Below are 110547 nucleotides of genomic sequence, written 5' to 3' on the forward strand. Positions count from 1 at the left end.
CCGATCCGTGCCGGCGGGACGAGCGTGGCCACTGTCGGTACCAGCAGGGACCAGAAGAGGCCGTGCGCGACGGCGGCGGTGATCCGGCTGGTGAGGGCCCATTCGTACGAGGGGGCGAGCGCGGTGCCGGTGGTCGCCAGGGCGAGCAGCACCAGGATGACGGGTAGGAGCCGTCGACGTGGTACCCGTGCGGTCAGTCGGGTCAGCGGGATGCTGGCGACGGCGATCGTCAACGCCCAGGCGCCGACCAGTCCGCCAGCGGTCGCGGGTGTGACGTCGAGGCCGTCGCTGAGCTGCAGCAGCAGGCTCGCGGGCAGCAGCTCGGTGGTGACGGTGGCGAAGGCCGCGCCAGAGAGGAGAAGCAGTGCTCGCCAGGGCAGCCCTTCTGCTGTGTGCCTGGAGGGTTGAGTGGTCATGGTCAGCACCGTAAAGTCTCACATTGATGTGAGAGTCAAGGAGCGGTTCATGCGAATTGGCGAGCTGTCCAGGCGTACCCAGATTCCGATCCGGATGCTGCGGTACTACGAGGAGCGAGGGCTGCTGGCACCGCAGCGCACACCGAGCGGCTACCGGCACTACCAGGAGTCGGACATCGACCGGGCGACGCTGGTGAGCAGCCTGGTCAGATCAGGACTGCCGACCAGACTGATCCTGCCGCTGATCCGCGACAAACAACCAGACCCGATGCACGGGGACGAGCCAGACGACGGAGACGACGACCTGATCGCCTTGTTCGCCGCCGAATTCGCCCGGCTCGACAGCCAGGTCAAGTGCATGAGCCTCAGCCGGAACGCCGTGCAGCAGCACCTGCGACGACTCCGCGCGGCCCGGGTGAGCCACGATCCGACGGCCACCTGAACGGACCCGTACAGCGCCCGGCCGCCAGGCGGAGCCAGTCATGGCGACGTCGTTTGGCTCCGATGACACGTTAAGGCGGCCCGCAGGACGATCGACCACCCGCACGTCGGCGCGGTCACCCTTGACTGCGACATCATCACCGTGGCCGGCAGCGACCTGCGCATCATGGTCTACACCGCCGAACCCGACCCCGAGGACGCCGAGCGCCTCGATCTGATCACCACGCTCGGCGTCCAGGCGCTCACCGGCTAGCCAGCCGGCGCGTCATCTCGTCGAGGCCGTTCCTGATCAGTCGTCCGTACGGGTCGTCGGCGAGCGCGCCGACGCCCGCCGTCGCGCGCTGGAGGTGGTCGCAGGCGGTGTCGAGGTCACCGAGCTTGCGGTGGCACTCGGCCAGGGTGAGGTGCAACGACGGGTACAGGCCGGCCACCGACAGGGGCACCCCGGCCTCGGCGACGCGGGCGTCGGTGAGCGCGTGGGCCGCCGCCAGGGCCCGCTGGTCCCAGAGCAGTTCCTGGCGGACGTCGTCCTGCACGTCGGCCATCGCGTGGGCCAGGACGCAGACGTGCAGGGGATCGCCCCGCTCGCCGCCGATGTCGTCCCAGATCTGCGCGAAGAGGTCGCGGGCGGCGTCGCACCGGCCCTGCTGGTGGTGCAGTTGCACACCCTCGTTGATGCGCAGCAGCGTGCCGTCGCTGGTCATCGGCTGCTCTACTCCGGGCCGATGGTGATGACGACCTTCGAGCGGGCGTGTTCGCCTTCGAGGTACCGGATGGCGTCGGCGACCTCGTGCAGCGGGTAGGCCCGGTCGATCACGGGGGTGAGGTCGCCCGCCTCGGCGTACGCGGCCAGGGCCTCCAGGTGCGCGCGGCTCGGCGTGGCGGTGAGCGTCACGACGCGCTGCCGCAGGAACGGCGCCACGAGTTGTCCCCGCGCGATCAGCCAGACCGGGCCCACGAGGCTGCCACCGCGGTAGGTGCCTCCGCCGGAGAGGACCAGCGTCCCGGTGGGGGTCAGCACCCGCCGAAGGGCGGTGAGCGTGCGGTTGCCGACCAGGTCGAGGACGACGTCGTGGCGGTCGGTGCCACGGGTGACGTCGTCCCTGGTGTAGTCGACCACGTGGTCGGCGCCGAGCGAGCGGACGAGTTCGACGTTGCGGGTGCTGCACACGGCGGTCACGGTGGCGCCGAGCAGTTTGGCCAGTTGGACCGCGAGGGTGCCGACACCACCGGAGGCGCCGTTGATGAGCACGTGGTGCCCGGGTTCGACACGCCCGACGTCGCGCAGTCCCATGAGCGCGGTGACTCCGGCCAGCGGCAGGGCGGACGCCTGGTGGGCGGTCAGGTTAGCCGGCCGGGTCGCGGCCAGCTCCTCGGGCAGGCACACGTACTCGGCGAACGCGCCGTTGGCGTCGCCCAGGTCGCCGAAGACCGCGTCGCCCGGGCGCAGGCGGCGCACCCGGGGACCGACGGCCTCGACGCGGCCGGCGAAGTCGCGGCCCCGGATGCGGGCCCGGGGCGCCGAGCGGCCCATCGTCAGTCGCGCCAGTCGGGGGTCACCCCGCATGGCATGCCAGTCGTACGCGTTGAGCGCGGCGGCCTGCACCCGCACGAGGACCTCATCGGCGGCGGGCGTCGGTACGTCCACGTCGGCGAGTGTGAGTGTCTCCGGTGGGCCGTACCGGTCCTGGACGATGGCCTTCATGTCCCCTCCCCTCGCGGTGTACGCCGTACACCTTGAGAATGACGGTAGGTGTACGGCGTACACCTGTCAAGGCGGTTATGGTTTCTACCGCCACCGGAAGACGAGGACCACGATGGCTGACACGCTGCACCGGACGCCGTTGACCAGGGAGCGCATCCTGCTGGCCGCCGTCGCGCTCGCCGACGCGTCCGGCATCCAGGCGCTGAGCATGCGCAACCTCGCCCAGGATCTGGGCGTCGTGCCGATGGCCCTCTACAAGCACGTGGCCAACAAGGACGAATTGCTCGACGGCATGATCGACGTGGTCGTCGGCGAGATCGACCCGCCCCGCGACGACGTCGACTGGAAGCGGTCCGTGCGCCTGCGGATCCTCTCGGCACGGCAGATGCTGATCCGCCACCCGTGGGCGCCACTGGCGATCGAGTCGCGGAACATGGCCACGGTCGCGGTCCTGTCCTACCTCGACTCGGTGGTCGCCACACTGCGGGCCGGAGGGTTCTCCACCGACCTCGCCCACCACGTGATGCACGCGATGGGCAGCCGCATCCTGGGCTTCAGCCAGGAGTTGTTCGACGCGTCCCGCCGCGCCGGCCAGACCGGGGCCGTCGAGGCCGATCCGCCGGCGGCCATGCCACCGGAGATCGCGGCCCGCTTCCCGCACCTCGCGGAGATCGCGGCGGCGGCGGCACACGACGACGGTTCGGTGGTCGGGTCGGGCTGTGACGACCAGTTCGAGTTCGAGTTCGCGTTGGACCTGCTGCTGGACGGCATCGAACGACTGCGCCAGCAGGGCTGGACCTCAGCGGCCCACACCCGCCGGGCGGCTTGACCCTCGACCCGGTCGAGGGCCGAGCATCTGTTGCATGTCCGACCAACCGACACCGGATCCGACCATGACCCGCATCGGCGAGGCCGTGCAGCTCGGACGGTCCGGAGCACCGGCCGAGGCCCGCGACCTGCTCACCGCCCTCTGGAACGAGATCGGCCCGACCGGGGACCCCCTGCACCGCTGCACCCTCGCTCACTACCTGGCCGACCTCCAGGACACCGCCGACGCCGAACTGGCGTGGGACGAACGCGCGCTCGCCGCCGCCACCGACCTCACCGACGACCGCGCCCAGCGTCACCACGGCACGCTCCAGGTACGCGGCTTCCTGCCGTCGCTGCACCTGAACCTGGCCGACGTGCACCGCCGCCTCGGCGATCCGACCCGGGCGAGGGCCCACCTGGCCACCGCGTCGAGTCTCGTCGGGCACCTGCCCGACGACCCGTACGGGGAGTTGATCCGCGCGGGCATCCAGCACGTCGACGAGGCGCTGGCGGCGGGTTCGACCGACCGTCTCGACTCGCATCCCGGCTGACAATCGCGGTTGCACCCCCGAAAGACGCCTGCCAGGGTCGACGGATGCCAGCGGTGACCGGTGCCGACGTACGAGCGGCGGCCGACGAGATGATCCGGGTGCTGTACCCGCACCACGAGCGCGACTGGTCGGTGCCGGCCGGCACGCTGACCTGGAGTTGCTGGACCACCGCGGCCCACGTCGCGCACGACCTGCTCGCGTACGCCGGTCAGGTCGCCGCGAGTGCGGACGACGGCTACCTCCCGTACGACCTGCGGGTCTCCCCCACCGCGCGCCCGGCGCAGGTGCTCACCGTGGCGCGCGCCTGCGCCGGGCTGCTCGCCACCGCCGTCGATGCGGCCCCTCCGGACGCGCGGGCCTGGCACTTCGGGCCGTGCGACCCGGCGGGTTTCGCGGCCATGGGGGTGGCCGAGACGCTGCTGCACACGCACGACGTCACAGTCGGCCTCGGTGTGCCGTGGCAGCCGCCCCCGGAGCTGAGCACGCTTGTGTTGCGGCGACTCTTCCCGGACGCCCCGACGGGCGCCGCCCCCGACGTGCTGCTGTGGATGACCGGTCGCGGTGAGCTGCCGGGACGCACGCGCCGCACCTCCTGGAGCTGGCGGGCCGCCGTGGACTAGGGCGCGTCGAGCGAGTGCCGGTGACCGTCGAGCGGAAACGGCGGCTGGACCGGCAGCACCTCGCGGAACGCGTAACCGCTCTTCTGCGCCACCCGGCAGGACGCCACGTTGTCGACCTGGTGCAGCAGGTCGAGGCGGGTCAGGCCGGGAAACCTGTCGAACGCCCACCCGCTCAGCGCGACGACCGCGCGGGGAGCGATTGCGCGACCGCGCGCCCACGCCGCTGTCCAGTACCCCACCTCGGCCGTCGGTCCGCCCGGCGTGGGGTTCTTGAGCACCACGTTCGCCACGAGTTGTGGGCCGTCCGGGTCGTCCTCGAGGACGGCGAAGCTGTACCGGCGGCCGTCGTCCCAGTCCCGTCGCGCCCGGTCCAACCACCGCCGCCCCTCGGCGGCGTTACTCACGGGTAGGCGGGTCCACCGCCGCAACACCGGATCCCGGTACGCGTCCACGAGGGCGTTCAGGTCGCCGGCGCACCAGGGGCGCAGGGCGAGTTCCCGCGCCGGGGAGACCGCAGGCGCCCGTAGCTCGATCAGCATCCGCACAGTCTGCCGCCGCGAGCCCCGATCCGGGTGCCCCGCCGGTCGCGGCTCAGCCCCGGCGCCACCAGCGCAGCCACCAGCTCCGGCGCGTCCGGCGCGGCGAAGCGACGGCGGTCGTCACCGGCTCGACGGCGGGCGTCGTGATCTCGGGCCGGGCGCGCTCGGCGCGCCAGCGGTGGACCACCTCGTCGACGTTCACCAGCCGCACCGCCACGCGCGGACCCTCGGGGTTGCGCAGCCACGCCACGATCTGCGCGTTGAGCTGGCCCACGAAGTCCCGGACAGACTGTTCGGTGGGCAGGTCGCGGACCTCGTCGGGGACCTGCTCGACCCGCCGGCGCAGTTGCAGCGGCGTGGGCAGCAGCAGGTCGCTCGGCAGCTTCTCGCGCTCCAGGAAGCTCTTGATCCACCACGACTCGTCGTACGGCATTCCGCGCCCGGGGATCGGCTTGCCCATGCCGGGCAGGTTGTCGAACTCGCCGCGTTGCACGGCTCCCCGGATCTGCGCCTCGACGGCCGCGTCCCATGCCTCGGTCACCCTGCGCACCTCCCCTGGTCACCGTAACGCGCCGCCGCCGACCGGCCGACACGCATGTGATCAGCGCGGCCGGGGGCCGGACCATTCCCGCCGAGACGGTTTGCGCCCCGCTGACCGGATCCGAGGCCACCGCCTGGCAGGTGGCCTGGGACAACGCCGCCACCCCGGGCTTACGGTCGGTCTGGACGGCTGGGGAAACGGGGAATCGTCATGGTCGGTTCGGGTGCGCTGCTAGGCATCGCGCTGGTGGCGTTGGGGCTGGTGCTCACACCGGGCCCGAACATGGTCTACCTGGTGTCCCGGTCGGTGGCGCAGGGCCGCCGGGCCGGGCTGATCTCGCTGCTCGGGGTGGCCGCCGGGTTCGGCGTCTACCTGACGACGGCGGTCGCCGGCCTGGCCGCCGTGTTCGTCCTGGTGCCGACGCTGTACGCGGTGGTGAAGCTGGCCGGGGCCGGCTACCTGCTGTGGCTGGCCTGGCGCACGGTACGCCCGGGCGGCAGGTCTCCCTTCACGCCCGCGCCGCTGCCGCCGGATCCGCCGCGGCGGCTGTTCACCATGGGCCTGGTCACCAACCTGCTCAACCCGAAGATCGCCATCCTGTACGTGTCGCTGCTGCCGCAGTTCGTCGACCCGACGCGCGGGCACGTGGCGGCGCAGAGCCTGCTGCTGGGCCTGACCCAGATCACCGTCGCGCTGAGCGTCAACGCGCTCATCGTGCTCAGCGCCGGCACCCTTGCCGGGTTCTTCGCCCGCCGGCCGGTGTGGCTGCGCGTGCAGCGGTGGGTCACCGGCACGGCCCTCGCGGCGCTGGCCGTGCGCATCGCCGCCGACCGTTCCCGCGCCGCGGTCGCCACCCCCTGACCCGGCGGGTCACCGCTCCCGGTGGCGGCGCAGCATCCCGGCGGCCAGCGGCGCGGCATCCAGGTCACCGGCGGCGAGCCGGGCGGCGAGCGTACGGCGCACCATCCGGTCGGCCAGCGCCGGCGCGTGCCGGGCCACCGCCATCTCCAGACGTCCACGCCGGGTCGTCGCCACGTCCCGGGGCGCCCGGCGAGCGGCGGCGGCCCGCAGGATCGCCGCCACGACACCTTCGACGGGCTCGGGGCGGGACACCCCGCGCAGGGACAGGCCGGCCTCGGCGGTGCTGTCGTGGATCGGTGACGCCACCATGCTCGGGTAGACGACGCTCACCCCGACGTGGGTGCCCACCTCGTGGCGCAGCGCGTCGGCGTACGCGACAAGGGCCCGCTTGCTGACTCCGTACGCGGCGGCCAGGGGCAGCGGCAGCACCGCCATCCGGCTGGCCACGAAGATCACCCGACCGCGGGCGTCTACCAGCGGGGGCAGCGCGGCGGCGGTGGTCCGCCACGCGGCGAGCAGGTTGACCTCCAACTGCTGGCGTACCACCTCGTCGGGCGGCAGCTCGGCCGGGGCGGGGCCACCGACCCCGGCGTTGTTGACCAGCAGGTCCAGCCCGCCGAGCCGTTCGACCGCGGCGTGCACCGCCTCCGGTACGGCGGCCGGGTCGGTGAGGTCGCAGCCGAGCACCGGCAGCTCGTCGTCGGGGCGCGGGTGCAGGTCGAGCCCGACCACCCGGGCACCGGCGGCGCGCAGCGCGGTGCCCAGGTGCCGGCCGAACGTGCCGCTGGCCCCGGTGACAAGCACCCGCCGGCCGGTCAGGCCCGTCACCGCTGCGCCCCGGCCGGGACGACGGCGCGGACGCGGCGGGCGCCGGAGGCCAGTTCCCGGGTCAGCTCGGCCAGGTAGGCGTCGAAGTCCACACGCATCGCCGGTCGGCGCTGACCCCACCGGGCCGTCGCGGCCCTCAGCTCCGCCCGGCAGGCGGCGCGTTGGCGTTCCGGCTCGGGCAGCGCGTACTGGCCGGCGAGCTGCGCGGCGACAAGCTTGGCCTGCGCCTCCACCAGGGGGAACGCGGAGCCGGTGGACTGCATCAACCCGACGAACGTCAGGCCGGGCGCGTCGGGGTGGAACACGTGCCGGTACAGCGGCAGGGTGTCCGCGCCGCCGCCGAGCAGTTCCGGGTCGAGGAACGGGATCTCCACCCGGTAGCCGGTGCACCAGACGATCAGGTCGACGGTGTCGCTGCGGCCGTCGGTGAACTCGACCCGGTCGCCGTCGAGGGCCGCGACGCCGGGCCGCGGCTCGACGTCGCCGTGGGTGAGCCGGGACAGCAGCCCGTCGGAGAGCGTCGGATGGTCCTGCAGGAAGCCGTGCGTGGGCGCCGGCAGCCCGTATCGGGCGGGGCTGCCCACGGTGGCGGTGAGCATCGTCTGGGTGATCCGTTGACGCAGCCGCCACGGCAGCCGGCGGGCCAGCGCCCCGTTGAGGGTGTCCGACGGGCGGCCCAGCAGGTACTTCGGCACCACCCAGACGCCCCGGCGCAGCGACAGCAGGGTGCGCTCGGCGGCGTACGAGGCGTCGACGGCGATGTCCATCGCCGAGTTGCCACCCCCGACGACCAGGACGCGCTTGCCGGCCAACTGTTCGGGGCCCCGGTAGTCGTGGCTGTGCAGCTGCTCGGCGGTGCACGTGCCGGCGTACGGCGGCTCGGGCAGCCGGGGCACCCGGTTGTGGCCGTTGGCGACGACGACGGCGTCGACGGTGACCTCGACCGGCCCGTCGGGTCCGCTCGCGCGCACCGTCCACCGGCCGGCGGAATCGCGTGTGACGCGCTCGACCGTGTGCCGCAGGCGGATGCTGTCGCGCAGGCCGAAGCGGTCGGCGTAGTCGGCCAGGTAGCCGGCGACGCGGCGGTGGTCGGGGTAGTGGGGCCAGTCGGTGGGCATCGGGTGGTCGGCGAACTCGGTGCGGCCCCGGCTGGTGTTCAGGTGCAGGGTGCGGTACGCGGGCGAGTCGGGCGCCCCGTACACCCACAGTCCACCGACCTGGTCGGCGGACTCGAAACACACGGTCGGTACGGCCGCGTCGCGCAGCGCCTTGACGGCGGCGAGTCCCGCCGCGCCGGCGCCGATCACCGCCACCCTGGGTGGTGCCTGCATCACTGCCCCCCACTTAATCCAACGTCCGATGGATAATCGTCGGACGTGGACGGCCCGTCAAGGGGTTGGCGGCCCGTACAGCCCGTCCAGGAGCCGGTGCACGAACGCACGGAACTCGCGCCGCTCCCGGGCGCCCGGCGCGCCGGCGGCAAGCGCCACCACGTGCCCGTGCGTCGCCCAGACCAGGCTGCGGACGGTGACGTGCGGGGTCGGCTCGGCCAGCGCGCCGGCCGACGCCGCGGCGGTGAGCAGCTCCGCCACCAACCGGTACAGGGGTTCGGCGTAACGCTCGTCCAGCTCGGCGTGCCGCTGTGGCTCCAGCCAGCGGCGCAGCCACAGCGCTGTGGTCTCCGGACGGTCCTCCAGGAAGTCGACGAACACGTCGACCAGATCGTGCAACGCCCGCCGCGCCGCGTCCGGGCCGGCCCGCAGCGCCGAACGGGCCTGCTCGGCGGCCTCGGTCAGCACCTGTTGCTCGGCGGTGAAGACGCGCGCGAAGCAGGCGTCGTAGAGCGCTGCCTTCGTACCCGTGTGGTGGGCGACAGTGGCCACGTCGACCCCGGCGGCGGCGGCGACCTCCCGCAGCCCGACGGCGTCGAAGCCGCGTTCGGCGAACAGCGCGGTGGCCGAGTTGAGCACCACCTCGCGCGTCGGTCGGGTCTCGTCGCGCCGGGGACGACCCGGTCGGCGGCGGGGCATGGTCATGGCCGCCATTGTGCCCCTAGAATCCAGCAACTGTTGGATTGGGAGAGGATGCGGCGATGACCGGGCTCGACAGGCGGCCCGTGGCCGCCACGGACACGACGCTGCCCCGTGGCCCTCTGGCGGGTTTCGCGGCCGGCTCGCTCGGCATGGGCGTCTGGGTGACGGTGCCCGGCCTGCTGCTGCTCTACTTCCTCACCGACGTGCTCGCCGTCGGGCCGTGGCTGGCCGGCCTCGCGCTGCTGCTGCCGAAGATCGCCGACGTGGTGCTGCACCCGTGGGTCGGGCACCGCGCGGACGTCGAGCAGGCCCGCCGGGGTGACCGGCGGCGGCTGCTGCTGCTCGGCTGCGCGCTGCCTGTCGCGTTCGCCGCGCTGTTCGCGGTGCCCGGCGGCCTGACCGGCGCCTCGGCCGCCGCGTGGGTGGCTGTCGTCTTCATGGCCGGCAACCTGCTGTTCGCTGCCTACCAGGTCCCCTACCTGTCGACCCCGGCCGACCTGCGGATCGGCTACCACGAACGCACCAGGCTGATGGCGTTCCGGATGGTCGTGCTGACCCTGGGCATCCTGCTCTCCGGGCTGCTGGCCCCGCTGCTCACCGGCGGCGACGCGGCGACCCGCGCCGGCTACCAGCGGATGGGGCTGGTCCTCGCGGTGGGCATGCTGGTGGCCATGCTTGTCGGGGTCGCCGGCATCGCCCGGCTGCGCGGTTCGGCGGCCGACCCGACCCCGGCGGGGCACGGCGGGTGGCGGGCGCTGCGCACGGCGCTGCGTGACCGGCAGTTCCGCTGGCTCGTCGCCGCGTACCTGGCCATGTCCACCACCACCCACCTGGTGCTGGCCGGGGTGCCCTACTACGCCGAGTACGAGCTGCGCGCGCCCGGACTGACCACGGTGCTGGTGGCCGCGTTCGTCGCTCCGGCGCTGCTTGTCACACCCGGTTGGCTGGTCCTGGCCCGCCGGGTCGGCAAGCAGCGGGCGCTGCTGGGCGCGCAGGGGGCGTTCGCGCTCGGCTCGTTGGTGCTGGCGGTGGGCCGCCCGGCCGGACTGCCGCTGCTCATCGGGGCGGTGGCGGTGCTCGGGGTGGCGTTCGCCGGCATGCAGCTGCTGCCGTTCTCGATGCTGCCCGACGTGATCCGCGCTGCCAGCGCCGGCGGCACGGGCGCGGGCACCTACACCGGGGTGTGGACGGCCACCGAGGCCACCGGGGCGGCGCTGGGCCCCTACGCGTACGCCCTGTGCCTGACCGTCGGTGGCTTCGTGGCGTCGACGGCAGGTGAGTCGCCGGTGCAGCCCGACGCGGCGCTCGCGGCGGTCCGCTACGGCTTCGGGCTGCTGCCGGCGGTGGCGATGCTCGCCGCGGTGCTGCTGCAACGCCGCTACACCCTGGACGCGACGGCCCGGGCGACGAGCTGAGCGGCCGGCACTAGACTTCGCCCTCGATGGACGCGCAGCTCACCCCCGCCGAGACCCGTCCGTGTGCCCACTGTGGACGGCCGGTGCCGCAGCGTGTCGGCGCGGGTCGACCGTTTCGCTACTGCCGGGACAACGACGGCGCCTGCCAACGCGCGTCGCGCAACAGCCGCATGCGCCACCGCAACGCCCCCGGCCTGCCCGGGCAGGTGGCCCGCACGTGGGAGGCGGTGGACCGGCTCGACCAGATCGTCGAGACGCTCACCGAGGCGCTGCACGCTGAGCTGTCCCCGGTGGGGGTGCAGCGCCAGCTCGCCCAGGCCCACGCCGAGGCCGCCGCCGAGATCGCGGCGGCGCAGACCGAACGGGACGAGGCCCGCGACGACGCCGAGACCGCGGCCGCCGACGCGGCCCGGGCGCGGGAGCAGGCCCGGCTCGCCCGCGCCGAGGCCGACGACGCCCGCCGCGACGCCGAGCAGGCCGCGCGGCGGGCCGCCGACGCTGACGAGCGGGCCCACCGCGCCGAGGCGGCCCGCGACGAGGCCCGCCGCGACGCCAGCGCGGCCCAGGCGCTGCGCGCGCAGGCCGAACAGGATCGCGACCAGGCGCGCCGCGACCGGGACGGCCTGCGCGCCGCACACGACGCCGAGCGGCAGCGGGCCGCCGACCTGACAGTGCAACGCGACGCGGCGCGCGCCGACGCCGAGCGGGCCATCCGGGAAGCCGCCGAGGCCACCGAGCGGGCAGAACGGTGGCAGGCCGAGGTGCAGGACGTGCGCCGCCAGATCGACCAGGCCCGCGCCGACGCCGCGCGGACCCGCACCGAGGCCGCCGACGCGGCCCGGGCGCGCGAGCAGGCCGACCGGGCCCGCGACCGCGCGCTGGTCGCCGCCGAACAGGCCGAACACGCCAGGCAGGAGGCCACCGAACTGGCCGTGCGGCTACGCGCGGAACTGGCCGCCACCGCCGCGCACCGCGACACCCTCGCCGCCGACCTCGCCGCCGCCCGCGACGCCGCGGCCACCGCCGAGGGCCGGGTCACCACCCTGACGGTACGACTGGACGCCGCCGAGACCGACCGGGACGTGGCCCAGCGGCGGGTGGCGCAGCTCGGCGACCAGGTCAGCGACCTGGCGCTGGCGCTGTCCCGCCTCGGCGCCGCCGCCCCCCGGGACGCGGCCGGCTGAGCCTGCGCGGGTTCAGTGGATGCCCGCCATCAGCGCGCGGATGTGTCGGGCGAACATCACCGCGCCCACCCCGAACGCCACCGACGCCAGCCCGAAGGTGAGGAAGTAGGTCGACTCGGACCAGGTCTCGGCGAGGCGGGCCACCTGGCCACCTATCGCGTCGCCGACGGCGGTGGCCAGGAACCACAGCCCGAGCATCTGGCTGGCGTACTTCACAGGCGCGAGCTTGGTGGTGGCGGACAACCCGACCGGGCTCAGCGACAGCTCACCGGCGACCTGGATGGCGTACACGGCGACCAGCCACCACGGTGACACCCGCTCACCGCCGACGGCGGCCTGCGCGGCGGCGGCCATCAGCACGAACGACAGGCCGTTGAGCACCAGACCGACGGAGAACTTCACGGGCGTGGACACCCGGTTGCCGACGCGCAGCCACAGCAGCGCGAACAGCGGCGCGCCGATGATGATCAGGATCGGGTTGACCGACTGCAACCACGACGCGGGGAAGGTGAAGCCGCCGACGTTGCGGTCGGTGCGGTCGGCGGCGAAGATGTTCAACACCGACCCGGCCTGGTCGTAGATCAGCCAGAACGCGGCGGCGAAGACGAACAGCCACAGGTACGCCTTCATCCGGGACCGTTCGGTGGCGCTGAGCTCCCGGTCGGTCATGATCCGGGCGAAGTAGCCGACGGCGACGAGCACGGTGACCCCGGTGAGCAGGTTCACCACCGTGTTCACGGTGAACAGCCCGACAAGCGCGAGGACGGCGACGAGCACGACGAGCGCCACCACGGCCAGCCCGGCGCGGGTCAGCGCCCGGCGGCGGTCGGCACCGAGCAGCGGATCGGCCGGCCGGTCACCGGCGTCGCCCAGGTTGCGCCGGCCTAGCACGTACTGGATCACGCCGAAGGTCATGCCGACGGCCGCCACCGCGAACCCCAGATGCCAGTTAATCTTCTCGCCGAGGTAGCCGGTGATCAGCGGGGCGACGAACGCGCCCAGGTTGATGCCCATGTAGAAGATCGAGAAGCCGGCGTCGCGGCGTGGGGAGTCCCTGTCGTACAGGCTGCCCACCATGGTGGAGATGTTCGGTTTGAGCAGGCCGGTGCCCAACACGATGAGCGCCATCCCGGCGAACACGCTCCAGCGCACCGGCACCGCCATCACGTAGTGCCCGGCGGCGATCACCACCCCGCCCCACAGCACGCTGCGCCGGGCGCCGATCAACCGGTCGGCGACCCACCCGCCGGGCAGCGCCAACAGGTACACCATCGCGTTGTACGTGCCGTAGACCGCGTTGGCGCTGGCGTCGCCCAGACCCAACCCGTCGTCGGCGACCTCGGCGGTGAGATACAGCACGAGGATGGCCCGCATCCCGTAGAAGCTGAACCGCTCCCACATCTCGGTGAGAAAGAGCGTCGCCAGGGCCCGGGGATGCCCGAAGAACGTCCGCTCGCTGGCCGCTCGGCGCTCGACCGGGACGTCCTGGGTCATCGCAACCTCCTGTGCGCTCGGGCGGTTAACATCCCCGGTGGCAGCCGAAACACTCCACCATCGCGACCCGCCCGGGGATCACCTGCCCGGGTGGCCGCCCCGGCCGGCTACCCTTGGTCGCGGCCCACCCGTGGACGCCTCACGCCCTGCGGCGGGAATGGCGCGACGGGAACGCACCGTTACACCCAGAAGACCAGCACCACGAACGAGGGGAAGTCGATCATGGGCGAGCGTATGCTGCGCGGAAGCCGCCTGGGCGCGGTCAGCTACGAATCCGACCGCAACACGGAGCTCGCGCCGCGTCAGACCCGCGAGTACCTCTGTGCCAAGGGCCACCAGTTCGAGGTGCCGTTCGCCGTCGACGCCGAGGTCCCGACGACCTGGGAATGCAAGTTCGACGGCAGCGTCGCCCGACTCGTCGACGGCAACGAGCCGGAGCAGAAGAAGGCCAAGCCGCCGCGTACCCACTGGGACATGCTGCTGGAGCGGCGCTCGATCGCCGAGCTCGAGGACATCCTCGCCGAACGGCTCCAGGAGGTTCGTACCCGCCGCGGCCGCGCCTGAGCCGCACACCGAACGACACGGCGCCCCCGGGGTTCTCCCCGGGGGCGCCGTCGTGTGTGCGTGCGGTTCAGTGGCGCCCGGGCTCGATGATCTCCCCCTCGATGGCCCGGCCCCCGTCGACGACCACCGGCTGCTCCGGCTGCGGCGTCGGCTGCGGCGCGCCCTGACGCACCCGCACCGTACGCGGCCCGAACAGGTCACCGGCGACCATCGACGACACCCGCCGCTCGGCGGTGCGTTGCACCCCGGAACGGGCCAGCCGTCGCAGTGGCGGCACCAGCAGCAGCAGCCCGACCAGCCCGCTGACCAGACCGGGCACCGCCAGCAGCAACGCGCCGGCCAGACCGACGAGCCCGTCGGTCACCTGCCGTCCCGGCGGCTGACCCGCCTGCGCCGCGGTGCGGAACCCGCGCCAGGCGCGCATGCCCTCGCGGCGCAGCAGCACCAGCCCCAGCAGCGACGCCGCGAACACCAGCAGCACCGCCGCGCCGAACCCGACGGCCCGCCCCACCAGGACGAACACCGCCAGCTCCACCACCACCGACAGCAGCAGGGCAATCGGCACGAACCTCAGTCCTCGGCGCATCTCACCTCATCGCCAATCCCCGGTACGCCGACACGCACCGTCCTTCCAGCATGACACGGCCCCGCTCACGGCCACCGCACCTGACCGGTGGGGGTGCCGTTGAGGCCACGGCGTACCGCCTGACGCCGGTCCTGCACCCCCCAGGTGGTGATCCGCCACAGCGCCTCGGCCACGATGCGGGGGCTCATCTTGCTGTCCCCCCGCTCGCGTTCGGCGAACGTGATCGGCACCTCCACGATCCGCACACCGGCGCGGTGCGCCAGCCGGGACAGCTCCACCTGGAACGAGTAGCCCTGCGAGCACACCGACGCCAGGTCGATGGCGTCCAACGCGCTGATCCGGTACACCCGGTAACCGCCTGTCGCGTCGGACACCGGCATGCCCAGGGCGAGGCGCGCGTACAGGTTGCCGCAGCGCGACAGCAGCAGCCGCCGCAGCGGCCAGTTCACCACCCGCGCGCCGCTGGTCCACCGCGACCCGATCACCACGTCGGCGTCGCGGGCCGCCGTCAGCAGCGCCGGCAGGTCCTCCGGGGCGTGTGAGCCGTCGGCGTCCATCTCCACGACCGCGTCGTAGCCACGCTCGCGCGCCCACCCGAACCCGGCCAGGTACGCCGCGCCGAGGCCCTGCTTGCCCTCGCGGTGCAGCACCTGCACGTGCGCGTCACCGGCGGCGAGGTCGTCGGCGATCGCGCCGGTGCCGTCGGGGCTGTTGTCGTCGGCGATGAGGATCTGCACGGCCGGGGCGGCCCGGCGGACCCGTCCCACGATCGCGGCGACGTTGTCGGCCTCGTTGTAGGTGGGGATCACCACAAGCACCCGACCGACGCCGGGCACCTCGTCCGGCCGCCTGATCGTATCGGTCGCCTGGATCACGGTTCCTCCGCTTCCGCCGGCGTACCGGCTGCTGCTATCCGGGCATGATCCGCTGCCGCCGGCGCAGCACCGCCGCACCGACCAGGGCCGCCGCGGCCAGCCCGGCGAGCGCCACCTCCGGCCACCAGCCGAGGCGGGTGGCGAGGGTACGGCCGTCGTCGAGCCGCAGCTGCCGCACCACGACCTCCCGGGTGTTGAACCCGGTGGCATCGCTTACCCGCCCGTCCGGGGCGACGAACCCGGACACTCCGACCGTGGAGGCCATCAACGCCGGCCGGCCGTGCTCCACTGCCCGCAGCCGCACCATGGCCAGCTGCTGGCGGGCCTCGGCCACGTCGAACGTCGCGTTGTTGGTCTGCACGACGAGCAGCTGCGCGCCGCCGGTGACGGTGTCGCGGACCACCCCGTCGTAGGCGACCTCGAAGCAGATCACGTCGCCGAGCACCGCCGGGCCGGCGCGTACCACGCCCGGGGTGCTGCCGGCCACGAAGTCGGACCGGACCAGGTCGACCTTGTCGCTGACCATGCGGGCCACGTCGCGCAGCGGCACGTACTCGGCGAACGGCACCGGGTGACGTTTGGCGTACAGCTGCTCCAGGTCGGGGCCGGCGCCGGGCCGCCACAGGATGCCCACGTTGCGGACCTCGCCGGCGTCGGGGCCCTGCAGGACCGCGCCGACGAGGATCGGCGCGGCGATGGCGTCGGCGGCCTGCGAGATGCGCGCCCCGGCGGTGGGGTTGCGCAGCGGGTCGATGTCGCTGGAGTTCTCCGGCCACACCACCAGGTCGGGGCGGCGCTGCTGCCCGGCGGTGACCCGCGCGGCCAGCTCGATGGTGGCGTCGACGTGGTTGTTGAGCACGGCCTGCCGTTGGGCGTTGAAGTCCAGGCCGAGGCGCGGCACGTTGCCCTGCACGATCGCCACGGTGACCGTGTCGCCCGACCCGGCGGTGGCGACGGGAACCAGCAGGCTCGCCGCGCCCACCCCCACGGCCACGGCGGCCGGTGCGGCAGCCGCCAGCCACCATTCGGCCCGGGCGTCGCGGCGGGCCACCACGCCCCGCCAGACGGCCGTGACGAGCAGCCCGCCGAGCAGGGCAACCGCGAAGGTGACAAGCGGGGCGCCGCCCAGCGAGGCGACGCGCAGCAGCGGCGACGTGTCCTGGCTGAACGCCAGCCGCCCCCACGGGAACCCGCCGAACGGGGTGCGGTCGCGCAGCGCCTCCTGGCCCACCCAGAGCAGGCCGGTCAGCGCCGGCCACGCCCACCGGCTGCGGTCGGCCAGCGGCGACACCCAGGCCGTGGCCATGCCCAGCAGCGCCAGGTAGCCGGCCTGCAACAGCGACAGAAGCACCCACGGCAGGTAGCCGGTGTGCAGGTTCGTCCACTCCAGCAGCGGCGCGAACAGCGCCACACCGGTCAGGAAGCCCAGTCCGGCGCCGGCGCGCAACCGCCGCCGGTGCGCGGCGGCGGCCAGCAACGCCACGCCCACCGGCGCGAGCGGCCACACCCCGTACGGCGGGAACGCCACAAGCAGGGCCAGCCCGGCGGCCACGGCCATCGGCGCGGCCACCCGCAGCGGCAGCGGCCGCCCGGCGGCAGCCGGGCCGGGCGCCGGTGTCGGCGCGTGAGTCTCGTCCCGGTCCAGCGTCGTCACCGCAGCGTCCCCTCGATCACGGGGCGAAGGCTACCTGGCCAGCGGTCGTGACGGCCGCATCGGGCTGTCGGGGACAGACCACCCGACGGACATGAAATCGGGGCGCGGCTCGCGCCGCGCCCCGATGCTCCCAGGCCCTCCCCGGCCGGTGCGGCGAGGATGCGGCACGCCGACCTTCGGACCGACCGGACGCGGACTGGCTGCCCCCGCCGGGCCGTTGTCTACTGGCCGTGCACCTCACCCTGCCCGTACACCGGTAACCGCGACCGGTTCGCGCCGCCCCGCCGACCCCCGCCCGCTGGACCTGGCCGCCGCGACGATGACGCTGAAACATGTCGCTCGGCCAGCGGACGAAGGGACGAAGCGAACAACAGCCGCTTCCCGTGGTAGGACTCAAAGACGGTACGTGCTGCACCCCGCCTCCTGTCAACCCACCCGGGCCTGTCGTGTGTTGCGACACGGCGTGTCGGGTCGGCGCGTCTCACTGCGTCCGCAGGTGGTGACGCAGCAGCGCCCCCGCGGCCGTCCGGTGCTCCTCGGCGAGGAGCCCACCGGCGGCCAGCACGTAGTCGACGTCGACCACGGGGGTCGCGGCGCGGGGCAGCGGCCACCCGCCGGCGTGGTCGCCCAGGACCGCCGCCAGCACCTGCCCCGCCACCGGCGCCGGGGCGTGCCGCAGCACCCCGCCGGAGCCCACCATCAGCCGCACGTCGCGCAGGTCCCGCCCGGCGCGTTCCCCGGTGGCGGCCCCGCGGGCGTGCCGGCGCAGCGCCACGGTCGCCGCGAGGGCGGCGATGCGGGCGTCCGCGGCCCGCTCGGTGTCGTCGACAGCCAGGAACCCGGGGTCGGCGGCACGCCGGGCGGCGGCGGCCGTCAACGCGTCGGCCTCGTCGGCGGCGAGCAGCCGCTCCTCGGCGGCGGCCCGCACCACGCCGGGCGCGCTCCACCGCATCCCCAGGTCACCCTCGACGGTGCGGGCCCGCCACAGGCTGCCGGCGACCTCCCGACCGGGCCCGGTGGCCCGCTCGTCGGGCGTGAGCACCGAGTACACGTCGGTGGTGGCGCCTCCCACGTCGACGACGGCCAGGTCGCCTCCGATGGTGTCGGCGAGCACCTCCACGCCGGTGAGCACCGCGTCCGGGGTGGCCGCGCGGACCAGCCGCGCGAACCGGTTGCCCCGCGACAGCCTCTTACCGCCGATGACGTGACGCAGGAACACCGCCCGGATCGCCGCGCGCGCCGACTCCGGGGCGAGCACCCCGATGCGTGGCAGCACGTTGTCCGCCCCTGTCACCGGCACACCGGCGGCCTGGAGCAGCCCGGTCAGCTCCGCGCGCACGTCGGCGTTGCCCGCGTACACCACAGGTCTGCGCCAGCGGGCGCGGGCCAGCCGGGTCGCGTTGTGGGCGATCGTGTCGGCGTCACCGCCGTCGGTGCCGCCGACCAGCAGCACCACGTCGCAGCGGGCCGCCCGCAGCGCCGTCAGGTCCGCCGCGCCGAGCCGCCCGGCCGCCACGTGCACCACGTGCGCGCCTGCGGACAACCCGACCCGCCGGCCGGCCTGCGCGGTGACCAACGGCTCGTAGCCGATCACCGCCAGGCGCAGCCCACCGCCGGCCGACGAGCACACGTACCACGGCACGTCGCGCGCCCCGAGCCCGGCGGTGGCCGCCGCGACCGCGGCGTCCAGGCCGTGCAGCACGTCGCTACCGACCGTCGTGGGAGCGGCCGCCGCGCCCACGAGGACACCGGCGGCCAGGTCCACCACCGCCGCCTTGGTGTACGTCGAACCGACGTCCGCACAGACCGCCAGGGTCACAGGCCTCCCCGTTCGCGACTGCGGGGCTCGCAACCCCGGCTCACTCCTCGCGACTCACTGTGCCTTCCCTGTTCGCGACTGCGGGGCTCGCAACCCCGGCTCACTCCTCGCGACTCACTGTGCCTTCTCTGTTCGCGACTGCGGGGCTCGCAACCCCGGCTCACTCCTCGCGACTCACTGTGCCGGCGGGGACGACGACGGTGCCGGTCGCGGTGACCGCCACGATCGGCGGGTCCAGGACCTCGGCGGCGGACTCGGAACGGTCCGGGCGGCCCCTGCACACCACCGCGCAGCTCAGCTCCAGGGTGCGGCTGCGCGAGCCCACCCGGGACACCTGCGCGGTCACCTCCACCACGTCACCGGCGCGGATCGGAGCGGTGAACCGCACGTCGGTGTACCCGGCGAACAGTCCCTCGTCACCGTCGGTGCGGATGCACACCTCCGTGGCGACGTCCCCGAACAGTCCGAGGGCGTACGCCCCGTCGACGAGGTTGCCGGCGTAGTGCGCGTGCGCGTACGGCACGTACCGCCGGTGCGTCACCGTCAACCCGAGCCTTGCGTCGGTCATGTGGTCGCCTTCCGCTGCGTGATCAGGGCGTGCACGAGGTAGCTGGCCACCTCGCCGGGCGTGGTGCCCCGGCCGAAGATCCGGTCCACGCCCAACTCGTCGGTCATCGTCTCGTCGAACCGGGGACCGCCGACGATCAGCAGGGGTCGCTTGCCCGCCGGCATGGCCTCGCGGAACGCGGCGGACATCTCCCGGGTGTTGTGCAGGTGCGCGTCGCGTTGCGTGACGACCTGCGACACGAGCACCGCGTCGGCCTTCTCCGCCCGGGCGGCCTCCACCAGCTCCGGCACGCTTACCTGCGCGCCCATGTTGGTGACCTTGAGCTCCCGGTAGTACTCCAGGCCCTTCTCCCCCGCGATGCCCTTGACGTTGAGGATCGCGTCGATGCCCACGGTGTGCGCGTCGGTGCCGATGCACGCACCGACCACCGACAGCTTGCGGCGCAGCCGCTGCTTGACCACCGTGTTGACCTCCTTGGCCGACAGCAGCGGGAAGTCCCGTTCCACCACCTGCACCGCGTCGACGTCGACGAGGTGGTTGACCCGCCCGTAGACGACGAAGAAGGTGAACCCGTCACCCATCGGTTTGGCGTGCACCAGCATCGCCGGGTCGATGCCCATCTTGTTGGCCAGCTGCACCGCCGCGCCCTCGGCCCGCTTGTCGTGGGCCACCGGCAGGGTGAACGACACCTGCACCATCCCGTCACCTGTGGTGTCCCCGTACGGGCGCACGATCTGCCTACTCACGCCGCCGCCTCCAGGATGTCGGTGGCCGGGTTGCAGTAGTCCGCCTCGTGGGCGGCGACCCCGGCCAGGCCCTTACCGCGGTCCGCGGGCCGTTTCATGATCCCGAAGGTGCCCTCGGCGATGGCGGTGAGCAGCGTCTGCTCCCCGATGCGCTCCAGCAGGTCCAGGGCCTCACCGAGGACCTGGTTGGCGCGGCGGCGGATGAACCCGCCGGGCGCCGGCACGAAGTCCTCGTGCAGCCCGCCGGCCGCCCCCAGGACGTACCGCACGTTCTGCAGGGCGATGTCCCGGTCGGACAGCCACGGCGTCACCACGGCCTCGGTCATCATGCCCACCAGCAGGATGCCCTGACCGGTCAGCGCACCGGCCAGGTTGAAGAACCCGTCGAGCAGGTTGCCCCGGAACACGTCGCCTGTCATGTGCTTGGTCGGCGGCATCCACTTCAGCGGCGCGTCGGGGAACAACTCCCGCGCCAGCAGCGCGTGCGCCAACTCCAGGCGGAACGACTCGGGCACCTCCGGGTTGATCTCGAACGCGTGCCCCAGCCCCAACTGCCAGTTTGCGAGGCCCGCCTCGTGCGCGAAGAACTCGTTGAGCAGCTGCGACACCGTCACCGTGTGCGCCTCGTCGACGGCGTCGGCGGTGGTCAGGTAGTTGTCCTCACCGGTGTTGATGATGATCCCGGCGCGGGCGTGCACCTGCCGGGAGAACCGCTGGTCGACGAACGTACGGACCGGGTTGATGTCGCGGAACAGGATCCCGTACATCGAGTCGTTGAGCATCATGTCGAGGCGTTCCAACCCGGCCAGGGTCGCCATCTCCGGCATGCACAGGCCCGACGCGTAGTTCGTCAACCGCACGTAGCGGCCCAACTCCTTCGACGACTCGTCCAGCGCCGCGCGCATCAGCCGGAAGTTCTCCTGCGTGGCGTACGTGCCGGCGAAACCCTCCCGGGTCGCGCCCTCGGGCACGTAGTCCAGCAGCGACTGACCCGTGGAGCGGATCACCGCGATCACGTCCGCGCCGGCCCGCGCCGCCGCCTGTGCCTGCGGAATGTCCTCGTAGATGTCCCCGGTCGCCACGATCAGGTAGATCCACGGCCGCTGCTTCGGGTCGCCGTGCCGCTTGATGAGCCGGTCCCGCTCGGCGCGGCGCCTATCGATGCGTCGGATGCCCGCACCGACGGCCCTGCGCGCCGCCGACCGGGCCGCCGTGGCGGCCCGCCCGGTGGGCAGCGCGAAGCGCACCGACCCGGCCGCGGCCTTCTGCGCCAGCAACGTCACGTCAGTGATGCCCTCACGGGCGAGGGCGTCGAACACCGGCACCGCCACCCCGTGGCCCAACCCCACGTCCGCGACGACCGCGTCGACGAGCCGGTTCACCCAGGGGATGCCGTCCGGGTCGGCGCCACTCACCCCGGCCAGGCGCAACACGGCCCGCTCCACCGACACCGTGGTGTGGCTGCGGGCCAGGTCGACCACCGGCTGCCCCGCCCGACGCGCCAACTCCCGCGCCCGCGCCACAAGCACCGGATCAAGATCCAGCTTGCCGGTCACGCCGCCGCCCCCGCCACACCGCTCGTCCGCTCGTTCACGACGACCCTTCCTCGTAGATGACCTCACCGCGCAGCACCAGGCGCCGGCAGACCGGCAGCGGCGTCGGATCGTCCGGACCCCGCAGCTCCGGGTCCTCGGCCAGCAGCACCGGCAGGCCCCGCTCCACACCGGCCGGCGTCGACCACACCGCGAACGTCGCCGGCGCGCCCAGCGCGAGAACGCCCTCGGCGTCCAGGTGCACCGCCCGCCACCCACCCCGGCTGTGCGCCGCGAACGCCGACCGCACACTCATCCGCTGCGCCGGGTTGTGGTGCGCCGCCGCCGCCCGCACCGACCCCCACGGGTCCAGCGGCGTCACCGGCGAATCCGACCCGAACGCCAACGCCACACCCACCGAGTGCATCGCACCCATCGGGTTCGACTCCAACGACCGGTCCAACCCCAACCGCGCCTCGTACATCCGACCCGCGCCGCCCCACAACCTGTCGAACGCCGGCTGCATGCTCGCCACGACCCCGTACTCCACGAACTGGGCGATCATCCGCTTGTTCATGATCTCCGCGTGCTCGACGCGGTGCCTCGCCGCGCGCAGCCGCTCCACTCCGAGCGTCGAAGCCGCCGCCGCGAAACCCTCAAGCACCGTGCCGATCGCCGCGTCACCGATCGCGTGGAACCCGCCCTGCATGCCGTGCGCCGCGCAGTCCACCAGGTGATCACGCACCTGCTGCGCCGACAGGTACCCGTGCCCGCAGCCGTCACCGTCGCCGTACGGCTGCGACACGTGCGCCGTACGCGAACCCAACGCACCGTCGGCGAACAGGTCACCACCGGCACCCACCGCGCCCAGCTCCCGGGCCCGCGCGGCGCCACCCAACTCGCCCCAGTACCCGTACACCTCGGGCAGCCCCGCACCGGAGATGCCCAGCAGGCCGGTGAAGTCCTCCTCGTCGGAGATGCCCGGACCACCGCACTCGTGCACCGCCGCGATGCCCAGCGACGCCGCGTGCGCCAACGCCACCCGCTGCGCGGCGACCCGCTGCGCCCGACTCACCGACCCCTGCGCCGCCGCCCGCACCACATGGTGCGCGTCGCGCCGCAACCAGCCCGACGCGTCGTACCCGGCCTCGGTCGCCGCCTGCGGGCACGCCGCCAGCAACGCCGACGACACAAGCGCCGAATGGATCGACGCCTGCGACAGGTACACCCGCCGACCCCCGGCCGCACGGTCCAGCGCCGCCGCGTCCGGCAACGCCGGATCCGACCAGCCCGACTCGTCCCAACCGTGCCCCAGCACCACCGCGTCGGCCGGCAGACCCGCCGCGAACGCCGCCACCGCGTCCAGCAACTGCCCCGCCGAGCGCACCCCGGACAACTCCAGCCCGGACAACGCCAACCCGGTGTCGGTGGCGTGCACGTGCGCGTCCACGAACGCCGGCGTCACCAGCGCCCCACCCAGGTCCACCACCCGGTCGGCCGGCGGCGCGTCACCGTCGGTCCCCAACCAGGCGATCCGCCCAGCGGACACCAGCAGCGCCGTGGCGCTCGGATCGGCGGGACAGTGCAGCACGCCGCCGCGGTACAACGTCGAGGGGTTCGTCATGACCTCAGTCTGCCGCGACCCGTGCCGTGAACAGCTGACGCACCCCCGGCTCGGCGCGCAACAACCCCAGCGCCAGCTCCGCGTGCCCCGGCACGTACCCGTTGCCCACAAGCATCGTCACGTCCGCCGCCAGCCCTTCGGCGCCCAACGCCGCCGCCGAGAAACTCGTCGCCATCGAGAAGAAGATCACCGTGCCGCCGTCAGCGGTGGCCAGCACAGCCCCGTGCTCACACCCCGGCACGTCCACGCACACCACCGTCACGTCCGCCGGGGCGCCCAGCGCGGTGGTCACCGCCGTGGACAACCCGACCGGGTCCCGCGCGTCGGCCAACGCCACCACCGAGGCCAGACCGGCGGCCGTCAGCGCGTCGCGCTCCGCCGCCACCGGAACCACGCCCACGGTACGGGCGGCGCCCGCCCGCCGCGCCGCCGCGAGGGACAGCGACCCGCTCTTGCCCGCCCCACCGATCACCGCGACCCGCACCGGCGTCGGGTCACCGGCACGCTGACGATCCTCGACGTACCGCGACACCACCCGGGCGGTCAGCGCGGGCGCCCCGCACACGTCCAGCACGGCGAGCGACAACTGGGGGTCCTCGTCGTCGGGCAGCACCGCCGCGATGGACCGGGCGAACAGGATCGCCCACCCGTCACACGGCACCTGCTCGCTGCGGCCGTCCCAGCGGGCCAACCCGTCGGTGATCACCAGAGGCGTCAACGTCAACGACACGAGCGTGGCGACCCGCTCGCCGGCCTTGAGCCCCAGCGGGGACCGCCGGCCGGCCTCCTCGACGGTGCCGATCAGCATCCCGCCGGAGCCGGTCACCGGGTTCTGCATCTTCCCCCGGGTGGAAATGATCTCCAGGACCTCGGCGCGCACGGCAGCCCCGTCGCCGCCGTGCTTCTCCGACAACTGCCGGAAACTCGCCGCGTCCAGGTTCAACCGCTCGACCCGGATCCGCACCTCGTTCGGCGCGATCGCGGCGGACGCGTCCAGCCGCCAGGCCGCCTGCGGCAGCACCCCCGCCGGTTCCACGACGCGGTGCAGTCCCACCGGTGACGTCACGCCGACCTCCCCTGTCCAGCCGTCCGAAGCCACCGTCAAGGCTCGCGTAACGGGAAAACTTACGGCAGACTAGTTTCTGTACCGAATATTTTCCAGTAGCCTTCGGGCCCGTTGATCAGCCGCAGCACCGAGGAGGGGCCGTGACCCAGACCCAACCGGTTGAGACCATCCCTCAACCCCGTCACGCCCCGGTCGCCGCACCGACCGCCGGGCAACCGTACGAATACCACCGCCGCCCCCTGGTCGAACCCGACTGGACCCGCTTCCCCGGCTGGCGCCACGTCACCCGCGAGCAGTGGGAATCCGCCCAGTGGCAACGCGTCAACTGCGTCAAGAACATCAAGCAGCTCCGCGTCGTCCTCGGCGACCTCGTCGACGAGAGCTTCTACGCCGACCTCGAGGCCGACCAGAAGGCCATGGCCACCATGTCCATGCTGGTGCCACCACAAATGATCAACACGATGGTGCCGTTCGCGCCCCTCACCACCGAGGCGCTGCTCGCCGACCCCATCCGCCTCTACATGATCCCCGTCGCCTCCGACCGGCGCACCGACTGGCCGTCACACCCCTACGCCAGCCGCGACAGCCTCCACGAGCACGACATGTGGGTCGCCGAAGGCCTCACCCACCGCTACCCCACCAAGGTCCTCGCCGAACTGCTCTCCACCTGCCCGCAGTACTGCGGGCACTGCACACGCATGGACCTCGTCGGCAACTCCACCCCCGCCGTCGACAAACTCAAACTCACCCTCAAGCCCGTCGACCGCTACGACGCCCACATCGCCTACCTCAAGGCCCACCCCGGCGTCCGCGACGTCGTCGTCTCCGGTGGCGACGTGGCAAACGTCCCCTGGCGCAACCTCGAGTCGTACCTCATGCGCCTGCTGGAACTGGAGACGGTCCGCGACATCCGGCTCGCCACCAAGGCCCTCATGGGCCTGCCCCAGCACTGGCTCCAGCCCGACGTCGTCGAAGGCCTCGAACGCGTCGCCCGCACCGCCGCGCGACGCGGCGTCAACCTCGCCATCCACACCCACGTCAACCACGCCCAGTCGCTCACCCCACTGGTCGCCAAGGCCGCCCAGACCGCCCTCGACGTCGGCGTCCGCGACGTCCGCAACCAGGGCGTGCTCATGCGCGGCGTCAACGCCACCACCCCCGAGCTGCTCGACCTCTGCTTCGCCCTCCAGGGCGAAGCCGGGATCCTGCCGTACTACTTCTACATGTGCGACATGATCCCCAACGCCGAACACTGGCGCGTCCCGGTCTGGCACGCCCAGCAGCTCCAGCACGACATCATGGGCTACCTGCCCGGGTACGCCACCCCCCGCATCGTGTGCGACGTGCCGTTCGTCGGGAAGCGCTGGGTGCACATGCTCACCGAATACGACCGCGAACGCGGCATCTCCTACTGGACCAAGAACTACCGCACCTCCATCGAGTCCACCGACCTGGAGGCGCTCAACAAGCGCTACGCCTACTACGACCCGATCGACACCCTGCCCGACGGCGGCCAGCAGTGGTGGGCCGACCACCGCGACGACTGACCCACCGACGACGACACCCCGGGAAGCCCAACTCCCGGGGTGTCGCACGTTCCGCCCGCCCTGTCAGTCGCAGCCCAGCCCCTGGCGGTACCCGCTCGGCACAGTCCCGGCCGCGACCTCGTCGGCGTACTCCCAGAACACCTCCGGCCAGTCACCGTCCTCGTTCATCTGGTGCAGCACGCGCCACCGGTGGCTGCTCCGCAGCGCGTCGACGGCCCGCCGCACCGCCGCGTCGTCCCCACCCGCCCTCGCCCGCTGCCACTCAACGATCCACGCGCAGCCCACCCGCGACGTCACAGCCGCACCGAACTGATACGGATCGTTGACGCCGACATCGCCCAGCCCCGCGACGTCGAAACCCGGCGGAAGCGGCACGTCGGCGAGCACCTCGGCCGCCCGCGCCTGCACCCGGTCAGGAACGACGATCTCCGGCGGAAGCGCACCCAACCAGGTCCGCACATCCACCCGCACGACGGCCGCGAGAACCCTGTCGAACTCCCTACGGGACCAGTTGTCACCGGTACGCATCTCGACGACGACGCCGTCGCGGGGAACGAGCAGCACCGCGAAGTCTCTGGCCGAATACCGAAACAGATCTCCCTGCCAGCCGTCGACCTTCACCGGCTCCGGCCGACTGACGCCGAGCTGGTTGTCGTAACGGACCGCGTACACGTCAGCCGGATACCAGGTCATCTCCAACTCGCGCTCACCTCGGCGAAACGCGATGGTGCCGGACTCCTCGGCGAACCCGTACACGGTGGTCGCCTTCCAGCCAGGCTGGTTGATCAGCAACCGCGGATTCTTCTCCGCCGCCCGCATCGCCACCGGCGAGTAGACCACCGGAGCGCCAACGGACAGCTCGGGAGCCGCCTCACCGACCTCCTCGGGCCCGCGCACCAGAGTGGACACGGAAAAGACGCCGGCGAGCACCGCCGCCGCCGTCGCGACACCGGCGAAGCGACGCACACCGCGCCGCGCCCCCGGCCGCGGTGGCTTCGACTCCGCGAACCGGTGCAGCGTCGACTCCGACATGATCTCCTCCAAGAGGGCCTGCTTCGCCCCGCCAAGCCCCTCGACGACATCGAGCCGCGCGGGGTCGACGTCACGAACCAGCCGGTCCAGCTGCTCCTCGGTCACCTCTCCTCCTTCCGGGTCGCTGCGGTCAACACGTCAAGTACATGTCCGGGCGGCCCGAGGTCGTCACCGACGAGTTCCCGCAACCGGGCACGCGCCCGCGACAGGCGAGTCCGGACCACCGCCGCGCTGACCCCCAGCACCGTGGCCACCTCACGCGGCTGCAGTTCCTCCCAGACGGTGAGCATCAGCACCTCCCGGTCCAGCTCACCCAGACCCGCCAACGCCGCCCGCACGGCGAGCCGCTCGGGCACCTCACTGCCCGGATCGACGACAGTGGCCGCGATCTGCCGGCGTAACCGCTCACCCAGCCGCTGCCGACGCACCCCACCGCGATGGTGGTTGGCCAACACCAGCCGGGCCACCCCGTACAGCCACAGACGGGCCTCGGCGTCGGCAGGCATGTCATGCCGGCGACGCCAGGCCACCAGGAAGGTCTCCGCGACGACGTCCGCCGCGTCCTCCGGATGCGTCACCCTGCGCAGCGCGTACGCCAACAGCGGCTCGAAGTCCTCAAGGTAGACGCGCCGGAAGCGGTCCTCGTAGTACTCAATGCCGGAGCTCACGTCCACTCCATGTCCGGTACGACCCCGACCGTGACAGCCGCGCGGAAACTCAGGCGGCCAGCACCTCGGACAGCGGCGCCGGCACCAGCCCCCGCTCGCGCAGCCCGGCCAGGATGTGCGGGAGCGCCTCGTCGGTCATCGCCGCGTTCGCCTCGGTCACATGCATGATCACCACCGACCCGGGGCGGACATGGTCCAGCACCGCCCGCACCAACGGCTTCCACGCCGTCGCGAAGGGATCGCCGCTGACCACGTCCCCGTCCACCACAGTCACGCCAAGCGGCGCCAGGGCGTCCAACGCCGCCGCGTCGTGGCACAGCCCCGGAAACCGGAAGTAGCGCGTCTGTCGACCCCCGTACGCCTCGATCACCTCGAACGTCTTAGCCACGTCGCCGCGCAACTCGCCAACCGGCTGTACGGGCAGGTCGTAACAGTCCCCGATGAACGCGGCGTGCCCGTAGGTGTGATTGGCCAACTCGAAGCGCGGATTACCGGCGATCCGCCTGGTCACCTCGGGGTACCGCTGCACCCACTTACCGGTCAGGAAGAACGTCGCCGGCACCCGCTCGCGCTCCAGCAGGTCGAGGATGCGCAGGTTCGCGTACGACCGCACCCGCCCGGTCCGCAGGTTGGCAAGCATCGCGTCGGTCATGTCCGCGTCGAACGTCAACGCGACCTTGTTGCCAACCCGAGGCCCGTGATCGACCACCGGCGCCCTGGTTCCGACAGGCGTCGTACCAGGCAGGGTGCCGTTCGCCGATGGCGACGGGACACCTACCGATGGCGCGACTGGCGGCAGGGACGCGGACGGGGTCGACGAGGCGGACGAGCCGACGAAGACCGGCTGGTCCGCTGGTGGAACCCGGGACGCCGTGCAGCCGGCACCGCCGAGCACGCCCGCCACCACCAGGACGCCGAGGGCCGGGCGAAGCCGAGCGCGGATCACGCCGCAGATCATCGCAGACGCGAAAGCGTCTCACCGCCCCGCGCTTGCCGCCGTGGGAGCCCGCAGGCGGCGGAGCGGGCGGGGCGAGGGTCAGGCCGTGCCGCCCCGCGGGCCGTACATGATGACCGCAACCCCGAGCAGGCAGAGCGCCGCGCCGGCGAGATCCCAGCGGTCCGGACGGAACCCGTCCACCACCATCGCCCAGCCCAGGGAACCAGCCACGAACACCCCGCCGTACGCGGCCAGGATCCGGCCGAAGTTCGCGTCCGGCTGGAAGGTGGCGACGAAGCCGTAACAGCCGAGCGCGACCACACCTGCCGCGATCCACCACAGGCCCCGCTGTTCACGCCAGCCCTGCCACACCAGCCACGCGCCGCCGATCTCGGCCAGCGCGGCCAGCGCGAACAACACAAGGGAACGCAGCACCGTCACCCCGCGACCCTAGTCGCCGCACACGACGGATCCCCGGGTGGCCGTGCCACCCGGGGACCCGCGAACCGCTCAGGTCACTTCGTGAAGGAGTCCTTCACGTTGCGACCGGCGTCCTTGACGTTCTGACCGGCCTGCTTGGCGCGCGCGTCGCTCTGCTGGCTGGCGCCCTCGCCACGCATCCGCTCGTTGTCGGTCATGTCGCCGACGCGCTCTCTCGCGGCGCCGGCCATCTGCTCAACCTTGTTCTTTGCCTTCTCGGTGAAGCTCATCGCGCCTCCTCGGTCTGGCGGCTGTCCCGGCTCGCTTGCCCGCTCTCCGGGTGCCGAAACCGGCGGTGCCGGTCGGCACACCCGCTAAGGCATCCTAGGAAGATAGGTTGTGGGTGTCGTCGGAAAGGGACTGGACGCCACGTCGGACCGGCTTGTAGCTTGCGGACGACCGCGACACGGCCCGAGGAGGTGAGACCCATGAACGCTGTATCGATGTGGGTGCTCTCCCTCCCGTCACGGTCGGGCGATTGACGTAGGTGTCGCCGGGAGCGCCACGCCAGATGGCACTCCCGAAGGGCAACACCTGTGCAACCTCTGTCATTCACCGCCGAGCCGTCGGCGCACTTCGACGTGATCATCGCCGGTTGCGGGCCGACCGGCGCGATGCTGGCCGCCGAACTACGACTGCACGATGTGCGGGTCCTGGTTCTGGAGAAGGAGAACGACCCCACGTCGTTCGTACGCATAGTCGGTCTGCACATCCGCAGCCTCGAACTGATGGCGATGCGCGGACTGCTCGATCGCATCCTCCCGCACGGCAGGCGACGTCCGGCCGGCGGTTTCTTCGCCGCCATCCCCAAGCCCGCGCCGACGAACCTGGATTCCGCGTACGCCTATCTGCTGGGCATCCCGCAGCCGGTCATCGAACGGCTGCTCGCGGAGCACGCGATCGAACTCGGTGCGCAGATCCGGCGCGGGTGCGCGGTCACCGGCCTCCAGCAGGACGACGACTGTGTGACTGTCGAGCTGGCCGACGGGGCACAACTGCGCTCGCGCTACCTCGTCGGCTGTGACGGCGGGCGCAGCACAGTGCGCAAACTGCTCGGTGTCGGATTTCCCGGCGAGCCCGCCCAGAACGAGACCCTGATGGGCGAGATGTCGGTCGGTATGCCACCGGAGGAGATCGCCGCCACGGTGACCGGGCTCCGCGAGAACCATCATCGATTCTGGCTCCGGCCCGCGGGCGGGGGGATGTACAGCGTCCTCGTGCCCGCCGCGGGAGTCAGCGACCGCGCGAAGCCGGCCACCCTCGACGACTTCAAACAACAGTTGCGTGCCATCGCCGGAACCGATTTCGGTGTGCACTCCCCCCGCTGGATGTCCCGCTTCGGCGACGCCACCCGGCTCGCCGAACGGTACCGGGTCGGGCGGGTGCTGCTGGCCGGCGACGCGGCGCACATCCATCCGCCCATCGGTGGACAGGGCCTCAACCTGGGCGTTCAGGACGCCTTCAACCTGGGCTGGAAACTGGCCGCCCAGATCCGCGGCTGGGCGCCCGGCACCCTGCTGGACACGTACCAGGCAGAACGCCGTCCGGTCGCCGAGGAGGTGCTGGACAACACCCGCGCCCAGACGGAACTGCTCTCCACCGCACCAGGCGCGCGGGCCGTGCGCAGGCTGCTCACCACGTTGATGGACTTCGACGAGGTGAACCGCCATCTGATCGAGAAGATCACCGCCCTCGACATCCGGTACGACTTCGGCCCGGGCCCCGACCTGATCGGCCGCCGCCTGCCCGACATCGAGGTGCGACAGGGCCACCTCTACGGGCTGCTGCACCGCGGCCGTGGCCTGCTGCTGGACCGCACCGGACGCCTGACCGTCGGCGGCTGGTCAGACCGCGTCGACCACCTCGCGGATCCGACCGCGGCACTGGACGTCCCGTGCGTCCTGCTCCGACCCGACGGCCACGTCGCCTGGATCGGCGACGATCAGCAGGACCTGGACGGCCATCTCTCCCGCTGGTTCGGCGCCCCCGCCGACTGATCCGCGCCCGCCCGCCCGTCGAGCGTGCGGCGCCGTCCACACCACAACCGCCGGGTGCCGGCCGGACGGCGGTGGTTAACTGATCGGATGGGAGATCTCCTGCTGATCCGGCACGGCGAGACCACCTGGAGTGCCAGCCTGCGGCACACCTCGTACACCGATCTGGAGCTGACCCCCGACGGCGAGCGGCAGGCCCGCACCCTCGCGGCGTTCCTGGCCGGCCGGCGGTTCGTGAGCGTGCTGGCCAGCCCCCGCTCCCGGGCGCTGCGCACCGCGCAGCTCGCCGGGCTCACCGTCGACGCCGTCGACGAGGACCTCAGCGAGTGGAACTACGGCGAGTACGAGGGCCGCACCACCGTCGACATCCACGAGAACCAGCCGCACTGGAACATCTGGACCGACGGCTGCCCCGGCGGCGAGTCACCCGCGCAGGTCGGCGAGCGACTCGACCGGGTGCTGGCTCGGATCACCCCGCTGCTGGACCGGGGCACCGTGGCGCTCGTCGGCCACGCGCACAGCCTGCGGGTGCTGGGTGCCCGCTGGATCGGCCTGCCCCCGTCCGCCGGCGCACGGCTGCGGCTGGACACCGCCACGGTAAGCGTGCTCGGTCACGAGCACGACCGGCAGGTCATCCTGCGGTGGAACCAGCCGGCTCCTCCGGCACCCGGGACCGCGACCGACTCGGCGCCCCGGCACTGATCTTCGGCGGCCGGTTCTCGTACGGCGTGGACAGCACCACAGTCGTGCGGGTCGTCACGTTCGCCGACGTACGGATCTCCTGGAGCACCCGCTCCAGGTCGGCGGGGCTCGCCACCCGCACCAGCAGCAGGTAGAAGTCCTCCCCCGCCACCGAGTAACACGAGTCGATCTCGGGCAGGTGCGCCAGCCGTTCCGGGGCGTCGTCCGGCTGCGACGGGTCGAACGGCCGGATCGCCACGAACGCGGTCAGCGGCAGGTCCAACGCCTCGAACGACACCCGCGCGGCGTACCCCTTGATCACCCCGCGCTGCTCCAGCCGGCGCACCCGCTGGTGCACGGCGGACACCGACAGGCCCACCTTCTCGGCCAGATCCGTGTACGACAGGCGGCCGTCAGCGGTCAACGCTGCGACGATGGCGCGGTCGATCTCCTCCACGGCGAGCAACCTACCGGGAAATCGTCGCGACGGCGACGACGAACGCGACGGCCGCCCGCCGTCTCAGCCCTTGGCGAGCGCCCGGGAGATCACCATCCGCTGGATCTGGTTGGTGCCCTCGACGATCTGGAGCACCTTGGCCTCGCGCATGTACCGCTCCACCGGGTGGTCGCTCACGTAACCGGCGCCGCCGAGCACCTGCACCGCGTCGGTGGTCACCCGCATCGCCATGTCGGTGGCGAAGAGCTTCGCCTTGGCCGCCTCGATCGAGTACGGCCGGCCGGCGTCACGCAGCCGGGCCGCCGCGAGGGTCAGCGCGCGGGCCGCGGCGATCTGGGTGGCCGCGTCGGCCAGCAGGAAGCCGAGCCCCTGGAAGTCGATGATGGACCTGCCGAACTGCTGCCGCTCCCGGGCGTAGCCCACCGCGTAGTCCAGCGCCGCCTGCGCCAGCCCGACAGCGCACGCCGCGATGCCCAACCGACCCGAGTCCAGGGCGGACATCGCGATGGTGAAACCGGCGCCCTCGCCGCCGATGAGCCGGTCGGCCGGCACCCGCGCCGAGTCGAAGGCGATAGGCGCCACCGGCGAGGACCGCAGCCCCATGGTCCGCTCCGCCGCCTGCGGGCTGATGCCCGCGGTGCCGGAGTCGGCGACCAGGCACGAGATCCCCTTGGGGCCGGGCCCGCCGGTGCGGCAGAAGATGTTGTAGAAGTCGGCCACCTGGGCGTGGGTGATCCACGCCTTGGTGCCGGAGACGACGTACGTATCGCCGTCACGGACGGCCCGGGTGCTCAACGCCGCCGCGTCCGAGCCACCCTGCGGCTCGGAGAGGCAGTACGCGCCGAGCAACTCGCCGCCGAGCATGTCCGGCAGCAGTTTGCGCTGCTCGTCGCTGCCGAACGCGGCCACCGGGTAGCAGGACAGGGTGTGCACGCTGACCGCCTCGGCGACGGCGAGCCAGCGGCTGGCCAGGACCTCCAGCACCTGGAGGTACACCTCGTACGGCTGGGCCGCCCCGCCGTACTCCTCGGGGTAGGGCAGGCCGAGCAGGCCGGCCCGGCCGAGGGTACGCAGCACCTCGCGGGGGAACTCGGCGCGCTCCTCGAAGCCGGCGGCCTTCGGGGCGAGTTCGCGGTCGGCGAGCTCGGTGGCGAGGTCCAGCAGGTCGTGGGCCTCGTCGGTGGGGAGGATCCGGTCGACAGTCATAGCGCGATGAGCTCCGTGGGGGTGGTGTTGAGCCGTTGCACGCCGTCCGTTGTGCAGACGACGATGTCCTCGATGCGGGCGCCGTGCCGGCCCGCCAGATAGATGCCCGGTTCGATGGAGAACGCCATCCCGGCCTCCAACTGCCTGTCGTTACCGGCCACCAGGTAGGGCTCCTCGTGGCCGTCGAGGCCGATGCCGTGCCCGGTGCGGTGCAGGAACGCGGGGCCGTAGCCGGCGGCGGCGATCGGCTCGCGGGCGGCGGCGTCGGCCTGCGCGCCGGTGATGCCGGGCCGCACCGCCGCCACGGCGGCCCGCTGGGCGTCGCGCAGCACCGTGTAGTAGTCGAGGAAGTCGGCCGGGGCCGGTGCTCCCGCCACGTAGGTGCGGGTGCAGTCGGAGCGGTACCCCGACGCCATGGTGCCGCCGATGTCGACCACCACGGGCTCGCCGGCGCCGATCGGCCGGTCGGAGGTCCCGTGGTGGGGGCTGGCGCCGTTCGGCCCGGCGGCCACGATGACGAAGTCGACGCTTACGTGTCCGGTCGCGCGGATCGCCGCGGCGATGTCGGTCGCCACCTCGGCCTCGGTGCGCCCGGGGCGCAGCCACTCCCCCATCCGACGGTGCACCTCGTCGATGGCCGCGCCGGCCTCGGCCAGGGCCGCGACCTCCGCCGGGGACTTGCGGATCCGCAGCTCGCGCAGCACCTCCCCGGCGAGCCGCTGGGTGGCGCCGGGAAGCGTCGCGCGCAGCGCGAGGACCTGCTCGGCCCACATCCGGTCGGCGAGCCCGACCGCCGCCGGCGGGCCGTCGAGGGCGGCCACCACCAGGGGGTACGGGTCGACGCCGTCGACGTGGTCGACGATGCGCACGCCGGTGGCCGGCGCGGGGGACGCCTCGGCGGCCGGGCGTTCCAGCCTGGGCACGATGAGGGTCGCCTCGCCCTCGGCGGGCAGCACGAGGCAGGTCAGCCGCTCCCCCGCGTGGGCGTCGTACCCGGTCAGGTAGCGCAGGTCGGAGCCGGGGGTGAGCAGCAGGGCGTCCAGATTGGCGGCGGCCGTGGCGCGCTGCGCGGCGATCAGCCGATCGGGCGGGTACAGCTCGTCGATTCCCACCCCCTCAGCTTAACGGTCGTTTGGGTGTTGCTCGAATCCGGACAACAGGCACGAAGGAAATCCACAAACTTTGATTGACGCCGACAGTTAACACTCTTTAAGATTTGGCTGCCTCGAGGCCCACCCGTCCCTGCTGCCGCACCCCCGTCCGCGACAACCCTGCGCGGGCGGGCGTCGTCCCCCGCCCACGGGAAGGCCCCCGATGTCCTCACCACTGCGCCGCGCCCTCGCCGCCGGCCTGCTCGCGCTGGCCACCGCCGGCGCCACCCTGACCCTCGCCCCCACCGCCGCGCAGGCCGTGGTGCTGCCGAACAACTTCAAGAGCGTCGGCTACATGCCCTCGTGGGCCGGCGACGTGAACACCATCCAGTACAACAAGCTCACCCACATCAACTACGCATTCGTGCTGCCCAACAACGACGGCAGCCTGCGGGCGGTGGAGAACCCGAGCAAACTCTCCACGCTGGTCTCGCGGGCGCACGCCAACAACGTCAAGGTGTCGATCGCCGTCGGTGGCTGGAACGACGGCAACGACTCGGCGTTCGAAGCCCTCGCCGCCAACTCCGGCAGCCGGACGGCCTTCGTCAACAACCTGGTCACCTTCGTCAACCAGTACAACCTCGACGGCGTCGACATGGACTGGGAGTACCCCGACCCGGGCGCCTCGGCCAACAACTACACGGCGCTCATGACGCAGCTCGGCAGCGCCATGCACAGTCGCGGCAAGCTGCTCACCGCCGCCGTGGTCAGCGAGGGCTACTACCTCGACGGCGTGCAGCCAGCCGTGTTCAACCAGGTCGACTGGCTCAACATCATGGCGTACGACGGCGGCAGCCCACACTCGAACTACGACTGGTCGATCAACAGCGTCAACCTGTGGAAGGCCCGGGGCCTGCCGGCCAGCAAGGCCGTACTCGGCATCCCGTTCTACAGCCGTCCCGGCTACTTCACGTACTCGGCCCTTGTCGCGCTGGACCCGGCGAACGCCAACCGCGACTGCACCACCGCCGGCGGCGCTCAGCAGTGCTACAACGGCATCCCGACTGTCAAGCGCAAGACGCAGTGGGCCCTGGCCAACGCCGGCGGCGTCATGAACTGGGAGTTGTCGCAGGACACCACCGGCTCGACCTCGCTGGTCAGCGCCATGTACGACACCATCATGGGCGGCACCACCCCGCCGCCGAGCGGTCGTACCGGCCGGATCACCGGCATCGGCGGCACGTGCGTCGACGTGGCATCGGCCAGCACCGCCAACGGCACCGCCATCCAGCTCTGGACCTGCAACGGCACCACCGCGCAGACCTGGACGGTCGCCGGCGACGGCACGCTGCGCGCCCTCGGCAAGTGCGCCGACATCGCCAGCGGCTCGACCGCCAACGGCGCGAAGGTCCAGCTCTGGGACTGCAACGGCAGCGGCGCCCAGGTGTGGCAGGCGCAGTCCAACGGCACCCTGCGCAACCCGCAGTCGAACAAGTGCCTCGACGCCACGGACAACAGCTCCGCCGACGGCACGCGGCTGCAGATCTGGGACTGCTTCGCCGGCACCAACCAGCGCTGGACCCTTCCGGCCTGACGGCGTGACCCGCACGGTCCCCGGTCGACGCCCAGCGTCAGCCGGGGACCACCGCGTGCACGCGGGCCAGGGCGAGCATCTCGTCGACCGAGCCGGCCGGATCGGTGACCGGGAACTGCACCGCCCGGACCACCGACGCCGGGTCGACAAGCAGCGTCAACCGCTTGAACCGGGTCTGCCCACCGGCCCGGAAGACGGGCAGCAGCAGCCCGGCGGCGAGTCGACCGTCCTGGTCGGACAGCAACGGGAACGGCAACTCGGCGTACGCGGCGAAGTCGGCGAGCTGGTCCGGTCGTTGGGTGCTGATGCCGAGGACGCGTACCCCCGCCGCCTGGAACTCCGGGTGCCGCCGCGCGTAGGTGGTCGACTCCAGGGTGCAGCCCCGGGCGCCGGGGATCTCCGCCCAACCGGGCGGGTAGTTCTGCACCGCCCCAGGCGCGTACGCCCCGGGAAAGAGGTACAGGACGCTCCAGGCGTCCGGTGCGGTGACAGCTACCGGCTCTCCGTCGAGGCCGGGCAGGGCGACCTGCGGTAGCCGCCGGCCGATCAGTTCGTGCACCCGGCGCGCCTCGGCCGACTCGGCGTCGGCGGTCGCGGTCAGGTCTCCGTCGCCCATCAGGTGCCTCGTTCCCCAGTCCTGGAGGGCGATCAGCACCGGCAACAGTCCCTCGCCCTTCGCGGTGAGCAGGTAGTCGTACCGTGGCGGATGCGTGGAGTAGGGGCGGCGTCGCAGCACGCCGTGCTCGACCAGGGCGGCGAGGCGTTCGGTCAACGCGCGCCGGCTGACGCCCAGCTCGCGCTGGAGCGCGTCGAAGCGGGTCGTGCCGCCGGCCACGTCGCGCACGATGAGGAACGTCCACCAGTCCCCCAGTACGCCGAGCGCCTGCGCGATGCCGCAGTCAGCGTCGGCGAGATCCTCCCGTCGCACCGGCTTCCCTCCGATCGTCCGACCCGACTATAGTCCGTTCCAGATTGGAACGCACTGATCCGGCGGAACGCATCGGCGCGACGAACGGGGGCCGGCGACATGCACGTCGACGACCGCGCCGCGGTGTTCTGGCGTTGGTGGACCGCCGGCACGACAAGCATGGTCGGGTCGGCGGTCGGCGCCGTGGCCCTGCCACTTACCGCGCTCACCGTCCTGGACGCCTCCGCGTTCCAGATGGGCCTGATCGCCGCGGCCAGCTACGTCGCCTGGATCGTGATCGGCCTGCCCGCGGGCGTCATCGTGCAACGCCTGCCGCTGCGCGGCGCCCAGGTCGGCGCCGATCTCGCCCGTGCCGTCGCCGTGGCGTCGATCCCACTCACCTGGTGGTGGGGCCACCTCACGGTGACCCACCTGGTGGTCACCGCGCTCGTCGTCAGCTTCGCCAACGTGCTGTTCGACGTGGCAAACGCGACGTTCCTGCCCAGCATCGTCGAGCGGGAACGGTTGCAGTCCCGCAACAGCCTCACCTCCGCCACCCACGCGGCCACCCTGCTCAGCGGGCCCTCCCTCGGCGGCCTCGCCGTGCAGGCCCTCGGCGCGGTGCCCACCCTGCTCGTCGACTCCGCCAGCTACCTCGCCTCGGCGGCCCTGCTGCGCACCCTTCCCACCAGCCGCGTCCCGACGCCGGACCGCTGGCCCCCGGTCGGCGAACTGATCCGCCAGGGCTGGCGCTACGTCACCCACCACCGGGTGATGGGGCCGAGCATGTGGGCCGCCACGGCGATGAACCTCGTCTGCGGCGCACAGTTCGCGCTGCACCCGCTGTACCTCGTCCGCGACCTGCACGCGCCCGCCGGCCTGGTCGGCGTCCTGCTCGCCGTCGAGGGCGTCGGCGCGCTGGTCGGGGCGGCCCTCACCACACGGATCACCAACCGGATCGGCACCGCCCGCGCGCTGGTCGCCGCCGGGTTCACCACTGTCGCCGGAGCGTTCCTGATCCCGTTGGGTACGGGCTGGTCGGCGTACGCCGCGTTCGCTGCCGGCAGCATCGTCTTCTCCCTCGGCACCGTGGTGCTCAGCGTGACCACCCGGACGTACCGGCAGATCGCCAGCCCACCCGACCTGCTGTCCCGGGTAATGGCGACCGTGCGGTTCGTCTCCTGGGGGGCGATCCCGGTAGGCGGGCTGGTCGCCGGCATCCTGGCCGGCCCGCTCGGCGCCCGCACCACCCTGCTCGTCTTCGCGGCGACCCTGGTGTGCGCGCCGCTGGTGCTGCTGCTCTCCCCGGTGCGGCACCTGCGCAACCTCACCGACCACGATCCGCGGCCCGACCGGCGGCCCAACGTCGCCGCCGGTCGGTGACCTGCCCCGCGCGGCGTTTTCCCGCTCGGACGGCACCGCGGGGTCATAGCCTGGATCCGGGACGCCCGCGCGGGCGTCCCGACCGGGAGGACCAGGTGGCAGCGAACGAGGCGGACCGGGCGGCGACACGCCGCCGCCGGCAACTGTGGGCCGGGGTGCTGGCGCTCGTCGGCCTGGTCCTGCTGATCATCGGCCTCACCGTGGCCGACGGGGTCGCCGCCTGGGTCGAGGTGGTTGTCGCGATCCTGCTGCTGGTGGCGAGCTACGTCGTACAGCACCTGGCCCGCCGGGAGACCGTCTACCGGCGCTGAGCCGTCGGCGGCCGGGCGTACCCCTGATCGTCGGAGGGCTGTGCCAGGCTGTTCGGCGTGGCACACCGATCCCCGATCCTGCTGATCGACGCACCCAGCCTCTACTTCCGGGCGTACTTCGGCATTCCGGAGTCCGTCGCCCGCACCGAGGACGGCACCCCCGTCAACGCGGTACGCGGCTTCCTCGACATGCTCGCCACCCTGATTCGCGGGCGGGGCGCCGACCGGATGGTCTGCGCCCTCGACTACGACTGGCGTCCGGCGTGGCGGGTCGACCTGCTGCCGTCGTACAAGGCGCACCGGGTGGCACCGCAGGGCGGCGAAGTCGTACCGGACACGCTCTCCCCGCAGGTGCCGATGATCCTGGAGGTGCTGGAGGCCGTCGGCATCACGTCCGTCGGCGCGACCGGCTACGAGGCCGACGACGTGCTCGGCACGCTGTCGGTGACCCAGCCCGGCCCGGTCGAGGTGGTCTCCGGCGACCGGGACCTGTTCCAGCTCGTCGACGACGCCCGGGAGGTCCGGCTGCTCTACGTCGGGCGCGGTGTGGCCAAGCTCGACGACTGCGACGACGCCGCAGTGCGGTCGCGCTACGGCGTGCCCGCCGACCGGTACGCCGACTTCGCCGCCCTGCGCGGCGACCCCAGCGACGGCCTGCCCGGCGTGGCGGGCGTCGGTGAGAAGACCGCCGCGCGGCTCATCGAACGGTACGGCAGCATCGCCGGCATCCTGGCCGCGCTCGACGACTCCGACTCGTCCTTCGCGCCGGGCCTGCGCGGCAAGCTGGTCGCCGCCCGCGACTACCTGGCTGTGGCACCGACGGTGGTCCGGGTCGCCCTGGACGTGCCACTGCCGGAGCTGCCCACCGCGCTGCCCACCGCGCCCGCCGACCCGGACCGGCTGCTGGACCTGGCCGGCAGGTGGAACCTGGCCGGCTCGACCCGCCGACTGGTGGACGCCCTCGCCGCCCGCGTCGACGCCTGAGGGCGGCTGCCGGGGTCGGCCCTCCCCGGGCGCGGCGTCGCGGCGTCCGGGGCTACGGCTCAGGCGCGCAGCGCCGCCGCGAGGTCGCTGATCGCGCCCATCGCGTACCGCTGCATCCCCGGCCCGAAGGTGATCCGGGTGGCGCCGAGCCGCCCCAACTCGGCCACGGACTCCGGGGCCGGGCCGGCGGCCATGTTCAACGGGCCCTCGACGGCGTCGCCAAGCAGCGGCAGCACCTCGGTCGGCGCGCGCAGCGGGTAGACGCAGTCGGCGCCGGCGGCCACGTACAGCCGGGCCCGCTCCACCGCGTCGGCCGGGTCACCCGACCCGAACAGGAACGTGTCGACGCGCGCGTTGATGAACAGGGCGTCGCCCGCCGCCGCCCGCACCTCGGCCAGCCAGTCGGCATGCCGCCGCGGGTCCTTGAGGGTGCCGTGCCCGTCGGAGTCCTCCAGGTTGCAGCCGACGGCGCCCGTGTCGAGGATCCGCCCGACCAGTTCGGCGGGGGCGAGACCGTAGCCGCCCTCGACGTCGGCGGACACGGGAACCGCCACGGCCCGGACGATCCGGGTCACCGCGGCGAACATCTCCTCAGGTGGCGTGGACCCGTCCTCGTACCCGAGGGAGGCGGCGATTCCCGCGCTGGGCGTGGCGAGCGCGGGAAAGCCGGCGTCGGCGAAGACCCGGGCGCTGGCCGCGTCCCACGGCCCCGGTAGGACGAGCGGGTCGCCTGTGGCGCGACCGTGGTGCAGGGCCCGGAAGGTGGACGCTGTCGTGGTCACTCGTACCCCTACTTTTTCATCTTCCGCGTGGACCGGGCCACGATGTCCTCGTACTCCGGGTGCTTGGTCAGCCACTCGGCGAGGAACGGGCAGATGGGCACGACCGTCCGGCTCCGGGCCCGCGCGTCGTCCATCACCGCGCGGGCGAGGGTCGAGCCGACACCCCTGCCCTCGAACGCGGGGTCGACCTCGGTGTGGGTGTAGGCGATGATGCCGCCGGTCAGCTGGTAGGTCACGATGCCGGCGAGGGCGCCCGCCTCGTCGCGCGCCTCGAAGCGTTCCCGCTCCGGCGCGTCTGTCACGGTGAACTGCACCGGATCATCCAATCACAGCGTGCGCGGGCACTCTCGCGACCGTAACGGGAATCGCAGAGCCGGCCGGTGCGGAGGACAGGTGACGTCCTCCGCACCGACGCCGTGATCAGCTGGCGGTGCAGGTGGGGGTCAGGCCGGCCCCGCTTCCGTTGCCCTGGAAGCCGAACTCGGTGCCCTGGCCCGCGCCGAGCCGCCCGTTGTAGTCCACGTTGGTGAACCGCACCGTGCCCGTGGAACCACTGGCCGACGCGCTCCAGGTGTTGGTGACGCTCGCGCCGCTTGGAAGCGTCACGCTGACGGTCCAGCCGTTCGTTCCGGACGAACCGGCTGTCACCTTCACGGTGGCCACGAACCCGCCGGTCCACGAGTTCAGTGACACCGACGCCGAGCAACCACCACCGGGCGGAGGCGTGGTGGGCGGCGGCGTCGTGGGCGGGGGCGTGGTCGGCGGGGGCGTGGTCGGCGGCGGCGTGGTCGGCGGCGGCGTGGTGGGCGGCGGCGTGGTGCCGCCGGCGTTGAGGGCGTTCAGCACGCTCGTGTACGCGGCCTTCTTGTTGCCGCCGCAGTCGAACAGCAGCGCGTTGTCCGAGCCTCGCCAGGAGTCGCAGTCGCGCACGCCCCACACGGTGATGCCGGTGCAGCGTGAGACAGCCAGGCAGGCCCGGGTGACCGAGGCGAAGATGTTCGCCTGGTTGGAGCCGGTCATCACGTCCAGCTCGGTGATCTGCACATCCACACCCAGATCAGCGAACCGCTGCAGATTGGCCTGATAGTCACCAGCCAACGTCGTACCCAGATGCGACTGGAACCCCACACAGTCGATCGGCACACCACGAGACTTGAAGTCCCGCACCATGTTGTAGATCCCCGTCGACTTCGCGTTGATCCCATCGGTGTTGTAGTCGTTGTAACACAACTTCGCACCCGGATCCGCCGCCCGCGCCGCCCGGAACGCCGCCTCGATCCAGTCATTACCCGTCCGCTGCAAATTCGAGTCACGCCGACCACCACCACCACCATCAGCGAACGCCTCGTTCACCACATCCCAGGCATAGACCTGCCCCCGAAAATGCGTCGCCACCTGCGTCACATGATTGATCGCCGCACTCCGCAACGCCGAACCCGACAAACTCTGCGCCCACCCCGGCTGCTGCTGATGCCACAACAACGCATGACCCCGCACACTCATCCCATTCGCACGCGCATGACTCACCAGACGATCACCACCGGAGTAACTGAACCGCCCCTGCTGCGGCTCGGTGGCATCCCACTTCATCTCATTCTCGGCCACGACACTGTTGAACTCACGGTTCAGGATCCCGACGTACGTGCCGTCGGAGAGCTTGCCCGTCGCGACGGCAGCGCCGAAGTAACGGCCCTTCTCGGCCGCCGACGCCCCGAGGGTCGTCCCGGCACTGGCGGAGGTGGACAGCGTCATCGCCATCCCGGCGGCCAGTGCGCCCGTGACGGCGACTGTCACCGCCGCTCGCAGGGCTCTTCTGTGGTTCATGCGAAGTCCTTCTCTGTGGTGGTTCCAGCGATGGAGGTGCAGCGCCGAAAGGGAGGCGGTGGCGGGGGCACGGCGAGAGCCCGGTCGCCGTCGACGGCGCCACCGAAAGGAGTCCTGAAACGACGTCCGGCATGCCCTGGGCGGACGTCGTTTGTCGAGGGACGGTCGGCAGGCTCGCCCGGTGAGCTCCACGGTGCGGCCGCCCTCAACCATCGACTGTGAGCGATAACATGTCGTTCGTCAAGTAGTGGCGGTCGTCGGTGCCGGGGCGGCGTGAACGCGGCCCCGGCACCGTCGCGTCACTGGAACGAGACGTCGTCGACCAGGAGACTGTCGGTCCCCTCGGCCGTCTCGACGTAGAAGCCGGCGCTGGAGAGCGTGCCGCTCCACGACACGGTCGCCGTGCCGGTCAGCTGGGTCCACCCGTTGGCGTTGACAGTCGTCGCCGGCGTCAGTTGCAGGTAGTTCGTCGTACCGTTGGCGGTCAGTGAGAGGGTCGCCTTCGCCGCCGGCGTGCCGCTCTGCGAGCGTACCCAGACGCTCGTGGTGTAGGTCTTGCCGTTGGTGAGCTTCGAGGTCACGTCCTGGTTGGGGCCGTTCCACGCCGCCGTACGGCCGGTGACCGACAGGGAACCGGCGCCACCGTGCACGACAGCCGTGTTGGCCGCCAGCGTCGCCGCACCGAGCGCGCCCCAACCGGTCGTGCCGTTCTCCAGGTTGCCGTTGGTGAGCAGGTTGCCGTCGACGCCACCACCGGTGCCGCTGAACTGCCACCAGTTCACGTTGAACAGGGTGCCGCTGCCGCCGGCGAAGCGCAGGAACACGTCCCGCGTACCTGTCGCCCCGCTGACCGCGCAGGTGGCGTTGGTCCAGGTCTGCCAGCCTCCGGTGACCGGGACGGTGCAGGTGCCCACCAGCGGGCCGTTGCTGTTGTCGAGCCGCACCTCGATCCGCCCACCGCTGCCCGCCGAGGCGACCCGCGCGTTGAACGACGTCGCGCCCGCGCCGAACGCGACGCCCTTGACCTTGATGTAGTCGCCGTTCTCGATCCAGCCGACGTTCATGCCGCCCTCGCTGGAGGGTTCGGTCTCGATGCCGGAGCCCCAGGCGATCGTCTCGGCCTCCTGCCGGACGTACGGATTCAGCGTGCCCACCTGCGGCGCGCCCGTGCTGGTCATGGTGATCGTCGGGAAGGTGCCGTTGGAGTTGTAGCTGAACTTCTCCACCGCGACCGAGCGGGTGTAGCCGCCACCACCAGGCAGGGCGCCGTTGTGGTAGAAGAAGTACGAGCCGCCGTTGAAGTCGACGACGCCTGCGTGGTTGGTGAAACTACCGCCCTGCCTGGGCATGATCGTGCCCCGGTAGGTCCACGGTCCGGTGGGGCCGGGGGCCGTGGAGTACGCGATGAACTCCGAGCAGCACTCCGCCGCGAACACGTTGTAGTAGGTCCCGTTGCGCTTGTAGACCCACGGACCCTCCTCGTAGAGGGTGGGCCTGCTGGCGTTGCCGTTGCGGGTGCCGAACCCGGCGGTGGTGAGCGGGATCTTCGTGGCCGAACCGGAGTAGGAGATCATGTCCGCGTTCAGCTTCACGTACCACAGGTTCGGGTTGCCCCAGTACAGGTACGCCTGGCCGTCGTCGTCGATGAAGACGGTCGGGTCGATCTCGCCGTTGCCCACCAGTGGCCGGCCGATCGCGTCGCGGAACGGGCCGGTGGGGCTGTCCCCGACCGCCACGCCGATGGCCATCGAGTTTGTCGCCCGGTTGGTCACCGGCACGTACCAGTAGAACTTGCCGTTGCGGGCGATGACCTGGCCGGCCCAGGCGTTGGCGCTCGCCCAACTGAAGGTGCTGATGTTCAGCGGCGAGCCGTGGTCGGTCCAGTTGACCATGTCGGCGGACGACCAGACCCGCCACTCCTTCATTGTGAAGTACGTGGAGCCGTCCTCGTCGTGGCCTGTGTAGAGGTACACCCGGCCGTTGTGCACCAACGGGGCCGGATCGGCTGTGTAGATGTGTTGGACGATCGGGTTGTCCGCCCGGGCGGTGCCCGGGACCAGTGCGAGGACGCACACCAGACTCATCAGCCAGGCGATGCCGCGCCTGGCGCCGGACCTGCTGCGGGCTGTGGTTCGGATTGCCACCTTCACGGTTACTCCCTGAGAGGGTCGCGGCGGCGTGCCGCGCCGCCGGGTGCCGATCGACCGGATCCACAAGGGGCGGTGATCGACGTGATCAGCCATGATCTGTTAGCGTTAACACGTGCCTAAGGCACCTCCTCAGCCCGCCTGTCGCGTGCCTGACCTGGGTTTTCACGGGTGCGTGAGGTCAACTTCGTCATCGCGTTGCCGCGTTGCCGTATCAGCGTTGACATCTAAGATTTACGATGCACCGTACTGAGCGGCGCGTCGGCCGTCAACGGAGGGCAGGCCCTCGACGGGCTGACCCTCCGTCACGAGCCACGACACGCGATCCGGCAGATTCCGGGTCCGACGAGGACCGCGATGCGCACCGGTTCGACATCCGGGCGTCCGAAACGGCGGCGTCTGTCGCGGGGGTTGCGAGGGGAGCTGACACCGCGCATGTTAACGATCACATCGATATGACTGAATTGGCGGCATGTCGCCGGGGCGGCCCGGGCCAGCTCGATCTCCGCGACCGGGAAGACCGGTCAGCGCAGTCGACGGGCGGCGAACCGGGCCGGCGGCGCCGCGATGGCGTCCTGGGCCGCGACGAGCTGGATCTCCCGGGTGCCCGCCACGAGGGTGGCCTCCAGGATCGTGAAGACCGAGGCGATGGTGCGTTCCAGTGCCGTGGCGGGCGAACCAGTCGTGCACAGGTGCGCGAGGTAGAGGGCTGCGGTGACGTCGCCGCCGCCGTTCGGGCTGATCGGCAGCAGGGGCGTGGTCACCGACCAGGCGCCCTCGTCCGAGACGGCCACCACCTCCAGTGACCCCGCCGGCACGTCGGCGTGCAGCACGCTTGTCACGAGCACGTGCCGTGGCCCGGTCGCGCGGACCACGTCGACGGCGTCCAGCACCTCGGTCAGGGTGGTGGTGGACCGGCCGGCGAGGAAGTCCAGCTCGAAGTGGTTGGGGGTGATGATGTCCGCGCGCGGAACCACGACGTCGCGCATGTACTCAGGGATCCCGGGTCGCACGAACATGCCCCGGCCGACGTCGCCCAGCACCGGGTCGCAGCAGTACACGGCGTTCGGGTTGGCCGCCTTGACGGTGTCGACCGCCTCGAGGATCACCGCGCCCATCGCCGGGTCGCCCTGGTAGCCCGACAGCACCGCGTCGGCGCTGCCGAGGACGCCCCGGTCGCCGATGCCCGCGATCACCTCGGCCACCTGGGCCGGGTCCAGCAGCGGGCCGCGCCACGCGCCGTAGCCGGTGTGGTTGGAGAAGTGGACGGTCAGGACCGGCCAGACCTCGTGCCCGAGCCGTTGCAGGGGGAACGCGGCCGCCGAGTTGCCGACGTGGCCGTAGGCGACCGACGACTGGATGGACAGGATCTTCACCGGACCATCATCGCCGGTCCCACAGGCGGCCCGCCGCACGGCCCGCCGATTCTGTCGAACGCCCCACACCGCACCCCGCGCCACCGGAAGTTTCGGTATCCGCCGAACCGAAGGTACCCCAGCTCACCTGACGAATTTCCGAAAGTTTTCACTGTTGACGGCGGACATCGATCGGCTTAACGTTTCGGGCACGTTTCCGGTCCCCTTTCGGCACCACCGGCACCCGGTCCCACTCCCCCGCACACCCGCACCGGACCGCACTCTCGCGCTCATGATCGAAACTTGTCGATCAATGAAGGGAAGGCAATGAAGCCAAGACAGCTGATCACTGTCGGGGTGGTCGCCGTCGCGACCGTCGCGGCACTGAACACGGTGCCCGCCACCGCGAGCCGGCCGTACGACCCGACGGCACAGAGCCTGGGCACCCTCGGCCTGCGCCACGGCCTGCACATCGGCACCGCCGTGAACCCGACGGGCCTCAACGACACGACCGACCCGGAGTACCGCCGGCTGGCTTCCACCGAGTTCACCTCGGTCACCGCGGAGAACGCGATGAAATGGGAGAGCCTGGAGCCCACCCGCGGCACCTACGACTGGACCGCCGCCGACCAGCTCGTCGAGTTCGCCAAGCGCAACAGGCAGAGCGTCCGCGGCCACGTGCTGGTCTGGCACAACCAGCTGCCCGCCTGGCTGACCAGTGGCGTCGCCGACGGCTCCATCAGCAAGCAGGAGCTGCGCGAGCTGCTGCGCAAGCACATCACCACAGTCGTGAACCGCTACAAGGGCAAGATCTGGCAGTGGGACGTGGTGAACGAGGCGGTGAGCGACCCCTGGGACACCCCGAACACCCTGCACTACAAGGGCTTCTGGGCGCAGAACCTCGGCCCGGGCTACATCGCCGACGCGTTCCGCTGGGCACGTGCCGCCGACCCGAAGGCGCTGCTGTTCTACAACGACTACAACATCGAGGCGTTCGGCTCCGGCAACCCCGCCGACGACAAGACGCAGTTCGTGTACGACATGGCCAAGGGTCTGCTCCGGCAGGGCGTCCCGATCGACGGCATCGGCTCACAGGGCCACCTCGGCACCCAGTACGGCAACTTCGACACCCTCCAGGTGACCGCCGCGCTGAAGAAGTTCGCCGCGCTGGGTCTCGCCACCGCGTTCACCGAGGTCGACGTGCGCAGTCAGATGACCGCAGGCGTCCAGGCCGGCGACTCGGCCGAGATCAACCCCCGGTTGCAGGCGTCGGCCGCCAACTTCAGCGTGCTGATGAAGGCGTGCCTGGCCGTGCGCAGCTGCCTGTCGTACACCGTCTGGGGTTTCACCGACAAGTACTCGTGGGTGCCGGACTGGTTCAACGACCCGCCCGAGGGTCTGGCCACCATCTACGACGAGAACTACCAGCCCAAGCGGGCGTACCAGGAGCTGAAGTCCGACCTGATCTTCGCCGGGCCGCCGTACGTCCTGCCACGCAGCACGCCCCGGCCGCGCCGCTGACCTGACACGGGCCGTGCGGGGTCCACCCCTCCCCGCACGGCCCGCCTCAGCTCGCCGTGGCCGTGCCGTCGGTCGGCAGAAGTGGACGCATGAAGGTTCTCTCGTAGCGCAGCACACAGCCGGACTCGTCGCGGATCCGGTCCGCCGCCACGAAGTCAGGGTCGCTGCCGAAGCGTGCCCGGTACCGCTCGTAGGCCGCGAGGCTCTCGAAGCTGAACAGCGCCTCGGCCCGGTCGCTGGCACCCTCGGCGGGCAGGAAGTAACCGTGGTGCACGCCGCCGTGCCGGGCCACGAGCCCCATCCACGCGCGGGCGAAGCGCTCGAACTCCCCGATCTGTGCCGGGTCGATTGTGTAGTGCACGACGCACGTGATCATTGCTTCACGATAGGTCCCGCGCAGGGCTCCTGCCGTCGACCGACCGGCAGTACGATCACTGGCACCTCGGCGAAGACTGTCGCCCCCGGCACCCGGAGCCCGCATGTCCACGCAGGCGCCCGCCGGCATCACCCGCGCTCCCGGCAGGCTCCGCCGCGCCCTCACCGTCGGCTGCCTGGTCGCCGCCGCCGGGATGCCGTCCGGATCGTCGGCGGCCGACTCCCCCGCACCCACGACCCTGCGGCTGCTGCAGATGAACCTGTGCAACAGCGGCCGGGCCAGCTGCTACACCGGCCGGTCGGTGACCAGGGCCGCCGAGGTGATCAGCGCCGAGCGGCCCGACCTGGTCACGCTCAACGAGATCTGCCAGGACGACGTGACAGCACTGGAGCGCACGTTCGCGGCCACGCACAGAGGCGCGGGTGTCGTGTCCGCCTTCCAGGCCGCCGGCGACCGCCCCAGCGGCGCCGACACCCGGTGCCGCAACGGCCGGTCGTACGGCATCGGGGTTCTCGCCCGCCTGACCGCGCCGGGCGCCCGCCACACGGTGCGCAGCGGGATCCACCCGACCCAGGACCTCACCGACCCCGAGGAACGCAGCTGGCTCTGCGTCCACGTCGACGGCGCGCTCTCGGTGTGCACCACCCACCTGGCGGCCACCAGTTCCACTGTCGCGCTGGCCCAGTGCGAGCACCTGCTCGACGAGATCCTGCCTGTCGTCCGCGGGAGCACCGCGTACGCGCCCACAGTGCTCAGCGGCGATCTCAACCTGCGGCGCGGCGGCGACACCGACGTACGGTCGTGCGGACCGTCGGGCGACCTCCGCATCGACGACGGCGCGGTGCAGCACGTCCTGGCCAGCAGCGGCGTCGCGCTCTGCTGCACCAGGTCGGTGGGCATGGGCGGCGCGACGGACCACCCCGGCCTGCTGGCCAACCTCACGATCGACGGCAGGCGTACCTCCCGCTGACCGCCGAGCCGCACGGCGGGCGGTCAGGGCAGCAGGATGACGTGCAGCTGGCGCGGGCCGTGCACACCCTCCACCCGGATGAGTTCGATGTCGCTGGTCGCCGACGGCCCGCTGATCCAGGTAAGCGGGCGCTGCGGCGTCAGCCGGGCGAGGGCCTCCGGCACCGTCGCCACCACCTGGGCGGCCCGCAGCACGCACACGTGCCGGTCCGGCAGCAGGCTGAGCACCCGGCGCCCCTGGTCGGGTGAGCCGTCGAGCACGACGGTGCCGGTCTCGGCGACGGCGACGGCGGCACCGGTGACGACGGCGTCGGCCGCGCCGATCCGCGCGGTGTCGAGGCCGTCGTCGCGCAGCGCGGTCACCGTCGGCGGCAGCCAGGCGGGCGGCAGACCCGGGGGTACGACGACGGTGCCACCGGCCGGCAGGATGCCGGCGATCGTGTCGGCCACGGCCTCCTCGGCGACCCGGTGCACGTGCGCCAGGTAGTCGGTCAGCCGTTCCACCAGCTGGTCGAGGTCGAGCGTGCCGGTGTGCCGGTAGTCGCGCGGCACCTCCACCGGAGCGGGGGCGCCGGCGGCAAGTGCGGCCCGTAGCCGGCCGAGGACGAGATCCCTGGCGCTCACCGCTCGGCCCACCATTCGCGGAATGTCTTAGCCGGCGGCTCCGGGAGATCACGGCTGCCGGTCCAGCCGTTCAACGGCGGGGGCAGGCCCCGGCCCCGCCGGCCGGCGAACCGGCTCAGTCGGGAGGCGCGCTGCGCGGCCTCGTACAGCCGGGGATGATCCATCGTGTACGCGGCGGCGGCCATCGCGATCGACTCGGCGGTGGGCAGGCGTCGCGCGTCGACGGCCTCGGCGCGCAGGTGCACCAGCACCTCCGGGAGGTTGATCTGCACCGGACAGGCGTCGTAGCACGCGCCGCACAGCGTCGACGCGTACGGCAGGGAGGCGTTGTCGTCGATGCCGGTGAGCTGGGGCGACAGCACGGCGCCGATCGGCCCCGGATAGACCGAACCGTAGGCGTGCCCGCCGGCCCGCTCGTACACCGGGCACACGTTGAGGCAGGCCGAGCAGCGGATGCACCGCAACGCCTGCCGACCGACCTCGTCGGCGAGGACCGCGCTGCGGCCGTTGTCCAGCAGGACCAGGTGGAACGCCTGCGGTCCGTCGCCCGGAGTCACACCCGTCCACATCGACGTGTACGGGTTCATCCGCTCCCCGGTCGACGCCCTGGGCAGCAGTTGGAGGAACACCTCCAGGTCCCGCCACGTCGGTACGACCTTCTCCACGCCCATCAGGGTGATCAGCGTGCGCGGCAGGGTCAGACACATCCGCCCGTTGCCCTCGGACTCGACCACGGCCAGGGTGCCGGTCTCGGCGACGGCGAAGTTCGCGCCGGACACCGCCACAGGCGTCCTCAGGAACGTCTCCCGCAGGTATCGGCGCGCGGCGGCAGCGAGGGCCGCCGGGTCGGCGGTGAGCGCCGGGTCGACGCCGGGCATCTCGCGCAGAAAGATCTCCCGGATCTCCGCCCGGTTGCGGTGGATCGCGGGGACCAGGATGTGGCTGGGCCGGTCGTCGCCGAGCTGCACGATGAGTTCCGCGAGGTCCGTCTCGACAGCGGTGACGCCGGCAGCCTGGAGTGCCTCGTTGAGGCCGATCTCCTGGGTGGCCATCGACTTGACCTTGATGACCCGGTCCGCGCCGGTCGCCCGGACGAGGTCGGTGACGATGCGGTTGGCCTCGACCGCGTCCGCCGCCCAGTGCACCACGCCGCCGGCCTCGGTGACCTTCGCTTCGAGCTGTTCCAGCAGCTCCGGCAGCCGGTTGAGGGTGTCGGCCTTGATCGCCGCGCCGGCCGCGCGTAACTGCTCCCAGTCCGACGACTCGGCGATGACTCCGGCGGACTTGGCCCGGATCGTTGTCGTCGCGTGCCGCAGGTTGCGCCGCAGCTGCGGGTCGGCCAGGCTGCGCCGGGCGGCCGCCGGGAACGACTCCTCGCCGCGCAGGTGCCCCACACCGGGCGGCGCGGTCGCCGGCATACCGAGGAACGTCGGGCGGGTCACCCTCGCACCGCCGGTTCGTGCTCGGTCGACGCCAGGATCTCGGCCAGGTGCACGGTGCGGACGCCGGTGCGCAGCCGCGACAGCCCGCCTCCGATGTGCAGCAGGCAGGAGGCGTCGCTGGCGGTGCACACGTCGGCGCCGGTGGCGAGCACGTGGCGCATCTTGTCGGCGAGCATCGCCGTGGAGGTCTCCGCGTTCTTCACGGCGAAGGTGCCGCCGAACCCGCAGCACTGCTCCTGTGCGGGCAGCTCCACCAGGTCGAGGCCGCGCACCGCGCGCAGGAGCGTCCGCGGCCGGTCGCCCACCCGCAGCATCCGCAGCGAGTGGCAGGTCGGATGGTAGGTGACCCGGTGCGGGAAGTACGCGCCCACGTCCGTCACCCCGAGCACGTCGACGAGCAGCTCGGACAACTCGTACGTGCGCGCCGCCACCGACTCCGCGCGGCTCGTCAACGACGCGTCGCCGGCCCGTCGGGCCACCATCGCGTGCTGGTGCCGTACCGCCCCCACGCAGGAGCCCGACGGCGCGACGATCACGTCGTACCTGTCGAAGACCCGCACGTGCCGGCGCACCAGCGGGACCGCGTCGGACGGGTAGCCGGTGTTGATGTGCATCTGCCCGCAACAGGTCTGGTCCGGCGGGAAGACCACCTCGTGGCCCAGCCGCTCCAGCAGTCGTACCGTCGCCGTCGCGGCCTGCGGAAACATGGTGTCGGCCAGGCAGGTCACGAACAGCGCGATCCGCATCTCACACCCCCGCCGGTCCGCTCGTCACGACCGGACCCGCAGGTGGGTGACTCCGCCGTCGACGTCCAGCACCGTACCCGTGGTGGAGCCGGCCCGGGGCGACGCGAGGTAGACGATCGCGTTCGCCACCTCCTGCGGTGTCACCAGGCGCCCGATGGGCTGGCGGGCCCGCAGGGCGGCCCGCTCGCCGTCCGGGTCGTCGGCCTGTGCCAGCAGACGCCCGACCCACGGGGTGTCCGCCGTGCCGGGGCACACGCAGTTGACCCGGACCCCCTCGCGCACGTGGTCGGTGGCCATGGCGAGGGTCAGCGACAGCACGGCGCCCTTGCTGGCCGAGTAGAGCGCCCGACCCGGCAGGCCGTTGAGCGCGGCGATGGACGAGACGTTGACTACCGACGCGTGCTCCGAGCGGCGCAGCCACGGCAGGGTCTCGCCCACCACTCTCGCCATGCCGACCACGTTGACGTCGAGCACGCGATGCCACTCGTCGTCGGTGTTGTCGGCGACGGTTCCGGTCGCCCCGATCCCGGCGTTGTTGACCACCACGTCGATGCCGCCGAGCCTGTCGGCGACCGCGGCTACCGCCCACGCCACCGACGCGCGGTCCGACACGTCGGCGGCGAAGCCGGAGATGTCCTCGGGAAGCCCGCTCGGGTCGAGGTCGAGCACGGCCACCCGGGCGCCCCGGGCCCGCAACTCCTCGGCGGTGGCGCGACCGATGCCCGACGAGCCGCCCGTGACGACAGCGGTCAGTCCGGCGAACTCCCCGCTCATGCGGCCACCAGTGCCTGACGCGCCCGCCCCAGACCGCTGATCTCCAGCTCCACCACGTCGCCGGCGCGCAGGTAGGGATGGTCCGGCAGCCCGAGCGCCACACCGGCCGGCGTCCCCGTGTTGATCACGTCACCGGGGTACAGGACCATGAACTGGCTGAGGTACCAGACGACGTGCGCGACCGGAAAGATCATGTCCTTGGTCGTGCCGTCCTGGCGGAGAACCCCGTTGACCCACAACCGCAGCGACAGCGCCTGCGGATCGCCTACCTCGTCCGCCGGCACGAGCCACGGCCCCAGCGGGTTGAACGTCTCGCAGCTCTTGCCCTTGTCCCACTGGCCTCCGCGCTCGAGCTGGAAACCGCGCTCGGACACGTCGTGCGACACCGCGTACCCGGCGATGTGCCGCATGGCCTGCTCCGGGGACTCGGCGTAGCGGATGGTCGTACCGACGACGACCGCCAGCTCGACCTCCCAGTCGGTCTGGGTGGAGCCGCGCGGGATGTGGACGTCGTCGAACGGCCCGACAAGCGTCATCGGGTCCTTCATGAAGACCACCGGCTCGGCGGGGAGCGGGGCGCCCGTCTCCGCCGCGTGGTCGCGGTAGTTGAGGCCGATACAGACGATCTTGTTGGGCCGCGCGACGGGCGCGCCCACCCGCAGGGCTCCCGCGTCCGGCAGCTCGGCCAGTTCCCCGTGCTCGAGAGCGGCGCGGGTACGCGCGATCCCGTCCGCCGACCAGAACGCCCCGTCCAGGTCGGCGGTGAGGCTCCGCAGGTCGAAGCTCGTACCGTCGTGCTGGACGATGGGGATCTCCCGACCGGCCGGGCCGAGACGCAGGAAGTTCAACTCTGTCTCCTCTGTGGTCGCCGGTGCCGAGCCGCTGTCGAACGGCTCTCACATTCAACACCGACACCACCTACCAACGGCAGAGCAGATCGTCTAGCGGGGCGTCGATTCCGCCTGCGACCTTGACCGAAGTGATGATCAGGCGAAGGTGTGGTACGCCAGTACGCCCCGGTTGATGGCCGCTATCGCCTGCCGGGCTGTGGAACGCAGCTCCGGCGACGCACCGCCTGAGTCGGCAAGTTGACCGAGCAGGTCGACCACCTGGCGTGCCCACCTCACGAAGTCACCGGCCGGCATCTCGCCGTCGATCTCGTGCCCGCTGCCGAGCACCTTGGCCAGCGCCTCGCCCCGCGCCCACCGGAAGACCGGCCAGGCGAAGCCGAGATCCGGTTCGCGGGTGGCGCTCAGGCCACGCGCCGCCTCGTCGGCCTCGATCTCGCTCCACAGCTTCAGCGTCTCGCCCACCGCGTCGGCCACCGGTCCCCGCGGCAGCGACGCCCGCTCGTCGACGTCGCGGCGCGCCTCGAAGACCACCACGGACACGGCGGCGGCCAGTTCCGCCGGGGACAGTCCGTCCCACACGCCCCGGCGCAGGCACTCGGCGACCAGCAGGTCCGCCTCGGTCCAGATCCGGCCGAGCATCCGGCCGGCGTCGGTCACCGCGCCGTCGCGGGCGAGGTAGCCACGGTCGGTCAGCAACGCGACGATCCGGTCGAACGTACGGGCGAGGGACCCGGTGCGCCCGGAGACCCGCTCGCGCAGCTCCTCGGTGTCGCGCTCCAGGCGCCGACGCCGCTCCGCCCAGCGGGCGTGCTCCTCCCGCTCGGGGCAGGCGTGACAGGGGTGGTTACGCAGTTCGGTGCGCAGCTGGGCGAGCCGGTGGTCGTCGCCGGGCGCCTGCCGGGACCGGCCACCGCGACGGCCGCCGTGCCGGTCCAGTCCGGTGCCGCTGACCTCGGCGGCAAGATCCCGTCGAGCGCCCGGCGACCGGTGGTTGAAGTGCTTGGGCACCCGGATGCGGGCCAGCACCTCGGCCGGTGTGGTGAAGTCGCCGGGGCTCACCCGCCCGGCCCAGCGGTCCTGGGTGAGCACCAGCGGTCGGGGTTCGCCGAACCCGCCGGTCGCCGGGTCCAGGACGACGGCCAGCCCGGCGCGGCGACCCGAAGGCACCCGGATCACGTCACCGACCCGCAGCCGCTCCAGCGACGCCACCGCGGCGGCCTTGCGCTGGGTCTGCCCCTGCCGGGCGATGGCCTTCTCCCGGTCGGCGATGGCCACCCGCAGCGCGAAGTACTCGTCGAAGTCGCCGTGGTGGCAGGCGGCCTCCGCGCCGTACGCCTCGATGGTCTCGGTGTTGCGCTGCACCTGCCGGGCCAGGCCGACCACCGACCGGTCCGCCTGGAACTGCGCGAACGAGGACTCCAGCAGCGCCCGGGCCGGCTCCGTGCCGACCGTGCCGACGAGGTTCACCGCCATGTTGTACGAGGGCCGGAAGCTGGAGCGCAGCGGGTAGGTGCGGGTGGAGGCGAGCCCCGCCACGTGCCGGGGGTCGGTCTCCGGGGACCACACCACCACGGCGTGCCCCTCCACGTCGATGCCCCGCCGGCCGGCACGCCCGGTGAGCTGCGTGTACTCCCCCGGCGTCAGGTCGACGTGCGCCTCGCCGTTGTACTTGACGAGGCGTTCCAGCACCACGCAGCGGGCCGGCATGTTGATGCCCAGGGCGAGGGTCTCGGTGGCGAAGACCGCCTTGACCAGACCGCGGACGAACAGCTCCTCGACGATCTCCTTGAACACCGGCAGCATGCCGGCGTGGTGGGCGGCCAGGCCGCGTTCCAGGCCGTCCAGCCACTCCCAGTAGCCCAGCACCGACAGGTCCTCGCCGGGGATGGCGGTGACCCGGGACTCGACGACCCGGCGGATCTCGGCCCGCTCGTCGGGCGAGGTGAGCCGCAGCCCGGCGGCGAGGCACTGCTGCACCGCGGCGGCGCAGCCGGCCCGGCTGAAGATGAACAGGATCGCCGGCAGCAGACCCTCGCGGTCCAGCCGGTCGACGATGTCCGGGCGCATCGGGCCACGCCAGCGGGGGCCACGCCGACCGGAGCCCGGCCCGGCGCTGCGCCCCTCCCCCAGCTCCAGGCGGCGCATCTGGTCGCGGGTGTAGCGCAGCAGCTCCGGGTGCACGTCGTGCTTGCGGGCCGCGTCGGCGTCGTGGAACAGGTCGAACATCCGCTTGCCGACGAGCATGTGCTGCCACAGCGGCACCGGCCGGTGCTCGCTGACCACCACCGCCGTCTCGCCGCGCACGGTGACCAGCCAGTCGGCGAACTCCTCGGCGTTGGAGACGGTCGCCGACAGCGAGACCAGGGTGACCGAGGCGGGCAGGTGGATGATCACCTCTTCCCACACCCCGCCACGGAACCGGTCGGCGAGGTAGTGCACCTCGTCCATCACCACGTACGCGAGACCCTGCAGGGTGCTGGACCCCGCGTAGAGCATGTTGCGCAGCACCTCGGTGGTCATCACCACCACCGGCGCGTCGCCGTTGATGGCGTTGTCGCCGGTGAGCAGGCCGACCTGCTCGGCGCCGTACCGGGCGACCAGGTCGTGGTACTTCTGGTTGGACAGCGCCTTGATCGGCGTGGTGTAGAAGCACTTGCGCCGGGTCGGGGGCGTCGCCGCCGCGTCGGCCGCCGCCGGGTCGTCGGGCCGCCCGCGCAGGGCCAGGTGTACGGCAAACTCGCCCACCACTGTCTTGCCGGCCCCGGTCGGGGCGCACACCAGCACGCCACTGCCCCGCTCCAGGGACTGACACGCCTCGCGCTGGAAATCGTCGAGATCGAACCCCAGGTCGAGGGCGAACTCTTCCAGAGCGGGGAACTGTGCGGACTGCGCGGCCCGGCGGCGCGCCGCTGCGTACCGCTCGGCGGGGCTCGACATGCCACCAAGATTAGTGCGTGCCCGGACACCACACCCCACAAGGCCGTGCGGCGGGGCCGTCGGCGGGGGTCGGTAGGGTGCACGACGTGCCGGACCATGCCGAACCGCCCCAGACCCGTCCGCCGGGCAGCGCCGAGGCCGCCGCCGCCCCGCGAGCGTCCCGACGGCCCGTCAAGGCGGTGCTCTTCGACTTCCACGGCACCCTCGCTCAGGTCGAGGAGCCGCGGCGGTGGGTGCTGGAGGCCGCCGCCGCGTGCGGGGTCACCCTGGACCGCGTCCGCGCCACCTCGCTCGCCGACCGGCTGCTGACCGCCGGACGCGCCGGCGGGCCCCTGCCGGCGCGGGTGCCGCCCCGGCTCGCCGAGTTGTGGGCCGACCGGGACCTCTACCAGCACGCCCACCGGGGCGCGTACACAGGGCTCGCCGAGACCGTCGACGCGGGCATCGAGGGCTTCGCCGACGCGCTCTACGAGCGGCTGCTGACCGCCGACGGCTGGCTGCCGTACCCGGACACCGCCCCCACGCTGACCGCGCTGCGCGACGCCGGGGTGCGGGTGGGCGTGGTCAGCAACATCGGCTTCGACCTGCGGCCCCACTTCGACACCTGGGGGCTGACCGATCTCGTCGACGCGTTCGTCCTGTCGTACGAGGTCGGGCGCTGCAAACCCGACCCCGCGATCTTCTGGCGGGCCTGCGGAATGCTCGGTGTCGAGCCCGAGCAGACCCTGATGGTGGGCGACACCCCGGCGGACGCGGGCGCGGTGGCCGCCGGCTGCGCGGTGCTGGTCCTGCCGGCCGCCGAGCCGGGCCGGGAGAACGGGCTGGGCGCCGTCCTGGACCTGGCCCTGCCGGGCTGACCTGCTGTTTCGGTGCCGTCAGCCGGGAAAGTGGATCACCGGCAGCTCACCGTCGCCGTAGCGGTCCTCGCCGCTGAGGATCGAGGCGTCGTGGTCGAGGCAGGCGAGCACGGTCGTGGCGAGATCGGCGCGGCCGGTCACCGTGCGCCAGTAGCTGAGCTCGTGCCAGGAGCCTCCGTCGGTGGCGAGCACCGCACAGGCGTCGAGGCTCAGCAGCCGGTGCAGGGTCGCCCGCTCCTTGGGATCGCTGACGAGCGCCAGGGCCTCCGCGGCGGTCACGGCGGTGACGCCGAACCTGTTGCGGTCCTGGATGACCTCGTGCAGCGGCTCCCCGACATGCACCGACCCCGCCAGGTAGGCCAGCAGCGCCGAGCGGTCCAGCACGAGCCGGACGGGCCGGTCGTCGTCGTGGGTCACGCGGCCGACTGGTCGACGGCACCGGCGGCGGCGTCCACCGCGTGTTGGCGTGCCCGGTCGCGAAGCGCGCTGCGGCGCTCCGGCGACCAGTCGGCCTCGACGGCGGCCCGCCGGGCTCGGGCCTCGGCCACACCCTGCTCGGTGATCGGGATGCCCTGGTGGGCCAGCTCCGCGTCCAGGGCGTCCAGGCGCATCCGGTCACGGACGGCCTGGGTGATGTAGGCGCTCGCGTTGGACTCGCGCTCCAGGCGCTCCGCCACGTCGGGTGGCACCGAGATCGACAGTTTCCGCATCGCGCTGGTCATACCACGGACCGTACGCCGGTAGCACCGCGTTGGCCACCACATCGGCTGGTCGGCCCGCGCGGCCCGGCCCCGAACGGCCGGACAGCACCGAACGGAACCGGGGCCACGCGCTCAGACGGCTCCTGCTCGCTCAGACAGCTCCTGCTTCGCGCAGGGGACGCCAGGCGAGCACGGTGATCACCACCATCACGACGGCGGCGATCCAGAACGGCGTGGTGATCTCCCAGGCGCTGGCGAACAGGCCGCCGAGGAGCGAACCCAGCGCGGCGCCGCCGAGATCCAGCAACGCGTACACACTGCCGACGCGGCCGCGCAGGTGCGCCGGCACGACCCGCTGGCCGCAGCCGGGCCGGACACACCGCCGCACGAGGGCCGGACCCGACCGCCTAGCGTCATGGCCGTGACCGACACCCTGCTGCCCGCGCCGAAGCCGGCCGCCGCGCCACCGGAGCGCCGTGGTGGCGTCGCCGTGGGGCTGGTGCTCGGCGGGGCGCTGTCGGTGCAGTTCGGCTCCGCGGTGGCCGCGTTGATCTTCCCGCGTACCGGGGTGGCCGGGGCGGTGACCCTGCGACTGACGATCTCGGCGGTGCTGCTGCTCGTCGTGTGCCGGCCCCGCCTGCGCGGGTACGACAGGTCGGCCTGGGTCGCGGCAGGGGCGTTCGGGCTGGCGCTGGCCGGCATGAACTCGCTGTTCTACCAGGCCATCGAGCGGATCCCGCTGGGTCCGGCGGTGACCCTGGAGGTGCTCGGCCCGCTGGCGCTGTCGGTGTTCACCGCCCGCCGGCTGGCCAGCTGGTGCTGGGCGGGGCTGGCGCTGGCCGGGGTGGCGCTGCTCGGGCAGGGCGGCTTCGACCGGCTCAACCCGGCCGGGGTGGCGTTCGCGTTCGGCGCGGGCGCGATGTGGGCCGCGTACATCGTGCTCAGCGCCCGGGTCGGCGGCCGGTTCCCCGGCGCGGACGGGCTGGCCCTGGCACTGAGCGTCGCCGCGCTTGTCACCCTGCCCCTGGGCATCGCCGACCGCGGAGCGGTGCTGCTCGACCCGACGGTCCTGGCGCTCGGCACGGCCCTCGCGGTGCTCGCCTCGGGCCTGCCGTACACGCTGGAGCTGCTGGCGCTGCGGCGGATGCCGACTGCCACCTTCGCGGTGCTGATGAGCCTCGGCCCGGCCATCGCCACCCTCGCCGGATGGCTGGTGCTGCGCCAGGCGTTGACAGTGCTGGAGTGCGCCGCCGTCGTGCTGGTCATCGCGGCCAGCATCGGGGCGGTACGGGTCAGCGCAGCAGCCGCAGGGCGCCCGGCACGGCGCTGATCGTCACCGGCAGGGCCAGGGAACGCTCCCCGTCGGCGTACGTGGTGATGCCGTCGGCGGTCAACTCCACGGTCCGGGCCCGGTAGCTGGTCACCAGCGGATGGCTGACGTGGGTGCCCTGGTAGATGCGCGGCTTGACCCGGATCAGGGTCCGCCTGTTGACCCGCCCGGCCACCACCACGTCGAGCAGCCCGTCGGTCGGGTCGGCGTCGGGACAGATCCGCATCCCACCGCCGTACGTGGGGCAGTTGCCCACCGCCACCAGCACCGCGTCCACCTCGTGCGGCACCCCGTCGAGGCGCAGCGTGTACCGGCGGGGCCGCAGCCGGGCCAGCTCGACCACGATCGCCAGGTCGTACCGGCGGGGGCCGCGCGGCCAGCGCATCCGGTTCGCCCGCTCGTTGACTATCGCGTCGAACCCGGCCGCCAGGACCGCCCCGTACCAGCGTTCGACGCCGTCGGTGTCGGTCATCCGGGCCAGGTCGACAGCGCGGCTGCGGCCGGAACGCAGCGCCGCGGCGATCACCGCGACCGCCGCGAGCGGATCCGCCGGGAAACCGGTGTCCAGCGCGAAGTCGTTGCCGGTGCCCGCCGGCACCGGACCGAACGGCACGTCGGTGCCGGCGACCGCCTGCACCGCCCGGTGCACGGTGCCGTCCCCGCCGACCGCGACGAGCGCAGCGGCGCCCCCGGCGACCGCGACACGGCACACCGCCTCCGCCTCGCCCGGACTGGACGCGGACAGCAGCCGGACCGGACGGCCGGCGGCAGCCAACCCGTCCAGCAACCGGGGCAGCAGGGCGCGGTGCCGACCCCGCCCCGCGGACGGATTGACGAGCACGGCGACCGGGCCGGGCAGGTGATCGTCTGCGGTCACGGGCAGCACCGTACCGCTCGGACACCAGCAGTTCACCGGGGGCGGGCGCCGTCACGACCAGTCCCGCCGCCGGCGCTCGGCGTGACGCGACGACGCCGCCCCCGGCAGGCGGGGACGGCGTCGGTGAACCTGGCGGCGCGGGACCGTCAGGTCATGTCGTCGTACCGACGCTCGATCGGTGCGGGCGGGGCGATCGGCTCGGGAACACCGATCGGCGCGGTCGCGTCGACCCGCTGCCCGGCCACCACCGGATCCGCGTCGTACTCCAGCGGCGACACCTCGTCGTCGTCGATGCCGGCGTAGATCTCCTTGCCGCGCCCCCGCCGCCGGTCGTTGAGGAACGCGATGCCCACCGCGCCGAAATAGAGCGCCGACAGGCAGATCGCCAGGGCGGTCATCCCGAACGGGTCCGGGGTGGGAGTGACCACGGCGGAGAACGCGAAGAACACGAAGATCGCCACGCGCCACCAGCTGAGCAACCGCTTCGCGCTGGCGATGCCGACGAAGTTGAGCATCAACACGATCAACGGGAACTCGAACGCCACACCAAACAGCAGGATCAGGTTGGTGACGAAGGAGATGTACTTGGTGATCTCCAGTGTCGTGCTGATCTCGCTGTCGGAGATGCTGAGCAGGAACTCCAGGCCCTTGGCCGTCACGAAGTACGCCAGCACCGCGCCGGCCGCGAACAGCGGCGCGGCCAGGGCGGTGAAGAAGTACGCGTACCGCCGCTCGTGCCGGTGCAGGCCCGGCGCGATGAACGCCCACAGCTGGTAGAGCCAGACCGGCGCGGCCACGATCAACCCGACCCAGAGCGCGACCTTCAGATTGAGCAGGAACAGGTCGGCCGGGCCGAGCTGCACGAACTCGCACTTGCCGTTGACGATCCTGGCCTGCGGCAGGTCACAGTAGGGCTGCTGGAGTAGGTGCAGCACCGGCTTGGCCAGCCAGACGCCGAGGCCGAAGCCGATCAGGATCGCCACGGAGGCGCGGAAGAGACGGTTGCGCAGCTCGCGGACATGCTCGATGAGCGTCATCGAACCGTCGGCGGCCCGCTCGAAACTGCTCGGGCCGCGTTTACGCAGGGCGAAGGCCACGGGACTCGGGCCCTTCGGTCAGTTGTCGCGGACGCGGTGCACCGGGTCGACGACCGGCTGCTGCGGCGGGGCCTGGTACGGCGCCTGCTGCGGCTGCCCGGCGTGCGGCGGCAGCGGCTGGTAGCCGGCCTGCGCGTCGGCCTTCTCGGCGAGGTCGCGGTCGTCGTCCTGCAGGCTCTTGGTCTCGGCCTTGATGATCCGCAGCGAACGGCCGAGGGAGCGGGCCGCGTCGGGAAGCCGCTTCGCACCGAAGAGCAGGATCAGCACAACCACGAGAACTGCGATGTGCCACGGCTTGAGGGCACCCATGAGAAGCTCCAGTCGCTCTGTGTCCGGGGGTGGTACGCAGCCCATCGTACGTGCGGATCGGTCGGATGCCACCCGCCGGGCGGTGGTGGTCCGGCCCGGCCGGTGAAGTCTTGACCAACGCGCGATGATCCGTCAACCGCGCCGGCCGCCCGCGTCGTCAGCCGCGCTTGGCCTTGATCACCGCGAGTCGTTGCTGCGCGGTGTCGAGCTGCCGCTGGACCCCCTCGGCGCGCGCCTGCAACGCCTCGGCGGAATCCCGCAACGTCTCGGCCTCGGCGGCCCGCCGCTGCAACGCCACCGCGGCGCGACGCAGCCGGGGCAGTCGGGCCAGCACCGGGCGCACGGCAAGCGCCAACACCACGAGCGGGAGCAGCACCACCGCGAGCACGATCCAGATCAGCACGGCGGTCAGCCTACTGGGTGTGGCCGGCCACCGCCCGGTCACCCGACGGCGCGCTGTCCGCGTCGCCCTCGGGCGGCCGGGGCACGGCCGGGGGCACCGGTACGGCGTACGCGTCGAGCGCGGCGGCTGCCGTGGCCCGGACCTGCTCGGCCAGCTCGGGCGGGGAGACCACTGTGACCTCCGGGCCGAGGCCGAGCACGAACCGACGCGCCCACCCCAGGTCGGTCACCCGCAGGGAGACGAGCCACTGGTCGCCGTCGCCGGCCTCCACCCGCTCGCACGGGTAGTACTCGGTGATCCACCGCTCGCCCCGACCGATCCGCAGGGTGATTAGCGGCAGATCCGGAGAGGGACGGAAGACGCCCTCGGTGAGGTCGTGCGGCACGGCCTGCGGGGGAACGGTGGCCGGCTCGTCCAGTTCGGTGATGGCGTCGATGCGGTCGGCCCGGAACAGCCGGACCGCCTCCGCGCGCCGGCACCACGCCTCGACGTACGCCCGACCCCCGACCATAAGCACCCGCAGCGGGTCGATGACGCGCTCGGTGGTCTCGTCCCGGGCCGCCGTGTAGTAGGTGATCCGCAGGGCCCTGCCGCCCTCGACGGCGGCGCGCAGCGCCTCCACCCGCCGGGTGTCCCCCGGCAGCCGTACCGCCACCGGTGCGCCCACCAGGTCGCCCGCGTCCTCGATCTTCGCCAGGGCGCGTTCGACGGCGTCCCGGTTGGCCACCCCTGGTGTCTCGGCGAGCATCCGCAGCGCCACCACGAGCGCGAGGGCCTCGTCGGGGGTGAGCCGCAGCGGCCGGTCGATGCCGGCGTCGTAGGTGATCGTCACCCGGTCACCGTCGAACGCCATGTCGATGAGGTCACCGGGGCCGTACCCGGGCAGACCGCAGACCCAGAGCAGCTCCAGATCCTCCCGGAGCTGCCGTTCGGTGACACCCAGGTCACCTGCCGCCTCGGCGATCTCGATGCCCGGGCGGGCCAGCAGGTAGGGCACCAGGTTGAGCAGTCGGGCCAACCGGTCGGCGGACGCGCGGGAGCCGCCCCGGGCGGCGGGGCGGGTCACCGGGCACCCCCGGTGCCGGCCAGCTCGTCGTGGCGCACGGCGATCTCCTTGAGTCGCTGGATGACCGCCTCGCGGACCTCCGGCGGGTCGAGCACCCGCACGTCCGGGCCGTACCCGACCAGGTGGCCGGCCAGAGAGTCCGGGTCGGCGTACGGCAGGACCAGCCGGTCGCCGTCCGGCCCGGCGGTCACCTCGACCGCCCAGCGGCGCAGCCCGGCGGCCCGGCCCGACGCGGCCAGCACGGTGGCCCGGCCGGTGCGCTCCACCGGCCCCGACCAGCGGGCCACGTGGCTGATCAGGTCTTCGTTGGCCGGCGGCTGGTAGGCGCCTGGCGCACCGGTCACCCGCACCGCGCCGACCACCCGGGACAGCCGGAAGCAACGGGTCGCCGCCCGGTCCAGGTCGTGCCCCACCACGTACCACCTGCCACGCCAGCAGACCACGCCCCACGGCTGGAGCCGGCGACGGCTTGGCGCGTCGCGGTCCGGCACCCGGTAGTCGAAACCCACCTCCCGGCGGTCCCGGGCGGCGGCGGTCAGCGGCGCGAACGCCGGGTCGACGGTGACCATCGGCTCCAGGCCGAGAGTGGCCTGCGGGTCGACGTCCACCCCGGCGGCGCGCAGCTTGGCCAGCCCGGACGACGCGGCGGCGGCCAGCCCGGCGTGCTGCCACAGCCGGGCGGCGATGCCCACGGCTGCGGCCTCGTCCGGTTCCAGGGGGATGTCGGGCAGCGCGTACTCCCGGTGGGCGATCCGGTAGCCGGGCTCGGCGTCGAAGACGCTTGCCGTCCCCGTCTCCAACGGCACGCCCAGCTCACGCAGCTCGGCCTTGTCCCGTTCGAACTTGCGCTGGAACGCCTCGTGGTCACGCGCGTCGTCCGGATCGTGCTCGTAACCGGGCACGGTCGCGGCGATCTGCGCGGCGGTCAGGAACCGTCGCGTGGACAGCAGGCAGATCACCAGGTTGACCAGGCGTTCGGTGCGGGTCCGCGACACGGGTAGACGCTAGCAGCCGACGCGCCCGTGACGTGCACCCACGCGGGCGTGCCGCACACTTGTTCGGATCGGTGGTGTCCCGGACCACTAGCCGAGCGCCCCGCCGCCACCGGTCATAGGGTGATCCTCATGTCGCAGGCGGGGGCCAGACCGGAGAGCGAGAGCGTCGGCACCGTCGTCGTCGCGGGCGCCGCCAACCTCGCCATCGCGGTGGCCAAGCTGATCGCCGGGCTGATCTCCGGGTCGGCCGCGATGCTCTCCGAGGCCGCGCACTCGGTCGCCGACACCACCACCGAGGTGCTGCTGTTCCAGGCGCTGCGCCGCGGCGCCCGACCGGCCGACCAGCGGCACCCGTTCGGGTACGGCAAGGAGAGCTACGTCTGGGCGTTCTTCGCCGCCATGTTCACGTTCGTCGCCGGCGCCGGTTTCGCCGTCACCCACGGCGTCACGACGATCCTGGTGCACGAGCACAGCGGCGACTTCCTCATCTCGTACGTCGTGCTGGCGGTGTCGTTCGTCATCGAGTCGATCTCGCTGGCCCGCGCCGTACGCCAGGTCCGCCGCGAGTCCCGACGCTGGGAGACGACCCCGCGGCGGTTCCTGCGGCTGACCGCCGACACCACTGTCAAGGCGGTCTTCCTGGAGGACAGCGCGGCCCTGGTCGGCCTGCTGCTGGCCGGCCTCGGCGTCGGCCTGTCGCACGCCACCGGCGACGAGCTGTGGGACGGCGTCGCGTCGATCCTCATCGGTCTGCTGCTGCTGACCGTGGCCGGCATCCTCGCCAGCAACAACCTGTCGCTGCTTGTCGGCCGGGCGGTGCCGGACCGGCTGCGCCGGGAGATCGAGCGGGAGCTGGCCGGGCTGCCCGAGGTGGAACGCATCGACACGCTGCTGACCATGCAGCTCGGCCCGGACGACATCCTGGTCGCCGCCAAGGTCGACTTCCGGGACGAGGCCACCGGCGCGCAGATCGAGGCCGCCGCCGACGAGGCCGAACGGCGGCTCACCGACCGGTACCCGGAGATCCGCTTCGTCTTCCTCGATCCGACCCGTTCGCTGCCCGGCGCGACCGGGGGCGCCCGGGACACCCAGGCCCGGCCGAGCCCGGACGCCGGCGGAGATCCCGCGCCGAGCTGAACCGGCCGAGCGCCGCACCCGGGCGCGGCCCGCCCGGCACGCGCGGCTAGCGTGCCCGTCATGGTGCGATGGCGTACGGGGACTGTGGCGACGCTGCGACGGCAGTGGACCGGGGCGGTGGAGCTGGACGTCGACCTGCCCGACGGCACGCGGATGCGGGCGCTTGCGTACCCGGAACTGGTCGGCACCCCCGAGCCCGGCGACCGGGTGCTGCTCAACGCCGGCGCGCTGCTGATGGGGCTCGGCACCGGCGGGTACGCCCTGGTCGTGGCCCTGCCGGACCGGTTGCCGCCGGACCCGCCGGACGCCGGGGACACCCGCGACGCCGGGCACCTCGTCAAGGCCCGCTACACGCCGCTGCAACCGATCCTGCTCGGCGTCGACGAGGAGGCCTCCCCGCACCGCGCCGTCCTCGCCGACGCCGACGACCTGCACGGCATGCCTGTCGTTACCGCAGACCTGCACTCGGCACTGCCCGCGATCCTGGCCGGCATCCGCGCCGACGCCCCGCACGCCCGGGTGGCGTACCTGCTCACCGACGGTGGGGCGCTGCCGGCCTGGTTCTCCCGCACCCTCGCCGGGCTGCGCGCCGACCTGGCCGGCACGATCACCGTGGGGCAGGCGTTCGGCGGCGACCTGGAGGCCACCACACTGCACGGCGGCCTGCTCGCCGCCCGGCACGTGCTCGACGCCGACCTGGCAGTGGTCGCGCAGGGGCCCGGAAACCTGGGCACGGGCACCCGGTGGGGCTTCTCCGGGGTGGCCGTCGGCGAGGCGGTCAACGCGGTCGCCACGCTGGGCGGCCGACCGGTCGGTTCGCTGCGGATCTCCGCCGCCGACCCCCGCCCCCGGCACCGGGGCGTGTCACACCACAGCCTCACCGCGTACGGCCGGGTCGCGCTCGCCCCGGCGGAGCTGGTGGTCCCCGACGACCTGGAGCCGGCTCTCGCCGCCGAGGTGGACGCCGCGCTGGCGCCGCTGGCTGATCGGCACCGGATCGTCCGGGTGCCCACGGCGGGTCTCGACGCGGCGCTGCGGGCGAGCGTCGTGCCGCTGTCCACGATGGGCCGTGGCCTCGACGCCGACCACTCCTACTTCGTGGCCGCCGCCGCGGCCGGCCGGCACGCCGTCACCCGGATCCCCTGACCGGCCCGCCGGCCACCAGTGCTCAGGCCAGGAAGATCAGGGCCAGCCAGCCGCCGACGATCAGGACCAGCGCCAGGGCCAGCACCCACGTCGGCACCGTGTACTCGCCGCGGCGGTTCCGTTCGATCTCGGCGCGGATCTTCTCCCGCCGGCGTTCGAGGAAGCTCTGCCGCTCGGTGCCGCGCTGCGGGCGGTCGGATGGTCCAGAAGTCGTCATGGCGCGCCCAGACTACCGGGCCGGCCCCGACACCACCGCCAGGGCCGGCCCGACCCGTCACATGCTGGCGATCAGCCGCTCCACGCGCTCGTCGTACGCCCGGAACGGGTCCTTGCAGAGCACGGTGCGCTGCGCCTGGTCGTTGAGCTTCAGGTGCACCCAGTCGACTGTGAAGTCGCGCCGCTTCTCCTGGGCGTGCCTGATGAACTCGCCCCGCAGCCGCGCCCGCGTGGTCTGCGGCGGGGTCTCCTTGGCCTCGAAGATCTCCGGGTCGGTGGCCACCCGGTCCACCTCGCCGCGGCGCTCCAGCAGCCCGTAGAGGCCTCGGCCGCGGTGCACGTCGTGATACGCCAGGTCCATCTGCGCGACCCGGGGGTGTGACAGCGGCAGGTCGTGCTTGCGCTGGTACCGCTCGATCAGCCGCAGCTTGCTGACCCAGTCGATCTCCCGCGAGACGGGCTCCAGGTCACCGGTCTCCACCGCGTGCAGCACCCGGCCCCACAGCTCGACGACCCGCTTGGCGGCCTGGTCGCCGCCGCGGCGCTCGACGAACTCGGTGGCCTTGGCCAGGTACTCCTGCTGGATGTCCAGCGCGCTGACCTCCTTGCCGGAGGCCAACCGCACCTTGCGCCGGCCGGTGATGTCGTGCGACACCTCACGGATGGCCCGGATCGGGTTCTCCAGCGACAGGTCGCGCATGACGACCCCGGCCTCGATCATCCGCAGCACGATGTCGGCGGTGCCGACCTTGAGCAGCGTGGTGACCTCGTTCATGTTGGAGTCGCCGACGATCACGTGCAGGCGCCGGTAGCGCTCGGCGTCGGCGTGCGGCTCGTCGCGGGTGTTGATGATCGGGCGGCTGCGGGTGGTCGCCGAGGAGACGCCCTCCCAGATGTGCTCGGCCCGCTGCGACAGGCAGTAGACCGCGCCGCGCGGGGTCTGCAGGACCTTGCCGGCTCCGCAGATCAGCTGTCGGGTGACCAGGAACGGGATGAGCACGTCGGCGAGCCTGCCGAACTCGCCGTGCCGGGAGACCAGATAGTTTTCGTGGCAGCCGTACGAGTTGCCTGCCGAGTCGGTGTTGTTCTTGAACAGGTAGATCTCACCCGCGATGCCCTCGTCGTGCAGCCGCTTCTCCGCGTCGACGAGCAGACCCTCCAGGATCCGTTCGCCGGCCCGGTCGTGAGCGACCAGGTCGGTCACCGAGTCGCACTCCGGTGTGGCGTACTCCGGATGCGACCCGACGTCCAGGTAGAGCCGGGCCCCATTGCGCAGGAAGACGTTGCTCGACCGACCCCAGGAGACCACGCGACGGAACAGATACCGCGCGACCTCGTCCGGGGACAGCCGCCGCTGCCCGCGATAGGTGCAGGTGACGCCGTACTCGGTCTCGAGGCCGAAGATTCGCCGCTCCATGGTGTGACATTAGCCGCCCGGAGGCCCGGTTCGTCACTGTCAGACCACAGGTCGTGCCGCGGGGGCGGTCACATACCGGCTGAGTGCGACATTCCGTCCGGGCCGATGCTCGCCACGAACCGCCGGCAGTTGTCGTACTCGGGCAGCAGACCCCGCTCGCGGGCCTGGGCGAGGGTCGGTGCCGCCTCGTCGCGCGCGGACAGCAGCGGGACCTCGGCGGGCCACTCGATGCCCAGCTCCTCGTCCAGCGGGTGCACGGCGTGCTCACCCGTCGGGTTGTACGTGGCCGAGCAGAGGTAGCTCAGCGTCGCGTCGTCGGTCAGGGCGCAGAAGCCGTGCCCCAGACCCTCGCTGAGGTAGACCGCCCGGCGGTCGGTGTCGTCGAGTCGGACGCCCTCCCAGCGGCCGAACGTCGGCGAGCCCACCCGCAGGTCAACGATCACGTCGAGCACGGCACCACGCACGCAGGTGACGTACTTCGCCTGCCCGGGAGGGACGTCGGCGAAGTGGACGCCCCGCACCACGCCGCGCGCGGAGACCGACATGTTGGCCTGGGCGAGGCGCAGGGGATGCCCCACCGCCTCGGCGAGCTTGTCGAACCGGTACCACTCCATGAACATGCCGCGCGGGTCGCCGTGCTGCTGGGGGCTGATCTCCCAGGCGCCCTCGATGCTCAACTGCCGGATCTTCACCAGGAGGCCCCGGGGTTGTCGTCGCGCCCGGCCAGCAGACCGAGCAGGTAGTCGCCGTAGCCGCTCTTGGTCAGCGGGGCGGCCAGCGCGCGCAGCTGATCGTCGTCGATCAGGCCGGCCCGCCAGGCCACCTCCTCGACACAGCCGATCTTGAGACCCTGCCGCTCCTCGACCACCCGGACGAACTCGGCGGCCTGCATCATCGAGGTGAACGTGCCGGTGTCCAGCCAGGCGGTGCCCCGGTCCAGCACTGTCACCGACAGCTCCCCGGTCTCCCGGTACGCCTCGTTGACCGCCGTGATCTCCAACTCGCCACGCGCGCTCGGGGTGAGCTTGCCGGCGATGTCGACCACCCGGTTGTCGTAGAAGTACAGCCCCGGCACCGCGTAACGGGACTTCGGCCGGGCCGGCTTCTCCTCGATCGAGAGCACCCGACCGTCGGCGTCGAAGTCGACCACGCCGTACTCCTGCGGGTTGGCGACCTGGTAGGCGAAGACCCGGCCGCCGACGGGGTCACCGTGGTCGGCGAGCTGCCGACCCAGACCCACGCCGTGGAAGATGTTGTCGCCGAGGATCAGCGCCACCGACTCGTCGCCGATGAAGTCCGCGCCGAGGATGAACGCCTGCGCGATGCCCTCCGGGCGCTCCTGGCTGACGTACTCCAGCCGCAGCCCGAACTGACTGCCGTCGCCGAGCAGCCGCCGGAACTGGTCCTGGTCCTCCGGGGTCGTGATCACCAGGATCTCCGAAACCCCGGACATCACCAGGGTGGAGAGCGGATAGTAGATCATCGGCTTGTCGAAGACCGGCATCAGCTGCTTCGACACCGCCCGGGTGATCGGCCACAGCCGGGATCCGGTGCCGCCGGCAAGTAGGATTCCACGCACCGGCGAAGCCTACCGGCATGTATACGGAACGTGCGCGGGGGTCGCGTCCCACGACCCGCGCCGAACGTCGCGTACACTTTCGGACCCGTGAGGATCCTCGTCACCGGCGGAGCCGGATTCATCGGGTCGGAGTACGTTCGACTGCTGCTGGGCAAGCCCCTGGGCAGCGCTGACGGCGTGCCACCGCTCGAACCGGCGGTCGTGACCGTGCTCGACAAGTTGACCTACTCGGGCAACCGGGCCAACCTCGATCCCGTCCGCGACGACAGCCGTCTGCGGTTCGTGCAGGGTGACATCTGCGACCCGGTGGTGGTCGACGAGGTCGTCGCCGACCACGACGTGATCGTGCACTTCGCCGCCGAGTCCCACGTCGACCGCTCGATCGCCGGCGCCGCGCCGTTCGTCACCACAAACGTGCTGGGCACCCAGACCCTGCTCGACGCCGCGCTCCGGCACGGCACCGGCCGGTTCGTGCACGTCTCCACCGACGAGGTCTACGGCTCCATCGACGAGGGCTCCTGGACCGAGACCTGGCCGTTGGCCCCGAACTCGCCGTACTCGGCGTCCAAGGCCGGCTCCGACCTGCTGGCCCTGGCCTACCACCGCACCCACGGCATGGACGTGGTCGTCACCCGCTGCTCCAACAACTACGGTCCGTACCAGTTCCCGGAGAAGGTCATCCCGCTGTTCGTGACCAACCTGCTCGACGGCGGGACGGTTCCGCTCTACGGCGACGGCGGCAACATCCGCGACTGGCTGCACGTGCACGACCACTGCCGGGGCATCGCCCTGGTCCAGCAGAAGGGCCGCGCCGGCGAGGTCTACAACATCGGCGGCGGCACCGAGCTGACGAACAAGGAGCTCACCGGCCGGCTGCTGGAGGCCTGCGGCGCCGACTGGGACCGCGTCGTGCCCGTCGCCGACCGCAAGGGCCACGACCGCAGGTACTCCCTCGACATCACCAAGATCAGCGAGGAGCTGGGCTACCGGCCCAGCATCACCCTCGAGGACGGCCTCGCCGACACCGTGCGCTGGTACCAGGAGAACCGTGCCTGGTGGGAGCCGCTGAAGTCGGCGCCCACCGCATGACCCGTCTCCTCGTCACCGGCGCCGGAGGGATGCTCGGCCGGGACCTGGTCACCGTCCTGGAGACCCGGCCCGACCTGAAGGTCACCGCCGCCGCCCGTGCCGACCTGGACGTCACCGACCCCGCAGCGGTCCGCGCCGCGGTCGCCGGCCACGACGTGGTGATCAACGCCGCCGCGTGGACCAACGTCGACCGCGCCGAAGCCGACGAGGCGACGGCCACCGCCGTCAACGGCCACGGCGTGGCGAACCTCGCGGCGGCGTGCGCCACCGGCGGCACCAGGCTGATCCAGGTCTCCACCGACTACGTCCTCGCCGGCGACGCGGACTCCCCCTACCCGGAGGACGCACCCACCGCGCCGGTCAACGCGTACGGGCGCGGCAAGCTGGTCGGCGAGCAGGCCGTCGCCCGCCTACTGCCGGACACCGGGTACGTGGTCCGCACCGCCTGGCTGTACGGCGCGCACGGGCCGAACTTCGTGGCCACCATGCTGCGGCTCGCCGAGCAGCGCGAGCACCTCGACGTGGTCGACGACCAGCACGGGCAGCCCACCTGGTCGTACCGCCTGGCCGAGCGGCTGGTCGCGCTCGCCGACGCCGCCCTGGACGGTCGGGCGGCGCCCGGCGTCTACCACGGCACCTGTGCCGGCCAGACCACGTGGTACGGGCTCGCCCGCGCCGCGTTCACGCTGGCCGGTCTCGACCCGGACCGGATCCGACCCACCACCAGCGACCGGTATCCTCGTCCCGCCCCCCGTCCGGCGTACAGTGTGCTAGGGCACAGCCGTTGGGCGGTCGCGGGTCTGCCGCCTCTTCCGGATTGGCACTCCACCCTGGTTGACGCGTTCCACTCCCCCGCTCCACCCGCCCCGTGGAAGGTCGCATGAAGCTCACCCTCGTCACCGGCCTGACCGGCCTGCTACTGCTCGGCACCATCGTCGAGCTGCTGCGCCGCCGTCAGCTGCGGGAGAAGTACGGCATGCTCTGGCTCGCCGTACTGATCATCGTGATTCCGCTGTCCCTGTTCCCCCGGCTGCTCGACAACGTCGCCGAACTCCTCGGCGTCGCGTCCGGTGTCAGCCTGGTGCTCTTCCTCGGCATCGTCTTCCTGCTGCTGGTGTGCGTACACCTCAGCTGGGAGGTAAGCGCCCTGGAAGAAGAGACCCGCACCCTGGCCGAAGACTTCGCCCTGCTCCGCGCGCAGATCGACGCGGACCGGGCGGCCCGAGACGAACTGGTGTCCACCGATGGTTAACGGCAAGCGCACCTTGATCATCATTCCGGCCCTCAACGAGTCGGGCTCGATCGCCGACGTCGTCGGCGAGGTTCGTGGCGAGCTGCCCGGCGTCGACGTGCTCGTCGTCGACGACGGCTCCACCGACCGCACCGCCGCGGTCGCCGCCGCCGCAGGTGCCCGGGTCGCGAAACTGCCGTACAACCTCGGTGTCGGCGGGGCCATGCGCCTCGGCTACCGGTACGCCCGGGACAACGACTACGACGTCGCCATCCAGATCGACGCCGACGGCCAGCACGACCCCCGGTACGTGCCGAAGCTCGTCGACCTGCTGGACGACAACGACCTGGTCATCGGCGCGCGCTTCGCCGGCGAGGGTGACTACAACGTCCGCGGCCCCCGCCGCTGGGCCATGGTCATGCTCTCCGGCGTGCTGTCCCGGGTGGCCCGCACGAAGCTCACCGACACCACGTCCGGCTTCCGGGCCGCCAACCGGCGGGTCATCGAGATGTTCGCCGGGTGGTACCCGGCCGAGTACCTCGGCGACACGGTGGAGACCCTCGTGCACACCGCCCGGCGTGGCTACCGCATCCGGCAGGTGCCGGTGGCCATGCGCAAGCGGATGGCCGGCACGCCCAGCCACTCCCCCGCCAAGGCGATGATCTACCTCGGTCGCGCGTTCGCGGTGCTCACGCTGGCGCTCATCCGCCGGTGATTCGACGGCTACTGAGCCTGGTCCCGCCCGGCACCGTCGCTGTCGGTGCCGGGCTGGCCCTTCTCGGGCTCGCCTCCTACGTACATCTGGCAGTGGCCGGGCACAGCCTCACCGAGGCGGACTACAACTCGCTCTCGGTGCTCTGGACGATCGTGTTCACGCTGGGCATCGGCATGTTCATGCCCGTCGAGCAGGAGGTCGCCCGGATCATCGCCGCCCGGCGCAGCCAGGGGCTGCCGGCCGGTCCGGTCCTGGCGCGGGGTGGTCTGCTCGCGGCGGCCATCCTGCTCGGGCTGGTCACGCTGATCCTCGTCGCCCGCCAGCCGATCGCCGATCGGCTGTTCGGCGGCGACGGCACGATGGTCACCGTGCTCATCGGAGCGCTTGCCGCGCTGGCGGTCGCGCACACCACCCGTGGCGTACTCGCCGGGCTTCAGCTCTTCCCCTGGTACGGCACGCAACTCGCCCTCGACGGCGGGCTGCGCATCGCCCTGGTCGTCCTGCTCGGCCTCGCCGGCGTCACCTCGCCCGTGTGGTTCGGCGCCGTCCTGGTCATCGCGCCCCTGCTCGGGGTGGCGCTGACCACCCCGCCGGTCCTGCGGGCGGCCGGTGGCGGCACCGCCGTGGCCTGGACGACGCTGGTGCGTGGTCTGGGTCTGCTCGTGGTCTCCAGTCTCCTCGCGCAGGTCGTTGTCAACATCGGCGTGATCAACGTGAAGTTGCTCGACCCGAGTGACACCGCCACCGCCGGGGCCCTGCTGTCCGCGCTCGTCCTGGTCCGGATCCCGCTGTTCGTCTTCGCCTCGCTCCAGGCGTCGCTGCTGCCCGGCCTGGCCACCGCAGCCACCACAGGTGACCACGCCGCCTTCCGGAGTCTGCTCCGGCGGGCCCTGGGCGTCGTCACCGCGCTCGGCGTCGCCGGGGCGGTCCTCGCCGTCCTGCTCGGTCCCTGGCTGGTCCGCACCCTGTTCGACGCCCCGGACGTCCTCGGCCACGGCGACTTCGCGTGGCTCGCCGTCGCGACGCTCGCCTACCTGTGGGCGATGGTGTTCGGCCAGGTGCTGCTGGCGCTCAACAGGCACCGGGCGCAGGCCGTCGCCTGGTGCGTCGGCGTCGCGGTCCTCGTCGCCGTCACGCTCATCCCGCTCCCGGTCGCCCTGCGCGTCGAGATCGGGTACGCCAGTGGCTCGGTGATGGTGGCGGCCCTGATGGCCTTCCTGCTGCGCAACGCCGTCCGTCCCGGCCCCACCACCCCCCTCGCCCCCTCGCGCGACACCGTCGCTGTCGGCCCCACCGGAGGCACCCGATGATCCGACCACGGGTGAGCGCGGTCATGCTCGCCTACGGCCCGGAGCCGTACCTCGTCGACGCCGCTCGGGCGGTGCTGGCCAGCACCGACGTCGAGGTCGACCTCATCGTTGTCGACAACGGCTGCACGGGGGACGGCATCGACATCGTCAAGGGCCTGCCCGGGGTACGGGTGGTGCGGCCGGAGGAGAACACCGGCTACTCCGGCGGCTGCCGGGTGGGCGCGGCCGAGGCGACCGGGGACTGGCTCGTGTTCGTCAACTCCGACGCCGTGGTGGCGCCCGACGCCGTGGCGAAGACGACGGCCGTGGCCGCCGAGCCGGGCGTCGGCGCGGCGATGGCGTCGATCCGGCTGGCCGACCAGCCCGAGTTGATCAACACAAGTGGCAACCCGCTGCACTTCACCGGCCTCTCCTGGGCCGGCGGGAACGGCGAGCCGGCGAGCGCCCACGCCCAGCGCAAGGTCGTTCCCTCGCTCAGCGGGTGCTGCTTCGTGATCAGCCGTCAGCTCTGGCGGGACCTCGACGGCTTCGCCGCCGAGTACTTCGCGTACCACGAGGACACCGAACTCAGCCTGCGCCTCTGGCAGCGGGGCCTGCGCCTCGAGTACGTGCCGGACGCCGTCGTGCTGCACCACTACGAGTTCTCACGCAACGCCCTGAAGCTGTACCTCGTCGAGCGGAACCGGCTCGTCACGCTGCTCACCGCGTACGAGGCACGGACCCTCGTCGTGCTGTCACCCGCGCTGCTGCTCACCGAGGTCGCCATGCTCACCGCCGCGATCGTCGGCGGATGGTCCCGGCAGAAGGCGCGGGGTTGGGGCTGGCTGTGGCGCAACCGCGGCTGGGTACGCGCCCGCCGGCGGCAGCTGCAGACCGAACGTCGGGTGCCGGACGGGGTCATCGCGGAGCTGATGACCGGCCGTGTCACGCCCTCAGGTGTGCCCACCACCGCCGGGCTGGGCGTCTTCAACGCGGTCGCCGGCGGCTACTGGGCGCTGACCAGGCCGCTGCTGCGCAGGCGGTGAAGCACGCGGTGCCGGGCTCGACGACGAGCCCGGCACCGCGTGACAGCCGATTCCTAGCGTTCGCCGCCCTCGGCCGGCCGGTCCTCCAGGTCCGCCGAACCCGCCGACGTGGTCGGCTTGTGCGCCTCAGTGGTCGGCACGGTGGGCTCCGCGCCGCCGCCCGCCCCGGCGGCCTGCCCGCCGGCCTCGACCTCGCCGTCCAGCAGCGCCGTCAGCGCGGCGCCGGTGATACGACGGAAGGTACGCCCCACCCGCTGGCGGTCCAGGACGGCCACCTCGAGCTGGTTGGCGGCGATCGTCCGGGCGGCGCCACCCTCCCCGCCGACGCTGCTCAGGGCCTGCACCGCCACCTTGGCCGCCTCGGCCAGGGACATGTCCGCGCGGTGCTGTGACTTCAGCACACCGGTGATCGCCTCGGCCTGGCCGCCCATCGCCATGCGGCCCGGCTCGTCGTTGACCGAGCCGTCGTAGGTCAGCCGGTACAGCTCGTCGGCGTCCGCGGTCGGGCCGACCTCCGCCACGCAGATCTCCACCTCGAAGGGCTTCGACTGCTCGGTGAAGATCGCGCCGAGCGTCTGCGCGAACGCGTTGGCCAGGGCGCGGCCGGTGACGTCACGCCTGTCGTAACTGAGGCCGTTCAGGTCGGCCATCCGTACGCCGGCGCGGCGCAGGTTCTCGAACTCGTTGTACCTGCCGACCGCGGCGAACCCGATCCGGTCGTAGATCTCGCTGACCTTGTGCAGGGCGCTGGAGAGGTTCTCCGCGACGAAGAGGACCCCGCCGGCGTAGCTGAGGACCACCGCGCTGCGACCCCGGGCGATGCCCTTGCGGGCCAACTCGGAACGGTCCCGCATGATCTGTTCGGGAGAGGCGTAGAACTGCATTGCCACGGCGGCGATTCTCCTTACGGCGCTGTGCTGACGACTGCTGACTGGTGGGGCGCGGGTCTCAACCGCCCGGATTCTCCATCCGGCCGGCGACCACGCCCTCGGCGATCGCGGCCGTCTCGGTGTCGGTCAGCCGGCGGGTGCCCTCGGCGGTCGCGGTCATCACCACCGGATAGATCCGTCGGGTCAGATCCGGTCCGCCGGTGGCGGTGTCGTCGTCGGCGGCGTCGTAGAGCGCCTCGACCGCGAGCCGGGTCGCGTCCTCGACGGACAGACCAGCCCGGAAACGCTTCTTCAGCGCCGACTTGGCGAAGAGCGAGCCGGAGCCGATGGCGTCGTACCCGGTCTCCTCGTAGGGGCCGCCTGTCACGTCGAAGCTGAAGATCCGGCCCGCCGTCGCCGCGTCACCCGCGGCCAAATCGAAGCCGGCGAACAGCGGCACCACGGCCAGCCCCTGCATGGCGGCACCCAGATTGCCGCGGATCATCGAGGCCAACCGGTTGGCCTTGCCGTCGAGCGAGAGCATCGCGCCCTCGATCTTCTCGTAGTGCTCCAACTCCACCTGGAACAGTCGCATCAACTCGATGCCGATGCCCGCCGTGCCCGCGATGCCGACAAGCGAGTACGCGTCGGCCGGGTGCACCTTCTCGATGTCCCGCTGGGCGATCAGGTTGCCCATGGTGGCCCGTCGGTCGCCGGCCATCACCACGCCGCCGGCGGCCGAGATGGCCACGATGGTGGTCGCGTGCGGCGCCAGGTCGGCGGCCATGCCCGGGGGCAGGGGTCGCCGCCCGGGCAGCATCTCGGGGGCCACCCGGCTCAGAAACGTGGTGAAGGACGACGTCCCCGCGTTGGTGAACACATCTGGTAGACGCCCGGATGGATCAAAGCCCGCTGCCACGTGGTTCCTCTCAGGTACGTGATCGCCCTGGCCAGCCTCATGGGACTGTCACGGAACTGGCCAAGACCACCGTTGCAGTTGAAGCAGAGTATCCCGCGCACCCATCCGGTGCGATGATCGTGGTCCAGATGTTGCGGGTCGGCCTCGCCACAGATGGCGCAGAGCCCGCCCTGTTCGGCCGGGAGCTCGGCGAACTCCATCTCTCACCCACGGCGTACCGCCGCCGGGCGGTCTCCTCCCCTCGGCACTGCGACAGGGCTTGCGGAAGCCCACCTCCGACCCCGGGCCGGAGAATCGAACATATGCCCTATTCCCCGCCCTTCTGGACGTAACCCCTCACGAACTCTTCCGCGTTCTCCTCGAGGACGGAGTCGATCTCGTCAAGCAGGTCGTCGACGTCCTCGGTGATCTCGGCGTGCCGCTCGGCCACCTCGGGGTTGGCCTCGGTGGTGACGTCCTCGATCTCCTCGCCCTGACGGGACTTGCCGGACTGCGACTGGCCGCCGCTGTCATGAGTGGCCATGGCTGTCTCCTCCACGATCGTCTGGCATGAAATCTACCCCGCTCGGGCGACAGAAAGCCCTCACGTCAGGAGTGTTCGCGTCTGTTGCGTTCAGCCTCGGGGAGCCGACGCGTCCGCCGGAACCGGCGTCGGGCCGGGCTCTGGCGTGCGCTCCGGCTCGCGCGACGGTCGCACCGACGCGTCCTCGGGCGGCGCCTGACGGCGGATGCGCGGAGTCCAGTCCTTGAACCGCAGGGCCTGCTTCTCCACCAGATGCCAGGACAGGAAGGCCAGGACCACGGTGCAGATCATGACCACCGCGAAGTACCCGACGAAGCCCCAGGCCGCCGCACCCAGCCAGGCCAGCATCTGTTGCACGACGAAGGAGTAGATGTAGATGCCGTACGAGTAGTCGTTCTTCTGGCCCACCACGTGCAGCAGACGAGGCAGCCGGACGGCGAGGTAGAGGATCGCGTACTCGTAGGCGAGCAGGGCCGGGCCGAACAGGTGACCCTCGAGCGTCTGCCAGCCGGTCACCACGATGGCGAGCACGCCGAGGACGTCGCTGATGGGCAGCTTGTCGCTGTACAGGTCCGCCACGGCGCCCACGAGGAACATGAAGCCGAAGCGCAGGAACCAGATCTTGCTGAGCGCGCCGAGCAGCGGCAGCGGGCCGAGCGAGCCGCTGGTGAAGTACGTCGACCCGCCGAAGCGCAGAGCCTCGTACTGGTTCCACAGCAGCAGACCGAAGACGAGGACGGCGGCGGCGAGCACCAGCCACCGGGCGCGACGCAGCACCGCCACCACGGCCAGCGACGCCACGATCAGATAGCAGAAGATCTCGTAGCTGAGCGTCCAGAGTGAGCCGTCCAGGACGCTCCGACGCACCAGCTCGCCGTACGGCGTGTCCCGGAAGACGTCCATGATCCCCTGCTGGCGGTAGCCACCCCACCAGTTGGCCTGGAGGAAGTTGACCACACCGGCCGGGTGCCGCCACAGGCCGTCCACGTTGCCCCGCTCGGCGTACCAGACGATCGGGGCCACCACGAAGCCGATGAACAGCAGACACACCCACAGACCCGGCCAGATCCGCAGGGCGCGGTGCCACAGGTAGCGGGGCAGGCTGGCACGCCTGGCGCTGCGGGTGATGAGGAACCCGGAGATGCCGAAGAAACCGGCGACTCCCAGACCCGCCACGTCGACCACCTCGGTCAGTGGTCGGGCGTACCCGATCACCGCGGTGTGCGCGAGGACGACCGCTACGGCGAAGCAGAGCCGCAGGAAGCCGAAACTGTTGGCGCGCCCGGCATACGCGTTCGACAGCGGAACAGCCGTCAGCGCACGCCGGCCAACCTGCCGGGCAGAGGGGAGCATCGCATCACCGTGTGGGTCGAAGATTCGGGGGACGGCCTAGCATGCCACAGCGTGATCCCCTGCGGAGGTACCGGTTCTCAGCCGCCGGTAAGCGTTTCCAGAAGGTCCTTCGCGCTGGCGCAGCGGTCGAACAGAGCACCCACGTGCGCGCGGGTGCCCCGCTCCGGTTCCATCATCGGCACCCGTACCAACGATTCCCGGCCCACGTCGAAGATCACCGAATCCCAGCTCGCGGCGACGACCTCGGAGGCGTACTGGGCCAGGCAGCGGCCCCGGAAATAGGCCCTGGTGTCCTCCGGCGGCTCGGTCATGGCGCGGCGCGTCTCGTCGTCGGTGAGCAGCGTCTTCATCGCCCCCCGGGTGACCAGCCGGTGGTAGAGGCCCTTCTCCGGGCGGACGTCGGAGTACTGCAGGTCGACCAGTTGGAGCTTGTGCGAGCCCCAGCCGAGCTTCTCCCGCTCCCGGTAGCCCTCCAGCAGCCGCAGCTTGGCCACCCAGTCCAGCTCGTCGGCGCAGAGCATCGGGTCGCGCCCGAGCCGGTCGAGCACGCTCTCCCAGCGGTCGAGCACGTCGACAGTCTGCTCGTCGGCGTCGGTGCCGTACCTGTCGTCGACAAAGGACCGGACCCGCTCCAGGTACGCCCACTGCAGGTCGAGTGCGGTGAGCCGCCGACCGTCACGCATGCGCATCAGATGCGACAGGCTGGGGTCGTGGCTGACCGCCCGCAGCTCGCTGACCGGGTCGGCGATACCGAGGTCGGCGCCGAGCGCCTTCTCCTCGATCATGGTGAGGATCAGCGCGGTGGTGCCCACCTTGAGGTAGGTGGAGATTTCGGAGAGGTTGGCGTCGCCGATGATGACGTGCAGCCGGCGGTACTTGTCGGCGTCGGCGTGCGGCTCGTCGCGGGTGTTGATGATCGGCCGCTTCAGGGTGGTCTCCAGGCCCACCTCGACCTCGAAGAAGTCGGCGCGCTGGGAGATCTGGAAGCCGCTCTGCCCGCCGTCCTGCCCGATGCCGACCCGGCCGGCGCCGCAGACGATCTGCCGGGTGACGAAGAACGGAGTCAGGTACGCCACGATGTCGGCGAACGGGGTCTGCCGGCGCATCAGGTAGTTCTCGTGGGCGCCGTAGCTGGCGCCCTTGTTGTCGGTGTTGTTCTTGTACAGATGGATCGGCTGGGTGCCCGGGATGGTGGCCGCCCGGCGGGACGCCTCGGCCATCACCCGCTCGCCGGCCTTGTCCCAGCGCACCACGTCGAGCGGAGTGGTGACCTCGGGGGTGGAGTATTCGGGGTGGGCGTGGTCCACGTAGAGGCGTGCGCCGTTGGTGAGTATCACGTTGGCCAGGCCGAGGTCCTCGTCGGCGAGCGCCTCCGCCGGGTCGTAGGCCGCCCCGGAGTAGGTGAAGCCGCGGGCGTCGCGCAGCGGCGACTCCTCCTCGTAGTCCCAGCGTGCCCGCCCGCCCCTGTTGAGTTCGGGGCGCGCCCCGTAGGCGTTGACCACCTGCGACGAGGTGACCATCGGGTTGGCTCCGGCCTGACCGGGCACCGAGATGCCGTACTCGACCTCGGTGCCCATGATCCGTCTTACGCTCATCGACCTACCCGCTTCGCTCGCCCGACCCGGTCCCCCGTCAGGTCGAGCGTAGTCCGCCCTGGGCGCCTGCACTCTGCAGGTGAGAGCCGGCGGGCCGGAACAGTTCGATGGATTCGGTGGCGGGACGCCCGTCGGGCGAGGTCGGTTCGTCGGTGTCGGAGGTGCGGGTGGTCCAGACGAGCCATCCGAACAGCACCAGACCGATCGTGGCGCTCAGCAGCGGAAGCACCGAGCCGACCACCGGGTGCCAGTCGCCGGCGAGCGGGTTGAGGCTGCTCAACCCGACGTTGGCGGGTAGGCCGTTCTGCCAGCGGACCATCGTGTAGGCCAGGCAGAACAGGTGGATCGGCAGCAGGACCAGCACAGCGAGGCGGGTGAACGAGCGGGCCCGGGCCACCTCGAAGCCGCGCCGCTCGGCGGCCCACGCGGCGTAGAGCAGGACGCCTACCAGCATGGGCAGCATGTAGCGGCCCTGCGTGACGAAGCCGCTCTCGTTGACCAGGGCGATCTGCATGAGGGAGGGAACCGCCACGCCACCGCCGAGCAGCACGAGCAGGCGCCACCGGTCGAGGGTGCTGCCCCAGACGACGCCGATCAGCAGCAGCGCCCCCGCGACGAGCTGCCAGATGACGTACGGCGGCGCCGGCATGCGGGTGTCCAGCCAGGAGGTGACCCCGACGATCTGGTCGAGGTACCCCCGCCACCGGTCGGCCTCGATCAGCGCCGCCTGCCCGTAGGTGAGCGACTTGGCGGAGTAGTTGCCCAGGTCCGAGGTCTGCTGGCGGACCGTCCAGGCGAGCACTGCCAGGGTGGACACGACGATGCCGCCCGCCCAGAGCTGTGCGGCCCGGTCACGCAGCAGGCCCACGAGGTTGCTGCGGCGCAGCGGGAAGGCGAGCGCCACGAAGGCGGTCGCGAGCCACAGCGGGCCGGTCTGGCGCAGCACCGCCAGCAGCAACCCGCTGATCCCGACCAGCAGGATCAGGTGCCGCCGGGGGCCGGGTGGGCCGATCATCAGGGGGATCACCGCGCTGAAGAAGGCGATGCCGGCCGCGATCTCCAGACCGTTGGGGTTGACCGCGCTGGCCATGTGCACGGCCATCGGGGTGGTGACCACGACCAGGGCGCCCATCATCAGGCCCCGCCGGGAGCGGTTGCGGATCACCACGAACGCGCTGGCGAGCAGCGCGGCGCAGCACAGCGCGCTGATCATGCGGGCGAGCAGGACGCCGGACCAGCCCGGCCACAGCACCGTCGGCGCGCCGACCAGGGCGTAGTAGGCGGGGAAGTAGCGGCCGGCGCCGGTGCCGGCCCGGGTCGGTGTCCGGTCACTGCCCGGCGGCTGGGCACACGCGGCCGACACATCCTTCTTGAACTGCCAGCACTGTTCCCGGACGAGACCACCGGGAACGGTCTGGAAGGCGCCGGTGCCCTTCTTCGCGGCGGCCGGCGGGGGTGCGATCTGTCCCGCGGCGACGCCTGCCGCCCGGACGATGTGTTCGCGCTCGTCCGGCGTGCCGTCGTACGGGGCGGCCATCGACCAGGCGAAGATGAGCAGGAAGAAGGCGACAAAGGCCAGGGCCCAGTGTCGTCGGGCGCCGCTCGTGGTCACTGCCGGGCTCTCGCCGGTGGCCGTTGGCGTCACTCTTCCGGGATCAGGCACGTCAACCTCGCGGCTCGCGCGGGCAGGCCCCGCTGGGTGGATGGACAGACGATAGACTCCCTCGTCGTCCTCACCGCTCCGGGTCCCCCCTTGGAGAACTCTTTGCTGTCACCTGTTGCCGATTCCGTCCGCCACCTGTCCCGACACAGTGCGGTGCGGTTCCTGGTCGTCGGGGGTCTGAGCGTCGCCGTTGACACCGGTTCACTCTTCATTTACCACGGCGTTCTACGGATCGTGCTGCCGATCGCGGCCGGCCTGTCGTTCCTGACGTCCTTCTGGGTCAACTTCGGGCTGAACCGGGCCTGGTCGTTCGGCTCGTCCGCGCAGATGGCGCCTCAGGTCGGGCGGTACTTCGCCCTGGTCCTGGCGAACCTGACCGCCAACGTGGTGCTGGTCTCCGGGCTGACCTGGACGGGCACGCCGTACCTGCTGGCCAAGCTGATCGTGACGGCGTCGTTGTCGGCGGTGAACTACTTCGTGTCCAAGCGCTGGATCTTCGCCTGACGACCTGCTGAACACAGCGGCGAGGGTGCCCACCGGACGGTGGACACCCTCGCCGCTGGTGTCAGAGGTACTGGCCGGTGTTGCTGGCGGTCTCGATGGACCGGCCGGCCTCGGTGCCCTTGCCGCCGGAGACGAGCGTACGGATGTAGACGATCCGTTCGCCCTTCTTGCCGGAGATCCGGGCCCAGTCGTCGGGGTTCGTGGTGTTGGGCAGATCCTCGTTCTCGCGGAACTCGTCGACGCAGGCGTCGAGCAGGTGCTGCAGGCGCAGTCCCTTGCGGCCCGAGGTGAGGAACTCCTTGATGGCCATCTTCTTGCTCCGGTCGACGATGTTCTGGATCATCGCGCCGGAGTTGAAGTCCTTGAAGTAGAGGACTTCCTTGTCCCCGTTGGCGTAGGTGACCTCGAGGAACCGGTTCTCCTCGGTCTCCGAGTACATCCGCAGCACCACGGCGTCGATCATGGCGGCGACGGTGGCCTGGGGGTCGGCTCCGTGTTCGGCCAGGTCGTCCGGGTGCAGCGGCAGCCCGGAGAGGATGTACTTGGAGAAGATGTCCTTGGCCGCCTCGGCGTCCGGTCGCTCGATCTTGATCTTCACATCGAGTCGGCCGGGTCGCAGGATCGCCGGGTCGATCATGTCTTCCCGGTTGGAGGCGCCGATGACGATGACGTTCTCCAGCCCCTCCACGCCGTCGATCTCACTGAGCAACTGCGGGACGATCGTGTTCTCCACGTCGGAGGAGACACCGGAGCCACGGGTCCGGAAGATCGAGTCCATCTCGTCGAAGAACACGATCACCGGGGTGCCCTCGCCGGCCTTCTCCCGAGCCCGCTGGAAGATCAACCGGATGTGCCGCTCGGTCTCACCGACGTACTTGTTGAGCAGCTCGGGGCCCTTGATGTTGAGGAAGAAGCTGGTGTGCTTCTCCTTGCCCTGTCGCTCGGCGATCTTCTTGGCCAGCGAGTTGGCCACCGCCTTGGCGATCAGCGTCTTACCGCAGCCGGGCGGGCCGTAGAGCAGGATGCCCTTGGGCGGACGGAGCTGGTGCTCACGGAACAGGTCCGCGTGCAGGAACGGTAGCTCCACCGCGTCGCGGATCTGCTCGATCTGCGACTGGAGGCCACCGATGTCGCCGTAGTCGACGTCGGGCACCTCCTCCAGGACCAGCTCCTCGACCTCGCTCTTCGGGATCCGCTCGTACGCGTACGCCGAACGGGGCTCGATCATGAGCGAGTCGCCGGCGCGGATCGTCGAGCCGATGAGCGTCTCGGCGAGGTGCACGATGCGCTCCTCGTCCGAGTGGGAGACCACGAGCGCCCGGTCACCCGGACCGCCACCCGGCCCCTCCAGGATCTCCTTGAGCATCACCACCTCACCGACCCGCTCGTAGCCGAACGCGTCGACGATGTTGAGCGCGTCGTTGAGCAGGACCTCCTGGCCGCGGCGCAGTTCGGCCACGTCCAGCGAGGGCGAGACGGCGACCCGCAGCTTGCGGCCGCCGGTGAAGACGTCCACGCTGCCGTCGTCGTGCTTTGCCAGGAAGACGCCGTAGCCACTTGGCGGTTGTGCGAGGCGGTCGATCTCCTCCTTGAGCGTCACGATCTGCGTGCGAGCCTCCTTGAGGGTGCTCACCAGCCGGTCGTTGTTTTCGGTCAGCCGCGCCAACTGTGCCTGGGTGGCCGCCAGCCGCTCTTCGAGCTGCCGGACGTGTCGGGGGCTTTCGGTCAACTTACGCCGCACCAGGGCGAGTTCCTCTTGAAGAAACGCGACCTGCGTGGAGAGATCGTGGGCTTCCTTCTCCCACCGTGCGGCGCGCGAGTCCGCGTCGTCGCTGCGTGCTGCCACGTCCCACCTCCCCGGGGGGCTTGAACGTTCTGCCCTAACACTAGCCGCTATGAGGCCGATTCGGTCCCACGCAACACCCTCGTCACCGAACCTTGATCGCCAAGGGTGGCCCGACGGGCGGGTACTGGCGTTCGGGTACCGTCGGAGGCTGGTACGGGAGAACATGGGGGGTGCACCGGTGGCCGAGGTCGCGACCGACCAGTTGCAGGTCTGGGTGGACCAGGATCTCTGCACGGGAGATGGGCTCTGTGTGCAGTACGCGCCGGAGGTGTTCGAGTTCGACATCGACGGTCTGGCGTACGTCAAGGGTGTCGACGGTGAGCTGCGGATGGCGCCGGGCAGCCGCGTCGACGTGCCCGAGCACCTGCGACTCGAAGTGATCGACTCCGCGAAGGAGTGCCCGGGCGACTGCATCCACGTGGTGCGCGGCGACGGCGTCGAGGTCGCCGGCCCGGACGCCGAGGAAGACTGAGCCCCACCGGCCGGGCCGCACGGCCCGGCCGGGTTCCAGGGGGTACGCCTCAGAGCATCGGGCGGCCGACCACCGAGGCGACAAGCCTGGCAAACTCCTCCAGGCGGGCGATCTGCCCGGCGCCACCGTCGTCGAGGGTCTTGCCGAAACGCAGCGCGTCGTGCCGCGGTGTGCCTGCCATCTCCTCACTCGGGGGCGCCTCGTCGAGCGAGGTGAGCAGCAGGTACACGTCGATGCTGTCGACCCGGATCTCGCCGCTGTCCGAGCGGTTGAGCCGACGCCGGCAGCCGACCTCGGTGACGGTGGAGACCGGCACCACCCGCAGCGACGAGGTCATCGACCCCGGCGGCCCCTCCCCCGGCGGCACGTCCTCGCCGTGCCAGAGGATCAGCCGGCTGCCGTCGCAGACCACGACCTCCTGCCACACGCCGTTGACCTCGTTGACGAAGCGCTCCAGGGTGAAGCCCAGCACGGACGCGCCCCGCAGCACCCCACCGAGCGCCTCCAGGGCGACGTCCGGGTCGCGCAGGTAGGCCCGCGCCGCCGACTCCAGGTCCTGGTAGGGCGACCAGTCGGGAAAGACCGCCGGCAGCTCACCGCCGCCGTAGCCCGGTCGGCTCATGCCGCCGCCTCCCCCCGCCCGGCGAGGCCGGCGCCCAGCTCGATCCGCCCGGCGACGCCGGCGCCCAGCTCGATCCGCCCGGCGACGCCGGCGCCCAGCTCGATCCGCCCGGCGACGCCGGCGCCCAGCTCGATGGTCACGGCCTGTCCATCTCCCCCGTCGCGTCGGGCTGCGCGCCTGCGGCCTGCGCGGCCGCCGCCTGCCGGGCCGCCTCCGCCTCGCGCAGGTCCTGCCGGCGCTGCGCGTACGCCTCGGTGCCCTTGCTGGGCTTGCGCCGCCGGGGCGGCGCGGTGACGCCGGGGGCGAGCTTGCGCGCCGAGACCAGGAACGCGGTGTGCGCGATCATCCGGTGGTCCGGGCGGACGGCGAGGCCCTCGGCGTGCCAGTCGCGTACCAGCGACTCCCACGCGCGCGGCTCGGTCCAGCCGCCGCGCTCCCGCAGCGCCTCGACCAGTTCGGAGAGCTGCGGCGTGGTGGCCACGTAGCCGATGAACACCCCGCCGGGCACCAGCGCCCGCTCGACCATGTCGAGGGTCTCCCAGGGGGTCAGCATGTCCAGGATGATCCGGTCGAAGCCGGTCTCCTGGCACTGCGCGACGTCACCGACGTGCAGGTGCCACGACGGGTGCGGCCCGTTGAAGAACGCCTCCACGTTGCGCTTGGCGATCTGCGCGAAGTCGTCGCGCAGCTCGAACGAGTGCAGCTCCCCCTCGGTGCCGACAGCCCGCAGCAGCGAGCAGCTGAGCGCGCCGGAGCCGGCGCCGGCCTCGAGGACCTTCGCGCCGGGGAAGATGTCGCCCATCGCGACGATCTGCGCCGAGTCCTTCGGGTAGATCACCTGCGCGCCGCGCGGCATGGAGAGCACGTAGTCCGACAGCAGCGGCCGCAACGCCAGGAACGCCGTGCCGCCGCCGGAGGTGGTCACCACGCTGCCGTCGGGCAGCCCGATCAGGGCGTCGTGCGCCAGGATGCCCCGGTGGGTGTGGAACTCCTTGCCGGGCTCCAGCGTCACCGTGTGCATCCGCCCCTTCGGGTCGGTCAGCTGCACCCGGTCGCCGGGCCGGAAGGGCCCACGGTGCACAGGTGTCAGCGCCGGGCTGGCGGCGTCGGCCGGGACGGTGGGGGACGTTGCGGTCACGGTGTCATCTTCCGGTTGGGTTCGAGGAGCTGTGCCAGGTCCCCGATGTGCAGAATGCCGACGACATCTTCGCCTGACGTCACCACGTACTGCGCGCCCGGGTGGGTCTGTACGGCGTCCATCACCCGCTCCCCGTCGAGCCCGGCCGGCAACGTGGGCAGGACGCCAAGCGAGCGGGCCACGGCGTCGACCGCCAGCCAGGGGCGACGGTCGACGGGCACCGCCTCGGCCGCGGCCGGGTCGACGAGCGCCACCGGCCGGCCGGTGGAGTCGGTGACCAGCAGCGCGGCGGCGGGCTGCCCGGCCTCGGCGCGGCGCCGTTGCGCCTCGGCCAGCGGGGTGCCGGTGGGCACCGGCCAGACCGGTCGGGCCAGCCGGGACAGGTCGATCAGCGGGAATCGGCGGCTGACCCGGGCGGCGCGGATGGCCTGCCCGGCGCCCCGCCACAGAGTGAGGGCGACAAGCAGCATCAGCGGCAGCGCCAGCGGGGCGAGGTAGTCGGCGAGGGTGAGCAGCAGGACCAGGGCGGCGGTGCCGACGGCGACCGCCCGGCCCGCCCAGCCCGCCACCTCGGTGCCCCGGTGCCGGTCGCGGGTCAGCCCCCAGACCAGGGCACGCAGTGCCCGGCCGCCGTCCAGCGGCAGCCCGGGCAGGATGTTGAACAACGCCACGATGACGTTGCTCACGGCGAGCTGGAGGGCGAGCTGGTGGCCCACGGTCCGCTCGGGCAGCGCGATGGTGGCGGCGACCGCGATGACGCCGAGCACCGCGGAGACCGCCGGCCCGGCCAACGAGACCAGCAGGTCGACCCGGGGCGACGGGGCGTCGCGGTCCATCTCGGTGTAGCCGCCGAGCAGTTCCAGCGTGATACCGCGCACACCGATGCCGTAGCGCCGGGCGGTGAGCGCGTGACCCAGCTCGTGCAGCAGCACCGAGCCGAGCAGCGACACCACGAAACCGAAGCCGATCAGATAGCCGGCGAGCTGGGACAGGTCGAGCTGGCGGCGGGCGAACTCGGCGTACAGCACGGCGATCAGCGCCGCGAGCAGGACCATCGAGCCGTTGAGGTGCAGTGGCACTCCGAACACCCGGCCCACGTTCAGGCCGGGGCGCCGGTCGGGTCGGCGCGGCGGCCGGGATGTCTGCTCCATCGCCACGATGCTACGGACCGGCCGCGCCAGGGGCGGGCGGCGGTGGGTGTCACACCGGTGCCCTAACCTTTGCCCACATGACGGCGGAACCGGTCACCACCACCCAGTCCCCCCTGCCGGCGCAGACGCCGCCGACGGTACGGGCGTCGCTGTCCCCGTCGCGGGCGGCGGATTTCAAGACCTGCCCCCTGCTCTACCGGTTCCGCAGCATCGACCGGCTGCCCGAGCGCACCACCATGGAGCAGGCCCGGGGCACGCTTGTGCACGCCGTCCTGGAGCGCCTGTTCGACCTGCCGGCCGCCGGTCGGACGCCGGCGGCGGCCGGTGACCTGGTGGCCCCCCAGTGGGACCGGCTGGTCACCGAGCAGCCGGAGCTGGCGGCGATCTTCGACGGCGCGGAGCCGGCCGGCCCGGTGGAGTTCCTGCGCTCGGCGGCCGGGCTGCTGGAGGGTTACTTCGCGGTGGAGGACCCGACCCGTCTGGAGCCGGCCGAACGGGAGAGCCTGATCTCGGCGGTGGTCGACGAGGAGCTGCTGATCCGGGGCTACCTCGACCGGCTCGACGTGGCGCCGGACGGCGCGCTGCGGGTTGTCGACTACAAGACCGGTGGCGCTCCGCGGGAGGCGTTCGAGGCGCGGGCGCTGTTCCAGTTGAAGTTCTACGCCCTGGTGCTGTGGCGCACCCGGGGCGTGGTGCCCCGGGTGCTGCGGCTGCTCTACCTGCGCGACGCCGAGGTGCTTGACTACACGCCGGACGCCGACGAGCTGGTCCGCTTCGAGCGCACCGTGGTGGCGCTGTGGCGGGCGATCGAGCAGGCCACCGTCCGGCAGGATTTCCGGCCCCGGCCGAGTCGGCTCTGCGACTGGTGCAGCCACCAGGCGCTGTGTCCGAGCTTCGGCGGCACCCCGCCGCCGTTCCCGGTTGCGGGGCCCGGTGCCGATCCCCTGCGCGACGCCCGGTCCCGTCCGGTGGCACCGGGCGCCGACGACTGAGGTTCGAGGGCGCGGGTCGGTTATCCGGCGTCCACGCTCGCGGTGAAGGTGAGAAGGGCCTTGGCCAGTTCCTCCGGGGCCTCCATTGCGGCGTAGTGGCCCACGCCGTCCAGTGTCACCGACCTGACGTCCGTCGACGTCGCCTGAGACATGGTGGCGGCGGTGAAGGCACCGCCGCCCGCGCCGATCGCCAACACGGGCACGTTCAGACCGCGGGTCTGTGCGAGGGTCGTAATCTCAGGGCCCTCCCGCAGCATCGACTGGTAGAGGCCTATCGCACCGCGCCAGCCCTCCGGGCGTGCGTAGGTGCGCGCGAACTCGTCGATGTCGACGTCGGTGATCGCTCCGGGGATCGCGGTCATCGCCGGGAAGGCGTACTGGCCGAGGAACTCACGTTCACGGCCGGCGAGCAGCAGCTCGGGGATGCCGGGCGCGGCGAGGACGCCGATGTGCCAGGCGCCGCCGTGGGTGATGTCGGCCAGCATCTCGAGGCCGAATCCGGGCAGGCCCATCTCGATGGCGGTGAAGCTGAGCACGTCCTCCGGGCAAATGGTGGCCAGGCGGAAGACGGTCGCCCCGCTGATGTCCTGCCCGGTGAGGTGGACGGGGCCGACGTGGAGGTGCGCGATCAGCTGGTGCAGATCCTCTGCCGAGGTCGTGCTGTCGTACTCGCCCGGCCGGTTGTCCGAGTCACCGAAGCCGCGCAGATCGACGGCGAAGACGCGGTGGTTGACCGCTAGCAGCGGGATGAGCTTCCGGAAGGTCCACCAGGTCTCGGGGAAGCCGTGAACCAGCAGGATCGGGGATCCGCTGGTTCCCGCGGCCACGTAGTGCAGGGTGGTTCCGTTGACCTCGACGGTGTGGTGGGTGATCCCCGGCACCGTGGCGCCAGCTGGTGTGACGGTCATGCCACTCCTCAATTAGACAGCCTAGGTGACCAATAGTAGACAGCCAAGCTGTCTTTCTGCCACTGTCGTAGCCTTCTTGCATGCCTGGCTCTGGTGCGGAACTCGCGCGACTGCTTCTCGGGGGCTTCCGCACGCTCACGGACGCCGTCATCGTCGAGTTGGCCCGACGCGGCTACGAGGACGTCCGCCCCGTTCACGAGTTCGCCATGCGGGCCATCACCGCCGGTGCCGACAGCGCCTCGGAACTGGGCCGCCACTTGTCGATCTCCAAGCAGTCCGCCGCAAAGACCATCGCGGTGCTGCAGGAACGCGGATATGTGACCCGCGACAAGGACCCTCACGACGCCCGCCGCAAGCGGCTTCAGGTCACCGCACTGGGCTTCACGGTGCTGCGGCAAGGAGAAGCGATCTTCGACGAGCTACGCGATCAGTGGGAGCAGCAGATCGGCACCGCCGAGCTTGAGGTATTCGAACGGCACCTGACCGCGCTGGTGGGAACCCGGCCCACGCGCTTCGACACACTGGGCCAGCTCACCCGTGACCTCGGCGAGACGGGATGACCGAGCGGGTGGCTCCGGCGCGGCCGGTGCGGATCCTGATCGCCGACGACCAGCCGTTGCTGCGCACCGGCTTTCGGATGGTGCTCGGCACCGAGGGTGATCTGGACGTGGTGGCGGAGGCCGGCGACGGCGTGGAGGCGGTTGAGCTGTCCCGCCGGCTGCTGCCCGACGTCGTGCTGATGGACATCCGGATGCCCCGGATGGACGGGGTGGCCGCGACCAGGGCGATCGTCGACGCCCGGCTGCCCGTGCGGGTGCTGGTGCTGACCACGTTCGACCTGGACGAGTACGTGGTGGGCGCGTTGCGGGCCGGGGCCAGCGGGTTCCTGGCCAAGGACGTGCCGGCCGAGGAGCTGATCGCGGCGATCCGCACGGTCGCGGGCGGGGACGCGGTGGTGACGCCGCGGATCCTGCGGCGTCTGCTGGACCGTTTCGCCGAGCTGCTGCCCGATCCGGCGCGGACGCCGTCGGCGGCGCTCGACGCGCTCACCGACCGGGAACGCGAGGTGCTGGTGCAGGTGGCGCGGGGGCTGTCCAACGCCGAGATCGCCGCGGTGCTGTCGGTGAGTGAGACCACCATCAAGACCCACGTGGGGCACCTGTTGACCAAGCTGCGGCTGCGCGACCGGGTGCAGGCCGTGGTGCTGGCGTACGAGTCGGGGCTGGTCCGCCCTCGGGCGTAGCCGCGACGGGACGGAATACCCCACCCGGCGTACCCGAAGATCCCTCCCTGGGGTGACGGCCACCGTTGCCGCCGTCACCTACCGTGACCGGAGACGGTCCGGCGCGGTTGACCCTCCTGTGACGTGAGGCGGAAGGGTCGGCGCCGAGCCCGTTCGGCAGTCGGGTCAGGGGCAACCCTGATCCGGCATGGGGGTGCACCCGCAGCGGGAAATCCGCGCCGCGTCCCCCCAGGGACGGACGGGACGGGCGTGGGCGGCACCGATGATTGAACAGTCACGCCGGACCATCGGGGGGCGGCGTGCATTTTCGGACAGACGGAAGAGGTAGATGACGTGACCGCGACGGTAGGCCAGCAGGCGCAGGCCGCGGCCCGGGCGAACGACGTGTGGAAGGTGTACGGCAGCGGCGAGGCTCAGGTCGTCGCGCTGCGGGGGGTCAGCGCCGAGTTCGAACGTGGCCGTTTCACCGCGATCATGGGCCCGTCGGGTTCCGGCAAGTCGACGCTGATGCACTGCCTGGCCGGCCTGGATTCGGTCACCAGGGGCACTGTGCAGATCGGCGAGACGACTGTCACCGGGCTTGGCGACTCCGGGTTGACCAAGCTGCGCCGCGACAAGGTCGGGTTCATCTTCCAGCAGTTCAACCTGCTGCCGACGCTCACCGCCAAGGAGAACATCCTCCTGCCGCTGTCGATCGCCGGGCGTAAGCCGGATCCGGCCTGGTACGACACGGTGATCACCACGGTGGGTCTGCGGGACCGGCTCGACCACCGGCCGGCCCAACTCTCGGGTGGGCAGCAGCAGCGGGTGGCGTGCGCGCGGGCGCTGGTCTCCCGCCCCGAGGTGATCTTCGCGGACGAGCCGACCGGCAACCTGGACTCGCGCTCGGGCGCCGAGGTGCTCAACTTCCTGCGCGACTCGGTCCGCGAGCACGGCCAGACCATCGTCATGGTCACCCACGACCCGACCGCCGCCGCGTACGCCGACCGGGTGGTCTTCCTCGCCGACGGGGAGATCGTCTCGGAGCTGATCGAGCCGACCGCCGAGACGGTGCTGGACACCATGAAGAAGCTGGACGCTCCCGCCGAGGTGGGCAACTGATGTTCCGCGCGACACTGAAGAGTCTGCTGGCGCGCAAGGTCCGGCTGATCCTGTCCGGGCTGGCGGTGGTGCTCGGGGTCATGTTCGTCTCCGGCGCGTTCGTGCTCACCGACACGCTTGGCCGTTCCTTCGACTCGGTCTTCGCCGACGGGTTCTCCGAGATCGACGTGAACGTCGCGGCGAAGCCGAAGGTCCAGGTCAACGAGATGGAGGGCGAGCAGACCGCCGCCCCGTTGCCGGCGGCCGTGGTGGACCGGGTCAAGCAGGTGCCGGGAGTGGCGTCGGCGACGGGCGTCGTGAACGCGGACGGCGCGCGGGTCATCGGCAGCAACGGCAAGGTCGTCACGTCGTTCGGCCCGCCGCAGTTGGGCGAGAACTGGACAGGCGAGAGTGACCTGCTGCAACTGCGCGAGGGGCGCGCGCCGCAGGCCGAGGACGAGATCGTCATCAACAAGGCGTTGGCCACCACGGCGAAGGTGCAGGTGGGCCAGAAGGTCGGCGTGCTCACCGCGTTCGAGTCGAAGAAGCGGGACTTCACACTTGTCGGCATCGCCGGCTACAGCGGTGACCGGGACTCGATCGGGGGCGTCAACGAGGTCTTCTTCACCACGCCCGTGGCGCAGCGGCTGATGCTCGGCGACCCGGACACGTTCAGCAGCATCACGGTGCGGGCCGCCGGCGGTGTCTCCGACGAGGCGTTGCGCGACGACGTGTCCCGCACCCTGGGCGCGGACTTCGAGGTGAAGACGGGCGAGCAGGTGGCCGCGGACGCCGCGGCCAGCCTGAAGGAGGGCCTGTCCTTCTTCAACAAGATCCTGCTCGGCTTCGCCGCGGTGGCGCTGCTGGTGGGCACGTTCCTGATCCTCAACACCTTCTCGATCATCGTGGCGCAGCGCACCCGGGAGCTGGCGCTGATGCGCGCCATCGGGGCCAGCGGCCGGCAGATCATCGGGTCGGTGGTGCTGGAGGCCATCGCGGTCGGCCTGATCGCGTCGGTGCTCGGCCTGGCCGCCGGTATCGGGGTGGGCGCGCTGCTGGCGTTCCTGTTCGGCAAGCTGGCCGGTGGGCTCACCCTCGCCGGGATCGGGGTGCCGGCGGCGGCCGTCATCGGCTCGTTCGCCGTCGGTCTGGTGATCACGGTGGTGGCGGCGCTGCTGCCGGCGCTTCGCGCGTCCCGGATCCCGCCGATCGCGGCGATGCAGGACGTGGCCACCCCGGACCGCCCGTTGACGAAGGTCACGGTCGCCGGTTCGCTTGTCACGGGTGTCGGCGCGGTGCTGCTGTTCCTCGGGCTCAGCGGCAACGCGGGCGGTCAGACGCTGTCCACCATCCTGGGCGGGGTGCTGTTCGCCTTCATCGGGGTGGCGCTGCTGACCCCGCTGATCAGCCGGCCCGTGGTGAGCCTGCTCGGCGCGATCTTCTCCTGGTCGGTGCCGGGCAAGCTGGGCCGGCTCAACTCCGGGCGCAACCCGCGCCGTACGGCGATCACCGCCGCCGCGCTGATGGTCGGCATCGCGCTGGTCACCGGCGTCACGGTGATCCTGGACTCGGCCAAGGGCAGCATCAGCTCGCTCGCCCAGGACACCATCAAGGCCGAACTGGTGATCGCCGGGCAGCAGGGCGGGCCGCGTCCGCCGAGCTTCGACCCCGGTGTGCTGGACCGGGCCAAGGCACTGCCCGGCGTGCGGATGGTCGACGGCGAGTACGGCGACATGGCGAGGATCGACGGCGAGAGCACCTGGGTGGCGGCGAGCAGCGACGTGGCGTCGTTGCGGCAGATCTTCGGCGCGAAGGCCACAGCCGGTGACATCGACCGGCTCTCCCCGACGCAGATGCTTGCCAGTTCGGACACCGCCGAGTCCCGTGGCTGGTCGGTGGGCTCGACGGTGAAGGTGCAGCTGACCCGGGGCGAGGAGCGCACGTACACGATCAGCGGCATCTACGAGTCGTCGCAGCTGACCAACCCGGTCACGTTGCCGGTGACGGCGGCGAAGGACTTCGCCATCCCGCAGCCCATCCAGGGCTTCATCCAGCTGGCCCCCGGCGCCCGGGTGGCGGACGTGCAGCCGCAGGTGGAGACGCTGCTCGCGGACAGCCCTGAGGTGTCGGTGGCCGACCGGGACGCGTTCATCAAGCAGCAGACGAGCGCCCTCGACGGGTTGCTCACGATGATCCAGATCCTGCTCGCGCTGGCCATCGTGATCGCCGTGCTCGGCATCATCAACACCCTGGCGCTGTCGGTGCTGGAACGGACCCGCGAGCTGGGTCTGCTGCGGGCGATCGGCCTGCGCCGTGGCCAGACCATGGGCATGATCACCGTGGAGGCGGTGGTGATCTCGGTGTTCGGCGCGCTGCTCGGCGTGGCGGTCGGCACCGGTCTCGGTGCCGCAGTGGTCGAGGCGCTCAAGGACGAGGGCATCACCGACCTGGTCCTGCCCTGGGGGCAGATGGGTGTCTTCCTCGGCCTCGCGGCGATCATCGGCGTGGTGGCCGCGGTGCTCCCCGCCGTGCGGGCGGCCCGGATCAACGTCCTGGGCGCCATCGCCCACGACTGACGCCGCAGTCGGCAGGGGTCCCCGCGTCGCGGGGGCCCCTGTCGCGTCAGGCCACGGCCCGGTCGGTCAGCAGGGCCGCGAGAAACGCCACGTCCACGCCGGTCAGGCTCTCCACCTGGGGTACGCCGACAGTGCTCGCGAGTGCCACCTCCGCCGGTACGGCCAGCACCGCCGCGCCGGAGGCGAGCGCGCTGGTCACGCCTGTCGCCGAGTCCTCGATCGCCACGCACCGCTCGATCGGCACACCCAGCAGGCGGGCGGCGGTCAGGTACGGCTCCGGGTGCGGTTTGGCCGCGACCACCTCGTCGCCGGCGACGACCGCGTCGAAGTTGTCCCGGCCGAGGGTGTCCAGGGCGATCTCGACAAGCGCCCGGGGGCTGGAGGTCACCAGCGCGGTGGGGATCCCCGCCGCACGGACCGCCTCCAGCAGCGCGAACGCGCCGGGACGCCAGGGCAGCCCGGTGCGGAACAGGTCCAGGATCCGCTTGTTGATCCACGCGGCGCTGATCTCCGGATCCCGTTCGGGCTGCCCCAGGTCGTCGTGCAGGATGCGCATCGACTCGGCCATGGCGGTGCCGACGATCGACCGGCGGGCGTCCTCGGAGAGCTCGCCGCCGTACTCCTCGGCGAGTTCCTGCAACGCGACGTCCCACAGCTTCTCACTGTCGACGAGCGTGCCGTCCATGTCGAAGAGCACGGCGGCGGGGTGATGGCTGCTCAGCGGATCCTCCAGGGTCGTGGCCGACACCGGCGATCCTTCCAGCAGCACCGGCGGTAGGCGTCGGCAACGGCGGCCAGGGTGATCCGGGCAACGCCCGCTCAGCCCAGGTCGCACTCCGTGAGCGAGCGCTCGTAGCCACGGAAGAACATGTCGGTGCGCTGCTCGGCGGTGCCATGCGCGCCCTCGGCGAACCACGGCTGGTCCGGGTCGTCGCCGACCGCCGCCAGCCCCTCCCGGAACTCGTCCAGGTCGCCCTCGGCGAGGGTCAGTGCGCCCGAGCGTACCGAGTCGCCGAGGTACGCCCCGGCCATGCAGTCGGCCTGCAACTCCTGCTGGATGGTGAAGCTGTAGTTGATGCCGAGGCGCACCTGGATGCCGTGGGCGTACTCGTGCCCGAGCAGGTAGAACACGAAGGCGTCACCCACCTGCCGGAACGCCGCCACCGACCAGGCCACGTCGTACGCGATGAAGTCGCCCCGCGAGCAGTAGACGGCGTTGTTGCGCGGCAGCCCCTGCCCGCCGCAGGACACCTCGCCGGAGCGCTGGTACGGGATGATCTGGCGGATGGGTTCGAAGCGCTGCCCGGACTGCTTGAACTGGGCCGCCCAGTACCGCTCGGCGATGGCCTGCGCGTCGGCGACGTCCTGCTTGAACTCGGCGACGCTCGTGGTGCTGTCGGCCCGCGTGGCGCCTGACGAGGCGGCAGGCGGGTTCGCCCCCGGGCGTTCAGCCTCCGGCTCGGCCAGTCCTCCGCCCGCGCAGGCGAGCGAGACCAGCGCGGCGATCAGCAGGCCCGCCAGCGGACCCCGGGCGTCGCGTCCTGACCGTGCGGTCACTGTGCCTCCCCAGACATCTGTCCTCGTGCTGCGCAGTACCCCGACGGTACGACCGTCACGCCCGTCACCGGAGTTACGTACGGCGGCTGCCGCCTGGTTCACGCGCGGCCGGTTGACTGGCGCCGGCGCACTACGCCACCGCCTCAACTACCTGATCAACCACCGTCTGCGCCGCTCCTACGGCCAGTGACATCGGGTCAGCCGCTGGACTCCCGGCCGCGCTGCCACGTGCTCCCCTGCTCGCCGTGCCGCTCCGCCTCGTACCGCTGCTGCCGCGCGCGGGCGTCCCGCCCCGCCGCGCGGGCGTCGCCGAGCCCTGAGCGCCCGCGCCGCAGGACGGTCCCGAACGCCACACCCGCCGCCGCGACGACGACCCCGACCACCACCCAGACGGTCACCATGCCGGCAACCTATCCCCCACCCGCGACCCCGACCCGCGACGATCGGTGGGCGAGGTGTGTCCGGGACGGGGACCGCAGCTTCGACGTCTCCTGTGTGGCGGGCGCCGGACGGCGCTCGCGGACAGGAGGATGACCACATGAAGTACATGATTCTGCTCTACGGATCGCAGCAGGACTACGACGTGCTCTCGGGCCGGGCGACCGACCGGCCGGCGATGTCGGCCGAGCAGATCGCGGCCATGCACCAGCACATGGAGACCTTCCACCAGGCCCTCGCCGAGTCAGGAGAGCTTGTCGACGCCCAGGGGCTCAGCGAGCCGGTGCACGCCCGTCGGGTACGGGTGCGCGAGGGCGCGCCGGTGGTCACCGACGGCCCGTACCCGGAGACGCAGGAGGTCCTCGCCGGCTACACGATCGTGGAGTGCGCCAGCTTCGACCGGGCCACCGAGATCGCCGCCGGGCTTGTCGACCCGGACTCCCCCGGCGCGTACGTGGACGTGCGGCCGGTGCTGGACAGCGTCGAGGACCTGGGCGGCTGACAGGTGCCGCCGACGCCCGTCGAGGACCTGCTGCGCACGCTGGCGCCGCAGGTCCTCGGCGCGCTGGTCCGCCGCTACGGGCACTTCGACACCGCCGAGGACGCGGTGCAGGAGGCGCTGATCGCCGCCGCCGGCGGCTGGCCGCGCGACGGCGTACCGGACAGTCCCCGCGGCTGGCTGATCACCGTGGCGTCCCGCCGGTTGACCGATCTGCTGCGGCGTGAGCAGGCCCGCCGGCGTCGGGAGGACGCCGTGGCGCGGTGGGTGCTGCCCGAGCAGTGGCGCGCTCCGGCCGCCGACGGGCCACCTCCGGACGCCGACGACACGCTCATCCTGCTGTTCCTGTGCTGCCATCCGGCGCTGTCGCCGGCCTCGCAGATCGCGCTCACCCTGCGCGCGGTGGGCGGGCTGAGCACCGCCGAGGTGGCGCGGGCGTTCCTGGTGCCGGAGGCGACGATGACCCGGCGGATCAGTCGGGGCAAGCAGCGGATCCGCGACACCGGGCTACGGTTCGCGCCGCCCACCGACGCGGAGCGCGCCGACCGGCTGGCCGCCGTGCTGCACGTGTTGTACCTGGTCTTCACCGAGGGGTACGCGCGCACGGCCGGTCCCGGCCTGCTGCGCGCCGACCTGACCGCGGAGGCGATCCGGTTGACCCGCCTGGTGCACCGGCTGCTGCCCGACGATCCGGAGGTCACCGGGCTGCTCGCGTTGATGCTGCTCACCGACGCCCGCGCGCCGGCCCGGATCGGGCCCAACGGCGAGTTGGTGCCGATGGCCGAGCAGGACCGTGGCCGGTGGCGGGCCGACCAGATCGCCGAGGGGGTCGAGCTGATCAGCGGCGCGCTGCCGCGTGGGGTCGTCGGGCCGTACCAGCTCCAGGCGGCCATCGCGGCCGTGCACGACGAGGCGCCGAGCGCGGCGGCAACCGACTGGCCGCAGATCACCGCCCTGTACGAGGTGCTGCTGGGCATGTCCGACAACCCGGTGGTGGCGCTGAACCACGCGGTGGCGGTGGCGATGAGCCGGGGTGCGGCCGCCGGGTTGGCGCTGCTGGCCGACCTGGCCGACGATCCCCGACTCGCCGAGGACCCGCGACTGCCGGCCGCCCGCGCCCACCTGTGGGAGCTGGTGGGTGAGCGGGTCGCGGCGCGCGAGGCGTACCGGATGGCGGCGTCGCGGTCGACGAACCTGGCGCAGCAGCGCTACCTGAACGCCCGCGCGGACCGGCTGGCCGACGGCCCGCCGGCCGGCCGCTGAGCGGCAGTCAGCGGGCTGGCGGTCGTCGGCTGAGCCGGCGGTCAGGGGGCTGGGCGCCGTCGGCAGCTGGCGGTCAGGGGCTGGCGGCCAGGAAGACGAACGCGGCCAGCAGCACCAGGTGCACGCCGCCCTGCAACACGTTGGCCCGGCCGGGCACGACGGTCAGCACGGCCGTCACCGCGGTGAGCGCGAGCAGCGCGAGCTGGGTGCCGCCGAGGCCGAGCAGGAGCGGGCCCTCCAACCAGATCGAGGCGATCGCTATCACCGGGATGGTCAGGCCGATGCTTGCCATCGCGGAGCCGAGCGCGAGGTTCAGGCTTATCTGCACCCGGTCGCGGCGGGCGGCGCGCGCGGCGGCGAGGGTCTCGGGCAGCAGCACAAGCAGGGCGATGATCACACCGACGAACGCGTGCGGCAGGTTCGCCGCCGCCACGCCGGCCTCGATGGTAGGCGAGATGGTCTTGGCGTCGCCCACCACCGCGACCAGCGCCACCAGCAGCAGGCCCAGGCTGGCCAGCGCGGCGCGGGTGGTGGGCGGCTTGGCGTGCTCCTCGGTCTCGATGACCTCGCCCCGACTGTCGACAGGCAGGAAGTAGTCACGGTGCCGCCCGGTCTGCACGAGCACGAACAGTCCGTACAGGGCCAGCGAGGCGACGGCGGCGAAGGTGAGCTGGGCCGGGCTGAACTCCGGGCCGGGCCGGGCGGTGGTGAAGGTCGGGATGACCAGGCTCAGCGTGGCCAGGGTGATCACTGTCGCGAGGGCGCCGCCGGTGCCCTCGGGGTTGAACACCGCGACCCGCCGGCGCAACGCCCCGAGCAGCAGGGACAGACCGAGTATCCCGTTACAAGTGATCATGACGGCGGCGAAGACGGTGTCCCGGGCGAGTGACTGGGTCTTCTCCGGTCCGCTGATCATCAGCGTGACGATGAGGGCGACCTCGATCACGGTGACCGCGACGGCGAGCACCAGGGAGCCGTAGGGCTCCCCCACCCGGTGGGCGACGACCTCGGCGTGGTGCACGGCGGCGAGCACCGCCCCACCCAGCAGTGCGGCGACCACCACGACGACAGGACCGGGAAGTTCTCGTCCCCAGGTGACGAGCAGCATCAGTACCGCGAGCACGGGTACGGCGACGGTCCAGTCGGTCAGGCGGGATCGAAGCAGGGCTGGCATGCCGTCAAGAGTGCCAGGTCTCGTGATCATGTGCCCACAACGACGCAGCACGAAGAGCGACGACAGACCAATCCGTAACCCATAGGTTACGCTTTCGGGGTGGACGAGGTGGCCACCGCGATCGCGGACCCGGTACGACGGCGCATCCTCACCCTGTTGCGGGACGAACCACTGGCGGCCGGCGACATCGCCCAGCGGTTCACGATCAGCCGGCCCGCCATCAGCCGGCACCTGCGGGTGCTGCGCGAGAGCGGCCTGGTGCGCGACGAGCTGGTGGGTAGGCAGAGGATCTACCGGCTCGACCCGGGGCCACTCGCGCCGCTTGTCGACTGGCTCGCCGGGCTCGTCGCCACCGACAGGTGGGAGCGGCACCTCGACGCGTTGGAGACCGAGGTCTATCGAACCCGCCGAGAGCGTCGCAGTCGCGGCCCGGCGGAGCACCGAAGGGAGCACACGGCATGACTCGCACACCCGCCGGACGCCTGTTCCGCACCGCCACCGGCCACGATCTCGTCCTGACCCGTACGTTCCGCGCGCCGGCCGCCGACGTGTGGGCCAGCCTCACCGAGCCGGAGCGCACGGCCCGCTGGTTCGGCCCGTGGGAGGGCGACGCCGCACCCGGTCGGACCATCCGGGTCCAGATGGCGTACGAGGAGCAGCAGCCCTGGTGCGACATCCGCATCGACGCGTGTGAGCCAGGTCGCCGCCTGGCCGTGTCGACGACCGACGACTTCGGCACCTGGCTGCTGGAGCTGTCACTGACCGAGGCCGACGGCACCACCGAGCTGCGCTTCGTGCAGCACCTCGACACCGTGGAGGGCATCGGCGAGGTGGGCGCCGGCTGGGAGTACTACCTGGACCTGCTTGTCGCCTCGCGGGACGGCTCGTCCCGGCCCGAGTTCGACGAGTACCACCCGGCGATGCAGCCCTACTACCAGGAGCTGGCCGCCGCCGGCTAGCACGGGCCACGGCACCTAGGCGCCGGTCGCCTGCCGCAGCAACTCGCCGCCCTTCCACGAGCGCAGCTCACGGTCGGTGAAGCCGCCTCCGTGCAGCGCCGGCCAGAACCGGCTGCCCCGGCGGGCGAACGGCTCCCCCGCCGCCGCGGAGTACAGACCCGGGTTGAAACCGCAGAACAGCACCCGCAGGCCCGGGCCGATCACGTCCGGCAGGCCTCGCCCGACGGCCGCCGCGATCTCCCGACGGGTCGGTCGCCGCGCCGGCCCCGCACGCTCCGCGTCCACCCCACCGATCCTGCCGTACGGCGGGACGCCGGACCCGACGTGCGCCGCGGATCATGACTTGACACCCTCAACGGATGCAGGCAACCGACCACCTCGCCGCCAGCCGCTACGCGCGGATGCGCTGGAACACGCCCCTGTCCGAGGAGCACGCCGCGCTGCTGCTGCGCCGACTCGACGTACGACCCGGCGCGCGGGTGCTCGATCTGGGCTGCGGCTGGGGTGAGCTGCTGCTGCGGGCGGTCGCCGCCGGTGGCGTGTCGGGTCCGCTCGCCACCCGGGGCGTCGGTGTCGACACCGACGACGCCGCGCTCGCCAGGGGACGGCGGCTGGCCGCCGGCCGGTCCCTGAACCGGCACGTCGCCTTCGTGATGGGTGAGGCGGCGGCCTGGCAGGAGCCCGCCGACCGGGTCCTGTGCGTCGGGTCGGCGCACGCCTTCGGTGGCACCGGCGTCGCGCTGGACGCACTCGTCGACGTGGTCCGACCGGGAGGCCGGCTGCTGTTCGGCGACGCCTACTGGGAACACCCGCCGACCCCGCAGGTCGAGCAGATCTTCGGAACCGGGATCACGGAGCTGCCCGGCCTCGTCGAGGCCGCCCGGGAACGCGGCTGGCGGGTGCTGCACCTGAGCACCGCCGACCAGCGCGAGTGGGACGACTTCGAGTCCACCTGGCTCGCGGGACGGCAGGAGTGGCTGCTCACGTACCCGGAGGATCCCCGGGCGGCGCAGGTCCGCGCGGAACTCGACGACCGGCTGCGCCAGTACGTCGGCGGGTACCGCGGGGTCGTCGGTCTCGCCTACCTCGTCCTCGGTCGCTGACGGCCCCTGACACGTCGGGACCGAACGGCAGGTGACGGCGTTCTCACGAGGTCACAGGCGTCGGCTCGCCCGGGTGGGTGACCGGACGGCGCCTGCGGAGCGCGTACGCGCCGGCGGGGCCATCCGGCCGGGCACCGGGTCGGCGGGTGCGGTGGGCCGGTCGGCGGTGCGGGCCTGGGCAGGACGAGGCAGACGACGGCGAGCAACACGGCCGCGACGATGCCGTCGAACCAGTAGTGGTTGCCAGTGGTCACGACGACAAGCAGGGTGACGAGCGGGTGCGCCAGCCACAGCCACCGCAGGCGCCCGCCGGTCACCGCGATGAGCGCGACGGCTACGGCGAGAGCCCAGCCGACGTGCAGGGAGGGCATGGCGGCGTACTGGTTGCTCAACGCGTCCGTGTCGGGCGGGCCGTAGACGGCGGGCCCGTAACGGCTGCCGGTGTCCACCATGCCGGTCAGGGCGGTCAGTCGCGGCGGTGCCAGCGGGACCAGGAAGTGCAGCGCCAGTGCGGCAGCGGTGAGCCCGGCGAGCATGCGGCGCGTCCAGAGATAACGCACGGGGTGTCGGACGTACAGCCAGATCAGACAGATGGCCGTGGCGGGGAAGTGCACGTACGCGTAGTAGCCGTTGGCCAGGTGCACCAGCAGCTCGTGGGAGAGCAGGGGACGCTGGAAGGCTGCCTCGTCGGGCAGGTGGAACAGGCGCTCGGTCCGCCAGATCCACTCCCCGTTTCCCACAGCGGTCGGCCCTCGGTCGGCGCCCGCCACCCGCGCCGCCTTGTAGATGAGGAACAGTGCGGCGACGAGCCCGAGCTCACGCATGGCCCGGTGCAGTGCGGCGGTTCGCCGGGCGGGTGCCGCCGGACGCGCCGCTGGCAGCTCCGCGGTATCCACAGACCCCTCGATTCGGTGACGTTCGCTCGTGTCGGCGCTGGCTGGACAGACCGGGGCCGCCACCGTCCTCGGACGGCGGCGGCCCCGGGTCGGACGGCCCGACGTCAGCGTCGGGGGGTCCCGTCGGGCGTGCTGTCGGCGCGCACCTGGTCGAAGGCGGGGGCGCCGTCGATCGCGTCGGCACCGACTGCCGCCGACGTGGCGGCGTCCGGCAGGTCGAGGCTGGTCCGCAGGGTGATCGGCCTGAGCAGGAGCGCGGCGATGACGCCGACGACCCCGATCGCGGCGGAGATGAGGAAGATGTGCCCGGTGGCGTCGCCGTACGCGGCCCGGACGATCTCCTGGATCGGACCGGGCAGCGCGGTGATGTTGAGGTTGCTGCTGCCCTGCGAGCTGCCGGAGGTGGGGATCCCGGCGGCGGCGAGGTCGTGGGTGATCTGGTCGCTGACCCGGCGGGCGAGGACGGCGCCCAGCACGGAGACGCCGATGGTGCCCCCGAGCGACCGGAAGAACGCCACGCTGGAACTGGCCGCGCCGATGTCCTTGAGCGAGACCGTGTTCTGCACGGCGAGGACGAGGTTCTGCATGGTCATGCCGACGCCGACGCCGACTGTGAACATGGCGGCGCCGACCAGGACGAGCGACGTCTGGTGGTCGATGGTGCCGAGCAGGGCGAACCCGGCGACCAGCAGGATCGAGCCGACCACGATGTACGGCTTGATCTTGCCGCTCTTGGTGATCAGCCGGCCGGCGACGATCGAGGAGCCGAGGACACCCGCCATCATCGGGATGGTGAGCAGGCCTGCCTCCGTCGGGCTGTAACCGCGGCCGATCTGGAAGTACTGGCCGAGGAAGACGGCGCCTCCGAACATGGCCATGCCGACCGCGAGGCTGCCGAGGATGGCAAGCGCGGTGGTGTGCTGGCGCACGATGCCGAGCGGGACGACCGGCTCGGCGGCGCGCGACTCGACCCAGACCGCCAGCGCGAGCAGGACGAGCGTGCCGCCCACCATCGCCGCGGTCTGCCAGGAGACCCAGCCGAAGGAGCTGTCGACGAACGAGATCCAGATCAGCAGCAGGCTGACGCCGGCGGCGATCAGGCCGGCACCCAAGTAGTCGATCTTGACGTTCTCGCGCCGTACGGTCGGCAGGTGCAGGGTGGCCTGGAGCAGGAGCAGGGCGACTGCGGCCACCGGCACGCCGACGAAGAAGCACCAGCGCCAACCGAGCCAGGACGTGTCGACGATGAGGCCGCCGAGCAGCGGGCCGCCGACCGTCGCGACCGCCATGACGCCACCGAGGTAGCCGTTGTAGCGGCCCCGCTCGCGCGGCGGGATCATGGCCGCGATCGCTACCTGGACGAGCGCCTGCAGGCCACCGACCCCGATGCCCTGGAACGCGCGGGCGGCGATGAGCTGCCCCGCGCTCTGCGAGAAGCCGGCGACGACCGAGCCCAGCAGGAAGACCACGATGGCGATCTGGATGAGGGCCTTCTTGTTGAACAGGTCGGCCAGCTTGCCCCAGATCGGGGTGGTCGCCGTCGCGGTGAGCAGGGTCGCGGTGACCACCCAGGTGTACTGGGTCTGCGAGCCGTTCAGCGAACCGATGATCTTCGGCAGCGCGGTGGAGACGACAGTGCTGCTCAGCATCGCGACGAACAGCACCAGCAGCAGGCCACTGAGCGCTTCCAGTGTCCGCCGATGGGTCATCGGCTCAGCGCCGGCCGTGATGGTGGGTGCGCTCATCGCGCGGCCTCCAGGTTGTCGTTGTCGTTGTCGTTGTTTCCGAGGGCGACCTCGATGTCGCCGGCGAACCGGCCGAGGGCGGAGCTCAGCGCCGCCACCTCGCCGGGAGTCCAGTCGGCGAGCGCGCGTTCGAGCACGTCGCCGTACCAGCGGTGGCTGTCGGCCAGGGCGGCACGGCCGGCCGGGGTGACCGCTAGGAAGGTCGCCCGCTTGTCGGTCGGGTCCGGCCTCCGCTCGACCAGGCCGTGCGCGACGAGCGCCGCGACCGAGCGGCTGACTGTCGACGCGTCCAGCCGAGTCCGCTCGGCCAGGTCGCGGGCGTGGCAGTCGCTGGAGAGCTGGTCGATCTGCACGAGCATGCCGAGCATGCCCGGCGGGATGACCGGGCGTTCGTCGGCTCGGCGCTGCTTCAGCAGTCGAACGGTTCTGACCAGGTCGTACAGGCGAAGGCCGAGTTCCCGAGCGTCGCTTTTCACGTCTGCTCCCACAGGAGGTTGGTTGCCTCAAGCAAGCATTCACCGATCTTGCCCGTTAGGCAAGTTTGCTCATTGAGAAGTCGCTCACCCGCACGTACCCTCGGTGCGATGGACGTGACGACCGGCCTGCGGGAGCGCAAGAAGGCGGCCACCCGCCTCGCCCTGCACGAGGCGGCCCTGCGCCTCGCCGCCGACGAGGGCATCGACGCGGTGACGGTCGAGGCGATAGCGGACGCCGCGAACGTCTCCCGGCGGACCTTCTCCAACTACTTCTCCAGCAAGGAGCAGGCCCTCTTCCACGGCGACACCATGCGCCTGCACCGGCTGTTGCAGCTGATCCGGGAACAGCCCGTCGACGAGGAGCCGTGGACCGTCCTGAGCCGGGCGGCCGAGCGCCTCACCGAGGAGGTTTTCGGCGGTTCTGACGCTTCCTGGCTGACCCAGCGCCGCAAGCTGCGCGGGCACCCCGGCCTGGCCACACACCAGGTGGCGGCGTACGCCGCGATCGAGCGCGAGCTGGCCGCGGAACTCGCCCACCGGCTCACCGGCGACGACGTGGCACTGCGCTCCCGGGTCCTGGCCGCGACCTTCCTGGCCATCCTGCGGGTCGCCCTGCAGTACTGGATCGATCACCCGGGTGACCCGATGGCGGAGACGGTCCGGACCGCACTCCTCGCGGCCGCACCCGCGGCGACCGCCGGGGGCACCGGACAGGCAGCGGCCCCCGGCGCGCCGGCCTCCCAGGCTGAGGAGTCGCGGGACGCCGTCCAGTGGGTGGTAAGCCAACGGGCGCGGTCTTGACGCACCGCAGACATCGGAGGTTTACTGCGTCAGCGATACAAGTCGATGCGTCAGGTCCGTCCACACTGGCGGGTCGGGCTCGTCGCCTTCCCGCAGCACCTCAGCCGAGCATCGGCGGCCCGGCTTCCGCACCACCGCCACCGTGACCTCCGGCGTGCCCGTACGCACCGCCGGGGTCGACGCTCAGCTAAGGAGCACCCCCATGCGTTCCCGTCCACGACTGCTGGCGCTCGTCACCGGCCTCGCCGTGATGCTGGCCAGCCTGGTAGCCCTTCCCGCGCCGGCCTCGGCCGCGCCGCTGACCAAGGTCCTGGTATTCAGCAAGACCGCCGGTTTCCGGCACTCGTCCATCCCGAACGGCATCGCCGCGATCCAGCAACTCGGCTCGACCAACGGCTTCACCGTCACCGCCACCGAGGACGCCGCCCAGTTCACCACCTCCAACCTGGCCCAGTACCAGGCGGTGGTCTTCCTGTCGACGACCGGCGACGTGCTCGACGCCAGCCAGCAGACGGCCTTCGAGTCGTACATCGCCGCAGGTGGCGGGTACGTGGGCGTACACGCCGCCGCCGACACCGAGTACAGCTGGCCGTGGTACGGCTCGCTGGTCGGCGCCTGGTTCGACTCGCACCCGGCGATCCAGACCGCGACTGTGAAGATCGAGGACACGACAAACCCGTCGACCGCGCACCTCGGCACCACCTGGGTCCGCTCCGACGAGTGGTACAACTACCGCACCAACCCCCGCTCCAGCGCGCGGGTCCTGGCCAGCCTCGACGAGTCGTCGTACAGCGGCGGCACCATGAACGGCGACCACCCGATCACCTGGTGCAAGGCGTACGGCGGCGGGCGGGCGTGGTACACGGGCCTCGGGCACACCGAGGCGTCGTACACCGATCCGAACTTCACCCAGATGCTGCTCGGCGGCCTGCGCGTCGCGGCGGGCGCCGTGACTGCCGACTGCTCGCCCCGCACCACCACCCCGCCGCCCACCACCAGCGGCTCCACCCTGCGGGCCCGGGCCAACAACCAGTTCGTCAGCGCGCCCAACTCCACCACCCCGCTGATCGCCAACCGGGCCACCGCCGGCACCACCGAGCGGTTCGACCTGGTCGACCTCGGCAACGGCAACGTGGCGCTGCGCGCCAAGGGCAACGGCCAGTACGTCGCCGCCGAGAACGCCGGCGCCGCCGCGCTGATCGCCAACCGGGCCACCGCCGGCGCGTGGGAGACCTTCCAGCTGGTCCGTAACTCCGACGGCACGGTCAGCCTGCGGGCCACCGTGAACAGCCGCTACGTGGCAGCCGAGAACGCGGGCGCGTCCGCGCTGATCGCCAACCGGACCTCCATCGGGCAGTGGGAGAAGTTCGACCTCGTCACCAACTGACCGGGCACCGCTCCACCGCACGCCACCCTTCGCGGCCGTGGTGCGTGCCCGCACGCCCGGCCCCCGATCGTCGAGGAAGGACGATCATGCTCTCGTACCCCCGGCGCTGGTCCCGGGCCCTCGTCGCGGCGCTCACCGCCGCCGCGAGCGTGACCCTGGCCGTCGCCGCACCGTCCCCCGCCCAGGCGGTGGTCATTCCCGCCTCCGACTACCAGCAGGTCAAGCTCGCCACCGGCTCGGCGGAACTGGGCGAGGCCATGTCCCTGGCCGTCCTGCCCAACCGCTCGGTGCTGCACACCGCCCGCAACGGTGTCCTGCGGGTCACCGACGTGGCCGGCAACACCAAGGTCTCCGGCACCCTGTCCGTCTACACCCACGACGAGGAGGGGTTGCAGGGCGTCGCCGTCGACCCCAACTTCGCCACCAACAGGTGGATCTACCTGTACTACTCCCCCACGTTGAGCACCCCGTCCGGGGACGCCCCGACCACCGGATCGCAGTCCGACTGGGACCGGTGGAAGGGGCACCTGCGGCTGTCCCGGTTCACCCTCAACAGCGACGACACGCTCAACCTCGGCAGCGAGAAGATCGTGCTCCAGGTCGCGAACGACCGGGGGCAGTGCTGCCACGTGGGCGGTGACCTGGACTTCGACGCCGCCGGCAACCTGTACCTGACCACCGGCGACGACACCAACCCGTTCGAGTCCTCCGGGTACGCGCCGCTCGACGAGCGGACCAACCGCAACCCGCAGTTCGACGCCCAGCGCTCGGCGGGCAACACCAACGACCTGCGCGGCAAGGTGCTGCGGATCAAGCCGCAGGCGGACGGCACGTACACGATCCCGTCGGGCAACCTGTTCGCGCCCGGCACCGCCAACACCCGCCCGGAGATCTACGCGATGGGTATGCGCAACCCGTTCCGGATGAGCGTGGACAAGGCGACAGGCGTCGTCTACGTCGGCGACTACGGCCCGGACGCGGGGAGCACCAACTCCAGCCGGGGTCCGTCGGGTCAGGTGGAGTTCAACCGCATCACGGCACCCGGCAACTTCGGCTGGCCGTACTGCACAGGCAGCAACACGAGCACGGAAACATACAATGAATACACGTTCCCGTCCGGGCCGTCGCAGTCGAAGTACAACTGCACGGGCGGGCCGACGAACAACTCGTTCCGCAACACCGGGCTCGGCACGCTGCCCGCGGCGAAGCCGGCCTGGATCAAGTACGCGGGCGACTCCGGCTCACCGTCGGAGTTCGGCAGCGGCTCCGAGTCGCCGATGGCCGGGCCGGTCTACCGGTACGACGCGTCGCTCAACTCCAGCATCAAGTTCCCGGCCTCGCTGAACGGCCAGTTCTTCGCCGGCGAGTACGGCCGCCGCTGGATCAAGCCCATCGCCGTCAACGCCGACGGGACGCGCGGGGAGATCTCCAGCTTCCCGTGGAGCGGCACCCAGGTCATGGACATGGCCTTCGGCCCCGACGGCGCCCTGTACGTGCTGGACTACGGCACCGGCTCGAACAACCAGGCGCTGTTCCGGATCGAGTACATCGGCGGCGGCAACCGCAGCCCCATCGCCGTCGCGTCGGCGAACCCGACATCCGGGGCCAACCCGCTGACCGTCACCTTCTCCTCGGCCGGCAGCTCCGACCCCGAGGGTGGCGCGCTGAGCTACCTGTGGACGTTCGGCGACGGCACCACGTCGACAGCGGCGAACCCCACGAAGACGTACACCACGAACGGCACGTACTCCCCCACGTTGAAGGTCACCGACCCGACCGGCCTGTCCGGCACGGCGAGCCTGGTCATCACCGTGGGCAACACGGCTCCGACGGTGACGCTCACCGCGCCCGCCGACGGGCAGCTGTTCAGCTTCGGTGACACCGTGCCGTACCAGATCAGCGTCAGCGACCCGCAGGACGGCACGATCGACTGTTCCAAGGTCAGCCTGACGTACGCGCTGGGCCACGACAGTCACGCCCACCAGATCACCTCGAAGAACGGGTGCAGCGGCTCGATCACCGTCCCGACCGACGGGGAACACGACTCGGCGGCCAACATCTACGGGGTCTTCGACGCCGCGTACACCGACAACGGTGGGCTCACCACGCACAGCATCCGGACGTTGCAGCCGACGCACCGCCAGGGTGAGCACTTCGGCGCCCAGTCGGGTGTCCAGGCCACCGACCACACGAGCGCCGAGGGTGGCCGCACCGCCGGGTTCATCGAGAACAACGACTGGATCTCGTACCAGCCGTACAACCTGGCCAACGCCAACCGCGTCACCGTGCGGGCGTCGTCGGCAGGTGCCGGAGGCACCGTCGAGGTACGGGCCGGTTCGGCGACCGGCACGCTGCTGGGCACCGTCACGGTGCCGGTGACCGGGAACTGGGAGGCCTTCACCGAGGTGTCCGGCGCCATCAACAACCCGCCCGCCGCGACGACCACGCTGTACCTGGTGTTCAAGGGCGGGTCCGGGTACCTGTTCGACGTCGACGCGTTCACCTTCACCACGGGCACCAGCACCCCGCCGACCGGTGGGATCACCCTGCGGGCGCAGGTGAACAGCCAGTACGTGTCGGCCGTCGGCACGAACCCGCTGATCGCCAACAAGGCCACTGTCACCTCGACCGAGCAGTTCGACCGGGTGGACGCCGGCAACGGCACCATCGCCCTGCGGTCGCGTGCCAACGGGCTGTACGTCTGCGCCGAGAACGCCGGCGCGGAACCGCTCGTCGCGAACCGCGAGGCCATCGGAGCGTGGGAGACCTTCCAGCTCATCACGAACTCCGACGGGACGGTCAGCCTGCGCGCCACTGTCAACAACCAGATCGTGGCCGCCGAGAACGCCGGTGCGGGATCTCTGATCGCCAACCGCACCACTGTCGGCGCCTGGGAAAGGTTCACGCTCACCGGTTGACGCGGGTGGTGGGTCCGGCCCGACCTGGTCGGGCGGCCGGGCCGGACCCACCGAACCCGTCGGCTGTCGCCGTGGCGGGCGGCTAGATCGGGAAGCGGCCGTGCCGCCACTGCCAGTGGCGGCCGGCCTTCAGGTGGTCGACGACCGCGCGTTCCAGCACGGTACGGCGGGGCAGCTCGTCGAGCGGAGTGCTCAGGGTACGGAACACGAAGCGCAGCACCTCGACGTCGGCGTCCGGCCCCTCCTTCTCGTCGTAGGGCGTCAGCTCGAACCGCCGCTGGAACCGAGCGATGTTGGAGTCCGCCGGCAGATATTCCAGCAACTGCGGGTCGAGCAGCCACGAGCCGCAGGAGAACTCCTCGTAGCGCTCGTCGGGAAAGTGGCGGGGGAAGAACGCGCGGGCCTCGTCGAGCGACGCGTCGATCGCGTCGGGGGTCAACGGCCCCGCATCAGGGATGTGCAGGGCGAGGGTGGCGCCGCCACGGTGGTGCTGCAACCGGCCCAGCTCGTAGACGCTGCCGCGCACGTGCAGCGTCAGCCAACTCTGCATGACCGGCCAGCCCTCGCCGCGCATCCGCCTGTCGACGGCGAGGTTGCGGCCCAGATCCGCGAGGCTGAGCCACGACACCGCGTCGGGGATGTCGTGGTCGCGGTGGTACGCCCGGGCGACGTCGACCAGGGCCAGGTACGCGTACACGTAGAGGTGCCGCCAGGCGGGACCCCGGTCACGGGGCAGCTCCGGACCGGGCGGCAGCCAGTCCGCACCCCCGAGATCGGCGCGGACCAGCGCGATCGAGCGGTCGAGCAGCCAGCGCAGCTCGGGCGTCCACAGCGGAGAGTCGGCGTCGGGCCAGCCCGCCATGATCTCGGCGGCGTCGTCAGGTGGCACGGCGAGCCGGTCGAGAATCGCGGGCGCGTCGGCCCGGGCGGGAAGCGGAGCCGACGGCCGGTCGCCGGCGAGCTGGTGCACCCGCTCGACGTCCTCGACGGGCACGCCGAGTCGGGCGGCGGTGTCATGCAGATCCACGTCGCCGACCCTACCGGCGCGGGCGTGGCCGGTGGGTGCCCGGGATTTCAGGAGTCGGCCGGCACCCCGGCGTCGAGCTGGCCGATCATCGGCGCGAGAAGGTCGTTGAGTTCCCGGGCCAGCACCACGACCGCCCGTCGTGCCGCGGAGGTGACGTCGTCGTCCGGACCGGCGGGTGCCGGCGGCAGGTCGTCGAGCGGGACCGGCGCCTCCACCTGGAGCAGGGCGCGCAGATGGGGGCGGCGCGTGTGGTCCTGC

At 71.9% G+C, this 110547-nt stretch carries 116 protein-coding genes and 2 pseudogenes (2 of these 118 cut by a window edge); 43 read left to right on the forward strand and 75 right to left on the reverse strand.

Annotated features, from left to right (window positions below; translation table 11 throughout):
* Positions 1–416, reverse strand: the 5' end (the start) of a protein-coding gene (locus AB0N27_RS08485) for an MFS transporter (RefSeq protein WP_364365146.1). Its footprint begins 865 nt before the window's first position; the window shows 416 of its 1281 coding nt (coding positions 1–416); its start codon is at positions 414–416; its stop codon lies beyond the left edge, outside the window.
* Between the two features lie 49 nt (positions 417–465).
* Between AB0N27_RS08485 and AB0N27_RS08490 the strand changes: the two genes are divergently transcribed.
* The gene (locus AB0N27_RS08490; RefSeq protein ID WP_364365149.1) at positions 466–858 is read left to right on the forward strand and encodes a MerR family transcriptional regulator; all 393 of its coding nucleotides are present in this window, start codon (positions 466–468) and stop codon (positions 856–858) included.
* Between the two features lie 90 nt (positions 859–948).
* On the forward strand, positions 949–1110 hold the full coding sequence (locus tag AB0N27_RS08495) for a hypothetical protein (RefSeq protein WP_364366148.1): 162 nt from the start codon (positions 949–951) through the stop codon (positions 1108–1110).
* Here AB0N27_RS08495 and AB0N27_RS08500 read toward each other — a convergent pair.
* Together AB0N27_RS08500 and AB0N27_RS08505 are read right to left on the reverse strand one after the other, a co-directional pair.
* Positions 1100–1561: a hypothetical protein gene (locus AB0N27_RS08500; RefSeq protein ID WP_364365152.1), complete on the reverse strand. Its 462-nt coding sequence runs from the start codon at positions 1559–1561 to the stop codon at positions 1100–1102. The two genes, AB0N27_RS08495 and AB0N27_RS08500, sit on opposite strands and share 11 nt — an antisense overlap.
* A gap of 8 nt (positions 1562–1569) precedes the next feature.
* Positions 1570–2562: an NAD(P)-dependent alcohol dehydrogenase gene (locus AB0N27_RS08505; RefSeq protein ID WP_364365155.1), complete on the reverse strand. Its 993-nt coding sequence runs from the start codon at positions 2560–2562 to the stop codon at positions 1570–1572.
* 112 nt (positions 2563–2674) lie between these two features.
* Between AB0N27_RS08505 and AB0N27_RS08510 the strand changes: the two genes are divergently transcribed.
* From AB0N27_RS08510 to AB0N27_RS08520, 3 genes are read left to right on the forward strand one after another with little or no spacing between them, the layout of a single operon-like run.
* A complete protein-coding gene (locus AB0N27_RS08510; protein ID WP_364365158.1) occupies positions 2675–3391 on the forward strand; it encodes a TetR/AcrR family transcriptional regulator C-terminal domain-containing protein in 717 nt (238 codons plus the stop codon).
* 34 nt (positions 3392–3425) lie between these two features.
* Positions 3426–3923: a hypothetical protein gene (locus AB0N27_RS08515; RefSeq protein ID WP_364365161.1), complete on the forward strand. Its 498-nt coding sequence runs from the start codon at positions 3426–3428 to the stop codon at positions 3921–3923.
* Positions 3924–3967: 44 nt separating this feature from the next.
* Complete coding sequence (locus AB0N27_RS08520; RefSeq protein WP_364365164.1) at positions 3968–4543, forward strand: maleylpyruvate isomerase N-terminal domain-containing protein; 576 nt, start codon at positions 3968–3970, stop codon at positions 4541–4543.
* Here AB0N27_RS08520 and AB0N27_RS08525 read toward each other — a convergent pair.
* Both AB0N27_RS08525 and AB0N27_RS08530 read right to left on the reverse strand, forming a co-directional pair.
* Positions 4540–5082: a GNAT family N-acetyltransferase gene (locus AB0N27_RS08525; protein WP_364365167.1), complete on the reverse strand. Its 543-nt coding sequence runs from the start codon at positions 5080–5082 to the stop codon at positions 4540–4542. The two genes, AB0N27_RS08520 and AB0N27_RS08525, sit on opposite strands and share 4 nt — an antisense overlap.
* Positions 5083–5134: 52 nt before the next feature.
* Positions 5135–5623: a DUF1992 domain-containing protein gene (locus tag AB0N27_RS08530; RefSeq protein ID WP_364365170.1), complete on the reverse strand. Its 489-nt coding sequence runs from the start codon at positions 5621–5623 to the stop codon at positions 5135–5137.
* A gap of 210 nt (positions 5624–5833) precedes the next feature.
* On the opposite strand from AB0N27_RS08530, the gene AB0N27_RS08535 reads away from it, so the two are divergent.
* A complete protein-coding gene (locus tag AB0N27_RS08535; RefSeq protein ID WP_364365173.1) occupies positions 5834–6484 on the forward strand; it encodes a LysE family translocator in 651 nt (216 codons plus the stop codon).
* A gap of 9 nt (positions 6485–6493) precedes the next feature.
* Here AB0N27_RS08535 and AB0N27_RS08540 read toward each other — a convergent pair whose 3' ends face one another.
* From AB0N27_RS08540 to AB0N27_RS08550, 3 genes are read right to left on the reverse strand one after another with little or no spacing between them, the layout of a single operon-like run.
* Positions 6494–7312: an SDR family NAD(P)-dependent oxidoreductase gene (locus AB0N27_RS08540; RefSeq protein ID WP_364365176.1), complete on the reverse strand. Its 819-nt coding sequence runs from the start codon at positions 7310–7312 to the stop codon at positions 6494–6496.
* On the reverse strand, positions 7309–8643 hold the full coding sequence (locus AB0N27_RS08545; protein WP_364365179.1) for an NAD(P)-binding domain-containing protein: 1335 nt from the start codon (positions 8641–8643) through the stop codon (positions 7309–7311). Before AB0N27_RS08545 ends, AB0N27_RS08540 begins: the two co-directional genes overlap by 4 nt.
* A 57-nt stretch (positions 8644–8700) precedes the next feature.
* The gene (locus tag AB0N27_RS08550) at positions 8701–9342 is read right to left on the reverse strand and encodes a TetR/AcrR family transcriptional regulator (RefSeq protein ID WP_364366151.1); all 642 of its coding nucleotides are present in this window, start codon (positions 9340–9342) and stop codon (positions 8701–8703) included.
* 62 nt (positions 9343–9404) lie between these two features.
* On the opposite strand from AB0N27_RS08550, the gene AB0N27_RS08555 reads away from it, so the two are divergent.
* Together AB0N27_RS08555 and AB0N27_RS08560 are read left to right on the forward strand one after the other, a co-directional pair.
* Positions 9405–10760, forward strand: coding sequence for an MFS transporter (locus AB0N27_RS08555; protein ID WP_364365182.1), 1356 nt, complete (start codon positions 9405–9407; stop codon positions 10758–10760).
* Between the two features lie 26 nt (positions 10761–10786).
* Positions 10787–11944 (forward strand): hypothetical protein, encoded by a 1158-nt coding sequence (locus AB0N27_RS08560; RefSeq protein WP_364365185.1) that lies wholly within the window; start codon positions 10787–10789, stop codon positions 11942–11944.
* Between the two features lie 12 nt (positions 11945–11956).
* Here the strand turns inward: AB0N27_RS08560 and AB0N27_RS08565 are convergent, their stop codons facing one another.
* Positions 11957–13438: a peptide MFS transporter gene (locus tag AB0N27_RS08565; protein WP_364365188.1), complete on the reverse strand. Its 1482-nt coding sequence runs from the start codon at positions 13436–13438 to the stop codon at positions 11957–11959.
* A 222-nt stretch (positions 13439–13660) separates the two neighbouring features.
* Here AB0N27_RS08565 and AB0N27_RS08570 point away from each other — a divergent pair, with 222 nt between their 5' ends.
* A complete protein-coding gene (locus AB0N27_RS08570; RefSeq protein ID WP_007460094.1) occupies positions 13661–14002 on the forward strand; it encodes an RNA polymerase-binding protein RbpA in 342 nt (113 codons plus the stop codon).
* 67 nt (positions 14003–14069) lie between these two features.
* Here AB0N27_RS08570 and AB0N27_RS08575 read toward each other — a convergent pair whose 3' ends face one another.
* The 9 genes from AB0N27_RS08575 to AB0N27_RS08615 all read right to left on the reverse strand — a co-directional run bounded on the left by AB0N27_RS08575 (position 14070) and on the right by AB0N27_RS08615 (position 24460).
* A complete protein-coding gene (locus AB0N27_RS08575) occupies positions 14070–14588 on the reverse strand; it encodes an FxsA family protein (protein WP_357992170.1) in 519 nt (172 codons plus the stop codon).
* Positions 14589–14653: 65 nt separating this feature from the next.
* Complete coding sequence (locus AB0N27_RS08580) at positions 14654–15463, reverse strand: polyprenol monophosphomannose synthase (protein WP_364365192.1); 810 nt, start codon at positions 15461–15463, stop codon at positions 14654–14656.
* 34 nt (positions 15464–15497) lie between these two features.
* Positions 15498–17117: an apolipoprotein N-acyltransferase gene (lnt, locus tag AB0N27_RS08585; protein WP_364365195.1), complete on the reverse strand. Its 1620-nt coding sequence runs from the start codon at positions 17115–17117 to the stop codon at positions 15498–15500.
* A 481-nt stretch (positions 17118–17598) separates the two neighbouring features.
* The gene (locus tag AB0N27_RS08590) at positions 17599–18936 is read right to left on the reverse strand and encodes a glutamate mutase L (protein WP_364365198.1); all 1338 of its coding nucleotides are present in this window, start codon (positions 18934–18936) and stop codon (positions 17599–17601) included.
* 160 nt (positions 18937–19096) lie between these two features.
* Positions 19097–19504 (reverse strand): hotdog domain-containing protein, encoded by a 408-nt coding sequence (locus AB0N27_RS08595; protein WP_364365201.1) that lies wholly within the window; start codon positions 19502–19504, stop codon positions 19097–19099.
* On the reverse strand, positions 19501–20250 hold the full coding sequence (locus tag AB0N27_RS08600; protein ID WP_364365204.1) for an OAM dimerization domain-containing protein: 750 nt from the start codon (positions 20248–20250) through the stop codon (positions 19501–19503). The genes AB0N27_RS08595 and AB0N27_RS08600 overlap by 4 nt, the downstream gene beginning before the upstream one ends.
* Positions 20247–21806 (reverse strand): lysine 5,6-aminomutase subunit alpha, encoded by a 1560-nt coding sequence (locus tag AB0N27_RS08605; RefSeq protein ID WP_364365207.1) that lies wholly within the window; start codon positions 21804–21806, stop codon positions 20247–20249. Before AB0N27_RS08605 ends, AB0N27_RS08600 begins: the two co-directional genes overlap by 4 nt.
* A gap of 34 nt (positions 21807–21840) precedes the next feature.
* On the reverse strand, positions 21841–23406 hold the full coding sequence (locus AB0N27_RS08610; protein ID WP_364365209.1) for an amidohydrolase family protein: 1566 nt from the start codon (positions 23404–23406) through the stop codon (positions 21841–21843).
* Positions 23407–23410: 4 nt separating this feature from the next.
* Positions 23411–24460, reverse strand: coding sequence for a zinc-binding alcohol dehydrogenase (locus AB0N27_RS08615; RefSeq protein ID WP_364366154.1), 1050 nt, complete (start codon positions 24458–24460; stop codon positions 23411–23413).
* A 152-nt stretch (positions 24461–24612) separates the two neighbouring features.
* Here AB0N27_RS08615 and AB0N27_RS08620 point away from each other — a divergent pair, with 152 nt between their 5' ends.
* Positions 24613–26019 (forward strand): lysine 2,3-aminomutase, encoded by a 1407-nt coding sequence (locus tag AB0N27_RS08620; protein WP_364365212.1) that lies wholly within the window; start codon positions 24613–24615, stop codon positions 26017–26019.
* Between the two features lie 63 nt (positions 26020–26082).
* Here the strand turns inward: AB0N27_RS08620 and AB0N27_RS08625 are convergent, their stop codons facing one another.
* From AB0N27_RS08625 to AB0N27_RS08645, 5 genes are all read right to left on the reverse strand, one after another.
* Positions 26083–27156, reverse strand: coding sequence for a hypothetical protein (locus AB0N27_RS08625; protein WP_364365215.1), 1074 nt, complete (start codon positions 27154–27156; stop codon positions 26083–26085).
* Positions 27153–27719, reverse strand: coding sequence for an RNA polymerase sigma factor (locus AB0N27_RS08630; protein ID WP_364365218.1), 567 nt, complete (start codon positions 27717–27719; stop codon positions 27153–27155). The genes AB0N27_RS08625 and AB0N27_RS08630 overlap by 4 nt, the downstream gene beginning before the upstream one ends.
* 49 nt (positions 27720–27768) lie before the next feature.
* On the reverse strand, positions 27769–28665 hold the full coding sequence (locus AB0N27_RS08635; protein ID WP_364365221.1) for a polysaccharide deacetylase family protein: 897 nt from the start codon (positions 28663–28665) through the stop codon (positions 27769–27771).
* Between the two features lie 90 nt (positions 28666–28755).
* On the reverse strand, positions 28756–29097 hold the full coding sequence (locus tag AB0N27_RS08640) for a YnfA family protein (protein WP_364365224.1): 342 nt from the start codon (positions 29095–29097) through the stop codon (positions 28756–28758).
* Between the two features lie 74 nt (positions 29098–29171).
* Positions 29172–29366 (reverse strand): CsbD family protein, encoded by a 195-nt coding sequence (locus AB0N27_RS08645; protein WP_088989634.1) that lies wholly within the window; start codon positions 29364–29366, stop codon positions 29172–29174.
* A 306-nt stretch (positions 29367–29672) separates the two neighbouring features.
* On the opposite strand from AB0N27_RS08645, the gene rox reads away from it, so the two are divergent.
* Positions 29673–31133 carry a rifampin monooxygenase gene (gene rox / locus AB0N27_RS08650; protein ID WP_364365227.1) on the forward strand — a complete coding sequence of 487 codons (1461 nt, stop codon included), beginning with the start codon at positions 29673–29675 and terminating at the stop codon, positions 31131–31133.
* An 87-nt stretch (positions 31134–31220) separates the two neighbouring features.
* Complete coding sequence (locus tag AB0N27_RS08655) at positions 31221–31832, forward strand: histidine phosphatase family protein (RefSeq protein ID WP_364365230.1); 612 nt, start codon at positions 31221–31223, stop codon at positions 31830–31832.
* Here the strand turns inward: AB0N27_RS08655 and AB0N27_RS08660 are convergent.
* From AB0N27_RS08660 to AB0N27_RS08670, 3 genes are all read right to left on the reverse strand, one after another.
* Complete coding sequence (locus AB0N27_RS08660; protein WP_151490042.1) at positions 31762–32268, reverse strand: Lrp/AsnC family transcriptional regulator; 507 nt, start codon at positions 32266–32268, stop codon at positions 31762–31764. The genes AB0N27_RS08655 and AB0N27_RS08660 overlap by 71 nt on opposite strands.
* 63 nt (positions 32269–32331) lie before the next feature.
* Complete coding sequence (locus AB0N27_RS08665; protein ID WP_364365235.1) at positions 32332–33474, reverse strand: acyl-CoA dehydrogenase family protein; 1143 nt, start codon at positions 33472–33474, stop codon at positions 32332–32334.
* Complete coding sequence (locus AB0N27_RS08670) at positions 33471–34586, reverse strand: Xaa-Pro peptidase family protein (protein WP_364365238.1); 1116 nt, start codon at positions 34584–34586, stop codon at positions 33471–33473. The genes AB0N27_RS08665 and AB0N27_RS08670 overlap by 4 nt, the downstream gene beginning before the upstream one ends.
* Positions 34587–34788: 202 nt before the next feature.
* On the opposite strand from AB0N27_RS08670, the gene AB0N27_RS08675 reads away from it, so the two are divergent.
* Positions 34789–36159: a glycosyl hydrolase family 18 protein gene (locus tag AB0N27_RS08675; RefSeq protein ID WP_364365241.1), complete on the forward strand. Its 1371-nt coding sequence runs from the start codon at positions 34789–34791 to the stop codon at positions 36157–36159.
* 37 nt (positions 36160–36196) lie between these two features.
* Here the strand turns inward: AB0N27_RS08675 and AB0N27_RS08680 are convergent, their stop codons facing one another.
* Complete coding sequence (locus AB0N27_RS08680) at positions 36197–37087, reverse strand: winged helix-turn-helix transcriptional regulator (RefSeq protein WP_364365244.1); 891 nt, start codon at positions 37085–37087, stop codon at positions 36197–36199.
* Positions 37088–37186: 99 nt separating this feature from the next.
* On the opposite strand from AB0N27_RS08680, the gene AB0N27_RS08685 reads away from it, so the two are divergent.
* From AB0N27_RS08685 to AB0N27_RS08695, 3 genes are all read left to right on the forward strand, one after another.
* Entirely contained in the window at positions 37187–38449 is a 1263-nt protein-coding gene (locus AB0N27_RS08685) for an MFS transporter (protein ID WP_364365247.1), read from the forward strand.
* A gap of 95 nt (positions 38450–38544) precedes the next feature.
* Positions 38545–38760 carry a hypothetical protein gene (locus AB0N27_RS08690; protein ID WP_364365250.1) on the forward strand — a complete coding sequence of 72 codons (216 nt, stop codon included), beginning with the start codon at positions 38545–38547 and terminating at the stop codon, positions 38758–38760.
* A gap of 57 nt (positions 38761–38817) precedes the next feature.
* Entirely contained in the window at positions 38818–39744 is a 927-nt protein-coding gene (locus AB0N27_RS08695) for a 5'-3' exonuclease (RefSeq protein WP_364365253.1), read from the forward strand.
* A gap of 59 nt (positions 39745–39803) precedes the next feature.
* Here AB0N27_RS08695 and AB0N27_RS08700 read toward each other — a convergent pair whose 3' ends face one another.
* The 5 genes from AB0N27_RS08700 to pdxY form a co-directional block, all read right to left on the reverse strand.
* Complete coding sequence (locus AB0N27_RS08700) at positions 39804–40526, reverse strand: isocitrate lyase/phosphoenolpyruvate mutase family protein (RefSeq protein WP_364365256.1); 723 nt, start codon at positions 40524–40526, stop codon at positions 39804–39806.
* An 8-nt stretch (positions 40527–40534) separates the two neighbouring features.
* On the reverse strand, positions 40535–40840 hold the full coding sequence (locus tag AB0N27_RS08705) for a GNAT family N-acetyltransferase (RefSeq protein WP_364365259.1): 306 nt from the start codon (positions 40838–40840) through the stop codon (positions 40535–40537).
* A 106-nt stretch (positions 40841–40946) separates the two neighbouring features.
* A complete protein-coding gene (locus tag AB0N27_RS08710) occupies positions 40947–42350 on the reverse strand; it encodes an endo-1,4-beta-xylanase (RefSeq protein ID WP_364366157.1) in 1404 nt (467 codons plus the stop codon).
* Between the two features lie 299 nt (positions 42351–42649).
* A complete protein-coding gene (locus AB0N27_RS08715; protein ID WP_364366160.1) occupies positions 42650–44434 on the reverse strand; it encodes a family 43 glycosylhydrolase in 1785 nt (594 codons plus the stop codon).
* 587 nt (positions 44435–45021) lie between these two features.
* A complete protein-coding gene (gene pdxY, locus AB0N27_RS08720; RefSeq protein WP_364365262.1) occupies positions 45022–45873 on the reverse strand; it encodes a pyridoxal kinase PdxY in 852 nt (283 codons plus the stop codon).
* Positions 45874–46179: 306 nt separating this feature from the next.
* Between pdxY and AB0N27_RS08725 the strand changes: the two genes are divergently transcribed.
* The gene (locus AB0N27_RS08725; RefSeq protein ID WP_364365265.1) at positions 46180–47373 is read left to right on the forward strand and encodes an endo-1,4-beta-xylanase; all 1194 of its coding nucleotides are present in this window, start codon (positions 46180–46182) and stop codon (positions 47371–47373) included.
* A gap of 46 nt (positions 47374–47419) precedes the next feature.
* Here AB0N27_RS08725 and AB0N27_RS08730 read toward each other — a convergent pair whose 3' ends face one another.
* Complete coding sequence (locus AB0N27_RS08730) at positions 47420–47749, reverse strand: NIPSNAP family protein (protein WP_364365268.1); 330 nt, start codon at positions 47747–47749, stop codon at positions 47420–47422.
* Positions 47750–47852: 103 nt separating this feature from the next.
* Between AB0N27_RS08730 and AB0N27_RS08735 the strand changes: the two genes are divergently transcribed.
* Positions 47853–48719: an endonuclease/exonuclease/phosphatase family protein gene (locus AB0N27_RS08735; RefSeq protein ID WP_364365271.1), complete on the forward strand. Its 867-nt coding sequence runs from the start codon at positions 47853–47855 to the stop codon at positions 48717–48719.
* 23 nt (positions 48720–48742) lie between these two features.
* On the opposite strand, the gene AB0N27_RS08740 is transcribed toward AB0N27_RS08735, so the two are convergent.
* From AB0N27_RS08740 to AB0N27_RS08765, 6 genes are all read right to left on the reverse strand, one after another.
* Entirely contained in the window at positions 48743–49357 is a 615-nt protein-coding gene (locus tag AB0N27_RS08740; RefSeq protein WP_364365274.1) for an LUD domain-containing protein, read from the reverse strand.
* Positions 49339–50760 (reverse strand): LutB/LldF family L-lactate oxidation iron-sulfur protein, encoded by a 1422-nt coding sequence (locus AB0N27_RS08745; RefSeq protein ID WP_364366162.1) that lies wholly within the window; start codon positions 50758–50760, stop codon positions 49339–49341. The genes AB0N27_RS08740 and AB0N27_RS08745 overlap by 19 nt, the downstream gene beginning before the upstream one ends.
* 20 nt (positions 50761–50780) lie before the next feature.
* Complete coding sequence (locus tag AB0N27_RS08750) at positions 50781–51530, reverse strand: (Fe-S)-binding protein (RefSeq protein WP_364365277.1); 750 nt, start codon at positions 51528–51530, stop codon at positions 50781–50783.
* A 24-nt stretch (positions 51531–51554) separates the two neighbouring features.
* On the reverse strand, positions 51555–52304 hold the full coding sequence (locus AB0N27_RS08755) for an SDR family oxidoreductase (protein WP_364365280.1): 750 nt from the start codon (positions 52302–52304) through the stop codon (positions 51555–51557).
* Positions 52301–53152 carry a fumarylacetoacetate hydrolase family protein gene (locus AB0N27_RS08760; RefSeq protein WP_364365283.1) on the reverse strand — a complete coding sequence of 284 codons (852 nt, stop codon included), beginning with the start codon at positions 53150–53152 and terminating at the stop codon, positions 52301–52303. Before AB0N27_RS08760 ends, AB0N27_RS08755 begins: the two co-directional genes overlap by 4 nt.
* 138 nt (positions 53153–53290) lie before the next feature.
* Positions 53291–56092 (reverse strand): DEAD/DEAH box helicase, encoded by a 2802-nt coding sequence (locus tag AB0N27_RS08765; RefSeq protein WP_364365286.1) that lies wholly within the window; start codon positions 56090–56092, stop codon positions 53291–53293.
* Between the two features lie 86 nt (positions 56093–56178).
* On the opposite strand from AB0N27_RS08765, the gene AB0N27_RS08770 reads away from it, so the two are divergent.
* Positions 56179–56949 (forward strand): HAD-IA family hydrolase, encoded by a 771-nt coding sequence (locus AB0N27_RS08770; RefSeq protein ID WP_364365289.1) that lies wholly within the window; start codon positions 56179–56181, stop codon positions 56947–56949.
* Positions 56950–56967: 18 nt separating this feature from the next.
* Here AB0N27_RS08770 and AB0N27_RS08775 read toward each other — a convergent pair whose 3' ends face one another.
* The 3 genes and pseudogenes from AB0N27_RS08775 to AB0N27_RS08785 form a co-directional block, all read right to left on the reverse strand.
* The gene (locus tag AB0N27_RS08775) at positions 56968–57366 is read right to left on the reverse strand and encodes a hypothetical protein (protein ID WP_364365292.1); all 399 of its coding nucleotides are present in this window, start codon (positions 57364–57366) and stop codon (positions 56968–56970) included.
* Positions 57363–57671: a hypothetical protein gene (locus AB0N27_RS08780; RefSeq protein ID WP_364365295.1), complete on the reverse strand. Its 309-nt coding sequence runs from the start codon at positions 57669–57671 to the stop codon at positions 57363–57365. Before AB0N27_RS08780 ends, AB0N27_RS08775 begins: the two co-directional genes overlap by 4 nt.
* Before the next feature lie 130 nt (positions 57672–57801).
* Positions 57802–58008, reverse strand: a pseudogene (locus tag AB0N27_RS08785) (MFS transporter); the annotation flags it as partial.
* A gap of 57 nt (positions 58009–58065) precedes the next feature.
* Between AB0N27_RS08785 and AB0N27_RS08790 the strand changes: the two are divergent.
* Positions 58066–58980: an EamA family transporter gene (locus AB0N27_RS08790; RefSeq protein WP_364365298.1), complete on the forward strand. Its 915-nt coding sequence runs from the start codon at positions 58066–58068 to the stop codon at positions 58978–58980.
* Here the strand turns inward: AB0N27_RS08790 and AB0N27_RS08795 are convergent.
* From AB0N27_RS08795 to AB0N27_RS08820, 6 genes are all read right to left on the reverse strand, one after another.
* Complete coding sequence (locus AB0N27_RS08795) at positions 58943–59866, reverse strand: diacylglycerol kinase (protein ID WP_364365301.1); 924 nt, start codon at positions 59864–59866, stop codon at positions 58943–58945. The genes AB0N27_RS08790 and AB0N27_RS08795 overlap by 38 nt on opposite strands.
* 137 nt (positions 59867–60003) lie before the next feature.
* Positions 60004–60954, reverse strand: coding sequence for a twin-arginine translocase subunit TatC (tatC, locus tag AB0N27_RS08800; RefSeq protein ID WP_364365304.1), 951 nt, complete (start codon positions 60952–60954; stop codon positions 60004–60006).
* Positions 60955–60972: 18 nt separating this feature from the next.
* Positions 60973–61263 (reverse strand): Sec-independent protein translocase subunit TatA, encoded by a 291-nt coding sequence (tatA, locus tag AB0N27_RS08805; protein ID WP_364365307.1) that lies wholly within the window; start codon positions 61261–61263, stop codon positions 60973–60975.
* Positions 61264–61420: 157 nt separating this feature from the next.
* Positions 61421–61666 carry a hypothetical protein gene (locus AB0N27_RS08810; protein ID WP_364365310.1) on the reverse strand — a complete coding sequence of 82 codons (246 nt, stop codon included), beginning with the start codon at positions 61664–61666 and terminating at the stop codon, positions 61421–61423.
* Positions 61667–61676: 10 nt separating this feature from the next.
* On the reverse strand, positions 61677–62732 hold the full coding sequence (locus AB0N27_RS08815) for a YafY family protein (RefSeq protein ID WP_364365313.1): 1056 nt from the start codon (positions 62730–62732) through the stop codon (positions 61677–61679).
* Entirely contained in the window at positions 62729–63727 is a 999-nt protein-coding gene (locus AB0N27_RS08820) for a WYL domain-containing protein (RefSeq protein ID WP_364365316.1), read from the reverse strand. The genes AB0N27_RS08815 and AB0N27_RS08820 overlap by 4 nt, the downstream gene beginning before the upstream one ends.
* Positions 63728–63856: 129 nt before the next feature.
* Between AB0N27_RS08820 and AB0N27_RS08825 the strand changes: the two genes are divergently transcribed.
* Together AB0N27_RS08825 and AB0N27_RS08830 are read left to right on the forward strand one after the other, a co-directional pair.
* Positions 63857–64864, forward strand: coding sequence for a cation diffusion facilitator family transporter (locus tag AB0N27_RS08825; RefSeq protein ID WP_364365319.1), 1008 nt, complete (start codon positions 63857–63859; stop codon positions 64862–64864).
* 60 nt (positions 64865–64924) lie between these two features.
* Complete coding sequence (locus AB0N27_RS08830) at positions 64925–66010, forward strand: DUF3866 family protein (RefSeq protein WP_364365322.1); 1086 nt, start codon at positions 64925–64927, stop codon at positions 66008–66010.
* Between the two features lie 22 nt (positions 66011–66032).
* Here the strand turns inward: AB0N27_RS08830 and AB0N27_RS08835 are convergent, their stop codons facing one another.
* The 4 genes from AB0N27_RS08835 to rfbA all read right to left on the reverse strand — a co-directional run bounded on the left by AB0N27_RS08835 (position 66033) and on the right by rfbA (position 69222).
* Positions 66033–66227 (reverse strand): hypothetical protein, encoded by a 195-nt coding sequence (locus AB0N27_RS08835; RefSeq protein WP_364365325.1) that lies wholly within the window; start codon positions 66225–66227, stop codon positions 66033–66035.
* 57 nt (positions 66228–66284) lie between these two features.
* Positions 66285–67643, reverse strand: coding sequence for a Pup--protein ligase (gene pafA / locus AB0N27_RS08840; RefSeq protein ID WP_364365328.1), 1359 nt, complete (start codon positions 67641–67643; stop codon positions 66285–66287).
* Between the two features lie 68 nt (positions 67644–67711).
* Positions 67712–68335, reverse strand: coding sequence for a dTDP-4-dehydrorhamnose 3,5-epimerase (gene rfbC, locus AB0N27_RS08845; RefSeq protein ID WP_364365331.1), 624 nt, complete (start codon positions 68333–68335; stop codon positions 67712–67714).
* Positions 68332–69222, reverse strand: coding sequence for a glucose-1-phosphate thymidylyltransferase RfbA (rfbA, locus tag AB0N27_RS08850; protein ID WP_364365334.1), 891 nt, complete (start codon positions 69220–69222; stop codon positions 68332–68334). Before rfbA ends, rfbC begins: the two co-directional genes overlap by 4 nt.
* Before the next feature lie 87 nt (positions 69223–69309).
* Between rfbA and rfbB the strand changes: the two genes are divergently transcribed.
* From rfbB to AB0N27_RS08880, 6 genes are read left to right on the forward strand one after another with little or no spacing between them, the layout of a single operon-like run.
* The gene (gene rfbB, locus AB0N27_RS08855; RefSeq protein WP_364365336.1) at positions 69310–70311 is read left to right on the forward strand and encodes a dTDP-glucose 4,6-dehydratase; all 1002 of its coding nucleotides are present in this window, start codon (positions 69310–69312) and stop codon (positions 70309–70311) included.
* Positions 70308–71195 (forward strand): dTDP-4-dehydrorhamnose reductase, encoded by an 888-nt coding sequence (rfbD, locus tag AB0N27_RS08860; RefSeq protein WP_364365339.1) that lies wholly within the window; start codon positions 70308–70310, stop codon positions 71193–71195. Before rfbB ends, rfbD begins: the two co-directional genes overlap by 4 nt.
* Positions 71192–71563, forward strand: a complete 372-nt coding sequence (locus tag AB0N27_RS08865) for a DUF2304 domain-containing protein (protein ID WP_139584287.1) — start codon at positions 71192–71194, stop codon at positions 71561–71563. The genes rfbD and AB0N27_RS08865 overlap by 4 nt, the downstream gene beginning before the upstream one ends.
* Positions 71556–72257: a glycosyltransferase family 2 protein gene (locus tag AB0N27_RS08870; protein ID WP_354828841.1), complete on the forward strand. Its 702-nt coding sequence runs from the start codon at positions 71556–71558 to the stop codon at positions 72255–72257. Before AB0N27_RS08865 ends, AB0N27_RS08870 begins: the two co-directional genes overlap by 8 nt.
* Positions 72254–73567, forward strand: a complete 1314-nt coding sequence (locus AB0N27_RS08875; RefSeq protein WP_364365343.1) for a polysaccharide biosynthesis protein — start codon at positions 72254–72256, stop codon at positions 73565–73567. The genes AB0N27_RS08870 and AB0N27_RS08875 overlap by 4 nt, the downstream gene beginning before the upstream one ends.
* Positions 73564–74592 (forward strand): glycosyltransferase family 2 protein, encoded by a 1029-nt coding sequence (locus AB0N27_RS08880; RefSeq protein ID WP_364365346.1) that lies wholly within the window; start codon positions 73564–73566, stop codon positions 74590–74592. The genes AB0N27_RS08875 and AB0N27_RS08880 overlap by 4 nt, the downstream gene beginning before the upstream one ends.
* 53 nt (positions 74593–74645) lie before the next feature.
* Here AB0N27_RS08880 and prcA read toward each other — a convergent pair whose 3' ends face one another.
* From prcA to AB0N27_RS08915, 7 genes are all read right to left on the reverse strand, one after another.
* Entirely contained in the window at positions 74646–75482 is an 837-nt protein-coding gene (gene prcA, locus AB0N27_RS08885) for a proteasome subunit alpha (RefSeq protein WP_364365349.1), read from the reverse strand.
* A 58-nt stretch (positions 75483–75540) separates the two neighbouring features.
* Positions 75541–76380, reverse strand: coding sequence for a proteasome subunit beta (gene prcB / locus AB0N27_RS08890; RefSeq protein ID WP_357991453.1), 840 nt, complete (start codon positions 76378–76380; stop codon positions 75541–75543).
* On the reverse strand, positions 76299–76580 hold the full coding sequence (locus AB0N27_RS08895) for an endonuclease VII domain-containing protein (RefSeq protein WP_364365352.1): 282 nt from the start codon (positions 76578–76580) through the stop codon (positions 76299–76301). The genes prcB and AB0N27_RS08895 overlap by 82 nt, the downstream gene beginning before the upstream one ends.
* 107 nt (positions 76581–76687) lie before the next feature.
* Positions 76688–76903, reverse strand: a complete 216-nt coding sequence (locus AB0N27_RS08900; RefSeq protein ID WP_088948111.1) for a ubiquitin-like protein Pup — start codon at positions 76901–76903, stop codon at positions 76688–76690.
* Between the two features lie 90 nt (positions 76904–76993).
* Positions 76994–78256 (reverse strand): acyltransferase, encoded by a 1263-nt coding sequence (locus AB0N27_RS08905; RefSeq protein ID WP_364365356.1) that lies wholly within the window; start codon positions 78254–78256, stop codon positions 76994–76996.
* Between the two features lie 77 nt (positions 78257–78333).
* Positions 78334–79851, reverse strand: a complete 1518-nt coding sequence (gene dop, locus AB0N27_RS08910; protein WP_364365359.1) for a depupylase/deamidase Dop — start codon at positions 79849–79851, stop codon at positions 78334–78336.
* 37 nt (positions 79852–79888) lie between these two features.
* Positions 79889–81463 (reverse strand): DUF2142 domain-containing protein, encoded by a 1575-nt coding sequence (locus AB0N27_RS08915; RefSeq protein ID WP_364365362.1) that lies wholly within the window; start codon positions 81461–81463, stop codon positions 79889–79891.
* Between the two features lie 153 nt (positions 81464–81616).
* On the opposite strand from AB0N27_RS08915, the gene AB0N27_RS08920 reads away from it, so the two are divergent.
* Positions 81617–82018, forward strand: coding sequence for a GtrA family protein (locus tag AB0N27_RS08920; protein ID WP_364365365.1), 402 nt, complete (start codon positions 81617–81619; stop codon positions 82016–82018).
* A gap of 61 nt (positions 82019–82079) precedes the next feature.
* On the opposite strand, the gene arc is transcribed toward AB0N27_RS08920, so the two are convergent.
* A complete protein-coding gene (gene arc / locus AB0N27_RS08925; protein ID WP_139584279.1) occupies positions 82080–83864 on the reverse strand; it encodes a proteasome ATPase in 1785 nt (594 codons plus the stop codon).
* A 178-nt stretch (positions 83865–84042) separates the two neighbouring features.
* Here arc and AB0N27_RS08930 point away from each other — a divergent pair, with 178 nt between their 5' ends.
* Complete coding sequence (locus AB0N27_RS08930) at positions 84043–84336, forward strand: ferredoxin (protein WP_139584278.1); 294 nt, start codon at positions 84043–84045, stop codon at positions 84334–84336.
* 49 nt (positions 84337–84385) lie between these two features.
* On the opposite strand, the gene AB0N27_RS08935 is transcribed toward AB0N27_RS08930, so the two are convergent.
* Genes AB0N27_RS08935 through AB0N27_RS08950 form a run of 4 tightly spaced genes read right to left on the reverse strand, consistent with a single transcriptional unit; the run spans position 84386 to position 87247 of the window.
* On the reverse strand, positions 84386–84958 hold the full coding sequence (locus AB0N27_RS08935) for a hypothetical protein (protein WP_364365369.1): 573 nt from the start codon (positions 84956–84958) through the stop codon (positions 84386–84388).
* Positions 84955–85098 carry a hypothetical protein gene (locus AB0N27_RS08940; protein ID WP_364365372.1) on the reverse strand — a complete coding sequence of 48 codons (144 nt, stop codon included), beginning with the start codon at positions 85096–85098 and terminating at the stop codon, positions 84955–84957. The genes AB0N27_RS08935 and AB0N27_RS08940 overlap by 4 nt, the downstream gene beginning before the upstream one ends.
* Positions 85095–86048 (reverse strand): tRNA (adenine-N1)-methyltransferase, encoded by a 954-nt coding sequence (locus tag AB0N27_RS08945; RefSeq protein ID WP_139584325.1) that lies wholly within the window; start codon positions 86046–86048, stop codon positions 85095–85097. Before AB0N27_RS08945 ends, AB0N27_RS08940 begins: the two co-directional genes overlap by 4 nt.
* Positions 86049–86092: 44 nt before the next feature.
* Positions 86093–87247: a site-2 protease family protein gene (locus AB0N27_RS08950; RefSeq protein ID WP_364365375.1), complete on the reverse strand. Its 1155-nt coding sequence runs from the start codon at positions 87245–87247 to the stop codon at positions 86093–86095.
* Between the two features lie 77 nt (positions 87248–87324).
* Between AB0N27_RS08950 and AB0N27_RS08955 the strand changes: the two genes are divergently transcribed.
* On the forward strand, positions 87325–88239 hold the full coding sequence (locus tag AB0N27_RS08955; RefSeq protein WP_364365378.1) for a PD-(D/E)XK nuclease family protein: 915 nt from the start codon (positions 87325–87327) through the stop codon (positions 88237–88239).
* Between the two features lie 20 nt (positions 88240–88259).
* On the opposite strand, the gene AB0N27_RS08960 is transcribed toward AB0N27_RS08955, so the two are convergent.
* Positions 88260–89147: an alpha/beta hydrolase gene (locus AB0N27_RS08960; protein WP_364365381.1), complete on the reverse strand. Its 888-nt coding sequence runs from the start codon at positions 89145–89147 to the stop codon at positions 88260–88262.
* An 80-nt stretch (positions 89148–89227) separates the two neighbouring features.
* Here AB0N27_RS08960 and AB0N27_RS08965 point away from each other — a divergent pair, with 80 nt between their 5' ends.
* The 4 genes from AB0N27_RS08965 to AB0N27_RS08980 all read left to right on the forward strand — a co-directional run bounded on the left by AB0N27_RS08965 (position 89228) and on the right by AB0N27_RS08980 (position 94046).
* Positions 89228–89707 carry a MarR family winged helix-turn-helix transcriptional regulator gene (locus AB0N27_RS08965; RefSeq protein ID WP_364365384.1) on the forward strand — a complete coding sequence of 160 codons (480 nt, stop codon included), beginning with the start codon at positions 89228–89230 and terminating at the stop codon, positions 89705–89707.
* The gene (locus tag AB0N27_RS08970; RefSeq protein ID WP_364365387.1) at positions 89704–90390 is read left to right on the forward strand and encodes a response regulator transcription factor; all 687 of its coding nucleotides are present in this window, start codon (positions 89704–89706) and stop codon (positions 90388–90390) included. Before AB0N27_RS08965 ends, AB0N27_RS08970 begins: the two co-directional genes overlap by 4 nt.
* 333 nt (positions 90391–90723) lie before the next feature.
* Positions 90724–91491, forward strand: coding sequence for an ABC transporter ATP-binding protein (locus AB0N27_RS08975; RefSeq protein ID WP_364365389.1), 768 nt, complete (start codon positions 90724–90726; stop codon positions 91489–91491).
* The gene (locus AB0N27_RS08980) at positions 91491–94046 is read left to right on the forward strand and encodes an FtsX-like permease family protein (RefSeq protein ID WP_364365392.1); all 2556 of its coding nucleotides are present in this window, start codon (positions 91491–91493) and stop codon (positions 94044–94046) included. Before AB0N27_RS08975 ends, AB0N27_RS08980 begins: the two co-directional genes overlap by 1 nt.
* A 46-nt stretch (positions 94047–94092) precedes the next feature.
* On the opposite strand, the gene AB0N27_RS08985 is transcribed toward AB0N27_RS08980, so the two are convergent.
* The 3 genes from AB0N27_RS08985 to AB0N27_RS08995 all read right to left on the reverse strand — a co-directional run bounded on the left by AB0N27_RS08985 (position 94093) and on the right by AB0N27_RS08995 (position 96004).
* Positions 94093–94743 (reverse strand): HAD family phosphatase, encoded by a 651-nt coding sequence (locus AB0N27_RS08985; protein WP_364366166.1) that lies wholly within the window; start codon positions 94741–94743, stop codon positions 94093–94095.
* Between the two features lie 122 nt (positions 94744–94865).
* Complete coding sequence (locus tag AB0N27_RS08990) at positions 94866–95603, reverse strand: neutral zinc metallopeptidase (RefSeq protein ID WP_364365394.1); 738 nt, start codon at positions 95601–95603, stop codon at positions 94866–94868.
* Between the two features lie 197 nt (positions 95604–95800).
* A complete protein-coding gene (locus AB0N27_RS08995) occupies positions 95801–96004 on the reverse strand; it encodes a hypothetical protein (RefSeq protein ID WP_364365396.1) in 204 nt (67 codons plus the stop codon).
* A gap of 137 nt (positions 96005–96141) precedes the next feature.
* Between AB0N27_RS08995 and AB0N27_RS09000 the strand changes: the two genes are divergently transcribed.
* Positions 96142–96543, forward strand: coding sequence for a YciI family protein (locus tag AB0N27_RS09000; RefSeq protein ID WP_364365399.1), 402 nt, complete (start codon positions 96142–96144; stop codon positions 96541–96543).
* A gap of 3 nt (positions 96544–96546) precedes the next feature.
* A complete protein-coding gene (locus AB0N27_RS09005) occupies positions 96547–97803 on the forward strand; it encodes a DUF6596 domain-containing protein (protein WP_364365402.1) in 1257 nt (418 codons plus the stop codon).
* Positions 97804–97876: 73 nt separating this feature from the next.
* On the opposite strand, the gene AB0N27_RS09010 is transcribed toward AB0N27_RS09005, so the two are convergent.
* Positions 97877–98977 (reverse strand): ionic transporter y4hA, encoded by a 1101-nt coding sequence (locus AB0N27_RS09010; protein ID WP_364365405.1) that lies wholly within the window; start codon positions 98975–98977, stop codon positions 97877–97879.
* Positions 98978–99076: 99 nt separating this feature from the next.
* Here AB0N27_RS09010 and AB0N27_RS09015 point away from each other — a divergent pair, with 99 nt between their 5' ends.
* Positions 99077–99439 carry a metalloregulator ArsR/SmtB family transcription factor gene (locus AB0N27_RS09015; protein WP_364365408.1) on the forward strand — a complete coding sequence of 121 codons (363 nt, stop codon included), beginning with the start codon at positions 99077–99079 and terminating at the stop codon, positions 99437–99439.
* Positions 99436–99936, forward strand: coding sequence for an SRPBCC family protein (locus AB0N27_RS09020; RefSeq protein ID WP_364365411.1), 501 nt, complete (start codon positions 99436–99438; stop codon positions 99934–99936). The genes AB0N27_RS09015 and AB0N27_RS09020 overlap by 4 nt, the downstream gene beginning before the upstream one ends.
* Before the next feature lie 63 nt (positions 99937–99999).
* On the opposite strand, the pseudogene AB0N27_RS09025 reads toward AB0N27_RS09020, so the two are convergent.
* Positions 100000–100221, reverse strand: a pseudogene (locus tag AB0N27_RS09025) (uracil-DNA glycosylase family protein); the annotation flags it as partial.
* A 74-nt stretch (positions 100222–100295) separates the two neighbouring features.
* Between AB0N27_RS09025 and AB0N27_RS09030 the strand changes: the two are divergent.
* A complete protein-coding gene (locus AB0N27_RS09030; protein ID WP_364365414.1) occupies positions 100296–101039 on the forward strand; it encodes a class I SAM-dependent methyltransferase in 744 nt (247 codons plus the stop codon).
* Here the strand turns inward: AB0N27_RS09030 and AB0N27_RS09035 are convergent.
* From AB0N27_RS09035 to AB0N27_RS09045, 3 genes are all read right to left on the reverse strand, one after another.
* Positions 101018–101863: a phosphatase PAP2 family protein gene (locus tag AB0N27_RS09035; RefSeq protein ID WP_364365417.1), complete on the reverse strand. Its 846-nt coding sequence runs from the start codon at positions 101861–101863 to the stop codon at positions 101018–101020. The genes AB0N27_RS09030 and AB0N27_RS09035 overlap by 22 nt on opposite strands.
* Before the next feature lie 176 nt (positions 101864–102039).
* Complete coding sequence (locus AB0N27_RS09040; protein WP_364365420.1) at positions 102040–103680, reverse strand: MDR family MFS transporter; 1641 nt, start codon at positions 103678–103680, stop codon at positions 102040–102042.
* The gene (locus AB0N27_RS09045) at positions 103677–104156 is read right to left on the reverse strand and encodes a MarR family winged helix-turn-helix transcriptional regulator (protein WP_364365423.1); all 480 of its coding nucleotides are present in this window, start codon (positions 104154–104156) and stop codon (positions 103677–103679) included. Before AB0N27_RS09045 ends, AB0N27_RS09040 begins: the two co-directional genes overlap by 4 nt.
* A 108-nt stretch (positions 104157–104264) precedes the next feature.
* Here AB0N27_RS09045 and AB0N27_RS09050 point away from each other — a divergent pair, with 108 nt between their 5' ends.
* The 3 genes from AB0N27_RS09050 to AB0N27_RS09060 all read left to right on the forward strand — a co-directional run bounded on the left by AB0N27_RS09050 (position 104265) and on the right by AB0N27_RS09060 (position 109262).
* Positions 104265–104957 (forward strand): TetR family transcriptional regulator, encoded by a 693-nt coding sequence (locus tag AB0N27_RS09050; protein ID WP_364365426.1) that lies wholly within the window; start codon positions 104265–104267, stop codon positions 104955–104957.
* A 202-nt stretch (positions 104958–105159) separates the two neighbouring features.
* Positions 105160–106344, forward strand: coding sequence for a ThuA domain-containing protein (locus AB0N27_RS09055; protein WP_364365429.1), 1185 nt, complete (start codon positions 105160–105162; stop codon positions 106342–106344).
* Positions 106345–106430: 86 nt separating this feature from the next.
* Positions 106431–109262, forward strand: coding sequence for a PQQ-dependent sugar dehydrogenase (locus AB0N27_RS09060; protein WP_364365432.1), 2832 nt, complete (start codon positions 106431–106433; stop codon positions 109260–109262).
* An 82-nt stretch (positions 109263–109344) separates the two neighbouring features.
* Here the strand turns inward: AB0N27_RS09060 and AB0N27_RS09065 are convergent, their stop codons facing one another.
* Both AB0N27_RS09065 and AB0N27_RS09070 read right to left on the reverse strand, forming a co-directional pair.
* Positions 109345–110289, reverse strand: a complete 945-nt coding sequence (locus AB0N27_RS09065) for an acyltransferase domain-containing protein (RefSeq protein ID WP_364365435.1) — start codon at positions 110287–110289, stop codon at positions 109345–109347.
* Positions 110290–110336: 47 nt separating this feature from the next.
* Positions 110337–110547, reverse strand: the 3' portion of a protein-coding gene (locus AB0N27_RS09070) for a hypothetical protein (protein WP_357990044.1). It continues 374 nt past the right edge of the window; 211 of the gene's 585 nt are visible here — the last part of the coding sequence; its start codon lies off the right edge, out of view — the gene reads right to left on this strand; it ends in the stop codon at positions 110337–110339.

The organism is Micromonospora sp. NPDC093244, from assembly GCF_040683695.1.
GTDB lineage: Bacteria > Actinomycetota > Actinomycetes > Mycobacteriales > Micromonosporaceae > Micromonospora.

What these genes read in the sequence shown, in the direction of transcription:
- AB0N27_RS08490 (WP_364365149.1), top strand. Translation starts at nt 466, where the DNA reads ATGCGAATTGGCGAGCTGTCCAGGCGTACCCAGATTCCGATCCGGATG.
- AB0N27_RS08500 (WP_364365152.1), bottom strand. Translation starts at nt 1,561, where the DNA reads ATGACCAGCGACGGCACGCTGCTGCGCATCAACGAGGGTGTGCAACTG.
- AB0N27_RS08505 (WP_364365155.1), bottom strand. Translation starts at nt 2,562, where the DNA reads ATGAAGGCCATCGTCCAGGACCGGTACGGCCCACCGGAGACACTCACA.
- AB0N27_RS08510 (WP_364365158.1), top strand. Translation starts at nt 2,675, where the DNA reads ATGGCTGACACGCTGCACCGGACGCCGTTGACCAGGGAGCGCATCCTG.
- AB0N27_RS08515 (WP_364365161.1), top strand. Translation starts at nt 3,426, where the DNA reads ATGTCCGACCAACCGACACCGGATCCGACCATGACCCGCATCGGCGAG.
- AB0N27_RS08520 (WP_364365164.1), top strand. Translation starts at nt 3,968, where the DNA reads ATGCCAGCGGTGACCGGTGCCGACGTACGAGCGGCGGCCGACGAGATG.
- AB0N27_RS08525 (WP_364365167.1), bottom strand. Translation starts at nt 5,082, where the DNA reads ATGCTGATCGAGCTACGGGCGCCTGCGGTCTCCCCGGCGCGGGAACTC.
- AB0N27_RS08535 (WP_364365173.1), top strand. Translation starts at nt 5,834, where the DNA reads ATGGTCGGTTCGGGTGCGCTGCTAGGCATCGCGCTGGTGGCGTTGGGG.
- AB0N27_RS08545 (WP_364365179.1), bottom strand. Translation starts at nt 8,643, where the DNA reads ATGCAGGCACCACCCAGGGTGGCGGTGATCGGCGCCGGCGCGGCGGGA.
- AB0N27_RS08550 (WP_364366151.1), bottom strand. Translation starts at nt 9,342, where the DNA reads ATGCCCCGCCGCCGACCGGGTCGTCCCCGGCGCGACGAGACCCGACCG.
- AB0N27_RS08555 (WP_364365182.1), top strand. Translation starts at nt 9,405, where the DNA reads ATGACCGGGCTCGACAGGCGGCCCGTGGCCGCCACGGACACGACGCTG.
- AB0N27_RS08560 (WP_364365185.1), top strand. Translation starts at nt 10,787, where the DNA reads ATGGACGCGCAGCTCACCCCCGCCGAGACCCGTCCGTGTGCCCACTGT.
- AB0N27_RS08565 (WP_364365188.1), bottom strand. Translation starts at nt 13,438, where the DNA reads ATGACCCAGGACGTCCCGGTCGAGCGCCGAGCGGCCAGCGAGCGGACG.
- AB0N27_RS08570 (WP_007460094.1), top strand. Translation starts at nt 13,661, where the DNA reads ATGGGCGAGCGTATGCTGCGCGGAAGCCGCCTGGGCGCGGTCAGCTAC.
- AB0N27_RS08575 (WP_357992170.1), bottom strand. Translation starts at nt 14,588, where the DNA reads ATGCGCCGAGGACTGAGGTTCGTGCCGATTGCCCTGCTGCTGTCGGTG.
- AB0N27_RS08595 (WP_364365201.1), bottom strand. Translation starts at nt 19,504, where the DNA reads ATGACCGACGCAAGGCTCGGGTTGACGGTGACGCACCGGCGGTACGTG.
- AB0N27_RS08610 (WP_364365209.1), bottom strand. Translation starts at nt 23,406, where the DNA reads ATGACGAACCCCTCGACGTTGTACCGCGGCGGCGTGCTGCACTGTCCC.
- AB0N27_RS08645 (WP_088989634.1), bottom strand. Translation starts at nt 29,366, where the DNA reads ATGAGCTTCACCGAGAAGGCAAAGAACAAGGTTGAGCAGATGGCCGGC.
- AB0N27_RS08655 (WP_364365230.1), top strand. Translation starts at nt 31,221, where the DNA reads ATGGGAGATCTCCTGCTGATCCGGCACGGCGAGACCACCTGGAGTGCC.
- AB0N27_RS08665 (WP_364365235.1), bottom strand. Translation starts at nt 33,474, where the DNA reads ATGACTGTCGACCGGATCCTCCCCACCGACGAGGCCCACGACCTGCTG.
- AB0N27_RS08675 (WP_364365241.1), top strand. Translation starts at nt 34,789, where the DNA reads ATGTCCTCACCACTGCGCCGCGCCCTCGCCGCCGGCCTGCTCGCGCTG.
- AB0N27_RS08685 (WP_364365247.1), top strand. Translation starts at nt 37,187, where the DNA reads ATGCACGTCGACGACCGCGCCGCGGTGTTCTGGCGTTGGTGGACCGCC.
- AB0N27_RS08710 (WP_364366157.1), bottom strand. Translation starts at nt 42,350, where the DNA reads ATGAACCACAGAAGAGCCCTGCGAGCGGCGGTGACAGTCGCCGTCACG.
- AB0N27_RS08715 (WP_364366160.1), bottom strand. Translation starts at nt 44,434, where the DNA reads ATGAGTCTGGTGTGCGTCCTCGCACTGGTCCCGGGCACCGCCCGGGCG.
- AB0N27_RS08725 (WP_364365265.1), top strand. Translation starts at nt 46,180, where the DNA reads ATGAAGCCAAGACAGCTGATCACTGTCGGGGTGGTCGCCGTCGCGACC.
- AB0N27_RS08730 (WP_364365268.1), bottom strand. Translation starts at nt 47,749, where the DNA reads ATGATCACGTGCGTCGTGCACTACACAATCGACCCGGCACAGATCGGG.
- AB0N27_RS08735 (WP_364365271.1), top strand. Translation starts at nt 47,853, where the DNA reads ATGTCCACGCAGGCGCCCGCCGGCATCACCCGCGCTCCCGGCAGGCTC.
- AB0N27_RS08740 (WP_364365274.1), bottom strand. Translation starts at nt 49,357, where the DNA reads ATGGTGGGCCGAGCGGTGAGCGCCAGGGATCTCGTCCTCGGCCGGCTA.
- AB0N27_RS08745 (WP_364366162.1), bottom strand. Translation starts at nt 50,760, where the DNA reads ATGCCGGCGACCGCGCCGCCCGGTGTGGGGCACCTGCGCGGCGAGGAG.
- AB0N27_RS08750 (WP_364365277.1), bottom strand. Translation starts at nt 51,530, where the DNA reads ATGCGGATCGCGCTGTTCGTGACCTGCCTGGCCGACACCATGTTTCCG.
- AB0N27_RS08755 (WP_364365280.1), bottom strand. Translation starts at nt 52,304, where the DNA reads ATGAGCGGGGAGTTCGCCGGACTGACCGCTGTCGTCACGGGCGGCTCG.
- AB0N27_RS08765 (WP_364365286.1), bottom strand. Translation starts at nt 56,092, where the DNA reads ATGTCGAGCCCCGCCGAGCGGTACGCAGCGGCGCGCCGCCGGGCCGCG.
- AB0N27_RS08780 (WP_364365295.1), bottom strand. Translation starts at nt 57,671, where the DNA reads ATGACCAGCGCGATGCGGAAACTGTCGATCTCGGTGCCACCCGACGTG.
- AB0N27_RS08790 (WP_364365298.1), top strand. Translation starts at nt 58,066, where the DNA reads ATGGCCGTGACCGACACCCTGCTGCCCGCGCCGAAGCCGGCCGCCGCG.
- tatA (WP_364365307.1), bottom strand. Translation starts at nt 61,263, where the DNA reads ATGGGTGCCCTCAAGCCGTGGCACATCGCAGTTCTCGTGGTTGTGCTG.
- AB0N27_RS08825 (WP_364365319.1), top strand. Translation starts at nt 63,857, where the DNA reads ATGTCGCAGGCGGGGGCCAGACCGGAGAGCGAGAGCGTCGGCACCGTC.
- AB0N27_RS08830 (WP_364365322.1), top strand. Translation starts at nt 64,925, where the DNA reads ATGGTGCGATGGCGTACGGGGACTGTGGCGACGCTGCGACGGCAGTGG.
- AB0N27_RS08835 (WP_364365325.1), bottom strand. Translation starts at nt 66,227, where the DNA reads ATGACGACTTCTGGACCATCCGACCGCCCGCAGCGCGGCACCGAGCGG.
- pafA (WP_364365328.1), bottom strand. Translation starts at nt 67,643, where the DNA reads ATGGAGCGGCGAATCTTCGGCCTCGAGACCGAGTACGGCGTCACCTGC.
- rfbD (WP_364365339.1), top strand. Translation starts at nt 70,308, where the DNA reads ATGACCCGTCTCCTCGTCACCGGCGCCGGAGGGATGCTCGGCCGGGAC.
- AB0N27_RS08865 (WP_139584287.1), top strand. Translation starts at nt 71,192, where the DNA reads ATGAAGCTCACCCTCGTCACCGGCCTGACCGGCCTGCTACTGCTCGGC.
- AB0N27_RS08870 (WP_354828841.1), top strand. Translation starts at nt 71,556, where the DNA reads ATGGTTAACGGCAAGCGCACCTTGATCATCATTCCGGCCCTCAACGAG.
- AB0N27_RS08880 (WP_364365346.1), top strand. Translation starts at nt 73,564, where the DNA reads ATGATCCGACCACGGGTGAGCGCGGTCATGCTCGCCTACGGCCCGGAG.
- AB0N27_RS08895 (WP_364365352.1), bottom strand. Translation starts at nt 76,580, where the DNA reads ATGGAGTTCGCCGAGCTCCCGGCCGAACAGGGCGGGCTCTGCGCCATC.
- AB0N27_RS08900 (WP_088948111.1), bottom strand. Translation starts at nt 76,903, where the DNA reads ATGGCCACTCATGACAGCGGCGGCCAGTCGCAGTCCGGCAAGTCCCGT.
- AB0N27_RS08905 (WP_364365356.1), bottom strand. Translation starts at nt 78,256, where the DNA reads ATGCTCCCCTCTGCCCGGCAGGTTGGCCGGCGTGCGCTGACGGCTGTT.
- dop (WP_364365359.1), bottom strand. Translation starts at nt 79,851, where the DNA reads ATGAGCGTAAGACGGATCATGGGCACCGAGGTCGAGTACGGCATCTCG.
- AB0N27_RS08935 (WP_364365369.1), bottom strand. Translation starts at nt 84,958, where the DNA reads ATGAGCCGACCGGGCTACGGCGGCGGTGAGCTGCCGGCGGTCTTTCCC.
- AB0N27_RS08950 (WP_364365375.1), bottom strand. Translation starts at nt 87,247, where the DNA reads ATGGAGCAGACATCCCGGCCGCCGCGCCGACCCGACCGGCGCCCCGGC.
- AB0N27_RS08955 (WP_364365378.1), top strand. Translation starts at nt 87,325, where the DNA reads ATGACGGCGGAACCGGTCACCACCACCCAGTCCCCCCTGCCGGCGCAG.
- AB0N27_RS08960 (WP_364365381.1), bottom strand. Translation starts at nt 89,147, where the DNA reads ATGACCGTCACACCAGCTGGCGCCACGGTGCCGGGGATCACCCACCAC.
- AB0N27_RS08965 (WP_364365384.1), top strand. Translation starts at nt 89,228, where the DNA reads ATGCCTGGCTCTGGTGCGGAACTCGCGCGACTGCTTCTCGGGGGCTTC.
- AB0N27_RS08970 (WP_364365387.1), top strand. Translation starts at nt 89,704, where the DNA reads ATGACCGAGCGGGTGGCTCCGGCGCGGCCGGTGCGGATCCTGATCGCC.
- AB0N27_RS08980 (WP_364365392.1), top strand. Translation starts at nt 91,491, where the DNA reads ATGTTCCGCGCGACACTGAAGAGTCTGCTGGCGCGCAAGGTCCGGCTG.
- AB0N27_RS08995 (WP_364365396.1), bottom strand. Translation starts at nt 96,004, where the DNA reads ATGGTGACCGTCTGGGTGGTGGTCGGGGTCGTCGTCGCGGCGGCGGGT.
- AB0N27_RS09000 (WP_364365399.1), top strand. Translation starts at nt 96,142, where the DNA reads ATGAAGTACATGATTCTGCTCTACGGATCGCAGCAGGACTACGACGTG.
- AB0N27_RS09010 (WP_364365405.1), bottom strand. Translation starts at nt 98,977, where the DNA reads ATGCCAGCCCTGCTTCGATCCCGCCTGACCGACTGGACCGTCGCCGTA.
- AB0N27_RS09020 (WP_364365411.1), top strand. Translation starts at nt 99,436, where the DNA reads ATGACTCGCACACCCGCCGGACGCCTGTTCCGCACCGCCACCGGCCAC.
- AB0N27_RS09030 (WP_364365414.1), top strand. Translation starts at nt 100,296, where the DNA reads ATGCAGGCAACCGACCACCTCGCCGCCAGCCGCTACGCGCGGATGCGC.
- AB0N27_RS09035 (WP_364365417.1), bottom strand. Translation starts at nt 101,863, where the DNA reads ATGCGTGAGCTCGGGCTCGTCGCCGCACTGTTCCTCATCTACAAGGCG.
- AB0N27_RS09040 (WP_364365420.1), bottom strand. Translation starts at nt 103,680, where the DNA reads ATGAGCGCACCCACCATCACGGCCGGCGCTGAGCCGATGACCCATCGG.
- AB0N27_RS09050 (WP_364365426.1), top strand. Translation starts at nt 104,265, where the DNA reads ATGGACGTGACGACCGGCCTGCGGGAGCGCAAGAAGGCGGCCACCCGC.
- AB0N27_RS09055 (WP_364365429.1), top strand. Translation starts at nt 105,160, where the DNA reads ATGCGTTCCCGTCCACGACTGCTGGCGCTCGTCACCGGCCTCGCCGTG.
- AB0N27_RS09060 (WP_364365432.1), top strand. Translation starts at nt 106,431, where the DNA reads ATGCTCTCGTACCCCCGGCGCTGGTCCCGGGCCCTCGTCGCGGCGCTC.